The organism is Pseudomonas versuta (assembly GCF_001294575.1).
Classification (GTDB): Bacteria; Pseudomonadota; Gammaproteobacteria; order Pseudomonadales; family Pseudomonadaceae; genus Aquipseudomonas; species Aquipseudomonas versuta.
Genome location: NZ_CP012676.1, coordinates 229,977 through 344,493 on the forward strand (window position 1 = coordinate 229,977; position 114,517 = coordinate 344,493).

General features: G+C 57.9%; 102 protein-coding genes, 1 tRNA gene and 3 pseudogenes (2 of these 106 only partly in view). 61 read left to right on the forward strand and 45 right to left on the reverse strand.

What is annotated here, in order from left to right:
• Together AOC04_RS01070 and AOC04_RS01075 are read right to left on the reverse strand one after the other, a co-directional pair.
• Positions 1–280: the beginning of a multidrug efflux RND transporter permease subunit gene (locus AOC04_RS01070; RefSeq protein ID WP_060690767.1), read on the reverse strand. The gene continues 2,816 nt to the left of window position 1, outside the view; the window shows 280 of its 3,096 coding nt (coding positions 1–280); it begins with the start codon at positions 278–280; the stop codon falls past the left edge of the window.
• The gene (locus tag AOC04_RS01075; RefSeq protein WP_060690768.1) at positions 277–1,431 is read right to left on the reverse strand and encodes an efflux RND transporter periplasmic adaptor subunit; all 1,155 of its coding nucleotides are present in this window, start codon (positions 1,429–1,431) and stop codon (positions 277–279) included. Before AOC04_RS01075 ends, AOC04_RS01070 begins: the two co-directional genes overlap by 4 nt.
• A gap of 195 nt (positions 1,432–1,626) precedes the next feature.
• Here AOC04_RS01075 and AOC04_RS01080 point away from each other — a divergent pair, with 195 nt between their 5' ends.
• Both AOC04_RS01080 and AOC04_RS01085 read left to right on the forward strand, forming a co-directional pair.
• On the forward strand, positions 1,627–1,968 hold the full coding sequence (locus AOC04_RS01080) for a hypothetical protein (RefSeq protein ID WP_060690769.1): 342 nt from the start codon (positions 1,627–1,629) through the stop codon (positions 1,966–1,968).
• Positions 1,969–2,051: 83 nt separating this feature from the next.
• Entirely contained in the window at positions 2,052–2,297 is a 246-nt protein-coding gene (locus AOC04_RS01085; RefSeq protein WP_029612219.1) for a hypothetical protein, read from the forward strand.
• Between the two features lie 4 nt (positions 2,298–2,301).
• Here the strand turns inward: AOC04_RS01085 and AOC04_RS01090 are convergent, their stop codons facing one another.
• From AOC04_RS01090 to norR, 3 genes are all read right to left on the reverse strand, one after another.
• Entirely contained in the window at positions 2,302–2,775 is a 474-nt protein-coding gene (locus AOC04_RS01090; RefSeq protein ID WP_060690770.1) for a GNAT family N-acetyltransferase, read from the reverse strand.
• 5 nt (positions 2,776–2,780) lie between these two features.
• Positions 2,781–3,680 (reverse strand): chemotaxis protein CheV, encoded by a 900-nt coding sequence (locus AOC04_RS01095; RefSeq protein ID WP_060690771.1) that lies wholly within the window; start codon positions 3,678–3,680, stop codon positions 2,781–2,783.
• Positions 3,681–3,852: 172 nt separating this feature from the next.
• The gene (norR, locus tag AOC04_RS01100; RefSeq protein WP_060690772.1) at positions 3,853–5,397 is read right to left on the reverse strand and encodes a nitric oxide reductase transcriptional regulator NorR; all 1,545 of its coding nucleotides are present in this window, start codon (positions 5,395–5,397) and stop codon (positions 3,853–3,855) included.
• Between the two features lie 148 nt (positions 5,398–5,545).
• Between norR and hmpA the strand changes: the two genes are divergently transcribed.
• From hmpA to cyoE, 7 genes are all read left to right on the forward strand, one after another.
• The gene (gene hmpA, locus AOC04_RS01105) at positions 5,546–6,715 is read left to right on the forward strand and encodes an NO-inducible flavohemoprotein (RefSeq protein WP_060690773.1); all 1,170 of its coding nucleotides are present in this window, start codon (positions 5,546–5,548) and stop codon (positions 6,713–6,715) included.
• A 120-nt stretch (positions 6,716–6,835) separates the two neighbouring features.
• Positions 6,836–7,345: a disulfide bond formation protein B gene (locus tag AOC04_RS01110; RefSeq protein ID WP_060690774.1), complete on the forward strand. Its 510-nt coding sequence runs from the start codon at positions 6,836–6,838 to the stop codon at positions 7,343–7,345.
• 797 nt (positions 7,346–8,142) lie between these two features.
• Complete coding sequence (cyoA, locus tag AOC04_RS01120; RefSeq protein WP_060690776.1) at positions 8,143–9,081, forward strand: ubiquinol oxidase subunit II; 939 nt, start codon at positions 8,143–8,145, stop codon at positions 9,079–9,081.
• Between the two features lie 3 nt (positions 9,082–9,084).
• Positions 9,085–11,109, forward strand: a complete 2,025-nt coding sequence (gene cyoB / locus AOC04_RS01125; protein WP_060690777.1) for a cytochrome o ubiquinol oxidase subunit I — start codon at positions 9,085–9,087, stop codon at positions 11,107–11,109.
• A gap of 3 nt (positions 11,110–11,112) precedes the next feature.
• The gene (locus AOC04_RS01130; RefSeq protein WP_060690778.1) at positions 11,113–11,736 is read left to right on the forward strand and encodes a cytochrome o ubiquinol oxidase subunit III; all 624 of its coding nucleotides are present in this window, start codon (positions 11,113–11,115) and stop codon (positions 11,734–11,736) included.
• Positions 11,736–12,062, forward strand: coding sequence for a cytochrome o ubiquinol oxidase subunit IV (gene cyoD, locus AOC04_RS01135; protein WP_003443534.1), 327 nt, complete (start codon positions 11,736–11,738; stop codon positions 12,060–12,062). Before AOC04_RS01130 ends, cyoD begins: the two co-directional genes overlap by 1 nt.
• A gap of 11 nt (positions 12,063–12,073) precedes the next feature.
• Positions 12,074–12,961 (forward strand): heme o synthase, encoded by an 888-nt coding sequence (gene cyoE, locus AOC04_RS01140; RefSeq protein WP_060690779.1) that lies wholly within the window; start codon positions 12,074–12,076, stop codon positions 12,959–12,961.
• A 171-nt stretch (positions 12,962–13,132) separates the two neighbouring features.
• On the opposite strand, the gene AOC04_RS01145 is transcribed toward cyoE, so the two are convergent.
• From AOC04_RS01145 to AOC04_RS01155, 3 genes are read right to left on the reverse strand one after another with little or no spacing between them, the layout of a single operon-like run.
• On the reverse strand, positions 13,133–14,527 hold the full coding sequence (locus AOC04_RS01145; RefSeq protein WP_060690780.1) for an efflux transporter outer membrane subunit: 1,395 nt from the start codon (positions 14,525–14,527) through the stop codon (positions 13,133–13,135).
• Between the two features lie 2 nt (positions 14,528–14,529).
• Positions 14,530–16,119, reverse strand: a complete 1,590-nt coding sequence (locus tag AOC04_RS01150; protein WP_060696836.1) for an MDR family MFS transporter — start codon at positions 16,117–16,119, stop codon at positions 14,530–14,532.
• Positions 16,112–17,221: an HlyD family secretion protein gene (locus AOC04_RS01155; protein WP_060690781.1), complete on the reverse strand. Its 1,110-nt coding sequence runs from the start codon at positions 17,219–17,221 to the stop codon at positions 16,112–16,114. Before AOC04_RS01155 ends, AOC04_RS01150 begins: the two co-directional genes overlap by 8 nt.
• Before the next feature lie 107 nt (positions 17,222–17,328).
• Between AOC04_RS01155 and AOC04_RS01160 the strand changes: the two genes are divergently transcribed.
• Both AOC04_RS01160 and AOC04_RS24005 read left to right on the forward strand, forming a co-directional pair.
• The gene (locus tag AOC04_RS01160; protein WP_060690782.1) at positions 17,329–18,024 is read left to right on the forward strand and encodes a CerR family C-terminal domain-containing protein; all 696 of its coding nucleotides are present in this window, start codon (positions 17,329–17,331) and stop codon (positions 18,022–18,024) included.
• A gap of 456 nt (positions 18,025–18,480) precedes the next feature.
• Complete coding sequence (locus tag AOC04_RS24005; protein ID WP_171970555.1) at positions 18,481–19,464, forward strand: hypothetical protein; 984 nt, start codon at positions 18,481–18,483, stop codon at positions 19,462–19,464.
• Here AOC04_RS24005 and AOC04_RS01170 read toward each other — a convergent pair.
• Positions 19,451–20,254: a hypothetical protein gene (locus AOC04_RS01170; RefSeq protein ID WP_060690783.1), complete on the reverse strand. Its 804-nt coding sequence runs from the start codon at positions 20,252–20,254 to the stop codon at positions 19,451–19,453. The two genes, AOC04_RS24005 and AOC04_RS01170, sit on opposite strands and share 14 nt — an antisense overlap.
• A 167-nt stretch (positions 20,255–20,421) precedes the next feature.
• The gene (kdgR, locus tag AOC04_RS01175) at positions 20,422–21,204 is read right to left on the reverse strand and encodes a DNA-binding transcriptional regulator KdgR (protein WP_060690784.1); all 783 of its coding nucleotides are present in this window, start codon (positions 21,202–21,204) and stop codon (positions 20,422–20,424) included.
• Between the two features lie 205 nt (positions 21,205–21,409).
• Between kdgR and AOC04_RS01180 the strand changes: the two genes are divergently transcribed.
• The 6 genes from AOC04_RS01180 to uxuA all read left to right on the forward strand — a co-directional run bounded on the left by AOC04_RS01180 (position 21,410) and on the right by uxuA (position 28,794).
• Entirely contained in the window at positions 21,410–22,402 is a 993-nt protein-coding gene (locus AOC04_RS01180) for a sugar kinase (protein WP_060690785.1), read from the forward strand.
• A 4-nt stretch (positions 22,403–22,406) separates the two neighbouring features.
• Positions 22,407–23,618, forward strand: a complete 1,212-nt coding sequence (manD, locus tag AOC04_RS01185) for a D-mannonate dehydratase ManD (RefSeq protein ID WP_060690786.1) — start codon at positions 22,407–22,409, stop codon at positions 23,616–23,618.
• A gap of 77 nt (positions 23,619–23,695) precedes the next feature.
• Entirely contained in the window at positions 23,696–24,727 is a 1,032-nt protein-coding gene (locus AOC04_RS01190; RefSeq protein ID WP_060690787.1) for a Zn-dependent oxidoreductase, read from the forward strand.
• A 115-nt stretch (positions 24,728–24,842) separates the two neighbouring features.
• Complete coding sequence (locus AOC04_RS01195; protein ID WP_060690788.1) at positions 24,843–26,132, forward strand: MFS transporter; 1,290 nt, start codon at positions 24,843–24,845, stop codon at positions 26,130–26,132.
• An 11-nt stretch (positions 26,133–26,143) separates the two neighbouring features.
• Positions 26,144–27,601: a mannitol dehydrogenase family protein gene (locus AOC04_RS01200; RefSeq protein WP_060690789.1), complete on the forward strand. Its 1,458-nt coding sequence runs from the start codon at positions 26,144–26,146 to the stop codon at positions 27,599–27,601.
• 17 nt (positions 27,602–27,618) lie between these two features.
• Positions 27,619–28,794 (forward strand): mannonate dehydratase, encoded by a 1,176-nt coding sequence (gene uxuA, locus AOC04_RS01205; RefSeq protein ID WP_060696838.1) that lies wholly within the window; start codon positions 27,619–27,621, stop codon positions 28,792–28,794.
• Positions 28,795–28,850: 56 nt separating this feature from the next.
• Here uxuA and AOC04_RS01210 read toward each other — a convergent pair whose 3' ends face one another.
• Both AOC04_RS01210 and AOC04_RS01215 read right to left on the reverse strand, forming a co-directional pair.
• Positions 28,851–30,788 (reverse strand): autotransporter domain-containing protein, encoded by a 1,938-nt coding sequence (locus tag AOC04_RS01210; protein ID WP_060690790.1) that lies wholly within the window; start codon positions 30,786–30,788, stop codon positions 28,851–28,853.
• 403 nt (positions 30,789–31,191) lie between these two features.
• A complete protein-coding gene (locus AOC04_RS01215; RefSeq protein ID WP_060690791.1) occupies positions 31,192–32,079 on the reverse strand; it encodes an SDR family oxidoreductase in 888 nt (295 codons plus the stop codon).
• A gap of 116 nt (positions 32,080–32,195) precedes the next feature.
• Here AOC04_RS01215 and AOC04_RS01220 point away from each other — a divergent pair, with 116 nt between their 5' ends.
• Positions 32,196–33,113: a LysR family transcriptional regulator gene (locus AOC04_RS01220; protein WP_060690792.1), complete on the forward strand. Its 918-nt coding sequence runs from the start codon at positions 32,196–32,198 to the stop codon at positions 33,111–33,113.
• 111 nt (positions 33,114–33,224) lie between these two features.
• On the opposite strand, the gene AOC04_RS01225 is transcribed toward AOC04_RS01220, so the two are convergent.
• Entirely contained in the window at positions 33,225–33,680 is a 456-nt protein-coding gene (locus tag AOC04_RS01225; RefSeq protein ID WP_060690793.1) for an Lrp/AsnC family transcriptional regulator, read from the reverse strand.
• 147 nt (positions 33,681–33,827) lie between these two features.
• Here AOC04_RS01225 and AOC04_RS01230 point away from each other — a divergent pair, with 147 nt between their 5' ends.
• Both AOC04_RS01230 and AOC04_RS01235 read left to right on the forward strand, forming a co-directional pair.
• A complete protein-coding gene (locus AOC04_RS01230; RefSeq protein WP_060690794.1) occupies positions 33,828–34,445 on the forward strand; it encodes a LysE family translocator in 618 nt (205 codons plus the stop codon).
• A gap of 53 nt (positions 34,446–34,498) precedes the next feature.
• Entirely contained in the window at positions 34,499–34,888 is a 390-nt protein-coding gene (locus tag AOC04_RS01235; protein ID WP_060690795.1) for a c-type cytochrome, read from the forward strand.
• Here the strand turns inward: AOC04_RS01235 and AOC04_RS01240 are convergent, their stop codons facing one another.
• Both AOC04_RS01240 and AOC04_RS01245 read right to left on the reverse strand, forming a co-directional pair.
• Positions 34,889–35,218 carry a hypothetical protein gene (locus AOC04_RS01240; RefSeq protein WP_060690796.1) on the reverse strand — a complete coding sequence of 110 codons (330 nt, stop codon included), beginning with the start codon at positions 35,216–35,218 and terminating at the stop codon, positions 34,889–34,891. It lies immediately after the preceding gene.
• A gap of 100 nt (positions 35,219–35,318) precedes the next feature.
• Positions 35,319–36,224 carry a LysR family transcriptional regulator gene (locus AOC04_RS01245; protein ID WP_060690797.1) on the reverse strand — a complete coding sequence of 302 codons (906 nt, stop codon included), beginning with the start codon at positions 36,222–36,224 and terminating at the stop codon, positions 35,319–35,321.
• Positions 36,225–36,339: 115 nt separating this feature from the next.
• On the opposite strand from AOC04_RS01245, the gene argC reads away from it, so the two are divergent.
• Positions 36,340–37,269: an N-acetyl-gamma-glutamyl-phosphate reductase gene (gene argC / locus AOC04_RS01250; protein WP_060690798.1), complete on the forward strand. Its 930-nt coding sequence runs from the start codon at positions 36,340–36,342 to the stop codon at positions 37,267–37,269.
• Positions 37,270–37,310: 41 nt separating this feature from the next.
• Here argC and AOC04_RS01255 read toward each other — a convergent pair whose 3' ends face one another.
• Together AOC04_RS01255 and AOC04_RS23225 are read right to left on the reverse strand one after the other, a co-directional pair.
• Positions 37,311–37,754 (reverse strand): type VI secretion system amidase immunity protein Tai4, encoded by a 444-nt coding sequence (locus AOC04_RS01255; protein ID WP_060690799.1) that lies wholly within the window; start codon positions 37,752–37,754, stop codon positions 37,311–37,313.
• Positions 37,751–38,250, reverse strand: a pseudogene (locus tag AOC04_RS23225) (type VI secretion system amidase effector protein Tae4). The gene AOC04_RS01255 and the pseudogene AOC04_RS23225 overlap by 4 nt, the downstream one beginning before the upstream one ends.
• 820 nt (positions 38,251–39,070) lie before the next feature.
• Here AOC04_RS23225 and AOC04_RS01260 point away from each other — a divergent pair.
• The 3 genes from AOC04_RS01260 to AOC04_RS01270 all read left to right on the forward strand — a co-directional run bounded on the left by AOC04_RS01260 (position 39,071) and on the right by AOC04_RS01270 (position 42,152).
• Complete coding sequence (locus AOC04_RS01260) at positions 39,071–40,081, forward strand: zinc-binding alcohol dehydrogenase family protein (RefSeq protein ID WP_060690800.1); 1,011 nt, start codon at positions 39,071–39,073, stop codon at positions 40,079–40,081.
• 3 nt (positions 40,082–40,084) lie between these two features.
• Positions 40,085–41,227, forward strand: coding sequence for a mannitol dehydrogenase family protein (locus AOC04_RS01265; protein WP_060690801.1), 1,143 nt, complete (start codon positions 40,085–40,087; stop codon positions 41,225–41,227).
• A 223-nt stretch (positions 41,228–41,450) separates the two neighbouring features.
• Entirely contained in the window at positions 41,451–42,152 is a 702-nt protein-coding gene (locus AOC04_RS01270; protein ID WP_060690802.1) for a FadR/GntR family transcriptional regulator, read from the forward strand.
• A 12-nt stretch (positions 42,153–42,164) separates the two neighbouring features.
• On the opposite strand, the gene pdxR is transcribed toward AOC04_RS01270, so the two are convergent.
• Positions 42,165–43,664 (reverse strand): MocR-like pyridoxine biosynthesis transcription factor PdxR, encoded by a 1,500-nt coding sequence (gene pdxR / locus AOC04_RS01275; RefSeq protein WP_060690803.1) that lies wholly within the window; start codon positions 43,662–43,664, stop codon positions 42,165–42,167.
• A 203-nt stretch (positions 43,665–43,867) separates the two neighbouring features.
• On the opposite strand from pdxR, the gene AOC04_RS01280 reads away from it, so the two are divergent.
• Complete coding sequence (locus AOC04_RS01280; protein ID WP_060690804.1) at positions 43,868–45,094, forward strand: benzoate/H(+) symporter BenE family transporter; 1,227 nt, start codon at positions 43,868–43,870, stop codon at positions 45,092–45,094.
• A gap of 97 nt (positions 45,095–45,191) precedes the next feature.
• A pseudogene (glyA, locus tag AOC04_RS01285) lies at positions 45,192–46,456 on the forward strand (serine hydroxymethyltransferase).
• A gap of 288 nt (positions 46,457–46,744) precedes the next feature.
• Here glyA and AOC04_RS24010 read toward each other — a convergent pair.
• The 14 genes from AOC04_RS24010 to AOC04_RS01355 all read right to left on the reverse strand — a co-directional run bounded on the left by AOC04_RS24010 (position 46,745) and on the right by AOC04_RS01355 (position 64,033).
• Entirely contained in the window at positions 46,745–47,656 is a 912-nt protein-coding gene (locus tag AOC04_RS24010; protein WP_073514870.1) for a hypothetical protein, read from the reverse strand.
• 1,137 nt (positions 47,657–48,793) lie between these two features.
• Entirely contained in the window at positions 48,794–50,206 is a 1,413-nt protein-coding gene (locus AOC04_RS01295; protein ID WP_060690805.1) for a UvrD-helicase domain-containing protein, read from the reverse strand.
• Positions 50,199–51,956: an ATP-dependent nuclease gene (locus AOC04_RS01300; RefSeq protein ID WP_060690806.1), complete on the reverse strand. Its 1,758-nt coding sequence runs from the start codon at positions 51,954–51,956 to the stop codon at positions 50,199–50,201. The genes AOC04_RS01295 and AOC04_RS01300 overlap by 8 nt, the downstream gene beginning before the upstream one ends.
• Positions 51,957–52,021: 65 nt before the next feature.
• Positions 52,022–53,791, reverse strand: a complete 1,770-nt coding sequence (locus AOC04_RS01305) for a hypothetical protein (protein WP_060690807.1) — start codon at positions 53,789–53,791, stop codon at positions 52,022–52,024.
• Complete coding sequence (locus AOC04_RS01310; RefSeq protein ID WP_060690808.1) at positions 53,788–54,264, reverse strand: hypothetical protein; 477 nt, start codon at positions 54,262–54,264, stop codon at positions 53,788–53,790. Before AOC04_RS01310 ends, AOC04_RS01305 begins: the two co-directional genes overlap by 4 nt.
• Positions 54,261–55,430, reverse strand: a complete 1,170-nt coding sequence (locus AOC04_RS01315) for a dsDNA nuclease domain-containing protein (RefSeq protein WP_060690809.1) — start codon at positions 55,428–55,430, stop codon at positions 54,261–54,263. The genes AOC04_RS01310 and AOC04_RS01315 overlap by 4 nt, the downstream gene beginning before the upstream one ends.
• A gap of 631 nt (positions 55,431–56,061) precedes the next feature.
• Positions 56,062–56,919, reverse strand: a complete 858-nt coding sequence (locus AOC04_RS01320; protein WP_060690810.1) for a hypothetical protein — start codon at positions 56,917–56,919, stop codon at positions 56,062–56,064.
• 90 nt (positions 56,920–57,009) lie between these two features.
• Complete coding sequence (locus AOC04_RS01325; protein WP_060690811.1) at positions 57,010–59,889, reverse strand: DUF927 domain-containing protein; 2,880 nt, start codon at positions 59,887–59,889, stop codon at positions 57,010–57,012.
• Positions 59,886–60,170, reverse strand: a complete 285-nt coding sequence (locus AOC04_RS23710; RefSeq protein ID WP_060690812.1) for a DUF3077 domain-containing protein — start codon at positions 60,168–60,170, stop codon at positions 59,886–59,888. The genes AOC04_RS01325 and AOC04_RS23710 overlap by 4 nt, the downstream gene beginning before the upstream one ends.
• A gap of 531 nt (positions 60,171–60,701) precedes the next feature.
• A complete protein-coding gene (locus tag AOC04_RS01335; protein WP_060690813.1) occupies positions 60,702–61,037 on the reverse strand; it encodes a hypothetical protein in 336 nt (111 codons plus the stop codon).
• Entirely contained in the window at positions 61,034–61,300 is a 267-nt protein-coding gene (locus tag AOC04_RS01340; protein WP_060690814.1) for a helix-turn-helix transcriptional regulator, read from the reverse strand. The genes AOC04_RS01335 and AOC04_RS01340 overlap by 4 nt, the downstream gene beginning before the upstream one ends.
• 80 nt (positions 61,301–61,380) lie before the next feature.
• Entirely contained in the window at positions 61,381–62,301 is a 921-nt protein-coding gene (locus AOC04_RS01345; RefSeq protein ID WP_060690815.1) for a hypothetical protein, read from the reverse strand.
• Positions 62,302–62,542: 241 nt separating this feature from the next.
• Positions 62,543–63,784, reverse strand: coding sequence for a tyrosine-type recombinase/integrase (locus AOC04_RS01350; RefSeq protein WP_060690816.1), 1,242 nt, complete (start codon positions 63,782–63,784; stop codon positions 62,543–62,545).
• Between the two features lie 164 nt (positions 63,785–63,948).
• Positions 63,949–64,033, reverse strand: a tRNA-Leu gene (locus AOC04_RS01355).
• 106 nt (positions 64,034–64,139) lie between these two features.
• Between AOC04_RS01355 and queA the strand changes: the two genes are divergently transcribed.
• From queA to AOC04_RS01385, 6 genes are all read left to right on the forward strand, one after another.
• Entirely contained in the window at positions 64,140–65,201 is a 1,062-nt protein-coding gene (gene queA / locus AOC04_RS01360; RefSeq protein WP_060690817.1) for a tRNA preQ1(34) S-adenosylmethionine ribosyltransferase-isomerase QueA, read from the forward strand.
• Between the two features lie 11 nt (positions 65,202–65,212).
• A complete protein-coding gene (gene tgt / locus AOC04_RS01365) occupies positions 65,213–66,328 on the forward strand; it encodes a tRNA guanosine(34) transglycosylase Tgt (protein WP_060696840.1) in 1,116 nt (371 codons plus the stop codon).
• 42 nt (positions 66,329–66,370) lie between these two features.
• On the forward strand, positions 66,371–66,709 hold the full coding sequence (yajC, locus tag AOC04_RS01370) for a preprotein translocase subunit YajC (RefSeq protein WP_003443398.1): 339 nt from the start codon (positions 66,371–66,373) through the stop codon (positions 66,707–66,709).
• Between the two features lie 67 nt (positions 66,710–66,776).
• Positions 66,777–68,645 (forward strand): protein translocase subunit SecD, encoded by a 1,869-nt coding sequence (gene secD, locus AOC04_RS01375; RefSeq protein ID WP_060690818.1) that lies wholly within the window; start codon positions 66,777–66,779, stop codon positions 68,643–68,645.
• A 9-nt stretch (positions 68,646–68,654) separates the two neighbouring features.
• Positions 68,655–69,569 carry a protein translocase subunit SecF gene (gene secF, locus AOC04_RS01380; RefSeq protein ID WP_060690819.1) on the forward strand — a complete coding sequence of 305 codons (915 nt, stop codon included), beginning with the start codon at positions 68,655–68,657 and terminating at the stop codon, positions 69,567–69,569.
• Between the two features lie 122 nt (positions 69,570–69,691).
• On the forward strand, positions 69,692–70,219 hold the full coding sequence (locus AOC04_RS01385; RefSeq protein ID WP_060690820.1) for a glycine zipper 2TM domain-containing protein: 528 nt from the start codon (positions 69,692–69,694) through the stop codon (positions 70,217–70,219).
• 198 nt (positions 70,220–70,417) lie between these two features.
• On the opposite strand, the gene suhB is transcribed toward AOC04_RS01385, so the two are convergent.
• Entirely contained in the window at positions 70,418–71,233 is an 816-nt protein-coding gene (gene suhB, locus AOC04_RS01390; RefSeq protein ID WP_060690821.1) for a type III secretion system regulator SuhB, read from the reverse strand.
• 143 nt (positions 71,234–71,376) lie between these two features.
• Between suhB and trmJ the strand changes: the two genes are divergently transcribed.
• The 21 genes from trmJ (at position 71,377) to AOC04_RS01495 (ending at position 90,170) form a co-directional block, all read left to right on the forward strand.
• A complete protein-coding gene (trmJ, locus tag AOC04_RS01395) occupies positions 71,377–72,147 on the forward strand; it encodes a tRNA (cytosine(32)/uridine(32)-2'-O)-methyltransferase TrmJ (RefSeq protein ID WP_060690822.1) in 771 nt (256 codons plus the stop codon).
• 2 nt (positions 72,148–72,149) lie between these two features.
• Entirely contained in the window at positions 72,150–72,926 is a 777-nt protein-coding gene (gene cysE, locus AOC04_RS01400; protein ID WP_060690823.1) for a serine O-acetyltransferase, read from the forward strand.
• A 255-nt stretch (positions 72,927–73,181) separates the two neighbouring features.
• Positions 73,182–73,673 (forward strand): Fe-S cluster assembly transcriptional regulator IscR, encoded by a 492-nt coding sequence (gene iscR, locus AOC04_RS01405; RefSeq protein ID WP_003443378.1) that lies wholly within the window; start codon positions 73,182–73,184, stop codon positions 73,671–73,673.
• 49 nt (positions 73,674–73,722) lie between these two features.
• Positions 73,723–74,937 (forward strand): IscS subfamily cysteine desulfurase, encoded by a 1,215-nt coding sequence (locus tag AOC04_RS01410; RefSeq protein WP_060690824.1) that lies wholly within the window; start codon positions 73,723–73,725, stop codon positions 74,935–74,937.
• Between the two features lie 96 nt (positions 74,938–75,033).
• Complete coding sequence (gene iscU, locus AOC04_RS01415; protein WP_003443374.1) at positions 75,034–75,420, forward strand: Fe-S cluster assembly scaffold IscU; 387 nt, start codon at positions 75,034–75,036, stop codon at positions 75,418–75,420.
• Between the two features lie 67 nt (positions 75,421–75,487).
• Entirely contained in the window at positions 75,488–75,811 is a 324-nt protein-coding gene (gene iscA, locus AOC04_RS01420; RefSeq protein WP_003443371.1) for an iron-sulfur cluster assembly protein IscA, read from the forward strand.
• A gap of 8 nt (positions 75,812–75,819) precedes the next feature.
• Positions 75,820–76,341, forward strand: coding sequence for a co-chaperone HscB (gene hscB, locus AOC04_RS01425; protein WP_060690825.1), 522 nt, complete (start codon positions 75,820–75,822; stop codon positions 76,339–76,341).
• Positions 76,342–76,392: 51 nt separating this feature from the next.
• The gene (gene hscA, locus AOC04_RS01430) at positions 76,393–78,255 is read left to right on the forward strand and encodes a Fe-S protein assembly chaperone HscA (RefSeq protein WP_060690826.1); all 1,863 of its coding nucleotides are present in this window, start codon (positions 76,393–76,395) and stop codon (positions 78,253–78,255) included.
• A 3-nt stretch (positions 78,256–78,258) separates the two neighbouring features.
• Positions 78,259–78,600: an ISC system 2Fe-2S type ferredoxin gene (fdx, locus tag AOC04_RS01435; RefSeq protein ID WP_060690827.1), complete on the forward strand. Its 342-nt coding sequence runs from the start codon at positions 78,259–78,261 to the stop codon at positions 78,598–78,600.
• A 12-nt stretch (positions 78,601–78,612) separates the two neighbouring features.
• Positions 78,613–78,813 carry a Fe-S cluster assembly protein IscX gene (gene iscX / locus AOC04_RS01440; protein WP_048385877.1) on the forward strand — a complete coding sequence of 67 codons (201 nt, stop codon included), beginning with the start codon at positions 78,613–78,615 and terminating at the stop codon, positions 78,811–78,813.
• Positions 78,814–78,907: 94 nt separating this feature from the next.
• A complete protein-coding gene (gene ndk, locus AOC04_RS01445; protein WP_003443361.1) occupies positions 78,908–79,333 on the forward strand; it encodes a nucleoside-diphosphate kinase in 426 nt (141 codons plus the stop codon).
• Between the two features lie 28 nt (positions 79,334–79,361).
• Positions 79,362–80,510, forward strand: a complete 1,149-nt coding sequence (gene rlmN / locus AOC04_RS01450) for a dual-specificity RNA methyltransferase RlmN (RefSeq protein WP_060690828.1) — start codon at positions 79,362–79,364, stop codon at positions 80,508–80,510.
• A gap of 12 nt (positions 80,511–80,522) precedes the next feature.
• Positions 80,523–81,281 (forward strand): type IV pilus biogenesis/stability protein PilW, encoded by a 759-nt coding sequence (gene pilW / locus AOC04_RS01455; RefSeq protein WP_060690829.1) that lies wholly within the window; start codon positions 80,523–80,525, stop codon positions 81,279–81,281.
• Positions 81,281–82,261: a RodZ domain-containing protein gene (locus AOC04_RS01460; protein ID WP_060690830.1), complete on the forward strand. Its 981-nt coding sequence runs from the start codon at positions 81,281–81,283 to the stop codon at positions 82,259–82,261. Before pilW ends, AOC04_RS01460 begins: the two co-directional genes overlap by 1 nt.
• Before the next feature lie 3 nt (positions 82,262–82,264).
• Positions 82,265–83,374, forward strand: a complete 1,110-nt coding sequence (ispG, locus tag AOC04_RS01465; protein WP_003443351.1) for a flavodoxin-dependent (E)-4-hydroxy-3-methylbut-2-enyl-diphosphate synthase — start codon at positions 82,265–82,267, stop codon at positions 83,372–83,374.
• A gap of 22 nt (positions 83,375–83,396) precedes the next feature.
• Positions 83,397–84,686, forward strand: a complete 1,290-nt coding sequence (gene hisS, locus AOC04_RS01470) for a histidine--tRNA ligase (protein WP_060690831.1) — start codon at positions 83,397–83,399, stop codon at positions 84,684–84,686.
• A gap of 40 nt (positions 84,687–84,726) precedes the next feature.
• Positions 84,727–85,368, forward strand: coding sequence for a tetratricopeptide repeat protein (locus tag AOC04_RS01475; protein ID WP_060690832.1), 642 nt, complete (start codon positions 84,727–84,729; stop codon positions 85,366–85,368).
• Positions 85,361–86,512, forward strand: a complete 1,152-nt coding sequence (bamB, locus tag AOC04_RS01480; RefSeq protein WP_060690833.1) for an outer membrane protein assembly factor BamB — start codon at positions 85,361–85,363, stop codon at positions 86,510–86,512. The genes AOC04_RS01475 and bamB overlap by 8 nt, the downstream gene beginning before the upstream one ends.
• A gap of 138 nt (positions 86,513–86,650) precedes the next feature.
• The gene (gene der / locus AOC04_RS01485; RefSeq protein WP_003443342.1) at positions 86,651–88,120 is read left to right on the forward strand and encodes a ribosome biogenesis GTPase Der; all 1,470 of its coding nucleotides are present in this window, start codon (positions 86,651–86,653) and stop codon (positions 88,118–88,120) included.
• Between the two features lie 122 nt (positions 88,121–88,242).
• On the forward strand, positions 88,243–89,391 hold the full coding sequence (locus AOC04_RS01490) for a pyridoxal phosphate-dependent aminotransferase (RefSeq protein ID WP_060690834.1): 1,149 nt from the start codon (positions 88,243–88,245) through the stop codon (positions 89,389–89,391).
• The gene (locus AOC04_RS01495) at positions 89,379–90,170 is read left to right on the forward strand and encodes an amidohydrolase (RefSeq protein WP_060690835.1); all 792 of its coding nucleotides are present in this window, start codon (positions 89,379–89,381) and stop codon (positions 90,168–90,170) included. The genes AOC04_RS01490 and AOC04_RS01495 overlap by 13 nt, the downstream gene beginning before the upstream one ends.
• Before the next feature lie 122 nt (positions 90,171–90,292).
• Here AOC04_RS01495 and leuA read toward each other — a convergent pair whose 3' ends face one another.
• The 3 genes from leuA to xseA all read right to left on the reverse strand — a co-directional run bounded on the left by leuA (position 90,293) and on the right by xseA (position 94,524).
• Complete coding sequence (gene leuA, locus AOC04_RS01500) at positions 90,293–91,972, reverse strand: 2-isopropylmalate synthase (protein ID WP_060690836.1); 1,680 nt, start codon at positions 91,970–91,972, stop codon at positions 90,293–90,295.
• Positions 91,973–92,316: 344 nt separating this feature from the next.
• On the reverse strand, positions 92,317–93,141 hold the full coding sequence (locus tag AOC04_RS01510; RefSeq protein ID WP_060690838.1) for a peptidoglycan DD-metalloendopeptidase family protein: 825 nt from the start codon (positions 93,139–93,141) through the stop codon (positions 92,317–92,319).
• A gap of 3 nt (positions 93,142–93,144) precedes the next feature.
• Positions 93,145–94,524 carry an exodeoxyribonuclease VII large subunit gene (gene xseA, locus AOC04_RS01515; RefSeq protein ID WP_060690839.1) on the reverse strand — a complete coding sequence of 460 codons (1,380 nt, stop codon included), beginning with the start codon at positions 94,522–94,524 and terminating at the stop codon, positions 93,145–93,147.
• Between the two features lie 124 nt (positions 94,525–94,648).
• Between xseA and AOC04_RS24395 the strand changes: the two are divergent.
• From AOC04_RS24395 to tadA, 6 genes and pseudogenes are all read left to right on the forward strand, one after another.
• A pseudogene (locus tag AOC04_RS24395) lies at positions 94,649–94,770 on the forward strand (hypothetical protein); the annotation flags it as partial.
• A 156-nt stretch (positions 94,771–94,926) separates the two neighbouring features.
• Positions 94,927–95,475, forward strand: coding sequence for a hypothetical protein (locus AOC04_RS01525; RefSeq protein ID WP_060690841.1), 549 nt, complete (start codon positions 94,927–94,929; stop codon positions 95,473–95,475).
• 241 nt (positions 95,476–95,716) lie between these two features.
• Positions 95,717–97,186, forward strand: coding sequence for an IMP dehydrogenase (gene guaB / locus AOC04_RS01530; RefSeq protein WP_060690842.1), 1,470 nt, complete (start codon positions 95,717–95,719; stop codon positions 97,184–97,186).
• Between the two features lie 103 nt (positions 97,187–97,289).
• A complete protein-coding gene (gene guaA / locus AOC04_RS01535) occupies positions 97,290–98,867 on the forward strand; it encodes a glutamine-hydrolyzing GMP synthase (protein ID WP_060690843.1) in 1,578 nt (525 codons plus the stop codon).
• A gap of 237 nt (positions 98,868–99,104) precedes the next feature.
• A complete protein-coding gene (locus tag AOC04_RS01540; RefSeq protein WP_060690844.1) occupies positions 99,105–100,481 on the forward strand; it encodes a multicopper oxidase family protein in 1,377 nt (458 codons plus the stop codon).
• Positions 100,481–100,969, forward strand: a complete 489-nt coding sequence (gene tadA / locus AOC04_RS01545) for a tRNA adenosine(34) deaminase TadA (RefSeq protein ID WP_060690845.1) — start codon at positions 100,481–100,483, stop codon at positions 100,967–100,969. The genes AOC04_RS01540 and tadA overlap by 1 nt, the downstream gene beginning before the upstream one ends.
• A 131-nt stretch (positions 100,970–101,100) precedes the next feature.
• Here tadA and cmoB read toward each other — a convergent pair whose 3' ends face one another.
• The 8 genes from cmoB to AOC04_RS01585 form a co-directional block, all read right to left on the reverse strand.
• Positions 101,101–102,057: a tRNA 5-methoxyuridine(34)/uridine 5-oxyacetic acid(34) synthase CmoB gene (gene cmoB, locus AOC04_RS01550; protein ID WP_060690846.1), complete on the reverse strand. Its 957-nt coding sequence runs from the start codon at positions 102,055–102,057 to the stop codon at positions 101,101–101,103.
• Positions 102,054–102,797, reverse strand: a complete 744-nt coding sequence (gene cmoA, locus AOC04_RS01555; protein WP_060690847.1) for a carboxy-S-adenosyl-L-methionine synthase CmoA — start codon at positions 102,795–102,797, stop codon at positions 102,054–102,056. Before cmoA ends, cmoB begins: the two co-directional genes overlap by 4 nt.
• Before the next feature lie 108 nt (positions 102,798–102,905).
• The gene (locus tag AOC04_RS01560) at positions 102,906–103,547 is read right to left on the reverse strand and encodes a lysoplasmalogenase (RefSeq protein ID WP_060690848.1); all 642 of its coding nucleotides are present in this window, start codon (positions 103,545–103,547) and stop codon (positions 102,906–102,908) included.
• 1 nt (position 103,548) lies between these two features.
• Entirely contained in the window at positions 103,549–103,941 is a 393-nt protein-coding gene (locus AOC04_RS01565; protein ID WP_060690849.1) for a protease inhibitor I42 family protein, read from the reverse strand.
• A gap of 337 nt (positions 103,942–104,278) precedes the next feature.
• The gene (gene lon / locus AOC04_RS01570) at positions 104,279–106,708 is read right to left on the reverse strand and encodes an endopeptidase La (RefSeq protein WP_060690850.1); all 2,430 of its coding nucleotides are present in this window, start codon (positions 106,706–106,708) and stop codon (positions 104,279–104,281) included.
• A gap of 199 nt (positions 106,709–106,907) precedes the next feature.
• Entirely contained in the window at positions 106,908–109,325 is a 2,418-nt protein-coding gene (locus AOC04_RS01575) for a glucose/quinate/shikimate family membrane-bound PQQ-dependent dehydrogenase (protein ID WP_060690851.1), read from the reverse strand.
• A 129-nt stretch (positions 109,326–109,454) separates the two neighbouring features.
• Positions 109,455–110,837 (reverse strand): carbohydrate porin, encoded by a 1,383-nt coding sequence (locus AOC04_RS01580; protein WP_171970554.1) that lies wholly within the window; start codon positions 110,835–110,837, stop codon positions 109,455–109,457.
• A 422-nt stretch (positions 110,838–111,259) separates the two neighbouring features.
• Positions 111,260–113,296 carry a TonB-dependent receptor gene (locus AOC04_RS01585; RefSeq protein WP_060690852.1) on the reverse strand — a complete coding sequence of 679 codons (2,037 nt, stop codon included), beginning with the start codon at positions 113,294–113,296 and terminating at the stop codon, positions 111,260–111,262.
• A gap of 217 nt (positions 113,297–113,513) precedes the next feature.
• On the opposite strand from AOC04_RS01585, the gene AOC04_RS01590 reads away from it, so the two are divergent.
• Together AOC04_RS01590 and AOC04_RS01595 are read left to right on the forward strand one after the other, a co-directional pair.
• Positions 113,514–113,744 carry a VF530 family protein gene (locus tag AOC04_RS01590; RefSeq protein WP_003443274.1) on the forward strand — a complete coding sequence of 77 codons (231 nt, stop codon included), beginning with the start codon at positions 113,514–113,516 and terminating at the stop codon, positions 113,742–113,744.
• Positions 113,745–113,751: 7 nt separating this feature from the next.
• A complete protein-coding gene (locus AOC04_RS01595) occupies positions 113,752–114,420 on the forward strand; it encodes a Pr6Pr family membrane protein (RefSeq protein ID WP_171970553.1) in 669 nt (222 codons plus the stop codon).
• 68 nt (positions 114,421–114,488) lie between these two features.
• Here the strand turns inward: AOC04_RS01595 and AOC04_RS01600 are convergent, their stop codons facing one another.
• A protein-coding gene (locus AOC04_RS01600) for a siderophore-interacting protein (protein ID WP_060690853.1) crosses the window boundary here: on the reverse strand, positions 114,489–114,517 show its 3' end. It continues 754 nt past the right edge of the window; 29 of the gene's 783 nt are visible here — the last part of the coding sequence; its start codon lies off the right edge, out of view; the stop codon is at positions 114,489–114,491.

A 114,517-nucleotide genomic window follows, 5' to 3' on the forward strand; every position in this document is an offset into this window, starting at 1 on the left:
TGGTGGAGCCCAGCGCGCTGCTGGAGGTCATCTGGGTCATGCCGGGGATGGCACTGAATTGCACTTCCAGGGGCGTGGCCACCGACGACGCCATGGTATCGGGGCTGGCGCCGGGCAGTTGTGCCGACACTTGAATGGTCGGGAACTCCGCTTCGGGCAAGGGCGCGACGGGCAGCTTCGGGAAGGCGATCAGCCCCAACAGCACCAGGGCGAAGGTCAGCAGCACCGTGGCGATCGGGTGATCGACACACCAGGCAGACAGCGAGCGGCCACTGTTCATGGTTGCACCGGTTGAACGCTGGTGAGCTCCGGTTCGCTCAAGACTTCAACCCGTGAGCCCGGTTTGAGTCGCGACTGGCCATCGCTGACCAGGGTATCGCCCGGGTTGACGCCGCTGATGATGTTCAGCCCGGTGTCCTGATACAGCAGTTGTACCGGCACGGTTTCGACCTTGTCGCCTACGGTGCGGTACACGAAATAATTGTCCAGGCCGCGCTGCACCACCTGAGGCGGTACCACTAAAGCATTGTGCGAAAGGCCGGTTTGAATCTCGATATTCACCAGTTGGCCGGGCCACAGGTTGTAGTCGGGGTTGTCGAACCGGGCCTTGACCTTGATCGTGCCGGTGGTTGCTGAAACCTGATTGTCGATCAGGCTCAAGCGGCCTTCGCCCAGGGGCGTGCCGCTGTGGCTGGAGTCGCCAACGAAGGCTTTGACCAGCGCCGGGTCTTTGGCATTCAGCAGGTTATGCAAGGTGGGGAGCAACTGTTGGGGCAGCGAAAACTCCACGGCAATCGGGTCGATCTGGGTGACGGAAAACAGCCCCTGGCTATCACTGACACGCAGGAAATTGCCCGGGTCGACCGCGCGAATCCCTACGCGGCCGGTCACTGGCGAGTGAATCTGCGTATACGACAATTGCACCTGCGCCGCTGCAATCGAGGCCTGATTGCCTTGCGCGGTGGCTTTGAGCTGATTGACCAGGGCCTGTTGCTGGTCGAGGGTTTGTTTGGACACGCCGTTGTCGACACTGAGCAGCTGGTAGCGCTTGAGGTCGATCAGGGCGACTTGCAGCTGGGCCTGGTTTTGCCCCAGTTGGGCCTTGGCCTGATCGAGGCTGGCCTGGATCGAACGGTCATCCAGGGTTGCCAGCAGGTCACCGGCCTTGACGGTCTGGCCTTCCTTGACCAGCAGCCGGGTGAGGATGCCGTCGATTTGCGGGCGAATCATCACGCTGTGCAACGACAGTACAGCGCCTATGCCGCTGACATAATGCGGCACATCTTGCTGAGTAACCTGAACCACCCGGACCGGAATCGCCGTGCCGGCGGCGGGTTTGCCGGGGGCCGGGCGAGCCGACCACCAGACACCGCAACCGATCAGGGCAACCACAAGCGTGCCCAGCAAGATTTTTTTTGTTTGAGTGCGCATGCCGGATAGACGCCGTGTGCGTGGAATTAGGGGACGTTAAGGTTATAGCCGGTCAACCCGGTCAATAAAGTGACCGCAAACTGACATTACGGACAGGCAGATAAAAATAGTGTTGTAGCGGTTAAGTAAACCGCCCCGGCGTCGATAGTTCTTTAAAGGGAGCACCTACGCGTTCCCATTCAAGGGGCGGTCATTATGAAAAACCTGGCGCTGGGTTTTGCAGCTTGCTCGATTTTCCTCCTTTCCAACCCGACCCAGGCTCAGGCCCTGATCGGCAGTGGCCAGATTCAGTTTCATGGCTCTATTGTCGAGCCGGCCTACGAGCTGGGGCTGGCCAGTCAAGTGGATTACGGTGAGACAGGCAAACTGATTGAAGTCGCGCCGGGTGTGGTCATCGCCATGAATATGGCCTTGCGCAAAGGCCGTGGCAGTGAACCTCTGTATTCCATGTCTTTCACCGAGCTGAAAAATCCGCAAAACCCCGGTGCAAGCCTGTCGTCGGGGAAAAAAGGTGTGGTGACTATTTCCTACCGCTGAGTGCTCCGCGGGGAAGGTCAGGCAGGTATACTGCGCGGTCTTGCGCCATCTGGCCTGATTTTCCCCCGTATTTCGGAGCTTTCATGACTACTCCTACACCAACGACCGCTCCTGATGCCGTGGGCACTGAGCAGGTCGATAGCGAAACCGGCCTCGACACCCCGAAAAAGCCGGTAATTCCTGCATTCACCTTTCCGTTCAAACCTTCCGAGTTCGCCAAGGCCAAGGCTGAAGGCCAGGCTTACTACCAGAAAAGCGGCCTGGGCGGTCACGACAAAACCCCGGGCGCTCCGCCGCACGGCACCCGTCGCACCATGGGCAAGCGCTGAGTTTCTAAAGCGCCAGCTGTTGAACCAGCGTCATGCCATGTTTTTGGTACAGGTGCAGGGCCCGCTGATTGTGCGCCATGACTTTCAGGTCAACCCAGGCTTCATTGCGTTGGCGAAAAACTGCAAAAACATGGCGCAATAGTGCACCGCCCAATCCTCGGCCCTGCTGTCGGGGATGCACCACCAAATCCTTGAGGTAGGCGCTGGTCCAGGCCTGGGCAACCGCCACTACCTCGCCTTCGAGCAGAACCACAAAGCACAGTTGCGGATCGTATTCGGCGTCATGGCGCAGGCAGTCCTGCCACTCTTGCAGCGGCGGCACACTGCCCTCGCCCTGGGCATAGCCTTGAACGAGCAAGTCATGCACGGGTTGCAGCAGCGCCGCATTGAGCGTTACCAGGGTGAACTCATCTGGCCACTGCGCTGGCTCCGGGGGATGGCTCAGGTCTTTGCGCAACAGCAGGCAGTGCTCGCTCATCGAACTCAATAACCCTGCTCGGCAACTGTACGAGCAGCCAGAATCAGGCACTGGGTCAGCTCTGGTGACGAGAACTTGGTCAGCACCGCGTTGGCTCCGGCCAGGCGTGCTTTCTCGCTGTTCATCGCACTGTTCAACGAGGTGTGCAGCAGCACATAAAGATGTGCGAAGTCCGGGGTTTCACGCACGGTACGGGTGAAGGAATAGCCATCCATCTCTGACATTTCGATGTCTGATACCACGACGTTGATTTGCTCCGGCGTACCCTGCAGCTCCAGCAGCCGCTCGATGGCCTCCCTGGCGCTGCGTGCCGTGTGGCAATGCAGTCCCAGGTTGCGCAAGGTAATCACCGACTGTTGCAGCGCGACCTGACTGTCATCGACCACCAGAATCCGGGCGCCGGCCAGCAGTTTGCTGTCTTCGCGGCTCAGGGCTTCGGTGAGGGCTTCAACCCTGGCGGGGGTGATGCCATGAATCACCTTTTCGATATCCAGTACCTGCACCAGCGCGCCGTCGACCTGGGTTACCCCGGTAATGTACGAGCGCTTGCCCGAGCCATAGGGTGGCGGGCGAATGTCGGTGCTCAGGCAGTGCACGATTTTGCTCACAGCCTGGACGTGAAGCCCCTGTTTGGAGCGACTGACATCGGTCACGATCAGGCAGCCGCCTTCGGGATCAAGCAGCGGTTGTTCGCCGATGGCACGGCTCAGGTCGATCACTGTCAGCGATGCGCCGCGCAGGACTGCAACGCCTTTCACGTGGGGGTGCGACTCGGGCATTTTGGTCAGCGCGGGGCAGGGAATGATTTCACTGACCTTCAACAGATTGATCGCCATCAGCTTGCCGCTGCGCAAAGTGAACAGCAGAAGCGATAGTGAATCTGCGCGAGCGTTGTTCGATGACATAAAAACCTTCTGGAAGGGGGCAGTGATACGGGGTTATCGACCTGAAACCGGAATTCTGTAATTGCCGCAACCCGTAGTCGCTGACGAGGCACGAGGCTGCGATAAGGGCCGCAGGACCTTCAGCATCCCGGGGTCGCTGCGCAACCCATCGCAGCCTCGTCAGCGACTACGGTTATTTCAACCCCAGCCGCCTGGCCATCCGCCCCATGTTGGCGCGGTCCAGCCCCAGTTCCCGGGCCGCACTGGCCCAGTTGTGTTGATGGCGCTCAAGGCAGGCGCTGATGAGCTGGCGCTGATAGTTCTCGGTGGCCAGGCGCAAATCGCCCACGGCGTCCGGCACGGCCTGGGGCTTGACCACTGCAGGTTCGGTGGTGGTCGTGGGCAAATCCAGATCGGCTGCGGTCAATGTCAGGATCCGTGGCCGCGGATTGCAACGGCCAAGGGCCTTGAGTGCGCTGCGGCCGATCAAGTGCTCCAGTTCACGCACGTTGCCCGGCCAGTCGTAATGCAGCAGGGCGGCCTGTGCATCCGGACTCAGGCGCAAGCTGCCCAACCCCATGCGTGAACGGTTCTGCTCCAGGAAAAAACCGCTCAACAGCAGTACGTCGCGCCCGCGTTCCCGCAGGGCGGGCACCTTGAGCGGATAAACACTCAAGCGATGGTAAAAATCGGCACGGTAACGGCCGGCACGTACTTCTTCAGCCAGATCGCGGTTGGTGGCGGCGATCAGCCGCACATCGACCTGATGCTCCTGATCCGACCCCAGTCGCTGTAGCTGCCCGCTTTGCAGCACGCGCAGCAGCTTGGCCTGCACCGTCAGCGACAGCTCGCCCACCTCATCCAGAAACAGGCTGGCGCCATTGGCCAGTTCAAACTTGCCCCGTCGGTCCTGAGTCGCGCCGGTGAAGGCGCCACGCACATGGCCGAACAGCTCGCTTTCAACCAGGGTGTCGGGCAGGGCGGCGCAGTTGAGGCTGATCAGCGGCTTTTCGGCCCGGGGCGAAGCGGCATGAATCGCCTGGGCGACCAGCTCTTTGCCGACCCCGGTTTCGCCCGTGATCAGCACGGTCAGGTCGCTGCCGCCCACCAAGGCGATTTCTTCGAGCAGGCGTTTGTGGGGTTTGCTTTGCCCGATCAACTCTTTATTCGGTGCGCCGTGGGCCTGTCGATAGAGTTCGGCCTTTTGCTGCTCATCTTCGACCCGTGACGCCAGACGCTCGATACGCCGGGCCACGTTAACCGTGGCCGCGGCCAGGCTGGCAAAGGCCTGCAGGTCATCGAGGTCGATGGGTTCAAAGCGTTTGCAATCCAGTGCATCGAGGGTCAGGAGGCCCCATGGCCGCTCCTCGACAAACAACGGGCAGCCCATGCAGTCATGCACCTCAAGATGTTCGGCCAGGCCGTCGACCAGGCCGTCATAGGGGTCGGGCAGTTCGCAGTCGCTGGGGAAGCGCGTTGGCCCCGGGCTGCTGAGCAGGGCTTCAAAGCGCGGGTGTTCGCTGATTCTGAAGCGCCGACCCAGCGTGTCGAGACTCAAACCGTCAACGGCCAGCGGCACCAGCCATTCGCCGTCCAGCCGTAGCAGGGCGGCGGCGTCGCACGGCAACACGGCACGCAGCGCTTGCAGCAGGCGCCGGTAGCGTTCGCCCTCGGGCAGATCCCGGGACAGGTCGGCAACCAGGGGCAGTAGGGCAGTTAGCAGCGATTTTGCAGTCATATTGACCTCATCTAGTCGATATGACTCTAGTACAGGGCGGGTCATAATGACAATCTGGTTTTTAAACTATTGTTTTTAAAGAGTTTTTTAGTTGGCACGAATACTGATAGGTAACGGGTATTAGTCTACGTGCTCAGGAGTCAACCTTATGCTTACTGCTCAGGATCGTGCCATCGTCAAATCCACTGTGCCGCTGCTCGAAAGCGGCGGTGAAGCCTTGATCACCCACTTCTACCGCATGATGCTCTCGGAGCATCCCGAAGTCCGTTCGATGTTCAATCAGGCCAACCAGGCCAGTGGTGATCAGCCGCGAGCGCTGGCCACCGGTGTCTTGATGTATGCGCGGCACATTGATCAGCTCGACCAGTTGGGCGACCTGGTGGCCCGAATTATCAACAAGCATGTTGCTCTGCAAATTCTTCCGGAGCATTACCCCATCGTCGGCAGCTGCCTGTTGCGCGCCATCGAAGAGGTGCTGGGCAGTGATATCGCAACCCCGCAAGTACTGGCAGCCTGGGGCGCGGCCTATAACCAGCTGGCCGACATCCTGATCGGTGCCGAGGCTGCGATCTACGACGAAAAGGCTGCAGCGCCCGGTGGCTGGCGTGGCGGGCGTGAATTCACATTGGTCTCCAGGGTTCAGGAGAGTGCCGAAATCACCTCGTTCTACTTCCGCCCGGTGGATCAGCAAGCGATTCTTGATTGCGCGCCAGGCCAGTACATAGGCCTCAAGCTGATCATTGATGGTGAGGAAGTGCGTCGCAATTATTCGCTGTCGGCTCTGGCCCAGGCCGGACACTACCGCATCAGCGTCAAGCGTGAGGCAGGCGGGGTGGTCTCGAACTTCCTGCATGATCGCCTGCACGTCGGCGACACCCTGGAACTGTTCCCGCCAGCAGGCGAGTTCACCCTGGCCCCCAGTGACAAACCCCTGGTACTGATCAGCGGCGGCGTGGGCATTACCCCGACCCTGCCCATGCTGGAGGCCGCACTGGCCACACAGCGCCCGATCCACTTTATCCACTGCGCCCGCAATGCCGACGTGCATGCATTCCGTACCTGGGTCGACGACCTGGCGGCGCAGCACCCGCAGTTGCAGCGCTTCTATTGCTACGCCGAACAGGGCGAGCCGGCAGACCACGTCGGCCTGTTGACCGAAGACGTACTGGCCCGCTGGTTGCCTGCCGATCGTGATCTGGATGCCTACTTCCTGGGCCCTAAAGGCTTCATGGGAGCGGTCAAGCGTCAGCTCAAGGCACTGGGCGTGCCTGAGAACCAAAGCCGTTACGAATTCTTTGGCCCGGCAGCAGCCCTGTAGGCGCGAACCATGGCTGTAGGAGCGAGCTGTTTATAAAGCTCGCGAGCAAGCTCGCTCCTACAGAGGGGCAGGTCTGGGTGTAAACTGCGGGTTTTACATACTCAGGCAAAAGGATGCGGGATGACGGATGACATGATGCGATTGGGCCCGGAGAAGCGCTTTCTGGTCCTGCTGGGGCTGATCTGCCTGGCACTGATCGGCGGCGCGCTGTACATGCAGATCGTGCTCGGCGAGGCGCCTTGCCCGCTGTGCATCCTGCAACGTTATGCCCTGCTGCTGATCGCGATCTTTTCCTTTATGGGTGCGGCGATGCCTACCCGGCGCAGCATGACGGTGTTTGAAGTGCTGGTGGTGCTCAGTGCCATCGGCGGGATCGTTGCTGCGGCGCGGCACGTCTTTATCCTGGCTAACCCGGCGGTGAGCTGCGGCATTGATGTGCTGCAACCGATCGTGGATGGTCTGCCGCTGGCGACCCTCTTCCCGCTGGGCTTTCAGGTCGACGGGTTCTGCTCCACCCCATACCCGCCGGTGTTTGGCCTGTCACTAGCGCAATGGGCGCTGGTGGCCTTTGTGCTGACCGCCGTGCTGGTACCACTGGGAATTTATCGCAATCGCAACAAAACGGCCTGAGTCAGAGTGATCGCCCCGTACTTCTGTCTTGAAGTACGGGGCATTTTTTGTCCGTGCTCAAATGTCAACAGCCTGTGATGAGGCCCCGCAAACAGGGGGTGCGACACTGCGACATATTGTCACGGATAAGTGGTCGCACCCTGTGGCCGGGAGTGATTCGGGTCAGAAAAAACTCCGCGTGGGGTAGAAGCGGCAGCCATCGGTTTGATGAGCCATGGGGGGCTTGAAAAGGTTCCACCGTGACTCCATGAAAAACCGCTGTAGCCCTTTTTATTTGGGCGTTCAGGCGGGTTGGTAGCCCGGCCGGCGTGCTCCATAAAGGGGCATTTACCCGCTGTGCCAATGGCGTGCTACAGGTGTGTGAGGGGGAGGTTTTCAGGTGCGCAAGGTAACAATCGAGAGTGATTGTTACCGTAGCCGAGAAGAATTATTTCTGGATGAGACATGGTTTATAGGGAGCTACCTAACTACAATCGCCCGCACTGAACGTCCAGCCTGCTCGTCCCTGAGCCCAAGCGGGAAGTTGAAGGGCGACTGGGCAGTTCATGACAGGCGTCCCATGCGACTCCCAGGTACTGGCAACCCTTCTAAGTTCCGCACCAAATGGAATTGGTCTGTAACAAGGCCATTGACCACGTATCGAATAAGAAACCACTGCTAACCCGGGATTTGCCTATTCGCCAAATGGCGATAGTGCAGGGCTACATGCAATTCCGGAAAAGAGCCAACCCTTGGCAGGGCGAAGTGTTGGCGAAAAAAACCAACTGCATTGTGCAAGCTGTTTTAGAGGTCGTGAGATGACTAAAAAAAGGTACCCCAGACTCCTTGGCTTATTGCCACTTTTCGGCACGCTGCTGCTGGGAGGTTGCGATTGGACATTGCTCAATCCGGTGGGGCAGGTCGGGATCGAAGAGAAAAATCTGATCATCACCGCAACACTGCTGATGCTTCTGGTCGTGGTTCCGGTCATTGCGATGACTTTTATCTTCGCCTGGAAATACCGTGCGTCGAACACCAAGGCTACTTACGCACCAAAATGGTCGCACTCGACCAAGATCGAAGTCGTAATCTGGACTGTGCCGATCCTGATCATCATCGCCCTGGGCATCCTGACCTACAAGTCGACCCACGCGCTGGATCCGTATCGCCCGCTGGAGTCTGACGTCAAGCCGATTACCATCGACGTGGTGGCAATGGATTGGAAGTGGCTGTTCATCTACCCGGAACAGGGTATCGCCACCGTCAACAAAATCGTGTTCCCGGCCAACACTCCAGTTAATTTCCGCGTTACTTCCGACACGGTCATGAACTCGTTCTTCATTCCAGGCCTGGGCGGTCAGATCTACGCCATGGCCGGTATGACGACCAAGCTGCACTTGATTGCCAACCACAACGCTGAGCTGCAAGGCATCTCTGCCAACTACAGCGGTGCTGGCTTCACGGGCATGAAATTCAAAGCGATCGCGACTTCTCAGGCTGACTTTGATGCCTGGGTAAGTGAAGTCAAAGCATCACCTAAACAGCTTGAACAAGCTGAATACGAAGCGCTGTCCAAGCCAAGTCAGAACAACCCCGTTGAGCTCTTCTCCTCGGTCACCCCGAACCTGTTTCAGAAAATCGTCGACAAGTACGAAGGTATGAATCCAGGCAAGCCGGTGAAACACGAGAAGAAAGAAGTGGCCGGGACCGATGGGGTGGACACGAGTTCGCATTCAGCTGCCGGGGCAGAGGAGTAAACGATGTTTGGTAAATTAAGTTGGGAAGCGGTCCCGTTCCACGAGCCGATTGTCATGGTCACTATTGCCATGATCGCGCTCGGTGGTCTGGCACTGTTTGCAGCAATCACTTATTTCAAGAAGTGGACCTACCTGTGGACCGAATGGCTAACGTCAGTCGACCACAAGAAAATCGGCGTGATGTACATCATCGTCGCCATGGTCATGCTCCTGCGCGGCTTTGCCGACGCCGTCATGATGCGTACCCAGCTGGCCATGGCCACTGAGGGTTCGCCCGGCTACCTGCCGCCTGAACACTATGACCAGATCTTCACCGCTCACGGTGTGATCATGATCATCTTCATGGCGATGCCATTCTTCACCGGCCTGATGAACCTTGCAGTGCCGCTGCAGATCGGCGCACGTGACGTGGCCTATCCGTTCCTTAACTCCCTGAGCTTCTGGCTGCTGGTGTCCGGCGTTGTGCTGGTCAACCTGTCGCTGGGCGTCGGCGAGTTCGCCAAGACCGGCTGGGTAGCTTATCCACCGCTGTCGGGCTTGCAGTACAGCCCTGGCGTGGGGATGGATTACTACATCTGGGCGCTACAGCTATCGGGGCTAGGTACGACGTTAACCGGGGTTAACTTCCTGGCGACCGTGCTGAAAATGCGTGCCCCTGGCATGAAGCTGATGGACATGCCGATCTTCACCTGGACCTGCACCTGGGCAAACGTCCTGATCGTGGCTTCGTTCCCGATCCTGACCGCTACCCTGGCACTGCTGACACTTGACCGTTACATGGATTTCCACATTTTCACCAGTGAACTTGGTGGCAATCCAATGATGTACGTCAACCTGTTCTGGGCGTGGGGTCACCCTGAGGTATACATCCTCATTCTGCCGGCATTCGGGATCTTCTCTGAAGTCATCTCGACCTTCACCGGCAAGCGTCTGTTCGGTCACCACTCGATGGTCTACGCCAGCGGCGCGATCTCGATCCTGGGCTTCATGGTTTGGCTGCACCACTTCTTCACCATGGGTTCGGGGGCCAGCGTCAACGCCTTCTTCGGCCTGGCGACGATGCTGATTTCGATCCCGACGGGGGTGAAGCTATTCAACTGGCTGTTCACCATCTATCAAGGTCGTCTGCGTTTCACCAGCCAGGTTCTGTGGACCCTGGGCTTCATGGTGACCTTCGCTATCGGCGGCATGACCGGCGTACTGCTGGCCATCCCGGGTGCTGACTTCGTACTGCACAACAGCCTGTTCGTAATTGCTCACTTCCATAACGTGATCATCGGCGGCGCAGTATTCGGTTACATCGCTGGTTTCAGCTTCTACTTCCCTAAAGCGTTCGGCTTCAAACTGAACGAGAAGTGGGGCAAGGCAGCGTTCTGGTTCTGGTGTGTTGGCTTCTTCGTTGCGTTCATGCCGCTCTATGCACTGGGCTTCATGGGCATGACCCGTCGTCTGAATGCCACTACCAACCCTGAGTGGGTGCCTTACCTGTACGTTGCAGCGTTCGGCGCAGCCTTGATTGCAATCGGTATCGCTTGCCAGCTGATCCAGCTGTACGTCAGCGTTCGTGACCGCAAGCTGCCAGAGAACGCCTGCGAGCACGGCGATCCATGGAATGGCCACACCCTGGAATGGTCGACTTCGTCGCCACCTCCTTTCTACAACTTCGCTGTAGTGCCAAAAGCAGACGGTATCGACGCGTTCACCGAAGCCAAGGAAAACGGTACTGCGTACCAGGCTCCGGCCAAGTACTCGCCGATCCACATGCCTAACAACACCGCTACCGGTGTGTACATGGGTGCTCTGCTGACCGTGTTCGGTTTCGCAATGATCTGGCACATCTGGTGGCTGGCAATCGTTGGTCTGGTAGGCACTGTTGTGGTCTTCGTTGCCCACGCTGCCCGTGACGACCAGGGCTACATGGTGCCGGTTGAGACCATTGAGCGTATCGAGGCCGAGCAGCACAAGCGTCTGGTAGCCGCCAAAGCAATCCCGGCTACCCGTGTTGAAACCAAGTTGGAACAGGCTTAAACCATGTCGAACTTAGCGACCACTGCTGGACACGCTCATGGTCACGACCATGAGCACGAGGAACACCACGACGCGGGCGAGACTACCGTATTCGGTTTCTGGCTCTACCTGATGACCGACTGCATTTTGTTCGCGTCGATCTTCGCGGTATATGCAGTTCTGGTTAACAACGTAGCGGGTGGCCCGTCGGGCCACGACATCTTCGAGCTGCCTTACGTACTGGGTGAAACCGCCCTGTTGCTGTTCAGCTCGATCACCTACGGCTTCGCCATGCTGGCGTTGTTCAAGGGCAAGAAACAGCAAGTGCTGTTCTGGCTGGGTGCGACCTTCCTGCTGGGTGCCGGCTTCATCGGCATGGAAATCAACGAGTTCCACATGTTGATCTCCGAAGGCTACGGCCCTAGCCGTTCAGGCTTCCTGTCCGGGTTCTTCACCCTGGTCGGTACCCACGGTCTGCACGTGACCAGCGGTCTGATCTGGATGGCGATCATGATGTACCAGGTGCAGAAAAATGGCCTGACGTCGACCAACAAGACCCGTCTGAGCTGCCTGAGCCTGTTCTGGCACTTCCTGGACGTGGTGTGGATCTGCGTATTCACCGTTGTTTACCTGATGGGGACTTTGTAATGGCTAACGCACATTCCGACGGCGCCAACCACGGCAGCGTGAAGTCCTATGCGATTGGCTTCATCCTGTCTGTAATCCTGACTGTCATTCCTTTCGGCCTGGTGATGTACCCGAGCCTGCCGAAAATGACCACCCTGGCGATCGTGCTGTTGTTCGCCGTGGTGCAAGTAGTCGTTCACCTGGTGTACTTCCTGCACCTGGACCGCTCGGCCGCGCAACGCAACAACGTCACGGCGCTGGTATTTGCCGCGATGGTTATCGTGCTGCTGGTGGGCTTGTCCCTGTGGATCATGTTCAGCATCCACACCGAAATGATGGCGAAGTGAGGTAAGACCCGATGTCCTTTAAGCACTTTATCCAAATCACCAAACCGGGGATCATTTTCGGTAACGTGCTTTCTGTGGCAGGCGGGTTCTTCCTGGCCTCGAAGGGGCACTTTGATCTTGCCCTCTTCCTGGCCGCGGTAATCGGCACCTCACTGGTGGTCGCGTCGGGTTGCGTGTTCAACAACTGCATCGACCGTGACATCGACATCAAGATGGACCGCACCAAGAACCGCGTACTGGTACAAGGCTTGATCTCCCTCAACGTGGCGTTGATCTACGCCACCTTGCTGGGGGTTGCCGGCCTGGTACTGCTGTATCGCGTAGCCAACCCGCTGGCGGCACTGTTCGCGGCGATCGGCTTCGTGATCTACGTCGGTCTGTACAGCCTGTACTTCAAGCGCAAGTCGGTTCACGGCACGCTGATAGGCAGTCTGTCGGGTGCAATGCCGCCGGTTATCGGCTACGTCGCAGTCAGCAATAACTTCGACATGGCCGCACTGACCCTGTTGGTGATGTTCAGCCTGTGGCAGATGCCGCATTCCTACGCCATCGCGATTTTCCGCTTCAACGATTACCTGGCCGCATCGATTCCGGTGTTGCCAGTGAAGCGCGGGATCAAGGTTGCCAAGAAGCACATCCTGCTCTACATCCTCGCGTTCCTGATCGCGACCTTGATGCTCACCCTCGGCGGTTACGCCGGCATGAGCTACATGGCTGTGGCTGCCGCGATGGGCATGTACTGGCTGTACATGGCGTGGACCGGTTACAAGGCGGTCGACGACAAGGTCTGGGCACGCAAGCTGTTCGTGTTCTCGATCTTCACCATCACCGCGCTTAGCGTCATGATGTCCCTGGATTTCAAAGTGCCGTCCGAGTTGCTACTGACTTACGCGCACTGAGTTGGCCAGATAGAAAAAGCCCCGCCTTCGAAAGAAGCGCGGGGCTTTTTTTTGGGCCCCTGGCGCGTACCGCCGGGTAAATGCCCCTCCGGCATGGCGGTGACAAAGGCGCTGCACAGTTGAACCTGCAACAGTTCATCATGCTGGCTGGAGCGCATGGATACCACTGTGTCAGTCGGCGGAACGCCACCCTGACCCAAGACTCTTTTGCAGCGCTATGTAGTCCTTGATCAGTTGCCCGTCACTGTGAATCCGGTCCTGCTCTGCGTGGTAACGGGTGCGCTCGGCGTCGAGCCAGTCGAGCACGCTGCTGGTGCCCGCGCGATAACGTTGCTCGGTCAGTTGCGAGGCATGCACGGCACTGCTTTCGACGCGGCTCAGAGTGGTCCGGCGCTGGCGCTCATTGCCATAACGGGCCAGTGCCACATCGGCGTCACGCAGGGCACTGAGCACGCTGCTGCGGTAGTTGGCCAGCGCTTCGTCGCGTCCGACTTCGGCCTGTTTGACCTGCGCCCGCACGCGCCCAAAATCCAGCCAGTTCCATTGCAGATACGGCACCCCCAGCCCGCTCAGGTTGTCTTTGCGCAGCAAGTGTCCAGGTTCGCTGGCGCTGAAGCTCAAAGAGCCGAACAGGCTGACCTTGGGGAAGGCCGCGGCCCGGCGCTCACCGATCTGTGCCGTGCTTGAGGCCAGGCGTCGTTCGGCGGCGCGGATGTCCGGGCGTCGCTGCAGCAACTGCGCCGGATCACCGACATTGACCGTTGCCGGCAGGGCGGGCAGAGCCTGCTCTGTGCTCAGGCGGGTGTCCAGGGCGCCGGGCTGCAGGCCGCCGAGCAGGGCCAGTTGATCAAGGGACTCGATCACTTCCAGCTCCAGCGCAATAGAGGCCGCATGGGTGGTTTCGACCTGGGTGGCAATGCGCTCGCGGTCCAGTTCCGAGGCGGTGCCGCGGTTTAGCCGCTGCTCGGTAAAGTCCAGTAACTGGCGTTCCAGCTGCTCGGACTGGCGGGCAATGCGCAGCCGTTGTTGCTGATCGCGCAGGCCGATATAGGCCTGGCCCGTTTCGGCGGCCAGTTGCACCTGCACATCGGCCAGGTCGGCATTCACTGCGTCGGCTTCGGCGCTGGCAGCCTCAATTGCCCGGCGCTTGCCACCGAACAGGTCCAGCTCCCAGCTGGCATCGAAGCCGCTCAGGTACAGATGGCTGGCCGCAGTATTTTTAGCCCCCGATCCGCTATACAGCGCTGCGGCGGTGGCAGAACTTTTGGGCAGTGCATCGCTGCGTTGTTCCGACAGCCCGGCGCGGGCCTGACGCAGCCGGGCTTGCGCTGCCTGCACGTCCTGGCTGTTGTTCAAGGCACTGTCGATCAGTTGGTTGAGCACCGGGTCGTTGAGCCCGCGCCACCAGTCGGCAACCCCGGGTGTACGTGCCAGCGTGCCGGGCACCTGACGTTGAAATGCCTGGCCTTGCACCTGGCTGTCGGGCGCCCTGGTGTAATCCGGGCCCAGGGTGCATCCGGCCAGCAGCAGTGGCCACAACAGGCTCAAGGGCTTGCAAGCAATCATGGTCAGTGTCCTGTGCTCAAAGGCGTACCGGCAGGCGGCTTTTTCAGAAAGAGGGCGATGGGCAGGCACAGCAGCAACGCGATGCCCAGTCCATAAAAGGTTTCGCTGTAGGTCATCACTTGCGCCTGCACCTGGATCTCACTGGCCAGTTGGCCCAGGGCCTGAAGCCGGGCATGGGCGAGGTCGCCATGGGCGGCGAAAAACCCCTGGGTGGCTGCTGCCAGGTGAGTCTGGGCTTCGACCGATTGCACGGTGACGGCATCGCGCAAGGTGTCGTCATGGAAACTGTTGCGCCGCTCGATAAAGGTCCCCAGCAGGGCCAGCCCCACCGAGCCGCCAAGGTTGCGCGCCATGTTGTAGATACCGGCTGCTTCGCCGGCTTCATGGGCCGGCACGCAGCTCATGGACGCCTGATTGAGCGGCATCATCGCCATCACCTGGCCCAGCCCCAGCAACAGCTGGGTGCGGGTAAAGCTGTCGCCTACGCTGTCGGCGGTCAGCCCCATGGCCAGCAGGCAACTGCCGGCCAGACAACCGAGGCCGAGCATCACCATGATGCGGGTATCCACGCGGCCGATCAGGCGCGGCAGAATCGGCATCATCACAAAGGCCGGCAGACCCGACATCAGCATCACCGCACCCGATTGCTGGGCGTTGAAACCTGCGATATTGCTGAGAAATTGCGGCAGCAAAAAAGCCACGCAATACAGGCCGCAGCCGACCACAAAGACAATCGCGATGACGCTGGCAAAGCGCGGGTTGAGCAGTAGCTTGAGGCGCACAATCGGCGTTTTCGTCAGCTGCTGCGCCACCAGCAACAGCGCAATCCCGGCGACGGCCAGCAGGCTCAGGACGATGATGTGAGTGGACTCGAACCAGCGCTCGCGATTGCCTTCTTCCAGCACCACGGTCAGGGCACTGAGGCCCACCGTGAGGCCGATAATCCCCAGCCAGTCAGCCTTGAACAGCGCCTGCCAGTCAGCCGGGCTTTTTTTCAGCCCCTGGCTGAGCATGACCAGCAGCAGTGCGCACACCGGAATGTTCAGAAAGAAACACCAGCGCCAACTGAAGTTCTCGGTCAGGGTGCCGCCCAGCACCGGCCCCAGAAGCGGCCCGAGCAGCACGATCAGGCCAAACATGGTCATGCCGATGGGCATTTGATGGCGCGGCAAGCGGGTCGCCACCAGCACTTGCGCGGTGGGGATCATGGCGCCGCCGGCGAAGCCCTGGCCAAGCCGGCCGATGACCATTTGCGGCAAGGTTTCGCTCAGACCGCAGAGGATTGAAAACAGGCTGAACAGGATCGCGTTGCCGATCAGAAAATTGCGCAGACCGAACACCCGGGTCAGCCAGGCTGTCAGCGGAATCATGACGATTTCAGCCATCAGATAGCCGGTCGAGATCCACGTGCCTTCAGTGCCCGAAGCGCCGATCTGCCCTTGAATCTGCGGCAGCGCAGCATTGGTGATCGAAATGTCGAGGGTGGCCATCAACGCACCCAGGGCGCCTGCGATCACCACAATCCAGTCGCTGGTGCTGGCATTGGTCAGGGGCGGGTTGAACGCTGCGACACCAGCGCCGGGGTTAGCCACGGGGTTGTGCTGCGGCGACGGGGGGGCACCGAGTGTCGACATCGACCGTGGCCGACAGCCCCGGCATCAACTCAATCGAGGTATCAGGGGCGGCTTGCAGACGAATCCGCACCGGCACCCGCTGCACGATTTTGGTGAAGTTGCCGGTGGCATTGTTGGAAGGCAGCAGCGCGAATTGCGAACCGGTGCCGGGTGACAGGCTTTCGACCACACCTTCGAACGTCGTATCCGGCCAGGCATCGATATGCACCGCCACCGACTGGCCGGGGTGCATGCGCTCGATCTGGGTTTCCTTGAAGTTGGCGGTGAGGTACAGCTCATTGAGCGGCACGATACTCATCAGCCGCGTGCCGGGTTGCAGGTATTGGCCTACGCGTACCGAACGGCTGCCGACGCGTCCGGCCAGCGTGCTGTAGACCAGCGTGTCCTGCTCATCGAGTTGGCTCTGGCGGGTGCTGGCCTGGGCGCTGGCCAACTGTGCGCGGGCCTGTTCGATGGTGGCACGGCGGGTCTGCAACTGGCGCTGCGCTACGTTCAAAGCAGCCGCCTGCGCGGCTCTCTGGGCACTGGCCTGGCGCAGGGCATTGCGTAGCTCGGCCATGCGCTCGTGGGTTTCGGCGCCGCTGCGGGCCAGTGGCGCATAGCGTTGTACCTGGGCGGCGGCGTATTGCTCGTTGGCCGTTTCACCTTCGAGCTGCGCCTGCACCTGGGCAATCGAGGCGCTGTGCTGTTCCAGCTCGGCCTCGCCCCGGGCGATGTCGGCTTCGGCGGCACGGATGGCTGCTTCGGCCTTCTCCCGGGCCGCCTGATACGGCCGCCCATCGAGCCGCACCAGAGGCTGGCCGACGCTGACAGTTTGGTTATCGCTGACGTACACCTCACTCACCGTGCCCGAGATCTTGGCCGCCACGCTCAGGCTGTCTGCCTGCAGGTAGGCATCGTTGGTGCTCTCGATAAAGCGCCCGACGCTCCACCAGTGAGCCCCTAGCAGGGCGGCGCCGATTAGCGCAGTCAGACCGAGTCCAGCCAGGAGCATTGTTTTCAGCGGCTTGCGCGGTTGCTGCAGTTGAGTGGGTGGTTCAAGCGGCTGATGTGCGGTCATGGTTGTCTCAATTGTTAGCAGTTGTAACAATTATTGCGATCGGTAAAATTATGTCAACCGATATAAATTGAGGCACACTCGCGTCTTCATCGATCAAGGAGAACCCCATGAGCACTATTCACCGGCGCCGACCAGCCAGCGAAGGCGGCTACAGCTGTGGCGATGAAACCAGTGCGCGGATTATCGAAGCGGCGTTGACGCTGTTTGGCGAGCAGGGCTACGAGGGGGCATCGACTCGTGAAATTGCCGAGTTGGCGGGGGTCAATGCCCCTGCGCTCAATTACTATTTCAAAAGCAAGGAAGGGCTCTACAACGCCTGTATCGAAGACATGGTGGAACAGATCTGGGCCTTCCTGGCGCCGACCATCGAACAGGCTCAGGCGCAGTTGGGGGCGCGGCCCGACACCGAGCAACTGATTGAAACCTTTTGCTCGATCCAGAGCAAAATTGCCGAGTTCATGCTGGTGTCTAACCGGACCAACAGCTGGCGCAAATTTTACGCGCGCGAGCAGGCCGGGTTAGGCCCGAGTGCGGGCGAAGAAGTGATTAGCCAGCGTATTGGCCATCGTCTTATTGGCGTGACCAGCGGCATCATCTCGCGCTTGATGGGCCCCAATGCGAGCCAGGAGGAATGCATCCTGCGCTCCATGGCCCTGACCGGGCAGTTGCTGCCGTTCCACCTGACCCGTAACAGCTCGCTCAAGGCCCTGGACTGGGATGTGCTGACGCCGCAGCGTTATGCCATGTTGATGAGCATTGTGCTCGAGCAGACCGTAACCCTGTTGCGCGGCCTGGCGCGATAAAACCGCTGCAAACGCTCGCCCCTCTGTAGGAGCGAGCTTTTTATCGAGTCCATCAATATCAATAGCCTTGAACTGATGCCCGTTAGCCAGTCGTGGAGCAACTTTGCGATTGAGCGCGCTCAGGGCGCGTGACGCTGGCTCCGGGCACTACACAGCAATATTCGCAAGAGCAGTTTTGCTACCCGTCCGGCATTAGGATTTTAACTAGGAAATATCCTAAAGACAGCTAGGAGTCATTGCCATAGTGTGCCCGCAGGCTGGTTTTATTTAAAAAATGGCACACGTGGCAAATCACTCCGCAAGAGTGTTTGCAAACTTACCGGCCCGTCCCGTCAAGGAGGTACTTGCTTCAGGCAGCAGGTACCGCTGTTTGTTTTTTATCAATAAACAGCAAAGACATTTGCGGATTAATTACCTGTGAAATCCTGTCTGATGCCCGGTCGTGGAGATAAAAAAATGTACGGATCCCTAGCAGAACAAGTACGTGAAACAGCGCAAACAGAACAATCTAAAGAGGACATGTTATTTGCCATTCTTGCCGGAATGAGCGGTATACATCCGGGAATGTCAGCCATAAACCTTGCAAGAAGCTATATGAAAGTCTGTGCCGTCAGCGGGTTGAAGCTCAACCCTTACTTTGTCAAAGACGGCAATTGCGGACCCTCCCCTAAAACAGCCAAAATGCTTGCCAATCGCAATCTTAAGGGTTTTGGCGTGGCTTCTACCGGTCTTGGACTGGCCGCATTGGCCCCTGCCATCTCACCAGTTCCCGCCCCCTTCTCAGTTGCCCGGCACGCCTCTGCAACCACCTCGACAGCGATACATCTGCGCAGGCTTTCAGGATTGCTCGCGGCCTATCAACCCTTTGCAATAGGCGACGAACAAGTCGGCGATGCCATTAAGTGGTTGCAACTGGCTATCGAAGTAAAGCTCGTAAAGCTGGCATTTCGGGGAACAGAAACCGCATTGTCTACCACCTCGACTCTGCTCTCATTTACCGGCATCGGTCTGGTCGGAAAGATCCCCATGATCATGATTAACGTGCAGCTTGAACTGGCCAGGCAAGGGGTAAGCAACAAATATGCAGCCCTGTGCAAAATCGCGGCAATGGAGTTGCAATGGGCGGCATTTCTTGAACAAAAGGGCCATGGCACAACAATGGCGGAATTTAATGTCAGTACCGCTTTTCGAACGGACAGTATCGAAAAGCTTGAACAACGAAAAATGATGCTGGGCGCGGCAATAACTTCCCAGGTACGCAGTCAGGCACTCGACGCCCGGACCGGTAACACCGGGTTGGGCCCGGCGACGCTGATCATTAAAGAAATCATGGCCAAACATACGTTCCAAGGGCTGTTCTGTTCGGAGCATGACTATAAAAGCATGATCAACGAGCCCGCGGGCTGGAATGCCATTGCGGCAAAGCTCATGAACGTTTAAGACCGGCTTTCCAGGGGGTGTATTCAATCCGCTTGAACACGCTGGTCATGCCTTGGGCGTTAGGGGTGAAGCCCGGCATGGCGTTCAGGTCCAAGTGCTTGCAGCGTGAGATCAGGCCGCCGAGCAAGGCGTCATCCTGCTTGAACTCGGAGGGTCGCAGAACATGCGGGTCCAGGCTGGCTGCACATTCCTTTACATGGCCGCTGCTGTCGCTCATCACCAGCAGCGTTGCGATCCCGATGCTCTCGATGGGCTGAGCTGCGAACAGCTGCTTGAAGAGAAAATCGTTCTGCGCCTGATCCTGCAGCATCAGTGCACGGGCACTACGGTCCTGGGGGCTTAATCCGTTGAGTGGAAAAACCGCGACCGGCGCCACGATATCGGTGGTTGTTTCCTTGGGGTCAATCAGCGACAACGGCACCCTGGGCAGAACCGATGTCCAGCAGATCGACAGCAGATCGTTGGCCAGGTGCGGGTTGTAAGGATAGATCTTGCGATCAAACTGCTTGTTCGGTTGAGTCTCGCAACCAATGACCTGGCTCTTCTCGTCAAGTTTGATCAGCAAATTGAAACTGCCATCCAGGTCGTTGGTGTTGGCCCGATAACCCGCACTGCGCAGCACATTGATGGTCAGCGCTTCAAAAGTTGCACGGTCTTGCACCTGCTGCTGTTTTTGCGCAGGCGTGAGTGTCGCAGCGGACGGGTTCAAGGGGTCGCCGGCGATGCCGTCAGACTGGCAGCCTGCAAGTAACAGGCTGCAAAAGGCGAGGGTGATTGCGCGTTTAAACATGACGATCCTTGTACGGGAGGCAGACACGGTCGAGTCCTTGCAGACAGTTGGCGGCGCGCAGTTTATCCCACTCCAGATCAATATTGCATATGAGTTTTATTCGTATTTGTCGGGGCGATGCTATTGCCATCGTGAGCCAGCGGGAGCTGTCACGATGGCTCTAGCCACTACTGCGGATGCCATCCCAGCTGGCTGGAGATTTGTTGTGACGCCTCCATCAGTTGTTTGACGTAGTCCTGTTTCAGTTCTTCGCGGAAGCGGAAGCACGGAAAGGACACGCTCATGCCGCCGATGACGTGGCCGAAGCGGTCTTTGATGGGGGCTGCCAGGCAACGCATGTTGTCTTCGAACTCTTCATGGTCTTCGCCATAGCCTTGTTCTCGAACCAATGCCAGTTCCTTGAGGTAGTCCTCGATGCTGGTCAGCGTATTGGCTGTGCGGCGCTCGAAACTTTCTTCCTGCAAATGCGCCAGCAACTCATCTTCTTCCAGCCAGGCCATCAGTACTTTGCCGATGCCCGTGCAGTACAGCGGTGCACGCCGACCGATACGCGAGTACATGCGCAGATTGTATTTGGAGTCGATTTTGTGCACGTAGACGATGCTGCCTTCGTCGAGGATGCCCAGGTGTACGGTCTCGCCGGTCAATTCATTGATGCGGCGCATACCCGGTTCGGCTTCGCGCACGATATCCAGATGGGGCAGGGCCTGCGCCCCCAGTTCAAAGAGCCGGACGCTGAGCCGGTAGCGGTCCTCGGCATCCTGGACCACATAGCCACGCGCCTTGAGTGACTGCAAAAAGCGGTAAACCGTACTTTTTGACATCTCCAGTTTTTGCGCGATTTCGGAAACGCCACTTTCCTCGGGATGCTCGGCCAGGGCTTCAAGCACGGCCATGGTCCGGCCTACGGCCGAGACCAGTTCATTGTTCTGGGTGGTGCTGTTGTCCATGGAGGCTCCAACGCAAATGTTAAAAACCCAAGGATATACCCGAGGGAATCAAAACGCTGTTTCATTTTTCTTGACGGTGCATGAAATCTGATTAAACTCGGGCTCAAAGAGTTAAATGAAACGCCGTTTCGAAAATAATAAATGTGCAGTGCGACACATGCTGCACTCACGCAAAGCGACCCCTATAAAAACAAGGCGCGCACTGATGACGGTAACGCTTGGGCAGTACCCCTCAGCCCGTCCCCCTCGGGTGGCGCTGGTAGGCGAGTGCATGATCGAGATGCGCGCTGAACCGGACGCGCTATACACCCAAACGTTCGGCGGTGACACGCTAAACGCGGCGGTCTACCTCTCTCGTCTGAGCGCGGGTAGCGCGATGGTTACGGACTACATAACCGCCATCGGCGCGGACTCTTTCAGCGTCGCCATGCGCCAGTTGTGGCGGGACGAAGGCGTTGGCGACCAGCATGTGCGTGTGATCAAGGATGCTCTGCCGGGGCTGTACTTCATCCAGACCGATGAACAGGGCGAAAGACGTTTTGTGTACTGGCGTGGCGAAGCCGCAGCCCGGCGTGTATTCGACGGCCCTGACGCGGATGCGCTACTGCAGGCGCTGGCCGGTTACGACTATGTCTATCTGAGCGGCATCAGCCTGGCAATTCTCACGCCCGGCGGCCGCGAGCGCCTGATGGATGCCTTGCGCCAGGCGCGCCAGGCAGGCACCCGCATCGTTTTCGACAATAACTACCGTCCTCATTTGTGGCCTGATACGCAGACTGCGCGCCAGGTCTACAGCGACATGCTGCGCCTCACAGATCTGGCCCTGATTACCTGGGAAGACGACGTCGCCCTGTTCGGTTATGCCGATCACGAGGCGCTGTTCCAGGCCTATGCCGGGTTCGGGGTGGGCGAAGTGGCACTCAAATGTGGTGCAGCGCCGTGTGTCATCCAGTGCGCGGCCGGGCGTTTCGAGGTGCCCGCCGAGCGGGTGCCGCGGATTGTCGATACCACCGCGGCAGGTGACTCCTTCAGCGCCGCTTACCTCGCGTGCCGCTTGCAGGGCGGCCCGCCGCAACTGGCTGCGCGCTGGGGGCACCAACTGGCGGCCCGGGTGGTTCAGCATCAAGGTGCGCTGATCCCCGTGGCAGCCATGCCGAGTCTGCACATGCCGTCTTTTTCTTCTGTCGCCGAGGCTTGATCGAATGAAAATTATTGAAGCGCGGGTGATTGTCACGTGCCCCGGTCGCAACCTGATTACCCTCAAGATCGTCACCGATTCAGGTCTCTACGGTATTGGTGATGCCACTTTGAATGGCCGGGAAATGGCGGTGGTCGCCTACCTGCAGGAGCACGTGCTGCCCGCGTTGATTGGCCGTGATGCCCGGCGCATCGAGGACATCTGGCAATACCTGTATCGCGGTGCCTACTGGCGCCGTGGTCCGGTGACCATGACCGCCATTGCCGCCGTAGACGTGGCGCTGTGGGACATCCTGGCCAAGGCCGCCAACATGCCGCTCTACCAGATACTCGGTGGCAAGAGCCGCGAACGGGTGATGGTCTACGGCCACGCCACTGGCAAGGACATTGACGGTTGCCTGGAAGAAGTCGCCCGCCATGTGGAACTGGGCTACAAGGCGGTACGGGTGCAATGCGGGATTCCGGGCATCGCCACCACCTATGGCGTCGCTAAACGCAGCGGCGAGCGTTATGAACCGGCCGACAGCGATCTGCCTGCCGAGCATGTGTGGGACACCGCCAAGTACCTCAATCATGTGCCCAAGCTGTTCGCAGCCGTGCGTGAGCGATTTGGCGACGACCTGCACATCCTGCACGACGTCCATCATCGCCTCACGCCTATTGAAGCCGCGCGACTGGGCAAGGCGGTGGAGCCGTTCAATCTGTTCTGGCTTGAAGACTGTACCCCGGCCGAGAACCAGCAAGCCTTTCGCCTGATCCGTCAGCACACCACCACGCCGCTGGCGGTGGGTGAGGTGTTCAATTCGATTCACGACTGCCGCGAGCTGATTCAGGAACAACTGATCGACTACATCCGCGCCACTCTGGTCCACGCCGGCGGTATCAGCCATGTGCGGCGCATTGCCGATTTTGCCGCGCTCTATCAAGTGCGCACCGGCTTCCATGGCGCCACCGATCTGTCGCCGGTGACCATGGGCGCAGCGCTGCATTTCGATACCTGGGTGCCCAACTTCGGGATTCAGGAGCACATGCCCCACGACCCGCTGACCGACGCAGTTTTCCCTCACGCCTACCATTTTGCAGACGGTTATTTCACCCCCGGTGAAACCCCGGGGCATGGCGTGGACATTGATGAAGAACTGGCCGCCGAGTACCCCTACAAACGGGCAAGCCTGCCGGTCAATCGCCTTGAAGACGGCACGCTCTGGCACTGGTAAGCGGCATCGAAAGCTTTTTGCACGACTGTTTAATAACTATAAAAATCTGGACGCTGCGTCCGGGCAGGAGTTATCCGATGAAAGCGTTTCAAGTAACAGCACCTTTTGAATTCGGCCTGGCCCAGGTCGCGACCACGCAGCCGGGACGCAGCGAGGTCAAGGTCGATGTGGCCTACGCCGGCATCTGCGGCTCGGACTTGCACATCATTCACGGACAGAACGCCTTCGTGAAATTCCCCCGGGTCACCGGCCATGAGTTTTCCGGCGTGGTCAGTGAAGTTGGCGCAGACGTGGAGCACATCAAGGTTGGCGACCGTGTGTGTATCGACCCGGTTATCAGTTGCGGCACTTGCTACCCCTGCCGTATCAATCGGCCCAACGTGTGTACCCGCTTGCAAGTGATCGGTGTGCACCGCGACGGCGGCTTCAGCGAGCAGGTGTGTGTGCCGCAGAGCAATGTCCATCGCCTGCCGGACAGCATGTCGCTCAGCCATGCCGCGCTGGTGGAGCCTTACTCCATTGCCCTCAACGTGCTCGATCGCATGCAGCCGCACCCCGGCGACAGCCTGTTGATCTACGGCGCCGGAGTCATCGGCCTGACCCTGGTGCAAATGGCCCGTGCCTTGGGGCTGACCGATATCACCGTGACCGATGTGATTGACGAGCGGCTGGCCAACGCACGCTCTCTGGGTGCCACCCGCACCCTCAATGGCAAGGACGTCGATGTCGAGGCGACGATGCGAGAAGTGACCGGGGGCGAAGGTGTGCCGCTGATTGTCGATGCTGCCTGCATTCCGGCGCTGATGCCGCAAATGGTGCGTCTGGCCTCGCCTGCGGGCCGTATCGGCCTGCTCGGTTTCAGCACCACGCCCACCGATCTGGTGCAGCTGGAAATGATCAAGAAAGAATTGACGCTGGTGGGCTCGCGCCTCAACAACCGCAAGTTCGCGCGGGTGATTGAACTGATCGCCAGTGGCAAGTTGCAGGTTCAGGAAATGATCAGCCATCGCATCCAGTTCGATGAGATGCCGGCGGCCATCGCGATGATCGAGAACCACCCCGAGCAGACCCGAAAAGTGCTGGTGCAAGTCAACAGTGACCATCACTGACTGGCGGCTACTCATCAAAGGGTGAGGGCGGGCAGCCCGCTCCCACAGCAGTTTTAGATTCACGTGCCCGATCACGGGCACCCTCACCGAATAAAACAACAAGCGGGAGGTTCCAATGTTTGGTCAAGGCCGTACATTAATCATCATCATGCTGTTCCTGGCAGGCGTCATTAACTACCTGGATCGCTCTGCATTATCCGTGGCGGCCCCGTTCATCCAGAAAGACTACGGTCTGACCACGGGTGAAATGGGCATGATTTTCAGCAGTTTTTTCGTCGGCTACGCGGCGTTCAACTTTATCGGCGGCTGGGCGGCTGACCGCTATGGTGCAAAAACCACACTACTGATCGCCATGGTGCTGTGGTCGTTGTTCAGCGGTTTGACCATCCTGACCATCGGCTTCGCCTCCCTGGTGTTTATCCGCATCTTGTTCGGCATGGGTGAAGGGCCGTTGAGCGTCACCACGAGCAAGATGGTCAACAACTGGTACACCCCGAAACAAAGGGCCAGGGCCCTGGGCACATCGATGTCCGGCACGCCTTTGGGCGGTGCTATTTCCGGGCCGGTGGTGGGCTTTATCGCCATCAGCTACGGCTGGAAGGTGTCGTTCATCATCATCATGTTGATGGGGCTGGTGTGGGCGGCAGTCTGGTACAAATTCGTCAAGGACAAGCCCACCGGCAAGGTCGCACAAGAGATTGCAGAGGGCGAAGGTCAGAGTGAAGTAGCGGCGTTGCCGGTTCATCCTTTGCGTTATTACCTCAAGCAACCGACGGTGCTGTTCACCTCGCTGGCGTTCTTTTCCTACAACTACACGCTGTTCTTCTTTCTGACCTGGTTCCCCAGCTACCTGACCATGGCCCACGGCCTAAACGTCAAGGAGATGAGCATCGCCACGGTCATTCCCTGGTTACTCGGCTTCCTGGGCCTGGCGCTGGGCGGTTTCATTTCCGACTACGTGTTCAAGAAAACCGGGCGAATGATGTTTTCGCGCAAAGTGGTGCTGGTGACGTGCCTGCTGGCCTGCGCCATTTGCATCGGCTTCGCAGGGATCGTCAAAACCTTGTATCCGGCGGTCATTCTGGTAGCACTGGCGGTGTTCTTCCTGTACCTCACCGGTGCGATTTACTGGGCAATCATCCAGGACACGGTGCCTGCTGCACGCGTCGGCGGTGTCAGCGGTTTCATGCATTTTCTGGCCAATACCTCGGGCATTATCGGGCCGACCCTCACCGGCTTTCTGGTGCAGTTCACCGGCTCGTTCACCAGTGCCTTCCTGCTGGCGGGGCTGCTGACCATCATCGGCGCCGTCTGTGTGGCGCGCTATGTAAAACCTCTGGCCGTGTCTGATGGAGTACCAACGGACAGCGTGGTGCCTCGCCCGGCCCTGACTCAGCCCCACTAAGGAGAGAAACGATGCCTGTCGTTCAACGCGTTCCCTCGGTGGCTGCCGAGGCCGGGGTCGGGATTGTGCATTTGGGCCTGGGAGCGTTTCACCGCGCTCATCAGGCGGTCTATCTGCAGCGTCATCTCAATCGCCACGGCCAGAGCCAGTGGGGGGTGTGCAGTGCCAACCTGCGTTCCAATCGCGCGCTGGTCGAACTGTTGCGCGAGCAGCAAGGGCGCTATTGCGTGGCCGAGTACCGTGACCGTGAACAGGTGACGTTACGCGATATCACGGTAGTGCGTGAAGCGCTGTACGTGGGCGATGGCGGGGCTGAACTGGAGTTGCTGCTGCAGCACATGGCCGCTCCGGGCACCCGGATAGTGACCCTGACGGTGACTGAAAAAGGCTATTACCTGAGCCCGGCCACCGGTCAATTGCAAGTCCAGGCCCCGGCGATTGTCCACGACCTTGCTCACCCCCGGACGCCACGGACCGCGCCGGGGATTGTGCTGGAAGCCCTGCGCCGCCGCTATGTCGCCGGGGTGCCGCCGTTCACCGTGCTGTGCTGCGACAACATGCCGGACAACGGCCAGCGCACCCGCCAGGCCGTGACTGGCCTGGCAGCGCCTCAGGACAGCGGCCTGGCGCAGTGGATCGCAGAGCAGGTGGCGTTTCCCGGTTGCATGGTCGACCGCATTGTTCCCGCGATGGATGCCCGGGCGTTCAGCCGCCTTGAGCAACAACTGGACTGCCATGACCGCGCGGCGGTGGTGTGTGAAAGCTTCAGCCAGTGGGTGATTGAGGACCACTTTCCCCTCGGACGCCCGGACTGGGAAGAAGAGGGCGTGCAGATGGTGGCTGATGTACGTCCGTTCGAAACCATGAAGTTGCGCCTGCTTAACGGCAGTCACTCGCTGTTGGCCTACATCGGTTTGCTGGCCGGTCATGAGTCGGTATTCGAGGCCATCAGTGATGCAGATCTGGCGCTGTTTATCCGCCGCTATATGGCCGAAGAGGCGACGCCAACCCTGGACATGCCGCCGGGCATCGATGTCGCCGGTTATGCCCGCGACCTGTGCGCGCGCTTTGCCAATGACAGTTTGCAACACCGGCTGCGGCAGATCGCCATGGACGGCTCGCAGAAACTGCCGCAGCGCTGGTTGCAGGGCGCCCGGCAACTACTGGATGCGGGGCGCAGCATTGATTGCACCGCACTGGGTGTTGCGGCCTGGATCCGCTATTGCACCGAACCGTTGCCGGGCCGCGAGGCGCAGGTAATCGACGATCCGTTGAGCGCCACCTTTGCCGATATTGCCGGACGTTTTGACGGCACCCTGCGGGTAGACGCTTTTCTCGACCTGGAGCAGGTGTTCCCGGCCGCGCTGTCGGCTCGCCCGGCCTTTCGTGATGCGGTGCAGCGTGCCTATAGCGCGTTGGAGCGAACCGGCATGGGCAAGCATTTAAAAACTTTTGCAGCACATAACTAACAAGAAGGGAGATGGACATGGAACAGACTTGGCGTTGGTTCGGCCCCAAAGACCCGATTTCACTGGCTGATGTGCGACAGACCGGGGCCACCGGTATTGTCACCGCGTTGCACGAGATTCCCAATGGCCAGGTGTGGCCGGTGGAGGCAATCGCGGCCCGCAAGCAGATGATCGAAGCCGCCGGTCTGACCTGGTCGGTGGTAGAAAGCATCCCGGTGCATGAAGACATCAAGCGCGGCTGTGGCCGACGTGACGAGTACATCGCCAACTATCAGCAGAGCGTGCGCAACCTGGCGAGCTGCGGCATCGATATCGTCTGCTACAACTTCATGCCGGTGCTGGACTGGACCCGTACCGATCTGGCCTGGGAGCTGGAAGATGGCGGCTGGGCACTGCGTTTTGATCAAACCGCGTTTGCCGCTTTCGATCTGTTCATCCTCCAGCGTCCGGGGGCTGAGGCCGAGTACAGCGCAGAGGATATCCAGCAGGCCAAAGCCTACTTCGAAGCGTTGACCCCGGCCCGCAGCGAGGCCTTGGTCAACACCCTGATTGCCGGTCTGCCGGGTGCCGAAGAGCATTACAGCCTGGAAGATTTCCGTGCCTTGCTGCGCACCTATGCCGATATCGACGAGACGAAGTTGCGTGAGCATCTGGGGCACTTCTTGCGGCAAGTGATTCCGGTCGCTGAAGAAGCGGGTGTGCGCATGGCGATCCACCCGGATGATCCACCGCGGGCGCTGCTGGGCTTGCCGCGTATTCTTTCCACGGCGGCAGACGCGCAATGGTTGCTGGATGCCGCGCCAAGCCCGGCCAACGGCCTGACCTTCTGCACCGGCTCTTATGGTGTGCGTGAAGACAACGATCTGGTGGCGATGGCCAAGCAGTTTGCGCCGTTCATTTACTTCACTCACCTGCGCTCAACCCGCCGTGAGGCTGACCCGCGCAGTTTCCATGAGGCTCACCACCTGGGCGGCGACGTCGATATGGTCGGGGTGATTGGTGCGCTGGTTGAAGAGGATCTGCGACGTGAACGCGAAGGCGGTCCACGGCTGCCGTTGCGCCCGGACCACGGGCACCAGTTACTGGATGACCAGCACCGCAAGAGCAACCCGGGCTATTCGTTGATCGGTCGCCTCAAGGGGCTGGCAGAAATACGCGGCGTGGAAATGGCGATGCGCCAACAGCTGGGCTGATCAGGGCATTGACCTGCAGGCGCGCAACGCGCTCCTGCAGGCAGTGCGATGGTGAATCAGAACAACCATTGAGCGCCGAGGGAGTAGCCGGTCTGGCTGCCCTCATCATTGCCAAGGCGGCCATTGATCTGGGCGTAAAGCCCCAGTTGCGGGGTGATCGCCAACTGGCTGCCGACCTGGGCCCGACCATAGCTCTTGTCGACGCTGCCCAGTTTTGCCCCTCGGGCTTTTCCGTCCGCGAGGCTGGTCAACAAGATGTCGTCCAGACGTCCGTCACCCATTTCCCTGACCCAGGCAATGTCGCCGTACGGCTGCAGGCTCATGCCGGCCGGCAGGTCGAAACTGCCCCGTACACGCCAGCCGAGGCTGGCCTGCAGGGAGTCGAAACTTTGCTCCTCATAGGTGAGGGCAGTACGCAGTTCCTGTTTTTCGTGGAACTTGTCGATCCGGTAATGGCTGTAATCAAGCCCGGCGAAAGGACCGCTTTTGATCGGGCCGACGTCCAAGTCATAGCCGCCGATAACCCGCGCACCGAGGCTGAGGGCATCGGTTTCACCGGTCAGCTTCTGACTCAGCAGCACCGGGCCGCCGTTGGCCTGGACCAGCAGATTGCGCTTGCTGTCGAAGCTGCTGTGCCCGGCGCTCAGGTCGCCTGCCAGCCATGCCGGGCCGCCGTCGTTGAGCAAGGCATAGATCGCCGCCTGCCAGCTGTCATTGTCGAGCTTGCCGCCATGTTCCAGCTTGTCGCGGCCATTGAGGTAACTGAGGCTGGCGCCCAGGGTCAGGCTCGGGGTCAATTGATAATCTCCCAGAGCATGCAGGCCCAGTCGCCGGCCTTCGTGGAAGGGGCCACTGTCTGCGGTGTACTCGCCATCAATGCCTATTTCGCCATCAAAGGTGCCCGCTTCACGAGTGGCCGACTGCAAGGTCAGCCAGCGCCGGTCCAGCAGGTTTACCTGAGCCTGGTGCTGACGTTGCAGACTGTCCTGCATCGCCCGGGCGACGGCCCCGCCAGACGCCGTTGACGCCATGAGGTCGGCATTGGTCAGCTCCAGCACCAGACGGCTGAGCAGGCGCGAATAGTCGCGCAGGCGCTGCTCGATACGCTCCTGGCCAAAGGCATCGGTGAGCACGGTTTCATTGTCTTTTTTGGGATCATGCCAGGTCGCTCCGCCGGGGATTGCCGGGTTGTCGGTCTGGGTGTAGCCGTCCATGTCCCCCAGTTCCCAGTTGGTGGCTTCGACGTAGAGCACCGGTATATTCAGTTTTTCAAAGGATTCGCCATCACTGCAGCAACCGGTGCCGGCAGGGTAGGCTGCGTCCAGACCGGGGTTGGTGTGCAGGTCGATATTGAGCTCTTTGGCCAGCTTGAACGCATGTTCGCGCAGTGCCGCCAGCCCCGGGTTGGTCGCACTGTTTTTGCCGGAGTGGGCATACATCATGTCGCCGGTGATCAGGCTGTCGAGGTTGATCATGGCCAGCATGTTGTCCTTCTGGCTGGTACTCAGGCTGTTCACAAAGGCCTTGGATCCTTGCAGGCCTTCTTCTTCGGCGCCAAAGCCGATCACCTGCAGCCCGTACTCCAGCGGCAGGCCGTTGAGATTGCGGGCGATTTCGGTGAGAACGCTGGCGCCCGAACCGTTGTCGTCGACCCCTTGCAGGGCAGGGCGACCGAAGTAGGTATCAAAGTGGGCGCCGACCACCACGTATTGCGCCAGTGTGCCTGGGGCATAAGCCACGACGTTTTGCGAGCTGCGGCTGTTACCGGCGCCCCAGGAAAAATCCTGGCGGGAGATGCTGTAGGCGTCGCCCATCCGGCTTTGCATCCAGTCGGCCGCCCCGGCGAAATTGGCCGTGCCCCGATAGCGGCCCGGGTAGTCATGAATCAGCTTGTCGAGGGTGTCACCAGCGTATTCGCCGTAGTCATAGGCCTGGCCTGAGGTTGACAGCAGGGCGCTGGCAACGCTGACAGCGAGTGCGAGAGGTTTGATCACAACGTCTTCCTTGAGTTTTTCTTTTTGGATTGAGGCATTACGTCTAGACCATTTGCAGGATGTGCGCCCCTTTATCGACTTCTTGAACAATTGACGCACAGCGTTAAGGGTTCGTCGCCAATGTGTAAAAGAGAACGGTTTTGAATTGAAACCCGGCGCTGCGGCGGTTCGCGAATGACCTGCAAGCGGGCAGGCCCTGGTGCAAGTGCTGCGAAAAGTAGCACGCAGATATCGATGCTTTTATGTAGGCGCTGGCTTGCCAGCGAGCTCTGCCTTGAAGCCAGCGGCGCTGCCATCGCGGGCAAGCCCGCTCCCACAGGGGGAGGGGCAGATATCGATGCTTTTCTGTAGGCGCTGGCTTGCCAGCGAGCTTTGCGCTGAAGTCAGGGGTGGTGCGAGGTGCTCAATAGGCAAAAGCGCTGCGGTGTTTTTGCACGAAATCTTCCCAGGTCACGGGCTGGCGGCCGGTGATGCCGGGGAAATTGTCGAAGGTCTCTTCAACTCCGGGAATCTGCCGTGCAGCCATGCGCGTGAAGTTGTCGTGCACGCAGGTCATGTAGGCCATTTCGGCTCCGGCCGCGCGCATGTTTTCCAGGAACACGTCAGGTGACTTCGCGTCGTAACGGAACGGCTGGCCCAGGAGTCGGGTCATGATGGCGGCAATGTCGCCGTAGGACTGCACGTCGTAGCCCAGGCGGTAGGTCTTGCCGGCATGTTTGAGCGGGTGCAGCAAGGTGTGTGCGGCGACGCGGGCGACGTCTTCGCCATCGACCCAGCTGAAACGCGCATCGCCGGTGTATTGCTCGATAACGCCTTCTTTCACTGCCTGGGTGCCGTCATAGCTGAGCAGATTTTGCATGAAGCATTCAGGGCGCAGGTGGGTGAACGAAAAGCCTGACCACTCGATGTAGCGTTCAACGAACTGGTGCCAGGCCCAGTGTCCGATGGTGGTGTCATCCCGTCCGCAGGCACCCAGATGCACGATGTGTTGCACCCCCGCTTTTTTCGCCTGATCCACAAAGGCCTTGCTCTGGCGCAGCATGTGGACGGTGTAGCCCGTCACCAGAAACGCGCGATCAATCCCTTGAAGTGCCGGGGCCAGGGTTTCTTCCTTGTCGAAATCCAGAATCACCGTACGAATGCCTTGGGCCTCGAATGGCTCGGCCTTGGCCGGGGAGCGCACGGCCGCCACCAGGGTGATGCTGTCATCGTTCAGCAGGTTGCGCAGGGTGTCGCCGCCGATCTGGCCGGTGGCGCCGGTAATTAGAACGACAGGTTTTTGCTGGGTCATGGGAGCGCCTGTTGGTTGAGGTATGTCATGGCCATCAGCTTACTGGGGAAAATTAGTCATATATGCGATACCTTTTACCGAATGTGTTGAATTGAATTCACTAATACGGGGCGAGCATGTTTTCTTCCGAGCGACTCAAGGGCATCGATGTGTTTGTGTGTGTCACCGAAGCCGGCAGTTTCAAAGCCGCTGCCGAACGCATGAACCTGACCCCGTCGGCAATCAGCAAAGGTATAGCCCGGCTGGAAAGCAGGCTTGAAGTACGTTTGTTCAATCGCACCACCCGGCGTCTCTCGTTGACCGATGCCGGAGCTGCTTTCTATCGGACCTGCACCGGGGTGCTGGCCGAACTGGAAGAGGCCGAGCTGGCCATGCAGGCTGAAAATACCGAGCCGCGGGGCAGAATCCGGATTGACCTGCCCGCTGCTTTCGGGCGGCTGCTGGCGTTGCCGGTAGTGCTGCAATTTGTGCAGGAACATGCGCTGTTACTGCCGCACATTTCGTTTTCGGACCGCTTTATCGACCCGGTTGAGGAGGGGGTTGATATCGTCGTGCGGGTCGGCGGTTCGGATGTATGGCCGGCGGCACTCGGGCATCGTTACCTGGGGCGTGAACGGCATGTGTTCTGCGCTGCCCCGGCCTACCTGAAGATCCACGGCAGCCCTGTGACCGATCGCGACCTGGAGCATCACCAGTGCGTCGCTTATGGCCGGGCAGACGGCACGGTCAGCCCCTGGCGTTTTTCCGGCAACCGGCCGGGTGAGACTGAGCGCCGGGTGATGTCTGCCAAGTACATCGTCGGTGATGGCCAGGGGCAGGTGATGACGGTAGTGGCGGGCTGTGGCATTGCGCAATTGCCGACCTGGCTGATCAAGCAGCATCTGGCCGACGGTTCATTGGTGCAGGTGTTGCCGCATCTGGCCAGCGAAGGCCTGGCGATCAATCTGGTGTGGCCAAAAAGCCGCCAGGCATTGCCCAAAGTCAGTGCTTTGCTGGATGCCCTGGCGGCCGGGTTGATGCCGCTGGACGGGTAATGGCAGCTGAACCTGTAGTCGCTGCCGCAGGCTGCGATAAGGGCCGCAGGCCCTTCGCTGTGGCCACGAACGCGCGATTGCTGGGCAATCCATCGCAGCCTGCGGCAGCGACTACGACAGCGGCAGCACCCGGTCATGGATCACGCTTTTCATCACCAGGGTGGAGACCAGCCGCTGTACGTTGGGCAGCGAGGTCAGGCGCTCGTCGTACAGTTGCTGAAAGGCCTGCAGGTCTTTGGCGATGACTTGCAGCAGGTAGTCCGGATCGCCGAACAGCCTTTGCGCTTCGATGATTTGCGGGATCTGCGGTAAGGCTGCCTCAAAGTCTGCGACTGCCTGGCGGGTCACTTCGCGCAATGTCACGAACACAATCGCAGAAAAGCCCAGGCCCAGTTCTTTCGGCGCCAGCAGGGCCCGGTAGCCCAGGATCACCCCCGACTCTTCCAGTGCCCGCACCCGCCGATGGCAGGGCGAGAGGCTGAGCCCGACGCGGTCCGCCAGTTCCGTGAGAGAAAGGCGGCCATCCCCATGCAGCTCAGCAAGAATCTTTCGATCAATTCGATCCATCTGGAAGATCCTTCTAATGGCGACGCGCCTGATTGGGATAAACGAAAGATAATCCTATCAGCATTTCTCTAATCTTCTACTGGCAGCATTCGCTTGACCCGGCGCACTGCACAACCTCCCGGTTAGCTCATAGAAGGCAGACATTCCGTGACTCTCAGCATAGTGGCCGCCTTTTGGGCGGTGTCTTTTCTGTTCATCATCACCCCCGGCGCGGACTGGGCTTACGCGATTTCTGCCGGGATGCGCGAACGCCGGGTTGCGCCGGCTGTGGCGGGCCTGCTCTCGGGGCATTTGCTGGCGACCCTGATTGTGGCCGCAGGTATCGGCGCGCTGCTGGCCAAAAGCCCGCTGATCATGTCGCTGCTCACCCTTGCCGGCGCCCTGTATTTGCTCTGGTTGGGGATTGGCATGATCCGCCAGCCTTCCACCCCGCAGGCCGGACAGGCGCAGGTGGCGGACTCGTGGTTTCGCTGGGTGTGGAAGGGCACGTGCGTCAGCGGCATGAACCCCAAGGTGTTTCTGCTGTTTCTGGCCCTGTTGCCGCAGTTCACCGACCCCCTGTCGACGTGGCCGGTCCCGGCGCAAATCATGGCCCTGGGCGCGTTGCACGGGGTGAGTTGCGCAGTGGTGTATCTGTTGGTGGGGTTCAGCGCCCGGGCAGTGTTGCAGACCCGTCCGGGGGCGGCGAAAAACGTCAGCCGGGTGTCCGGGGCGGTGATGATCATCATTGCCCTGATCTTGCTGGCGGAGCAGGTTTTGCATTGAGCCTGTAAGATTGCCGGCGAGCCCGATCCTGACACCTGAATGTGGAACCGCCGATGAAACCAGCAGCGTTACTGACCCTGGCCCTGATCCTTGCAACCGGGTTCACCGGCACCGCCGCTGTCGCGGCTGGCGATGCCGAGGCGGGAGCCAGACTGTTCAGCAAAACCTGTGGCGGCTGTCACAGCGTCGGCGAAAACGCCCGGGGCGGGTTCGGACCGCAGCTCAACGGGATAATCGACCGGCAAGCCGGGACCACGGCGGACTACCAGTACTCCGACGCGATGAAAAACTCGGGTGTGGTGTGGACGCGGGACAAACTGGCCGCGTACATCGAGGCGCCGAAGAAAGTGGTCAGCGGTACGCGGATGATTTTCTGGGGCATCAGCGACCCGCAGAAGATCGACAACTTGCTGGCGTACCTTGAAACCTTTCAGGGGCAGTGATCACAGAATGTCTTTGAGGTAGTCCCTGAGTGTCAGCAGCGGGGCGTTGAGTTGCTCCAGCGTGCGGGCGCTTTGTACATCCAGCGACAGGCGCCCGAGCTCGCGGCCCATGGGCTTGTCGTTGCCGCCCAAGGCGTTCATGGCGAGGCCCAGGCAAGCATCGAGCTTGGCCTGAATGGCCGCGATATCGCCCTTGCGTACCAGCAGGGCAAAGACCTCGCGCTCGTAGTCCGCCATGACCAGGTCGTCGCGCAATATCGGGCTTGAGCCTTCGGTCTCATAGGCCAGTTTGAGCGCGAAAAGGGCGACTGTTTCCAGTGGCAATTCCATGAAACGGGTTCCTGTGCAGGGGTGCGGGGCGGCGATCATCGCTGTTCTGTCTGTGAAACAAAAGCCTTGGACCTGCGCGCCCCGAGAAACCGGGGGACGCTTAGCAAGTGACACCATCGGCCCGCTCCGAGCTCAAGCCCCACAACACATCCAGTACATGTTGCGTGGACCGCTCGACATCGCCGTCACGGTGGGCAATCCCGAGCTGGCGCCACAACAAGGGCTCTAACGGGCGCATGGCGATCCGGCTGTCAGGCAACGGGGTGCAGGCTTCATGGGGCAATAACGTCGCACCATAACCGGCCGCCACCAAGCTCTTGATTGCATCGTTGTAGTTCAGCTGGATCCGTGGAACGGGCTGGTGCCCATCACTGGCGAACCAGTCCGAGGTCAGGCGCGAAAGACGGGTTGTGTTGTCATTCAGAATCAAGGGCTGAGCGGCCAGCCAGGCGGGGGTCACTACATCGGGGCATTGCCATCGGGCCGGCAGGAAGGCCATGACCGGGTCCCGGCGCCACGGCTCGATCCGCAATTGTTTGACCGAGGTCTGTGGCAGCGCCACCAGGCCGATCTCCAGAGAGCCTTCGGCCAGCCTGTGCAAGGTTTCCCGCGAGGTGAGCACTGCGACCTGCACATCGATAGCTGGATGGCGTTGATTCAAGGTCTCCAGCGCTTGCGGCAGCAACTGGGCGATGGCGCCGGTGGAAGCGCCCAGGCGCACGCGTCCGGCCAGCCCTTGCACCTGTCGTTGCACGTCTTCAAGTGCTTGCTGCGCATCCGCCAACAGAGCGCGTGCACGTTCCACCAGGGTTGCGCCAATGGCCGAGGGCTGGACCCGGCCGCGGGTGCGCGACAACAGCCTGGCGCCTACTCGCGACTCCAGGTCGGCGATATGCAGACTGACCGTGGGCGGGGCCAGGTTCAGCACCCGGGCCGCCTCGGCAAACGAGCCCAGGTCAGCAATAGCGACAAGTGTGCGCAGCCGGTCCAGGCTGATTTCACGCATTGGAGCGGTCCTTGTTCAGAAAATCTGAAGTTTATCGTTTGGAAATTCAACTTTTCCTATCTTAGCCCCTCGCTGAAGATTGCCGCTCCTGATTTCCTGAGTCCGAGAGCATTCCATGGCAAGTCCTCTGATCTTCATCGACGGCGACCAAGGCACCACCGGGTTGCAAATCCATCAACGGCTGCGCGGGCGTTCCGATCTGCGCTTGATCACGCTCGACCCCGAGTACCGTAAGGATGCCCGGCGTCGTGCCGAAATCATCAACGCCTGCGACATCGCGATTTTGTGTTTGCCCGATGACGCGGCACGAGACGCTGTAGCGAGCATCGAAAACCCTGGCGTTCGGGTCATTGACGCCAGCTCGGCGCACCGTACCCACCCGGACTGGACCTATGGTTTCGCCGAGATGAACCCGCAACAGGCCCGGCGTATTGCCACGGCGCGGCGGGTCAGTAACCCGGGTTGCTATCCCACCGGCGCGATAGGGCTGCTGCGTCCATTCCTGGAAGCCGGTTTATTGCCCGCGGACTACCCGATGACCATTAATGCCGTGTCGGGTTATTCCGGCAAAGGGCGGGTCGGGGTGGAGGAATTTGAAGGGGAGGGCGCCGCGCAGGTGCCGGCATTTCAGGTTTATGGTCTGGGCCTGGCGCACAAACATGTTGCGGAGATCCAGCAACAAAGCGGCCTGCTGGAGCGGCCGATGTTTATCCCTGCCTATGGTGCTTTTCGCCAGGGCATCGTGCTGACTATACCTTTGCAACTGCGCCTGTTGGCGCCGGGCGTGGACGGGCAGCGGTTGCATGAATGCCTTGTGCAGCACTACGCCGATACGGCCCATGTCCAGGTGATGGCGCTGCAGGAATCCAAAGCGTTGACCTGCCTTGATCCTCAGGCGCTGAACGGGACTGATGATTTGCAATTGGTGGTCTGTGAAAACCAGCAGACCGGCCAGGTGTTGCTGGCTGCTGTATTCGACAACCTCGGCAAGGGCGCTGCCGGAGCTGCGGTGCAGAATCTGGATTTGATGATGGCGGGGGGCTGATGGAGGTTACGCAAGCGGGATGCTCAATTCGGTGCCCTGGATCACTGATTATCCTGCCTGTATTTATGCTCGGGATTGATGACCAGATCCTTTGTCTGTTCGTCCAGCTCGCTGCTGTGATAGAGGTCCAGACATTTCAGAAAGTCGAAACGTACATCCTTGATTTCCGGTTCGACTAACGGATTGTGGTAATTGCGCACCAAATAACTATCTACCAGGGACTTGATAGCAACTGGCGCCCTTTCCATGTCGTACTCGGTCCAGTCGCGTAATGCACTCACACTACTGCCGGCATCAATAGCAGCACTCTTGTCATTCTGGTAGGCGTTCGCGACACAGGTGGCCAGGATCATGTCTTTATAGTTCTGGGCATGGGGACGTGCCCCAGCGCCTGGAAAGCTAAACTGGCTGTTCTGTGCATGGCAAACTGACAGATAGAGGGCCAGGGCCGAAACAGTCAGGCCACCTCTCCAGATTATGTTCATGGCAAATTCCAAAAGTTAGCGCGGTCGGTGCTGTATCTCGCTTCTGGTTCATTGAAGTAACACGGGTCGTAGCAGATATTGCCATCGAACAGTGTTGCGTGGCCTTGAGCATCTGACCAGCCTGTAACTTCAAACAGGATTAGCCCCTTCTACCGGCAAGGGATCCTCCACCAGCGGGCGGGTATTTCAGGATATCAGGTTGCCCCCAACGCTCCTCGAGGAATGCTACAAGATTCCTTACCCGGAAAAAATATTGGCGATTGTCCGCTCCTGATACTGTCTGTCCTGGAGTTTTTGGAATGTTCATGCCAGATTGATTCAAAATATAACTAATTCGAACAGCACAGGTATTACTCCAGCATTGTTGGGGTATGGGGTTGTTGATATTCTTTTCAACATATCCACCAATTATTTGTGCAACTTTTTCGCCGGAGTTCACAGGGTCGTAAATTCGCTGTGAAGCAGCCCAGGCAACAGAGAAAAAAGGTCGAGTCATTTGTTATCCTTGGTTTTTATTTGGTCAAGCCATGCGTCATGGCAATAGCTTTGTTCATTGAGGAAGAACCCTGTGTCGGCCGCTATTTATTGTTATGTATCCAGCAGATTCGGAGTCTAAATCAGCGGGGTTTAAATTCATGTCGCTCCTTGTTTTCAACGCTTCTGGTGGCGATGTATTTAAAGTTAAAGTCCATAGCGTTACTTGGCTTTCTGTCGGGTAAAGACATCCGCTGCGATTAACCCACTCTCTGCGCAATATGTAGAACAGCATTTCCAGGTGTGAATAAGCCAGACATCAGGCTGATCCGATCTTCGGTGGGCTGTTGCTCTGTGCAGGGCGAATTGTCCAGCGTGCGAAGAGTTTCAGGGGAGAGTGGGTGGGTATAAAGCGCGTGCAGCGATCCATTCACGTTGATGCTCCAAGGGTGTCAGCAGCGCTGCACCTTGAAGCCGTAACCGTCGAAAATAAATCAGAGCCCTCTGAAAAATAGTCGTCCATGAAAAATTGCATCTGCGCTCCCCCCAAGCCCTGAGCAAAGCCATGTTCCAAGAGCATCAAGTGCTCCCGGCGATCACTCGCACCTGATATCAATCTGGTAAGGCCAATTCATATTTTTTATAAACTGGTCTTGCCAATGTATTTTGCCGCGTGTAGTTTTCGAGCCGTGATCATCCAGGCGGCATTCACGCTGCACACAATAAGAGGAGATCCGCATGCCCTGGTTCTATCTCCCGTTGCTGCAGCTCCCGTCGCTTCCCGCCCCCTGGTCCGCCTTGGCCAAAACCCGTAGCCCGCGTGCTATTGCCGGAGAATAAAAATGCTGACTGTGATCTGTAACGAGCCGCGTTCGCTCACGGCTGTCCAGAGGCCGATACCCGTGCGCCAGCCCGGCGAAACCCTGATCCGGGTCAAGCGCGTGGGGGTGTGTGGCACTGACTTGCATATCTTCTCCGGCAATCAGCCCTACCTTGAATACCCTCGGGTCATGGGCCACGAGTTTTCCGGCATCGTCGAAGCGAGCGACGAAGGCAGCGGTCTGGTGGCCGGTGATGTGGTCTACGTGATGCCGTATATCTCATGCGGCACCTGTATTGCCTGCAGCAAAGGCAAGACCAACTGCTGCACCCGGATCCAGGTGCTCGGCGTGCACTGCGACGGCGCCTTTACCCAGTACCTGAGCGTCGCCCACCCGTTCATCCACAAGGCTGACGGGGTGTCCCTGGATCAGGCGGCAATGATCGAGTTCCTGTCCATCGGTGCCCATGCGGTGCGCCGCTCTAACCTTCAGGCCGGGCAACGGGTGCTGGTGGTCGGCACCGGTCCCATCGGTATGGCGGCGGCGATTTTCGCCGGGTTGCGCGGCGCCAGAGTCACCGTGCTCGATACCCGTGACGACCGCCTGGATTTTTGCCGCAAGCACCTGGCCATTCACGCTGCAGTGAAAATCGGCGAGGGCGACAAGCAAGCGCTGGCCGACCTTACTGAGGGCGACTTTTATGATGTGGTGTTCGACGCCACCGGTAACGCCCGGGCCATGGAGCGCGGCTTCGAATTTATCGCCCACGGCGGCACCTACGTGATGATCTCGGTGGTGCGTGATTCGATCACCTTCTCCGACCCCGAGTTTCACAAGCGCGAAGCCACCTTGATGGGCAGTCGCAACGCCACGGTCGAAGACTTCCGCTACGTCGAGCAATGCCTGCGCGACGGCTTGATCCCCGATCAGGCACTGAACACTCACCGCATTGCGCTCAGCGAGGTGGTGGAACTGTTCCCGACCTTGCTCGACCCGCAGCAAGGCGTGGTCAAAGCCATTATCGAGTGCTAGGCCATGAGCGATAGCCATCAATTCCCGCCGATCCTGCAGTTTGGCACCAGCCGTTTTCTCCAGGCCCATGTCGATCTGTTCGTGTCCCAGGCGCTGGAGCGCGGCGCTGCCCTGGGCCGCATTGCCGTGGTGCAGACCACCGACAGCCCGGCCAGCACTGCCCGCACTGCGGCGCTGGCCAGCGGCACGCCATACCGGGTGCTGATCCAGGGGGTCGACAACGGTCAGGTGGTCGAGCAAAACCTCCAGGCTTCGGCGATCAGTCACGCGCTGCAAGCTGGCGAGCAGTGGCCGGCGCTGCGTCAGAGCTTTGTCGAACAGGTCAAAGTGGTGGTTTCCAATACCGGTGACCGTGGTTATCTACTGGATCCACGGGACACGTCCGCGCTGCTCGCCCCACAGGCTGCGGCGCCGATCAGCTTCCCGGCCAAGCTTCTGGTTTTGCTCCACGACCGCTGGCAACACGATGCGTGCTCCACGCTGTCGCTGTTTCCCTGTGAACTGGTGGCGCGCAATGGCGATGTGTTGCGTGACCTGCTGGTGGCGCTGGCACGTAGCTGGGCGCTGGGCGAAGGATTCCAGGCTTACCTGACGCAGAACTGCCGTTGGGCCAACTCGCTGGTCGACCGTATTGTTTCCCGGGCTCTGGAGCCGGTGGGGGCGGTGGCCGAACCCTATGCCCTGTGGGCGATCGAGCGTCAGGAGGGGCTGACGCTGCCCTGCAGCCACGAAGCCATTGTGCTGACCGATGACCTCGATCATTACGAGCGCCTCAAGCTGTTCACCCTCAATCTGGGCCACAGCTATCTGGCCGAGCGCTGGCTCAGTGACGGGCGCCCCGAGGACGAGACCGTATACCAGGCGATGCATAGCCCGGCACTGCGCGCCGATCTGGAAACCCTGTGGGCCGGTGAAGTGCTCCCGGTATTCGCTGCCCTCGGCCAGCTGGATGCCGCCCGGCGCTATATCGACAGTGTGCGTGAGCGCTTCGCCAACCCGTTTTTACAACACCGCCTGGCCGACATTGCCACTAACCATAAAGACAAGAAACAGCGACGCTTGCTGCCCCTGATCGAGCTCGCCGCGCGGGTTGCGCCGGGCCTTGAGCAACCGGTACTGCGGACCGTCCTGCTCAGCCAGCATTGAGCGGCGCACCAGAACTGTTGAGGATCCACCATGAACCTTGCACGCTCAGCCTTACGGGGACTGAGCCCGGGAGATGATGTTGCCGTTGCGTTGAGTGCAGTCGGTACTTGAGGCGACATCACGGGGCAGATCCGCAGATGGTTTGTCAGTGCCTGCCGAGGTTTCTCCAGTGTGCCCGGGCCTGTGTGATAGCCTTCGGCATCATTTCCCGGACTCTGCCCCGATGGTCTCCTCGTCTCCTCATACAGAGCGCAAGCTCTACCAGAAAATTGCCGACCGGCTGCGTGAATACATCGCCCAGGGCGATTTCAAGGTGGGTTCGCGCTTGCCGGCCGAACGCGATCTGACGCAGTTGCTGGGGGTGTCGCGACCGTCGTTGCGCGAGGCGCTGATCGCGCTGGAGATCGAAGGCAGTATCGAGATCAGGATGGGTTCGGGGGTGTACGTTGCTGCGCGCCTGCAAGAGGGTGGTGCACCCACTGTGACCCTCGGCGAGAGCCCCAACGAACTGATGCAGGCCCGCGCGCTGATCGAGGGCGAAGCGGTGGTGCTGGCCTGCCTGCACGGCAAAAAAAGCGATTACCGCTATCTGCAGGATTGCATCGATGCCATGCGCGCGAGCATCGAAGCCAGTCGCCCGCCGCTGGCGGATGACCGCAAGTTTCATCACCGACTGGCAACAATGACCGGTAACTCGGCGCTGGTGCGGATCATCACCTCGCTGTTCGACGAGCGCCACAGCCCGATTTCATCGCACCTGAGCGAACACTCGGAAAACCCCGGCACCTGGGATGCGGCAGTCATCGAGCACGAAGCGATTCTGCGTGCACTGCAATGCAAGGACGTGATCGCCGCGCAAACTGCCATGCGCCAGCATTTGCTGTGCTCCGAAGCGCGCTGGATGGTGGCGCTGGAAGCGGAGTAAGCGCGGCACCGGCTACCCGGTTTTCAATGCCCTGGCCAGACGCTGCATGGCTACCTCGATTTCATGCGCGGTCAAGGATGAGTACCCCAACAGCCAGCCTTGTTTCTTCTGTTCGCCGGCATACAACCGGCTGAGCCCGGCGAGCTGTATGCCCGCGCTGGCTGCCTGGCGGATGGTTTTTTCCTCGCTGCGGCCGGGGTTCAGCAGGCAGGCAATTTGCAGCCCGCCGGGCGGGGGCAGGGCGGTGACGATACCGTTCAGGTGCTTGCCTATGGCGTCGAGCATGACGGATCGGCGCTCGGCATACAGCTTGCGCATGGACCGCACATGGGCGTTGTAATGCCCGTCTTCCATAAACCGCGCCAGGGTCAGTTGCAGGATTTGCGGGGTGTGGCCGTCCATGATGCTGCGCGCACAGGTAAAGGATTTGACCAGCTCCCGGGGCAGCACGATGTAGCCCAGCCGCAGCCCGGGGGCGAGGGTTTTGCTGAAGGTGCCGATGTAGAGAGTCCGCTGATACTTGTCCAGGCCCTGGACGCAGGCGGTCGGTTGTCCGTCGTAGTGAAACTCGCTGTCGTAGTCATCCTCGATGATCCATTTGCCTTTCTCGGCAGCCCAGTTGATCAACTCCAGGCGCCTTTCCAGCGTCAAGGTCACGCCAGTGGGGTATTGATGAGAGGGCGTGACATAGACGCAATGGGCACCGCTGCGGTCGGCATATAGCAGGTCGGTACGGATGCCCAGGTCATCGACATCAATGGGCAGTACCCGGGTTTGTGCGGTTTCAAAGGCCTTCCTGGCACCGTAGTAACCCGGGTTTTCCAGCAGGATCGGTTTACCGGCATCTACCAGCAATTGCGCGCACAGGAAAAGTGCCTGGCGAGTACTGCTCAACACCAGGATTTGCCCGGCGCTGCATTTGGCTCCGCGCTCCAGGTTCAAGTAGGTCGCAATGGCTTTGCGCAGCGGCTCGGCACCCTGGGGGTCGCCATGCAACAGCACCGTAGCGCGGTAGTCTTTCATCACCTGACGTTGCAGACGCTCCCAGACCCCGGTGGGGAAGGTGCGGGTTTCCGGCAGGCCGGTGGCAAACGCCTTTACCACCTGCTGATCGTTTACGCCGCCACTGTCCAAGATCATCCGCCCGCGCTGACTCAGCCCGGTACCTGCTGGTGCGTGGCTGCTTTTGACTTCCTGGGCCTTGATCCGCCGGCGCGCTGCGCCGCGCAGTTCGTTGCCCAGGGTTTCACTGACATAACTGCCCGCACCCTCGCGTCGCACGATAAAGCCGTCACGGTGCAACTGCACATAGGCGTTCTCCACGGTGTCGCGGGCAACCCCCAGTGACGTCGCCAGACCCCGCGTCGCTGGCAGTTTCAAGCCGGGCCCCAGAGCACCTTCGAGAATCAACTCACGCAATGCGCGCTGAATTCTCTGGTGCAAGTCCAGCAACTGAAACTCGGCGTCGTTGAGGCGCATTTTCAGGGTTTCGAGTTCGAATGTTGTTGCCATGCGGTCTGCCCTGATTCAAGAAACTGGTCTGCAAAGGCAGGCCAGTCTATCCGTAGAATTGCCCCCTCGCTACTGACTGCGCGCTTCTTGTTCTCCTGAAAGTGGTCTGGTCTGATGTTGACAAGTGTCAGACTCGGGCATGCCATTCAAGGGGTATGAATCAGTCCGTTTTCAACATCCGTTTTGCAAGGAGCAAAGACCTCATGCCGGTAGTATCTGCGCCGCCCCTGCGTTTATCCGACCTTGTGCCTCCGGTGGTCGCCGGGCTGATTTCAGTCATCGTCAATTACGGTGGCACCTTCATCCTGGTGTTTCAGGCGGCCAGGGTAGCCGGGCTCAGCTCCGAACTGACGGCGTCCTGGGTCTGGTCGGTATCGATCGGCGTGGGGGTTACCGGGCTGTTTCTCAGTTGGGTGAGCCGCGAGCCCATTATTACGGCCTGGTCGACACCCGCCGCGGCCTTTCTGGTGGTCGCTTTGTCCGCCACGCCCTACGCCGAGGCAATCGGTGCCTACATGATTTCAGCTGCCGCATTCGTCCTGCTGGGGTTGTCCGGCTACTTCGAAAAACTCATCCGGATGATTCCTCCCGGCGTCGCTGCGGGCCTGCTGGGCGGGATCTTGTTGCAGTTCGGTATCGGTGCGTTTGGCGGCATGAGCGTTGATCCGGTACTGGTGGGGTTGCTGATCGGCGCTTATGTGCTGTTCAAGCGCTTTACTGCACGCTACGCGGTGGTCGGCATTCTGGTACTGGGGCTGGGGTATCTGCTGGCGCAGGACCGAGTAGACCTGTCGGGTCTGGCGCTGCAGTTCGCGGCCCCGGTCTTCACCCGGCCCGAGTTCTCGATCAACGGTTTGCTCAGTGTAGCGCTACCGTTGTTTCTGATAACCCTCACCGGTCAGTACATGCCGGGCATGTTGGTGTTGCGCAATGATGGTTTCAAAACCAGCGCCAATCCGATCCTCACCGTTACCGGGCTGGGCTCCTTGCTGATGGCGCCCTTCGGCTCCCATGCCTTCAACGTGGCGGCCATTACTGCAGCCATCTGCACCGGCAAGGACGCTTCGCAGGACCCGTCCAGGCGCTGGATAGCCGGGGTGGCCGCTGGTGTGTTTTACATTCTGGTGGGGGTTTTCGGTGTGACCCTGGCGGCCGTGTTCATGGCGCTCCCCGCCACGTTCATAACCACGTTGGCCGGTCTGGCCCTGCTCGGCACGATCGGTTCCAGCCTGGCCAACGCCATGGCTGACATCAAATCCCGCGAAGCCTCGCTCATCACCTTTCTCGCGTCTGCTGCCAACATCACCCTGCTGGGAATTGGCGGTGCGTTTTGGGGTTTGCTGATCGGTCTGGCGGCCTACGCGCTGCTCAATGGGCGCTGGCCGTCGCGCAAGGCGTCACTCGCCAAGACCAAGGAAGTCTCGCGCTGATGTGGGTCCAGCCGCACAAACCGCCCCCAACGCCCCGCGGGCCGACTCGGTGCCTGTAATACATCGGCTTATTTTCTGAACCAGGGACCCTTTGATCATGTACGACTCAACGCTGACTCTAGAAACATTCGACGCCGAACTGTGTGAGGCGATTCTTAACGAAGAGCATCGCCAGGAGGATCACATCGAGCTGATCGCCTCCGAAAACTACGCCAGCCCTCTGGTCATGCAAGTCCAGAACTCCGTGCTCACCAACAAGTATGCCGAGGGCTACCCCGGCAAGCGTTACTACAGTGGTTGCGAGTATGTCGATGTAGCCGAGCGCCTGGCCATCAAGCGGGTAAAGGCCCTGTTTAACTGTGACTACGCCAACGTCCAGCCGCATGCGGGGGCCCAGGCGAACGCAGCCGTTTTCCTGGCCCTGGTTAACCCCGGTGACACGGTGATGGGCATGAACCTGGCCCAGGGTGGGCATTTGACCCACGGCAACCCGGCGAACTTCTCGGGCCGTCATTACAACATTGTCCCTTACGGACTGGACCCGCATACGGGGTTTCTCGACTACGACGAGATGGAACGTATCGCCCTGCAAACTCGCCCCAAGATGCTGATTGGTGGTTTCTCTGCCTATTCGCGACACAAGGACTGGGCGCGCATGCGGGCTATTGCCGACAAGGTCGGGGCTATTTTCTGGGTCGACATGGCCCACGTTGCAGGCCTGGTCGCTGCTGGCGCATACCCGGACCCCTTGCCGCACGCCCACGTAGTCACCAGCACCACGCACAAAACCTTGCGCGGCCCGCGGGGCGGGTTGATTTTGTCCACCGGACAAGACGAAGGGTTCTACAAAAAACTCGACTCTGCAGTATTTCCGGGTGTCCAGGGCGGCCCGCTGATGCACCAGATCGCTGCCAAGGCTGTGGCCTTCAAGGAAGCGCTGGCACCCGGGTTCAAAAATTATCAGACACGCGTGGTGGTCAATGCCCGGGCCATGGCTGCGGTGCTGCAACAGCGGGGTTACAAAATCGTATCAGGGGGACTGATAACCACATGATGCTCATCGACCTGTCTGACCGGCCTTACACCGGCAAGCATGCCGATGCGGCCCTGAGCAATGCCTGGATCACCGCCAACAAGAACTCGGTGCCCAACGATCCGCGTTCACCGTTCGTGACCTCGGGACTGCGAATCGGCACGCCGGCAATCACTACCCGGGGTTTCGGCACGGCCGAATGCGAACAAGTGGCTGGCTGGTTGTGCGACATACTGGACGCCCTGGCGGTCGGTGACAGCGACAAGGTGGCGCACGCCGTACGCGAACAAGTTGTGGCGCTCTGCCGCCGCTATCCGGTTTATAGCTAACCGCTAAAATCCGGACCACAAGTGGGGATACAACTGATAGGTGGGGGACAGGGCGGGGGTAGATCGTCAGGCACAAAAAAACCGGCTCAGTGGCCGGTTTTCCTGTGCTGCGAGTCCTGTTAGAGACTTGCAGATACTGCTAGATGGTGCCCGAGGGAGACTCGTGTGTTCTATATAGACCGTGGCTTGTAGAGGAATTATACATTCAGGGATACAGGCAGGGATACACGCTTGCTCTCGCTAGCTACCCTGCAGCTGGATCAGTCTGATGCTGAGCCTACTATTTTTTCAGCGTTTAGGATAAGTGATAGTTCCAAGCAGGCCACAAATCAAACGGTGGTCAGTCACATTAAAGATCGCTGGATCATCCTTGTCCTGCTCGCCAATGAAGAAGACCCAAGGACGGTCTTTGCTATTTTTCTTCTTCGCCTCAATCCCCTCCTCACGTAGCACGTCAATTTCAGTTCGCACGACGGTGCGTTTAGCTTTCGACCATCCTTCCCTACAGACACGAATCTTGTAGGGCCGGACTAGTTTTGGAGGATCTTTGACCCACTCACCCGCAGACAGGTTGATAAATAGATCGTCCCCCTCTTCTTCAGGTTTGCTCCAGTGAAGCTCCGCGTAGAAGATTTTAGACCGGGGGAGAGTCTCTACTCCCTCACCTCGTAGCTTTTTGAAGGCGTATTGGTAAGTGGTGTCGTCGATACCAGGCACTTCAAGAGACATGTCCCGATCATATGGAAAATCGATAAACGCTCTGCAAATCGGACGGATGCTATTCGCGGAACGCCGTCCTTTAGGTCTCGCTTCGCCTCCATCGGTGGACCGGCCTTTGCTGACGCTGGTCGTTTGGGCTGTAGAGGGAGGTAGGTCAGAGCCGACAACAGTCCTTTCATTACGAAGGGTTAAGCGCGCCGGAGATAACGATGCGCTCGTTTCTAGTTCGTTGCGGACGCTTCCCTTCTTCCCTTTGGATACGGTTTTCTTTTCACCCTCGATGTCACAATCTTCAAAATGGTCTTTGCCGCGAGCGCTGCGAAAGTGGGGACGCTGCAGATTAGATTTCTGATATGAGGCCGGGAACACATCAAGTTTGCAGCCTGTGCAGATGTACCCGTAGGTGTCCACCTCCGGCAATAGCCAAAGATCCTCTGCTTCAACGATCTCCATGGTTTTTTTGTCGCGTGCCGATTCCATAACCACTCCTTTAGTTGAGCTTCAGCGTACCACTTGGCTGGGTGACCAGAAAATGCCGGGGGCCCCTGCGGGAAATCATCGGGTACGGGGCAGGAAACCCGCGGGATTTTTTTAGCAGCAGGGCACCCAGCTTATTGAAATTTCAATCGTTGAAATTTAAAGGTATTGAAGAAAAGAGGAGGGGTGGGTCTTGGCCCGCAGCAGGGCACTGGATGTGTTGCTGATAGTGAACACCTAGGTGAGTCAACTGGGTCAACCGGTCAAGTGTGGTCAACCAACTTTGGAACCCAGCCACTAACGATTTCGTGCGGGTTTCCTGCCCCGTGTCTCCTCGAAATGCCCAGGGTTCCCAGCGGCTCCTGAGCCATAGTGCAAATGCCCTGGTGAACCAGCAGTTCACCTGGTTCACCTGTTCACTAAGCTGTGCACTTTTCCTCTAACACAATCGCGCGGGTTACTCGCCCCGTGTCGAGGGGCAGTCCTCAGGGGCCCCGACACAATCTGGGTGCCTGTTAACCTGAGTTAACTGTTAACCGAATTTTTTCTTCGGTCACACACCCGAGCTCACGGGTTTCCTATCCCGTAACTAGGTGAATCGCCCCGGAGCCCATTCATTTTGAAATTGAGAGGCATGCCCGTGATCTAGGTCGCTGGAGGTGCAATCATTTATGGGGCTCGGGGGGGGGCTCTAAAATTTGGTGTTACAGGTGTTACGCGTGTAACGTTAACGCATAGCCTATTGTTTTATATGGTATTTATTTAGTTACACCACTGTGTTCTATCGTCAATACGTGGTGTTACAAGCGGTTAAGGTGTTACATTTTTCCGCTGTGTCTCGAATTGGTCGCCACTGAGTAGCAGCGGTCATTCTACTCAAATCATCCTGGCCATGACTTTCCCTCGACAGCGCTTCACCGGCTATGACTGCAGACTTAAGAAACCACGTTGCAATACCCGCATCAATGGAGACAATTGGCTAACCTCCAGACGATCCAGCGCCGATATGCCACCGCCAAGCGCAACGCGGCCAGCTTCGCAAAAGAACCAAGTCTGCCAAAACCACGATTAATAGTGAGACGCAGAATTTTACGGGCGCGGTGTTGAGGAACAGGACTAGTCTTCGGTGCGAAGCGGTTCCTACCATTTCAGTATCTGAGAGCTTGAGCAGATGATGAGCTGCTTGCTGCCCCGCGTCATCGCGACATATAGGTTTTCAGCATTCATTTTCTCTGGTTCAAGAATGACAACAACGTCCGCCTCAAGTCCTTTTAACAACAAGGTGCTTCCCACAGACCTCGGGCGCATCGTACGAGGCATATGCCTAAAACGCTCTCGTTCCCTCACTGCCGCTGCGTGGAACGTCACGGTCCCGTTCACTGCCCGTAGCGCTTTTGAACACAAGCGCGTGATGTCAGGTCGGAATGCAAAAACACCAGCGGTATCGTAGAAGGCGTCGAGCATATCGGCGGCACTACGATGAGACGGGGCTCGTAGATAAGCCAACGCAATCTCTTCGATACTAGTTGCCCTGGCCTGTGCCCTTCCTGCATGGAGCGAGCGAGTTCGAGCAATCAAGTTTTTTGGCGACAGTCCAGAAAGTAGGTTGCCAAAGTAGCTCACCGCATGGTCCAGAGACAATTGGGTAGTTGGGTCAAATACCGCAGCGAACTTCATGAAATCTACCATGTCGTTGGCTTCAACCATGGTCGAGCGCGACCTGCGAGCGGTATCCCACTGACTGTCCTTGCTTTTTGAATCTGCAATGATGAGAGCTGGGCCTGCAAACTTCCGCTTTGCAGTGACGAGACGTGTCTCGCTCATCTCGATCGCTGTACCTTTAAGACGAACCCACTCCACTCCCTCTGGAACTTTGGAAAGGTCAATAGAGCCGCCAGCGCGACTCAGAGCTGGACGAACTGTGTTGAGAAGCCATTCGCCAACCTCAGGTGCATCTGCATTTTTCCAGCGCCAAGGCTCTGCCTTCCACATCAAAGGGGGGAAAGCAGCAACCACCTCTTTGTGCCAGTCGACTACTGGGCCGGAGAAGTTGAATATAACTTGAAGAGGATCACCCAAAACCACCGTAGGAAGTAAGTCCGCGAGCGCGAGAATCATTTCATGCTGCAGGCTTCCGCAATCTTGGTACTCGTCGACAATTACTCGCGAATATGTCGCTGAGACGATTTTATCCGCATGACCTGCTTTGAGGACGTCAACCGCTGCCTGCCGAATTGCCAAGTAGTTTGCATTGTTACCTTGTAGCTGAAGAACAGCCGGCGCGAGACCCGAGCGTTGAGGAAAACATTGGACCAAGCGAATGGCCCAGCTATCAAGCGTTGCCACCCGCGCGGCGGTACTGCTTACACCGAGCGTCTTCAATCGCTGCTCGAGGGCTGACTTACCAGCATTAGTGTGTGTCAGCACAAGGGCGGGCTTGCTGCCCTCATTTCGCAGGAGCGAAGAGGCGATGAGTTGCGTCTTACCACATCCCGCAGGGGCGCTGACACTTCCTCTGCGGTGCGAGAGGATGTCCAACTCACCGTTACACATCGGACCGCCTAAACAACTCAGAAATCGGACGTTTGAGCTCTGGAGAGGCGTTCTTCATCCAAGGGCCAACTACTTGCTCTCCCACCATCTCCATTTTGCTGATGGACTTAAACCAGCCTTTCCGGCCCGGACCAGCCTTGGAGTCCTTTGTTGAGAGTTTAGCGGCCTTGCCCAAGAACGCTCGTTCTTCGTCTTGATACGCGGCATCTCCGCCAACTAGGCTTAATGCAGTCTCCAAGTCGAACTGTTTCTTGGAGACTTCTTCCAAGGCTCCGCCGACCAACTCTTCAGAGTTGAGCTCAATGGCCAGCTTAATGAGGGCGTCCACCCCATGGTCAGGCAGCCACTTGAACAGGGCCTCCTCGAGAGCGAGAGAGTCGCCCCAGGTACAAACAACGACACCATCCATCTCAGCGGCGTCTAGTGCCTCTTTTGGAATGATCACATCTGCGTCCAAGAACGCTTTGGTTCGGTAGCCCCATTGGGCAAAAATCTGAGCACGCTCCAAGATATGCTCCGGATTTCTCCCTCCGGCGTCGACAAACGCAGTTGCATTCGCGTATGCAGATTGCCTTCCTTTCGACACTAGATACCGGTCAATACCTCTAAGAAGCCCGACCTCGCTAGCGCCTTCGCAGATAATCACAGTCCTTGCAAGAAATGCCTCCGGGTAGAGGCGGGCAACCCCCTGAATAGTGTTCTCGCTGCTAACCAAACGCATCTGGTGCTGTCCGCCCTTCTCTTTGCGGACGATCACGAGTTGGTCACCACTCAGCTCCCTCACCGCAACGGCAGAATGGGTTGTCATGAAGACCTGAAGCGGGGCTTCTGCGTCCTTGGATCCGAGAGAGTGCAGCAGGCTGATGACGCGATGCGGTTCAAGCCCATGCTCGACCTCATCAACCAACAAGCAGCTTGATGCAGAAGAAGCTTCCCGATGAAGAGCCGCCAGTAGCAGGCGGCTGGAACCCGTGCCAAGGTTGCGGAGGGGAACCCCTCCATCAGAATGCAGCGCAATCGCCCCGTCTGAGAAGGAAAGCGCCTTCGCATCTAGCAACGCCTTCGCCTTGTTGCCAACGTCAATGCCCATCTCCTTAGCTTTGATCGTCACTAGGTCGAGTATGTCACCAATCTTGGCTCCAGCCTTGTCCCCAAACGCAAGCCGGGCCTCCCTTGCCGCCGATACCAAGTCGTTCCCTACAGCAAGTTTTTCTTCCGACAGGCGCGCCAGCACCGAACTCTTAGTCCATGAGAGATTGGTGCTCGAGTGATTGCCAATGCGACTCGGTGCAAGCATCGCTTTGTCCTTCCACTGGAGTTGCCGCTGGTACGGATCGGACTCTGTCCGCTTCGAGTACAGGGCTCGTTTGGGATCTAGATCGTCTCCGACCAACAACTGGAGTGTCAGAACAACCTCTAAGCCATCACCGGGCTCATCTTCGACAATACCGCTGGCAGCATTGAAGCCGCGCAGAATCTCACCTAGGGAATCCAAATCCATCAGATGGTCCGGGAGCGCGCCAACCGTTACCCTGATGATGATCGGATTGGAAACATCCATCCCATAGAAGTCTGCGTCTGAGAACTCTATATTGCGGCGCACAGACATACAGGCTTCGATTGCATCGAGAATTGAAGTCTTTCCGCTATCTCCAGGTCCGATGAGGCAATTAATCCCTTCGCTAGGAGCCCAACTGAGCTGTTTGATTCCTCGGAAGTTCTGAATTTCGACATGCTTTATTCGTGCCATACCCGAGACCTTGAGAGCTTATCGTAATAGTAAAAAAGCGCAGGCACTACCTGCGCTCTTCGCTTCTAATCGTTTATGCCGCCAAGGCTCAAGAACATTTTTTGCTCTTGTCCTTCGTAAGGAGGCAGCCACTCGACGTCGTTGTCATCCCCGTCGTAATGGTATTCGGTAGTTGAGAAAACTATCTGCGCACCATGCGTGACACACAATGCTTTCAAAGCGCTTAAATATCGACCTAAATCGTCATTATTTATTTCATGTTGCTTAGGTGTATCCAAAATCATAAACCTGAAACCCATTACTCCCTTTTCAGCAAAAACTTGGAAAACTGCCGCGTGGTACGCCAGTACAGCTCGAATCTTCGTACTACCTTTCAGTTGAGATATGGTCTCGACGCCTAATAGTGGCGTAAAATCATCTTTAAACGTGATATCTTTACTGACGTTGTATGTGTGTAGTAAGTCGAGCCAGTCTATAAAGTAGCGCCGAATATCCGACCGTACTTTAATCAGATCTGGAGAGTGTGACCGGTCTGCCGTAAATGATTCATAAAGAGTCAGCGCCTTATCACGCTCTACTAGCGCCTTGAACTGCTTCTCTTCCAGCACGGCTACTTTGTCAAGCTCGCTCAACTGAATTTGAAGTGTGAAGATCTGACTTTTTAGTCTTGTAATAGCCTCTACTAGTGTTGATATTTCACTCTTGGTGCTTGATAAGTTACGCTCATCAACTAAAGCTTGAATGGCTACCTCTTGAGCTGTGCGTTGACGATTCAGTTCTTCAATTCTGACTTCGTCAAGACCTGCATTTCGTTCTAAGTCTTTAATTTGATCGCGAAGGTATAGTAGGTTTTTACTGTAAGATTCGGAGCTTGAAGAGAATAGCTGGCATAAGTCCGCGCCACAAATTTCTCTGAATGATAGAAACACTCTTCGCGCTTCTTCATTGAGGTTAAGAGTTTCTATTTCTGTATTGATTTCGTGAACGATCTTACCTATTCCGAGATTGCGCCTTTGTAACTGATTGATTTCTGATGATACTTCTCTAATGGTGTTTCGATGATTGGATATCAAGCGATCCAACGCACCAATGGAGTCATCCCTGCTGGCTCCGGCACCTTGGAGATTTTCCACTTCAAACTCTAACTGCGATATTTCCAATGTCAGTTCAGGTCTGGATTTTTTGATTTCTAAAATATTACTTTTAGCAGTCTCTACCATTCTGGAAAGAGTCTGAGTGTCTTTGTCTAGAAAATCTAAACGCTCTTTTGCCCTGAAGCGATCTTTCTTTACATCAAACGAATTTTTAACAGGTAAATCAAAAACCATTCTCATCATTTCTGAGAATTGATCTTTAATGAATTTACTTGGAGGGCAATAAATTTCACTATAGCCGCCATCTTGATCTAAGTAGTACATGGGCAGCAGCGTAGCAAGGTAAGCTGCGCCAGGCTGATTGCCCACAGTAACTAAGTTATGAACTGTCAAGCCAAGCCATTCAAATATATAGCGAGAATAATCCTTTTCGTTATAGAATCTTTGAACTACACCTGTAGGTTCTACTACTTCGACGTCTAACTCTCTGCTGTATATTCGGCGTAAAAGCAAATTGCCTTTGTCAGATGCGACCGTAAGCTCTGCATGCTTGCACCGGTCATATATATCATTTCGGAAAATACTTGGAAAACCTAAACAGAAAGGAATGGACTGAACTACCGGGGTTTTCCCACATCCATTAGGCCCAAGTAGTTGAGTTATATCCTTCCCGAAAGTTAAGAGTCCAGATCCCCAACCCAGCTGGCCATTTGGGAATATTTTTAAACTTATAAGTTTCATTCCAACTCCAAGTCAAGCTGCTTCGCAACGCATATATTTCTGTAGGCTCTAGCTATATATGCCAGGTTGTATGAGAGGTCATCATCCTGGCTTGTTGCTCTGGAAATGATCTTCTTCCCTAACTCAGTAATAGCGAGGCGACTCTGTCTGTTGTTAACTTCAATGAGTGAGGTCTTTTCGAGGAATGTTATGGCTTTTACTGTTCTGACTCTTAAGTTTGCAGACCAGCCCAAGTGCTGAGCGGATCCCTTAAATCCAGGCATGGCCCCCTCAATACTTTCCCCGACTAGTTGGCCAACTTCAGAGACTCTCGGTTTTCTTTTGTCCTTAGCCATTAATAATACAATCAAGCATATCAATGGCAGCTGAAAAAGTGCTTCGTTATTTAACTGATGTCGACTCGATCCGAATTCTGCAACTGGCAGCGATATACTCTTGTCGGCAATTGAGGAAAAAAAGTTTTCAAAGTTCATGATTTACCTCTCACAAACGCAGAGAAAATTCCACCTAACAGGAGATCCTCGGTGAGGTCGAATCGTAGGCCTTGTGCTTCGAGTTCCGCGAGCAGGTTTTTAATTGGCATGCGCAGGCTGTTTAAGGCTAAAAAACCTTGTAGGTCTACCGTGTTCTTAAGAGTGGTGCCTACACGTTCAGAGATAGATAGCAGGTCGAGTTCCTGTATGACATGCCTAGCATTTCTAAACCAAAGGTCCCAATCTGTTTTACATTTGGAGCAATACATGACCATTGACGTGTCTGCCCCGCCGGCCTTCAATGCTCTCTGAATCATTGATGCTGACTTTATGGCGCTACTATCACCACCTTTCAAAAGACTATGATATGCGTCTTTTGAAATGCTTAATATGGTGAGAAGATCATCGATTGATATGCCCGCGCAGCTTTCAATAGATTCAGCATCCCAGGTCTTAATTACTCCACTTGACTTTCTTTCTACCAAGTCAAGAAGTCGTAGTAGAATTTCCCTGAACTCAGCGCGTTCTAGATCTATCTCGCTGAATTGATATATTTTTTCCTTTACTATTAACTCAAAGTAATTATCTCCATCTTTCAAGAAAGACACGTCTGACTCAAATGAAAGCTTTGATAGTTTTGATTTTGCTTCCTCTGGGCTATACGTTATGCAGTCATCCCCAAAACACTCTGTAAAGCGTTCAAGAATAACCTTTGAGAATTTACTAGCAAAAGCTCCAGACTCAATGTCAGTCAATAGTTCGTCAACTTCATCGCTATTATTTACATTGGTCTGGAAAATGACGGAGTTGCAATGTTCGTCAAAGATAACGGTGTGAAGTAATAGTTTTCCTATGAAGCTGTCCTTGATGGAGTCGGAGCTTTGTTTGGTTTGATCTTTTAGCCTGGTATTAAGACCAAAAACTTCATTGATAGTCCAGTTGTGGTTTTGCTTACCTTTTGTTTTAACCTGATAGAAGATATAAGAAAATCCATCTTTATCTTTTTTTCTAATAACGAAATCATCATGAAGATCGCAGTAAACCCTATCTACATTCGCTCCCTCCAGTATTGAGAGCGAGGCTACCGCTGCAGATCTGACCTGAGCGCGATATCTGCTGAATGAATCTCTACCGTTTTGCTCCCTGGCTTTTTTTGTATCAAGCATATGCAGCCCGTACTTTATTGTGTATTTCCATATAGATAGCCGCGGTCTTGCAGGAGCCAATGGCTTTAATGCTAGTTCATATAGATAGCATTAATAACAAAGTCGTCCTGACATTTACCCTAGCCCCAAAATTGGCACATTGCCATCAGCCAAACTTAACGGGTCAAGCTGCATTGGTAAAGCTCGGGAATGGCATATTAATTTTCGATCCTGCAGCATCAGCACCTCTTGACGCTCTTGGGACGCAGCCTGCTTCAGACGAGGCCGGACGCTAACTGCTTGGTAGGCTTCAATTATCTGGTCGGGATCCCTGTATAAGTACGCGATTGCTTTTCACTTTAACGTCAAGCCGCTCCCTTTCAGAAAGAGCCGCCTATGGATAATTTTGGAGGCGTAAGCGGTAGATTCGTTGGTTTCTTGGCATGAAATTGACCCGGGTGAGCATCTACCGATAGCCGATTGCGACCTGTCACAACAACCGTTTCGGGCCTGACCTCGTAAAGGTAGGAAAGGTTGCCTGATCAGATTGGTTCAACGGAGTTGATCGATCTGCGGGCTATCTGAAGTTCCACCGTCTTGCAGTGCGAGAAACTGGAAAAGTAAACAGCCCGCGAGAGCGGGCTGTTTCGGTTCACGCGGCGAGTAGTTCTTCCAGTGAGATGTTACGGGCGACCGCTGCCAAATCGGCACGATCAAGTCTCGAATGGAAGGGGCCGAATCGAGGCACCTCAAACCCAGACAAAGCATCTCCCATTCCGCCTTTTTGATAGCTTACGGCAAGTATCTGGGCGCCCACCGCCACCAGTCGCTCGGTCGCAGCGTTCCACTCTTCGTCCAACGCAAACCCAACGGCGCTCAACGCTGCTGCTTTAGCTTCATCTCCGCGCTGGCGGGCAGACAAGATTTGAGTCTCGATGGTATCAAGCTCGACTTGTAGAGCGCCGAGGATAAGATCCTGCCTTCTGACCTGCTCGTCCGTTGTTGCAAGTTGTTTTGCTGCCTTTTGCATTTCGCTGCTCGCTGTTTTTTCCCCCTCGATGTCACCATCTGCCAGGCTTTTGGCGTAGGACGTTGCAGCGTCACGCTCGGCTTTTTGCGCTTTTTCCAGTGCGTGATCTGCCTCCAATTGAATCGTCTGAAACCGCTCACTCATATGCGCTTTTTTTCGTTCCAGCGCTTCGACTTCAGCAGCTGCATCGGTCATTGATTTAATAGAGTCAGCTTTGACCTGATCAATTTTTCCCAGGCGCTCTAGGTGTTGAATCTTCCGATCAATTGCTGCGAGTTCGCCTGGAATCGCGCGTATGCGTGCTTCTACGGTTGATAGCTTATCCGCAGCTGCTCTGCCTTCCGGACTTCCAATTGCGTTGCCATTAGCGCTGAATTCGCTGGGTGTATTGCGCCATTCAGCCTCCAGTTGTGGAAGACTTTGTTCCAGTGTTTCCAGTTCTTGAGTCAGAGTGGCTTGTTTCTGTTTTAGCTTGTTCATGGCGAATTCCTAAATGCGAAAGATGGATTGGTTTTTTTCGTTGGCGGGCCAGGCCAAAGTGAGCCTGCGTTCCTCGTGACGCAGCCGTATTTAGGTCGCCTGGCCGCCGTTATCGCCTTGTTCGGGTACTGCGACAACCACGTAGCAACGCTGCAGGCCCAGTCCCGGTAGTCGCACTGCGGTCGAGGCTTTGCCGTCCTTTCCAGGCTCTAGAACACCTCGTCGCAGAAGCTCTTTATTAACCGCACTCAGGTTCATGCCCCGGAAGATTTCGGACCGCCATGCTTCGGGTAGCACGTAATAGGTGTTGGTCGTGTGCAGGGCGTCGCCCATGCCGTGTTCCATCGTCTTGCGAAAGCCCAGCCGATCAATCGTGCGCGGGCCATGCTCATCGATCTTGGCGGCGGCCGACTCCCAACGCGTGAAACGGCTTTCTCCAAAGCGCTCAATGACCTGACGAAACCGCGCCAAAATCGCATCGCCCTCGAAGTTTCCCGCGCCGCCACGCTCTGCCAACCATGCGTGCAGACACACCCGTGCGGCGGTCGTGGCCGTGCCATCGGGCCAGCCGGTGACGCCGAAAGCGGTGGCTAATTCTCCGGCCGCTGCTGCGAGGCCGAAGCGAAGGGCCGCGCGCTGGGCTTGTCCACTGGCTGAGGGGGGTAAGTTTTGGGTGATGAATTGCTCCACCGTGCGACGGACAATCACCGACCATCTGAGCATTTCTCCGGGCGTACACAGTGCGTGCAGGTAGGCGGTGAGCGGTGTGCCGTAGTATTTGGCCACTCGGGCTTTGAGTGCGTCAGAAAGGGCGGCAGCGTCCTCGAAACCATTAAGTACGTCGAACATGCCGAGCCCTTTACTGGCATCTGCAGGTACGGCGAGCATGCGTACTTCCATGCCAGCTTTGAGCTCTTTGTTGGCCTCGGCCATGTGTTGCGCCAAGGTTTTCTCGCCGGTGGAGAGAAACAGCAAACGCCACTCTTGAACCTGTCGGCCAGCTTGGCCACGATCATTAGCACGTGCTTTGCCGGTGCCGTTGCCGAGCATGTACACGGTTTCGCCAATGATGCGGGGGTCGCACATGCCGATTTCGTCGAGGACGAGGAGGCCGTCCGAGTGCGCGGCAGCGATGGACTCCAGTGCGTTATCGGTCGAGCGCCATGACCGCACCAAGCGCGGCCCGCCGTAGATCGAGGCAGCGACTTGCAGGTGGGTGGTTTTACCGCCCGAGCTATCTCCGTATAGGTGAAAACCGCCTGATTCATGACCAAGCATGTGCAGCACTGGTCCAGCAAACGCCACGCTGGCCACAAATGCCAAGCGATGATTGCCAACGCACAAGGCGCCGATTTGCTCTTGCCATTGCTCCAGGGTGCCAGCCTCGCTGATAGGCGGCAGTTGGGCGCCTGCTTCGTAGAAGTGCAGGTGCTCAGTGTGGGAACCGACTTGCTGTTCTGGCAGTAGAAAGGCGCTGTCATGCCAGCCCAGTCGTGTGACCAAGCGTGCGCGCTGTGCGCTGTCGAAGCCTTGGAAGTAGCTCTGTAAGTCGTTGCGTGCATTGCGGCTGGAGCGTGTTCCAGCAAGGCGCAGGCCCATATCTACCAGCGGACCAAGAACGTCCTTTCCGAAGTCGCCGGTCATGGTACGCGCCGGAATGTTCCAGCGTTTTTTGGCGCCGTCCGGATCGTCAAACTCGACCAGCAAACCCCAGTTATGACCTTTGGCATCGCGTGTGCGAGCGAGGATTTCAAGTGGTGAGCACACAGGGCGGGACTCGCCATCTTCACCGGAGTAAAACACACCTTCGTGAGTCAGGCGAAAGCCGCTGGGTAGAGTGTCTGTCTTGGGTTTCGCCGCACGCTTGGCCGGTGCTTTTACCTTGGTCTCTGCGGCTGGGGCAGGGGCAACACCAAATAGTTCGCCAGTGCGCTCCAATTCGGCAATGTGGCTCGATGTCCAGCCTTTGGCGAGTGCGTCCGCTGCATCGTCGCCTTGCTCCCACGTACCGCCCTTGGCGAAACCGGGCAGATCATTTTTGAGGGTTGGTTTGCGTTTGAAGTTTTCCAGCGCAATTACGCGAACTGAATCGGCTCCGATTGCTTCCAGTTCTTTAGCAACGGCCTCCATGCAGGTTGTTCCGCTCGGGTCGTTATCGGGCCACAACACGACCGTGCGATTTTTGAGAGGGGACAGGTCGGCTTTGTGCCAGGCATTCGAGCCATTTGGCCAGCAGGTGGCCACGTAGTCTGGAAAGAGTTCGGAGGCAGCATCTGCGGCTTTTTCACCTTCGCACAGCACCACTGTGGTATGACCTTGCAGGCTGAGCTCGTGCAGTCGCAGCAATGGGCGAGGCTCGGGCAAGCCTTGCCACCGCCACTGGATCGATTGGTTATCTGAGCTCTGGCACCACGTTAGCGGAGCGAAGACTTTCTTGGTTTTGCCGTCTTCGTCGATACCTAGGTCAAAGCGATAAAGCGCCATAAGTGGCTGGCCTTGAGTATCGCGATAGGTCCAGATTTTGGATGGCGTGCCGTGTTGTCGATGCTTGGCGGGGCACTTGTTCATGGCCTCGGTCGGGATCGGCTGAATGGCAACCCATTCGGCAGGTGGGCTTTTGGTGGGTGTTGGTTTTGAGCGTGAGTCCTCGGCGCTCACTCGCAGTAGCTCTGCAAGTTTGTTGCAGGCTTCTACGTCGGTGCAGCCATCCAGGTAGCGCACCAAATCAATCAGATCGCCGCCCTTGTCACCGGTTGCAAAGTCGGCCCACGTCCCTTTGCTCAGGTTGATTTTGAGCGACCCTGCATGCTTGTCGTTGCGGGTGGGATTGGGAGCGGTGTACTCCTTGCCGCCGTCCACACGTTTGCCGTTGGGCAACCAGTGGGTGAGTACACGATCAATATTTTGTAGAGCGGCGCGTTTAACTTGGGCGAACGTCGGTCGACGTGAATGGGATATTGGGGGGCTCATAGGCCACCGTCTTGAGCGTGTTGCAGCCCCAGGGTGACGTCATCAATGAGCGCTTTGGCCATCTCGCTGAGATAGTGCGAGGCCCATCGCATGGCTTCGTTGCCATCGTCCATGGCGCCGAGGAACGTGAGGGTGTTGACGCAGCTCATAAGGAGAGACGCGTGCTGCAGGGCTTCTTCGCCCGATACACCGGCATTGACGGTGAAAAGGTGTTGGTTTTCGGCGTTGCACTTGGCGAAGGTGGCGCCACCAACGGTATGGACCAAGGGTGAGGAGTTCATTGGCCACCCCTTCCAGAAGCGAGGGCGCGGGCTTTGGACATGTGGAGGTTGTAGCGGGCGAGGCGGGTGGTGAGGCTGGAGTCGGCGTGTAAAGCGGCGAGAGCCATTGCTCGATGAGCTGCGGCGCGAATTTTGGACGGATTGAGGGCGTGATTCATTTGGCGTAACTCCTATTGTTGAGGAGCTGCCACGAACCGCCGTCAAACGATTTAGGGTGGCAGCTGTGCGCAGGTTGACGGACCGGGACAATAGGAACCCGGCAGACCCGAAGGTCTCCCACGCACAGCCGCCATAAAACGGATATGCGGACGCAAAAAAAGCGCCTGCAATCGTTATGGGGGCGCCTGTGCGCCTATTGTTGATCGGGCCGTCAAACCCGTTCGCTGATTTTGCAGCGACGGCAAAAGGGTAACGTTCCCTTTGGCAAAGCGCAACTGAGCGGAGGTCTTGCGGTATTTCTTGATGCAACATAAATTGAGCGGGCATGTAGATTCACCTCAACGCCTCCGGTTGCAGCCGGGGGCGTTTTCGTTAGTGCTTGGTGGTGTTTGGACGAGTCAGGGTCAACCAGCTCAGATGCTGGCCTTTGCGGGACTCGGAGCGCATGTGCTCCAGCGCGCGAGGATTGGCCAGCAGGTTGGGGATGAGTTGTTGTGCATCCTCAATGACTACGCCTTTGGGCACCTCTACAGCCAGCAGCACCCAATCCAGTGTTGGCCAAGCCAAAATCAGAACATGGGCGCCTTCGGCAATGGCCCGGTTTCGCAGGGCGAGCAGACGCTCTTGCCCTTTTGCAGCCCCCGGTAATGAGGTCGTAAAGACGTCCATTGCATCGAGAAGGGTATGTGGCAGGAAGAGGGGAGTCATGCGGCCACCTTGTCGCGAATGGCGATGCGGGCAAGTGTCCAGCTCTGCACTTCCTCCAGCACCCAGGCAACTGGCGCGCCCCGGGCGTTGCTGTTGCTCAGTTTTACGGGAGTGGGAAAACGGCTTTCGGGTTGCTGCATAAGTTTGTAGATAGTAGGGCGTGCAAGGCCGACGATGGCCATGACTTCATTGATGCGGATTAAGGTCGTTGCCGGGTCGCGTGGTGGCAGGTTGTTGAGTGTTGAAGTGCGAGAGAGGGTCATAGTCGTGCCTGTATGGTGAGAGACAGGCACAGGCTAGAGAGAGGCAGGAAAGCAAACACGGTTTGCTTTTTTATTGAATTTCAACGAGGCAGGAAACGACCTTTCTTCAGGTATTTCCTGACGGTTGGTGATGAAGCAATTCCATCGCTTTCTACTAGCGCTTTCACTAGCTCAGAAGCGGATATTTTTGGGTTTAATGCGATATGGCGCTTTGCTGACTGAGTCACTCTTTGAAACGTGTGCAATGCGTTCAGTTGTTTCTCTGAGTTTGGCTTGCTGTTGGCTTTACCTGCGGCTGAGGCTCTTTGAAAAGCCTTTGAAGAAAATGCGCTACTGAGTGGTTTGTGTAAAAAGCTGGAGACATTGAATGACTTCTTGGATACGTCAATATTTTCAATTTGTTTGCACAGCTCTGCCAGCATCAGAGCTCGTTGAGCGTCCCCCAGAAATTCGCGAAAGGATTCGCGGGCTTCTATTTCAATGTCTCTGTCTTTGAGGCGTTCCTCTTGGACGAGGGCTGCATACTTCTTCGGGTCTGCTGCATGCAAATGGACGACAAGGTCTTCATCCAGGTCGTAAACGGACACTTCGGTTTCAAATAGCCAATTGGCAAGAACCGTTACCCCCTGGGTGGCTTGAACCAAGGCGTAAGTGGCTACAAGTTGAGAGTTTTCAGCTTCCTTGTCCACGCGGGAGAGTCGCCGTATGACATCCGATAGTGTGGCTGGATTGGCACAGTCCGCATGTTCTTCTATGGGGTCGCGAAGCCGATATAGCGTTGCGATCACAGAACCTGCGGCGTCTGAGTAGCAAAGATCTTCAAGCCAAAATGAAGTGGCGTAGTCAATTAACCCGAAGGCTTCTTTGAAGTGTTCGTGAAATTGAGGATAAAGCGCTAACTCTCTAACAGCCTGCTCTATTTCGTTTTGTTCGTGGAGCAGACTGCTGACGTCGAAGCCTGCAATCTCCAGGACCCCGTACGGCATATTTTCATTGTCCATTCACTCGCCCCTCGCCCAAGTTTATGGGTATCACCCCAGCGCTTTTGTGTGACTGATTTTCTCTGGTAGCAGCTTGATGGCTAGGGAGAGCCGTTACATAGCATGATCACGTTACACGCTGTGTATTGCGGTTAATTTTTGCGTGTTACATGGGAAAAGTTCTTTTATTTCTTATAGTTATTTACGTGCGTTACACGAGTAACACAGGTAACACCGGATTTCTTGAAGTGAAGGCGCGCGCTCACAACGCTTTCCCGAAGTCTGCATGCACCACATTCCCGGCGCTTAGTTCTTCAAGGTGGTCGGCATACCACTGAATCATCTTGATGCGGTTATCGAGGTATTGGGCCTTGTTGTAAATCCCGGAGATGCCTTGTTCTTTGTGTGCCAGTTGAGCCTCTACATGCTCTTTTGGCCAGCCATGCTCCCTCAGGAGTGTGCTCGCGGTGTGTCGAGTGCCATGACCTACAAGACGACCTTTGTAGCCAATAGTGGAGAACACTTTGTTGATGGTGTTTTCGCTGATGGTCGGGTTCTTTGCGCCGACTCCGGGGAATAGCCACCGACTACGGCCGGTTAATGACTGCAACTCCTTCAGCGCCTCTATAGCTTGCTTGGGTAGAGGGCTTACAAAATCCCTGCGCATCTTCATTTTCTCTGCCGGTGTGGTCCACAGGGCTTTCTCAAGGTCTATTTCTTTCCACTCAGCAAAACGGACCATGCCCGGCCTTGAGGCTGTCCACAGGCAAAGCCATGCCGCTGTGCGAGCGGTGAGTCTGCTGGGGGTGTTTTTGAGTGCCTGAAGAAACTCACCCAGCTCGTGCTCGAGAAGGTGAGGGTGTTGCTGGGTCTTGGGAGCTTGCGCGGCAATATCCCGCAAGCGGCTCCCCGGATCGTTCTCTGTCAGTCCCAAGCCAATGGCCCGGCCAAAGATTTGATTGACCCAGGTGCGGCATTTCTCGGCAACGTTGTGGGCGTCACGAGCCTCAATGCTGGCCTGCAGGTCGGCGCAGTCGGTGCGGGTGATGTCGTCGAGAGGTTTGTCGCCAAGTGCCGGGAGTATGTCTTTGTCGAGGTAGGTGCGGATCTTGTTGAGGGTGGAGGGTGCCAGGCCTTTTTCTTCTTTGGCCTTGAGCCATGCGTCAGCGGCTGCGCGAAAGGTGCGGGCTTTGGCAATGTCGATGGCAGCTTTGGCAGAACGTTTCTGTTCCAGAGGGTCGGCACCGCTACTCACTACTTTGCGTAGTTCAGCAGCTTTCTCTCGTGCCACGGCACCACTGACCTCCGGATAACCCCCGAGCCCCATCCAGGCCCAATTGCCTGCCGGGCGTTTGTAGCGCAGTTGCCAGGATTTGCCGCCGTCAGGCTTTACCCGGAAGTAGAGACCGCCCCCATCAAGCTCTCGATATTCTTTTGACTCTGCCTCCAGCCCGGCCAGCGTGGTATCGGCCAGGGGGCGGCGCTTGATGTCTGCGCGCTTCATCCTTGTATCCCAAAGTTCGGTATTTTTCTCAGGATACAAGTGGGGATACAGGGATACAACGGATAGGGGGAGACAGGGGTAGATCGTCAGGCACAAAAAAACCGGCTCGGTGGCCGGTTTTCCTGTGCTGCGAGTCCTGTAAGAGACTTGCAGATACTGCTAGATGGTGCCCCGAGGGAGACTCGAACTCCCACTTCTTGCGAAAACGGATTTTGAATCCGCCGCGTCTACCAATTCCGCCATCAGGGCTCAATGGCGGCGAAGTATAGAGATGAGGTTTAGGTCGGTCAACAACTTATTGGTCTATTTTTACTAAGTCCGTTAAACTTCCCGGCCCTGCTAGACGAAACCTATCATGCGCGTTGCTGACTTTACTTTCGAGCTCCCCGATTCACTCATCGCACGCCATCCTTTGGCGGAGCGCCGTAACAGTCGCCTGCTGACCCTGGATGGGGAGAGCGGGGCACTGGCACATCGTCAATTCACTGATTTGCTTGAGCATTTACGCCCGGGCGATCTGATGGTGTTTAACAATACCCGGGTGATTCCGGCCCGCTTGTTCGGCCAAAAGGCGTCGGGCGGCAAGCTGGAAATTCTGGTTGAGCGGGTGCTCGACAGTCATCGGGTGCTGGCGCATGTGCGCTCCAGCAAGTCACCTAAACCCGGGTCGAAAATCCTGATTGATGGCGGTGGCGAAGCCCAGATGCTGGCGCGCCACGATGCGTTGTTCGAACTGGGCTTTGCCGAGGAGGTTTTGCCTCTGCTGGACCGCGTCGGGCATATGCCGTTGCCGCCTTATATCGATCGTCCGGATGAAGGTTCGGACCGTGAGCGCTATCAGACGGTGTACGCCGAGCGCCTCGGCGCTGTTGCTGCGCCGACGGCAGGGCTGCACTTTGATGAGCCGCTGATGCAGGCCATTGCCGCCAAGGGTGTCGAGACCACATTTGTGACCCTGCATGTCGGCGCCGGTACATTCCAGCCGGTGCGGGTCGAGCGTCTTGAAGATCACCATATGCACACTGAATGGCTGGAAGTCGGCCAGGATGTGGTAGATGCCGTGGCGGCGTGCCGTGCACGGGGCGGGCGGGTGATTGCGGTGGGTACTACCAGCGTCCGTTCGCTTGAGAGTGCAGCCCGCGATGGCGTGCTCAAGCCGTTCAGTGGCGATACCGATATCTTTATCTTCCCGGGCCGGCCGTTCCATGTGGTCGATGCCCTGGTGACCAATTTCCATTTGCCTGAATCCACGCTGCTGATGCTGGTTTCGGCGTTCGCCGGTTATCCCGAAACCATGGCGGCCTATAAGGCTGCGGTTGAGCATGGGTACCGCTTCTTTAGTTACGGTGATGCAATGTTCATCACCCGCAATCCTGCGCCGACGGCTCCTGCCCCGGCCCCTGAGGATCAAGCATGAGCAACTGTCGTATGTCTTTCGAGCTGCTTGCCACTGATGGCAAGGCTCGTCGCGGTCGTCTGACCTTTCCCCGCGGTGTGGTCGAGACCCCGGCCTTCATGCCGGTCGGTACCTACGGCACGGTCAAGGGGATGCTGCCGCGCGATATCGTCGATACCGGCGCGCAGATGATTCTGGGTAACACCTTTCACCTGTGGTTGCGTCCTGGCACTGAAGTGATCAAGAAGCACGGCGACCTGCACGACTTCATGAAGTGGCAAGGTCCGATCCTGACTGACTCGGGTGGTTTCCAGGTGTTCAGCCTGGGGGCCATGCGCAAGATCAAGGAAGAGGGCGTGACCTTTGCTTCGCCGGTTGATGGCGCCAAGGTGTTCATGGGCCCTGAAGAGTCGATGCAGGTCCAGCGCGATCTGGGCTCCGACGTGGTGATGATTTTTGACGAGTGCACGCCGTACCCGGCAGACGAAGACGTGGCGCGTGTCTCCATGGAGTTGTCGTTGCGCTGGGCCCAGCGTTCCAAGAATGCCCATGGTGACAACACGGCGGCCTTGTTCGGTATCGTTCAGGGCGGCATGCACCAGAACCTGCGCGAGCGTTCGCTCGAAGGTCTGAACAAGATCGGTTTTGATGGTCTGGCCATCGGCGGCTTGTCGGTAGGCGAGCCCAAGCACGAAATGATCAAGGTGCTGGATTACCTGCCGGCGATGATGCCTGCTGACAAACCTCGTTACCTTATGGGAGTTGGCAAGCCGGAAGATCTGGTTGAGGGTGTGCGCCGCGGTGTGGACATGTTCGATTGCGTGATGCCAACCCGCAATGCCCGCAACGGGCATCTGTTTATTGATACCGGTGTAATCAAGATCCGCAACGCGTTCCATCGCCATGATGATTCGCCGCTGGATCCGACCTGTGACTGCTATACCTGCCAGAACTTCTCCCGCGCTTATCTGCATCATCTGGACAAGTGCGGCGAAATGCTGGGAAGCATGCTCAATACCATCCACAATTTACGGCACTATCAGGTGCTCATGGCTGGTTTGCGCGAGTCTATTCAACAGGGTACATTGGCCACCTTTGTCGACGCCTTCTATGCCAAGCGCGGGCTGCCTGTGCCGCCTTTGGACTGAGTTTCGGACCTTTAAGAAACAACATTGCAACTGGAGTGCTTAATGAGCTTTTTCATCTCTTCCGCTTTCGCGGACGCTGCTGCACCTGCCGCTGCTGGCCCTATGGGTGGCGGTTTTGAATGGATTTTCCTGGTCGGCTTCCTGGTCATCTTCTATCTGATGATCTGGCGTCCACAGGCCAAGCGCGCCAAAGAGCAGAAAGCCCTGTTGGGTAACCTGCAAAAAGGTGACGAGATCGTAACTACCGGTGGCATCGCCGGCAAAATCGTCAAAGTTTCCGATGCGTTTGTAGTGATTGAAGTGTCGGACACTGTTGAACTGAAAATTCAGAAAGGCTCTGTTGCAGCCACGTTGCCTAAAGGCACGCTGAAAGCGATCTAAAGTTTCAACTTTTAACAATCGACGGGGCGCGCAAGGCGCCCCGCGTTTTAAGCGGGCGGCGTGATTGATGCTGAACAAATACCCTCTGTGGAAATACATACTGATCCTGGCTGTGCTGGCGATCGGTTTTATTTATTCCGCTCCCAATCTGTACCCTGATGACCCGGCAATCCAGATTTCGGGTGCAAGCACGGCTTTGCAGGTCACTCAAGCTGATCTGGATCGTGCAAGCAAGGCACTGACGGATGCAGGCATTGAAGTGAAGGGCGCTACTTTGGCCCAGAACGGCAAAGGTGGTTTGCTGCGTCTGGTCAAGAAAGACGACCAGTTGCCAGCCAAGGATGTCGTACGCAAGGCTTTGGGTGACGACTATGTCGTAGCTCTGAACCTGGCACAGACCACGCCGCAATGGTTGCGTAGTCTGGGTGCTCACCCTATGAAGCTGGGTCTGGACTTGTCCGGTGGTGTGCATTTCCTGTTGGAAGTGGACATGGATAAAGCCGTCGACGCACGTATGAAAGTGTACGAAGGCGATGTCAAAAGCCTGCTGCGTAAAGAGAAAGTGCGTTATCGCAGCCTGCCGCAACTCAATGGCGCCATTCAGTTGGGTTTCACTGATGAAGCTGTCCGTGAGCAAGCGCGTAGCCTGATCCGCAAGAACTTCAATGACTTTGACGTAACCACAGCCGATCTCAATGGTCAGCCGGTTCTGCGTCTGGCGATGACCCCGGCCAAGCTGGCGGAAATCCGTGAATATTCCATCAAGCAAAACCTGACAACGGTCCGTAACCGGGTCAACGAGTTGGGTGTTGCCGAGCCTTTGGTTCAGCGTCAGGGTGCCAATCGCATCGTGGTTGAACTGCCGGGCGTGCAAGACACCGCCGAAGCCAAGCGTATCCTGGGCAAGACGGCCAACCTTGAGTTCCGTCTGGCAGCAGAGCCGGGCGCTTCCAAAGCCACTTCTGAAACGTTTGAATTCCGCGAGGGCAATCGTCCTGCCGCGCAAATCGAGCGCGGTTTGATCATCACCGGTGACCAGGTGACAGACGCTCAGGCAGGCTTTGACGAGCACGGTCGTCCGCAGGTGAACATCAAGCTTGATGGTCACGGTGGCGAGTTGATGAGCCGTTCGACTCGCAGCAACGTGGGCCGCAGCATGGCGGTAATCTTCATCGAGCAGCGCCCGGTGACGACTTACACCAAGCAAGTGGTCGACGGTGTCGAGAAGGACGTGCCGACCCAGACGTTCAAGGAAGACAAGAAGATCATCAGTCTGGCGACCATTCAGTCGCCGCTGGGCAGTCAGTTCCGGATTACCGGTCTGAATGGCCAGGGTGAGGCTTCCGAGCTTGCCTTGCTGTTGCGTGCCGGTGGTCTGGCAGCGCCAATGTACTTCGCTGAAGAGCGCACTATTGGCCCTAGCCTGGGTGCTGACAACATCACCAAGGGTATTGATGCTTCGCTGTGGGGCATGCTGTTCGTGTCGATCTTCATCATCGCCATCTACCGTTTCTTCGGTGTGATTGCGACGGTGGCGCTGGCGGGCAACATGGTCTTGCTGCTGGCCTTGATGTCGGTACTGGGTGCAACGCTGACCCTGCCGGGCATTGCCGGTATCGTCTTGACGATGGGTATGGCGGTCGATGCCAACGTGCTGATCTTCTCGCGGATCCGTGAAGAGATTGCCAATGGCATGACGGTGCAGCGAGCGATCAATGAAGGCTTCAGTCGCGCATTCACGGCGATTGTCGACTCCAACCTGACAACTCTGCTGGTCGGCGGGATTCTTTTTGCCATGGGTACCGGGCCGGTTAAAGGCTTTGCGGTAACCATGTCCCTCGGGATCTTTACCTCGATGTTCACGGCCATTATGGTGACCCGCGCTATGGTCAACCTTGTGTATGGCGGTCGGGACTTCAAGAAGTTGTGGATTTAAGGGGCTGCCATGTTACGTACAATCAACTTCATGGGCGTTCGCAACGTTGCGTTCGGCGTCACTGTAGTACTCACCGTGCTGGCTTTGTTCAGCATGTTCCACAAGGGCATGAACTACGGCCTGGACTTCACTGGCGGTACGCTCATCGAGCTGACCTACGAGAAGCCGGCAGACCTGACCAAGGTGCGTACCGAGCTTGCTTCGGCAGGTTTCCATGATGCTGTGGTACAGAGCTTTGGTGCTACCACCGACCTGCTGGTGCGTATGCCCGGTGATGATCCGCTGCTGGGCAACAAGGTAGCGGCGGCATTGGGGCAGGCCGATACGGCTAACCCTGCGGTCATCAAGCGCGTTGAGTTCGTGGGCCCGCAAGTAGGTGAAGAGCTGCGCGATCAGGGCGGCCTCGGCATGCTGATGGCGCTGGGCGGCATCATGCTTTACCTGGCTTTCCGCTTTCAGTGGAAGTTCGCGGTGGGCGCGATTGTGTCCCTGGTTCACGACGTGATCGTGACCATGGGCGTGCTGTCGTTCTTCCAGATCACCTTCGACCTGACGGTGCTCGCGGCGGTGCTGGCCATCATTGGTTATTCGCTCAACGACACCATCGTGGTATTCGACCGGGTGAGGGAGAACTTCCGGGTGCTGCGCAAGGCCAGCCTGATCGAGAACATCAACATCTCGACCACGCAAACCCTGTTGCGCACCATGGCAACTTCGATCTCCACCCTGTTGGCGATCGCGGCACTGCTGATCTTCGGTGGCGATAACCTGTGGGGCTTTTCGATCGCACTGTTCGTGGGTGTATTGGCGGGTACTTACTCGTCGATCTACATCGCGAACGTGGTGTTGATCTGGCTGAACCTGAGTGCGGAGGATTTGATTCCTCCTGTTGTGACTGACAAGGAGATCGATGACCGTCCATAACGGTTAATCATCTTCGGGTTGCAACCTAAAAAGGCGCGAGTATTGAACTCGCGCCTTTTTTTGTGCTCCAAGGCTGGGATTAGCGTGGGATTTTTCCCATCTGTGATGGTTTGGAGGTTCAAGTGAACAAGTCTTTGCTGGTAGGTGCTGTTTTAGGTGCGGTGGCTGTGACCGCCGGGGGCGCTTTTGCCACCTACACCCTGGTTAAAGGCCCTGAGTCTGCGCAGGTACTGGCTGTTCAGCCGGTCACGCAACAGATCAAGACACCGCGTGAAGTGTGCAAGGATGTGACTGTGACGCGTCAGGCGCCGGTCAAGGATCAGCATCAGATTGTCGGTAGCGTGCTTGGCGCGGTAGCCGGCGGTTTGCTGGGTAATCAGGTGGGTGGTGGTAACGGCAAGAAGATCGCCACGGTGGCCGGTGCGGTCGGTGGTGGCTATGCCGGTAACAAGGTTCAGGAAGGCATGCAGAACCGCGATACCTACACCACGACTCAAACGCGCTGCAACACGGTCAACGACATCAGTGACAAGGTTGTCGGTTACGACGTGCGTTACTCGCTGGATGGCAAGGAAGGCAAGGTGCGGATGGATCACGAGCCGGGCAGCGAAATTGCCGTCGACAAGCAGGGTAAGTTGATCCTGAATTAAGGCCGCTGCAGGAGCGAGCTTTGCATCGGGACATTCCAGATATCGAGTCTGCTGGTGAGCAGCTCGCGAGCAAGCTCGCTCCTACAGGTATTCGCAAGGTTCGTGTTTGGAGTTTGGTCGAAGGTTTGTAGGTCTTTGTCCGAATTGCAGTCAAAAAAAAGCACCCCGAGGGGTGCTTTTTTTGTGCGCGGGTTTCGCTTAGCGTTTCAGCGAGGCCGGCAGGTGTGGCTGGATAGCAGTCAGTACAGCTTTGAAGCACTTGGTGTTACCGGCAACGATGTGGCCTTTTTCAAGGAAATCGTGGCCGCCGGTGAAGTCGCTGACGAGACCGCCGGCTTCTTGAATCAGCAGGGCGCCTGCTGCCATGTCCCATTCGGACAGGCCCGACTCCCAGAATGCGTCATAACGGCCGGCTGCAACGTAAGCCAGATCCAGGCTGGCAGCACCGGCGCGGCGGATGCCGGCGGTCTGGCCAACCAGGCTGCGGAACATTCCCAGATAGTTATCCAGGTTGTCCATCTGGTTGTCGCGGAACGGGAAGCCGGTGCCCAGCAGGGCGCCTTCAAGGCTGGTGCGACCGCTGACACGCAGGCGGCGACCGTTGAGTTGGGCGCCACGGCCACGGCTGGCGGTGAATTCTTCCTGGCGAACCGGGTCTAGAACCACTGCGTGCTCAAGGCGACCGCGATATTTACAGGCGATGCTTACTGCGAAGTGTGGAACGCCGCGCAGGAAGTTGGTGGTGCCATCCAGCGGATCGATGATCCACAGGTAGTCTTCACCTTCACCGCTGCCTGGGTGCATGCCGGTTTCTTCACCGCGGATGCCGTGTGTCGGGTAGGCCTTGCGCAAGGCGTCGATGATTTTCTGTTCAGCAGCACGATCGACTTCAGAGACGTAATCCTTGGCGTCTTTTTCGTCGACCTTGATGGTATCCAGGCGCTCGATGGAGCGGAAAATCAATTCACTGGCGCTGCGGGCGGCGCGCAGCGCGATATTCAGCATGGGCTGCATGGACGTTTCACCTAGGTCGTTAAAGAAAGCCGAATATTCTATCAGAAAAGTTCGGTAGATGAAGGTTTGCATTAGCTTTCGTAGCTTATGGCGTTTCGCTTAGGTAAGATTTGCTCCCTTTTGTTGGCCTGTGAGCACTTCCTTTGCTGCCTAATATTCGTGTCGTTCTGGTTAATACCAGTCATCCCGGGAACATCGGTGGTGCTGCGCGTGCCATGAAAAACATGGGGTTGTCGCGGCTGGTTCTGGTGGAGCCCAGGTTGTTTCCGCACCATGAAGCTGATGCCCGGGCGTCGGGGGCGGGGGACATTCTTGAAAATGCGCAAGTCGTCGCCACCCTGGAAGATGCTCTGGTGGGCTGTAATCTGGTGCTTGGCACCAGTGCTCGAGATCGTCGCATCCCTTGGCCGCTGCTGGATCCGCGCGAGTGCGGGCAAAAAGTGGTCGAAGAGGCCGCTCAGGGGGCTGAAATCGCTTTGGTGTTCGGTCGTGAAGATTCGGGTCTGACCAATGAAGAGCTGCAACGCTGCCATTACCATGTGCATATTCCTTCGGATCCCGAATTCAGCTCTCTGAATCTCGGTGCGGCCGTGCAGGTGTTGAGCTACGAGATCCGCATGTCGTGGCTTGCTGCTCAGGGGCAGCCGAGCAAGATCGAAAAAGAGGAAGTGGCTTCCACTAAGAGTGGTGAGCTGGCGACCATGGATGAGCTGGAGCGCTTCTACGAGCATCTGGAGCAGACGCTGGTAGCCATCGAATTTATGGATCCGGAAAAGCCGCGCCATCTTATGGCGCGCTTGCGTCGGCTGTATGGGCGTAGCTCGGTCAGTCGCGCAGAAATGAACATTTTGCGTGGCATTCTCACCGAAACCCAAAAAGCAGCTCGTGGCGAGTTGCTCAAGCGCAAGGATTAATGATGTTCGAGCGTCTGCGTGAAGATATCCAAAGTGTTTTTCATCGTGACCCTGCTGCGCGTAATGCTTTTGAAGTGTTGACCTGCTATCCGGGCATGCATGCCATCTGGATTCACCGCTTGTCCGCTTTGCTGTGGGGGGCTGGCTGGAAATGGCTGGCTCGTCTGGTGTCGAACTTCGGGCGCTGGCTGACCGGGATCGAGATTCATCCGGGGGCAAAGGTGGGGCGTCGGTTTTTCATCGATCACGGTATGGGTATCGTCATTGGTGAGACGGCTGAAATCGGCGACGACGTGACCCTTTATCAGGGTGTGACGCTGGGCGGCACCAGCTGGAACAAGGGCAAGCGCCATCCGACTCTGGAAAACGGTGTGGTGGTGGGTGCGGGCGCCAAGGTTCTTGGGCCATTTACGGTCGGTGCCGGTGCCAAAGTCGGTTCCAATGCCGTAGTGACCAAGGCGGTGCCTGCTGGCGCGACGGTGGTCGGTATTCCGGGTCGTATCATCATCAAGGGTGGCGATGAGGCGCAAGCCAAGCGCAAGGCAATGGCCGAGAAGATTGGCTTTGATGCTTACGGTGTCGGTGAGGATATGCCGGATCCGGTGGCGCGGGCGATTGGCCAGCTGCTGGATCACCTGCAGGCGGTCGATGGCAAGCTTGATGGCATGTGTGGAGCACTCAAGGATCTGGGTAGCACGTATTGCGCCAAGGACTTGCCAGAACTGCGCGAAGAAGACTTTGCCTGCGTCAAGGGCAAGGATGAAAGCAAAGCGGTCTAGGCCTTGCTTTAACCTTGTGGGAGCCGGCTTGCCGGCGATGCGTTTTAGCGCTGCGCTGAGCAATCGCTGGCAAGCCGGATGCTGAAGGCTTGTGCGTCAGGTCTTGATGCCTCATGTGCCATTACGCCGCATACCCTGCTACAATGCGCGCGCTCTTTTGCGGGTAATCCCGACTAAAGTACTAGGTCTAATACTTGACTTAAATAGTCGGGAATAGCATACTCGCCTCCATTCCGAATTCCGTGGTACCTGTCCATGAGACTGACTACAAAAGGCCGTTACGCCGTTACTGCAATGCTTGATTTGGCGTTGCATGCACAGCACGGGCCGGTGTCCCTGGCTGATATTTCCGAGCGCCAGGGCATCTCCCTATCCTACCTTGAGCAACTGTTTGCAAAGTTGCGCCGCAGCAGCCTGGTTTCCAGTGTGCGTGGTCCGGGTGGCGGCTATCAGCTGTCGCGTGACATGCAGGGTATTCAGGTAGCCCAGGTTATCGATGCAGTGAACGAGTCTGTCGATGCCACGCGTTGCCAGGGGCTTGGCGACTGCCATGCCGGCGACACGTGCCTCACCCATCACCTGTGGTGCGACCTGAGCCTGCAAATCCACGATTTTCTCAGCGGTATCAGCTTGGCTGATCTTGTCACTCGCCGTGAGGTACAAGAAGTAGCCCAGCGTCAGGATCAGCGCCGCTGTAATGGCAAGGCGCCGCACCTGGATAAGATCGAAGCGTCCGCCGTCGAGTGATTGCATAAAAACGACGGTGCGCCAGCCAGCCTGATTTAGGAGATAGTCCATGAAATTGCCAATTTACCTCGATTATTCAGCCACTACCCCGGTTGATCCGCGTGTTGCTCAAAAAATGAGCGACTGCCTGCTGGTTGACGGCAACTTCGGTAACCCGGCGTCGCGTTCTCACGTATTTGGCTGGAAGGCTGAAGAAGCGGTTGAGAATGGCCGTCGTCAGGTTGCTGATCTGGTTAACGCCGACCCGCGTGAAATTGTCTGGACCTCCGGCGCGACCGAGGCCAACAACCTGGCGATCAAGGGTGCTGCGCATTTCTATGCCACCAAAGGCAAGCATCTGATCACCGACAAGATTGAACACAAGGCCGTCCTCGACACCATGCGTCAGCTGGAGCGCGAAGGCTTTGAAGTGACGTATATCGAGCCAGGTACCGACGGTCTGGTGACGCCGGCCATGGTTGAAGCGGCCATGCGTGATGACACCATTCTGGTTTCGATCATGCACGTGAACAACGAAATCGGCACCATCAACGACATCGCTGCGATTGGTGAGCTGACTCGCTCGCGCGGCGTGTTGTTCCATGTCGATGCGGCCCAGTCCACTGGCAAGGTTGAAATCGACCTGGCCAAACTGAAAGTCGACCTGATGTCCTTCTCGGCTCACAAGACTTATGGCCCTAAAGGTATCGGCGCACTGTATGTAAGCCGCAAGCCACGCGTACGTATTGAAGCCACCATGCACGGCGGCGGTCACGAGCGCGGCATGCGTTCGGGCACCCTGGCTACCCACCAGATCGTGGGCATGGGCGAAGCGTTCCAGATCGCCAAAGAAGAAATGGCAGCCGAGAACATCCGCATCAAGGCCCTGAGCGACCGTTTCTTCAAGCAGGTTGAACACCTTGAAGAGCTGTACGTCAACGGCAGCATGACCGCCCGCGTTCCGCACAACCTGAACCTGAGCTTCAACTATGTTGAAGGCGAGTCGCTGATCATGGCGCTCAAGGATCTGGCAGTGTCGTCCGGTTCGGCCTGTACTTCTGCTTCCCTTGAGCCGTCTTACGTATTGCGCGCCCTGGGCCGCAATGACGAACTGGCGCACAGCTCGATCCGCTTTACCTTCGGTCGTTTTACCACTGAAGAAGAAATCGATTATGCCGCGCAGAAGGTCTGCGAGGCTGTTACCAAGCTGCGCGCCTTGTCGCCGCTGTGGGACATGTACAAAGACGGCATCGACATTTCGAAAATCGAATGGGCGGCGCACTAACAATTTAAGTCGCCACAGGCAGGCGCCGTAAACGCAGCGAACAGCCGCTTTTACAGCGCCTCAAGAGTGACTCTCTGATGAGTGAGGATTAGTACCATGGCTTACAGCGAAAAGGTTATTGACCACTACGAGAACCCGCGCAACGTCGGCAAGATGGACGCGGAAGACCCGGATGTCGGCACCGGCATGGTTGGTGCACCGGCGTGCGGCGACGTGATGCGTTTGCAGATCAAGGTCAACGAGCAGGGCATCATTGAAGATGCCAAGTTCAAGACCTATGGTTGCGGTTCGGCAATCGCTTCCAGCTCCCTGGCTACCGAGTGGATGAAGGGCAAGACTCTGGATGAAGCAGAGACCATCAAAAACACTCAGCTGGCTGAAGAGCTGGCCTTGCCACCGGTAAAAATTCACTGCTCGGTACTCGCAGAAGACGCCATCAAGGCGGCTGTTCGCGATTACAAGCAGAAGAAAGGTTTGATCTGATCCGTTTGCTCGCTGCCAGCAGTGGCGTGAGCAGGGTGATGATACTGGCGATTCGTAAGGAGTCCTGATGGCTATCAGCATGACAGAAGCGGCGGCCCGGCATATTCGTCGTTCCCTTGACGGGCGCGGCAAGGGTGAGGGGATTCGTCTGGGTGTTCGCACCACGGGCTGTTCCGGTCTCGCCTATGTGATGGAGTTCGTTGATGAGGTCGGCAGTGAGGACCAGGTCTTTGAGAGTCATGGCGAAAAAGTGATCATTGATCCTAAAAGCCTGACCTATCTCGACGGTACCGAACTCGATTTCACCAAGGAAGGGTTGAACGAAGGCTTCAAGTTCAACAATCCCAACGTGCGCGGTGAATGTGGCTGCGGCGAAAGCTTCAACATCTGAGGCTACTCGTGGGCACTCCTTGTCATTTCGCATTATTTGAACTGCAGCCCGGCTTCACGCTGGATCTAGAGCAGTTGGCCACGCGCTACCGTGAGTTGGCGCGTGGTGTGCACCCGGATCGATTTGCTGATGCTTCCGAGCGTGAGCAACGACTGGCGCTGGAGCAATCCGCCAGCCTCAACGAGGCCTACCAGACGCTCAAAAGCCCACCCAAGCGCGCGCGTTACCTGCTTGCGATGAATGGGCGTGAGATGCCGCTGGAAGTCACGGTGCATGATCCCGAGTTTCTGATGCAGCAGATGCAATGGCGCGAAGAGCTTGAAGACTTGCAAGACAGCGCCGATATGGCAGGTATTGCTGCATTCAAGCGTCGGCTCAAAGTCGCTCAGGATCAGTTGAACGACAGCTTCGCTGCTTGCTGGAATGATGCAGCGCAGCGCGAACAGGCCGAGCGCCTGATGCGCCGCATGCAGTTCCTCGACAAGCTCACTTACGAAGTGCGCCAGTTAGAAGAGCGCCTCGACGATTAACCCAGTGCCGCCACGGTTGCACGCCTGATATACAGATAAGTCCTGATTACGATGGCCCTACTGCAGATCGCCGAACCCGGCCAAAGTCCTCAACCGCACCAGCGACGTCTGGCTGTGGGGATCGACTTGGGCACTACCAATTCGCTGGTCGCTGCATTGCGCAGCGGTCTTTCCGAGCCGCTGGCCGATGCTGACGGCAAGGTCATCCTGCCGTCTGCGGTGCGTTATCACGCAGATCGCATCGAGGTGGGCGAGTCTGCCCGTCTGGCGGCCTCAAGCGATCCTTTCAATACCGTGCTGTCGGTCAAGCGCTTGATGGGTCGTGGTCTGTCCGACGTCAAGCAATTGGGCGAGCAGCTGCCTTATCGCTTTGTTGGCGGTGAGTCGCATATGCCGTTCATTGACACCGTTCAGGGCCCCAAAAGCCCGGTAGAAGTGTCAGCCGACATTTTGAAAGTGTTGCGCGAGCGTGCTGAAAAAACCTTGGGCGGCGAACTGGTGGGGGCGGTGATTACCGTGCCGGCTTATTTCGATGACGCTCAGCGCCAGGCGACCAAGGATGCGGCGCGGCTTGCCGGGCTCAATGTATTGCGCCTGCTCAACGAGCCGACTGCCGCCGCTGTGGCTTACGGTCTTGATCAGCACGCTGAAGGCGTGGTTGCCATCTATGACCTGGGTGGCGGTACCTTCGATATCTCGATCCTGCGTTTGACCGGCGGCGTGTTTGAAGTCCTGGCGACCGGCGGCGACAGCGCGCTGGGTGGCGATGACTTTGACCATGCCATTGCCAGCTGGATTGTCGAGCAGGCAGGTTTATCCGCAGATATTGATCCGGGCACTCAGCGCCAATTGTTGCAAATTGCCTGTGCTGCCAAAGAGGGGCTGACCGATGCCTCATCCGTGTCTGTCGCTTATGGCGACTGGCAGGCAGAGCTGACCCGTGAAGCTTTCGATGCTCTTATCGAACCGATGATTGCCCGCAGTCTCAAGGCTTGTCGTCGGGCGGTACGTGATTCCAACATTGAGCTTGATGAAGTTCAGGCGGTGGTGATGGTCGGTGGTTCGACCCGCGTGCCGCGCGTGCGTGAAGCCGTTGCCGAGATGTTTGGCCGTCAGCCATTGACCGATATCGACCCCGATCAGGTGGTCGCCATTGGCGCTGCGATTCAGGCCGACACTCTGGCCGGTAACAAGCGTGATGGTGGCGAGCTGTTGTTGCTGGACGTGATTCCGTTGTCGCTCGGTCTTGAGACCATGGGCGGCCTGATGGAGAAAGTCATTCCGCGCAACACCACGATTCCTGTGGCTCGCGCGCAAGACTTCACCACCTACAAAGACGGCCAGACGGCCATGATGATTCATGTGCTGCAAGGTGAGCGTGAGCTGATCAGCGATTGCCGCTCCCTGGCGCGTTTTGAATTGCGCGGTATTCCGCCGATGGTGGCCGGTGCTGCCAAAATCCGCGTCACCTTCCAGGTCGATGCCGATGGCTTGCTCAATGTCACGGCCCGCGAGCTGGGGTCGGGCGTGGAGGCAACGATTCAGGTCAAGCCGTCTTACGGTCTGACCGATGGCGAAATCGCCAAAATGCTCAAGGATTCATTCCAGTACGCCAGTGACGACAAAGTCGCACGGGTGTTGCGTGAGCAGCAGGTCGATGCTCAGCGTCTGATCGAGGCGGTACAGGCGGCGCTGGATGTTGATGGCGATCGTTTGCTGGACGCCGAAGAGCGGATGGTCATCGAGCTGCAAATGCAGGAACTGGCCCAATTGTTGAAGGGCACCGATGGTTATGCCATCGAGCAGCAGACCAAGCGTCTGTCGCAAGTGACCGATGCCTTCGCCGCCCGACGCATGGACTTGACGGTTAAAGCCGCCCTGTCGGGACGCAACCTGAATGAAATCGAGGAATAACTGATGCCGCAGATCATTTTTCTGCCACACGCCGAGCATTGCCCGGACGGTATGGTTGTTGAGGCTGAGACCGGCAAAACCATTCTCGAAGTGGCCCACGACAATCACATCGAAATCGAAAGCGCGTGCGGCGGTGTTTGCGCCTGCACCACTTGTCACTGTGTGATTCGTGAAGGCTTCGACTCCCTCATTGAGGCTGACGAGCTGGAAGAAGACTACCTCGATCGGGCCTGGGGTCTGGAGCCTACCTCGCGCCTGAGCTGTCAGGCCCGGGTCGGCACTGAAGACATCACAGTCGAAATTCCGAAGTACTCGCTCAACCACGCCGCTGAAGCGCCGCACTGATAAGGAATTGTCATGAGCCTTAAATGGGTTGATGTGCAGGAAATCGCTATCCAGCTGGCCGAAGCTCACCCGGACGTCGATCCGTTGACGGTGAATTTCGTCAAGCTGCGCAACCTGGTCATGGCGTTGCCTGACTTCGACGACATCCCTGATCGTGGTGGGGAGAAGGTCCTAGAAGCCATTCAGGGCTTGTGGATCGAAGAAGCTGACTAAAATTGCAACGCACGTAATTATGAAATACCCAAGAACCCGCGTATAATTCGCGGGTTTAATTTTTCGCTTAAATCACTGTTTCTGGAGTTACACCATGGCTGTTCAACGCACTTTCTCCATCATCAAGCCTGACGCTGTTGCAAAAAACGTTATCGGCGAGATCACCACCCGTTTTGAAAAAGCCGGCCTGAAGGTTGTAGCTTCCAAACTGAAGCAACTGTCCAAAGCTGAAGCTGAAGGCTTCTACGCTGAGCACAGCGCTCGTGGCTTCTTCGGCGACCTGGTTGCTTTCATGATCTCCGGCCCGGTTGTTGTTCAGGTTCTGGAAGGCGAAAACGCTATCGCTCTGAACCGCGAACTGATGGGCGCTACCAACCCTAAAGAAGCAGCTGCCGGCACTATCCGTGCTGACTTCGCTGAATCCATCGACGCCAACGCTGTTCACGGTTCGGATTCTGAAGCAGCAGCTGCTCGCGAAATCTCCTACTTTTTCGCAGCTACTGAAGTAACCACTCGATAAGCATCGGCTTGTGAGTGAGGGTGAAGACATGATTGCAACGACTGGCAAAACAAACCTGCTGGGCCTGACTCAGCCCCAAATGGAGAAATTCTTCGACTCAATCGGGGAGAAGCGTTTCCGTGCCGGTCAGGTCATGAAGTGGATTCACCACTTTGGCGTCGATGATTTCGACGCCATGACTAACGTCAGCAAGGCCTTGCGCGACAAGCTCAAGGCTATTGCTGAGGTTCGTGGACCTGAAGTCGTCAGCGAGGACATCTCCACCGATGGCACCCGTAAATGGGTGGTTCGTGTCGAGTCCGGCAGCTGCGTCGAAACAGTTTATATACCCCAGGGCAAGCGCGGCACTTTGTGCGTTTCGTCCCAGGCTGGCTGTGCCCTGGACTGCAGTTTCTGCTCCACCGGCAAGCAAGGTTTCAATAGCAACCTCACCGCCGCTGAAGTGATCGGCCAGGTGTGGATTGCCAACAAATCCTTTGGTAGCGTCCCGGCAACTGCCGACCGTGCCATCACCAACGTGGTGATGATGGGCATGGGTGAGCCGCTGCTGAACTTTGACAACGTGATTGCCGCCATGCATCTGATGATGGATGACCTGGGCTACGGTATTTCCAAGCGCCGGGTGACACTGTCCACCTCGGGCGTAGTGCCGATGATCGATGAGCTGGCCAAGCACATCGACGTATCCCTGGCGTTGTCGCTGCATGCCCCCAACGATGCCTTGCGCAGCCAGTTGGTGCCGATCAACAAAAAGTACCCGCTCAAAATGCTGCTCGAGTCCTGCCGTCGCTACATGGCGACCTTGGGCGAAAAGCGTGTCTTGACCGTTGAGTACACCATGCTCAAAGACATCAATGACCACGTCGAGCATGCCGTGGAAATGATCGAGTTGCTCAAGGACACGCCTTGCAAGATCAACCTGATCCCCTTTAACCCGTTCCCGCATTCGGGCTATGAGCGTCCAAGCAATAACGCCATTCGCCGTTTCCAGGATCTGCTGCATCAAGCCGGTTATAACGTGACAGTGCGTACCACTCGCGGTGAAGACATCGACGCGGCGTGCGGGCAACTGGTTGGTCAGGTCAATGACCGCACCCGCCGTAGCGAGCGCTGGGTTGCCGGGCATGAGCAGAGCGCTGAAGGCGATGTAGCGCCAAACGCTTCGCCGGCTCCCTGAGAGAGGACATCCATGATCCTGCGCGCCGCGCTTTCTTTCGGACTGGTCAGCTTTTTGGCTGGCTGCGTGTCATCGGGTGGCTCAAACCCGATGGCTACCGACAAGGGGCGTGACGAGGCGCGGGAGGCCTATGTTCAACTGGGCCTTGGTTATCTTCAGCAGGGGATGACCGAGCAGGCCCGGATTCCCCTGAGTAAAGCCCTCGAACTCGACAGAAACGACCCGGACACCAATGCCGCACTGGCGTTGGTGTTTCAGTCTGAAATGGAGTTTGAGCTGGCCGAACAGGCCTTTCGCACAGCACTGCGGGCGCGGCCGAACGATGCCCGCATCCTGAACAACTATGGCAGTCTGCTTTTCGGCCAGCAGCGCTATCAGGAAGCCTCTGACCAGTTCAGCAAAGCACTGGCCGACAACCTTTACCCTGAGCGTTCGCGGATCTACGAGAACCTGGGTGTCGCCTCGCTCAAGCTGGGCCAGCGGGATGCAGGTCGCCAGCAGCTCGAAAAAGCCTTGCGTCTGAACCGTCAGCAACCTCGCGCATTGCTCGAAATGGCTGAGTTGTCTTACGAAGACAGGCATTATGTGCCCGCACGTGACTTTTACGATCGTTTTAGCCTGCTTAGCGGGCAAAATGCACGTAGTCTATTGCTCGGTGCGCGACTGGCGAATGTATTCGACGACCGCACCCCAACAGCCAATTACGGCCAGCAACTAAAACGACTCTATCCCGGCACGCCGGAATATCAGCAATACCTGTCGGAGCAATGATGAAAGCGGCGCAACCCGAAGTTCTAGCAGCGACTCGTGTCAATCCCGGTGAGACCCTGCGTCAGGCCCGTGAAAACAATGGATGGACGTTGGCTGAAGTCGCCTTGAAACTCAATCTCACGGCCAGTTCCTTGAGCAACCTTGAGACCGGGGCGTTCGACAAGCTGCCAGGCCATACGTTTGCGCGTGGTTACATCCGTGCCTATGCCAAATTGCTTGGCATGGACCAGACCAGTCTGGTCCATGAGTTTGACCTGTACACCGGGACTGATGCCAACGGCAGCAATGTGCACAGCCTTGGCCGTATAGAAGAACCCGTGCGGGTTTCGCATACCATCTTGCGTATTGTCAGCTTGCTGTTGCTGATCGCCGTAATCGGCGGCGGTTTCATATGGTGGCAGGACCAGACGTCCATGCGCGCCAAGGACCTGATCGGGCTGAACCCGGAGCACGTTGAAGTTGAAGGCGCTGACGGTACGACCCGGATCCACCCGCTCGACGAGCCGGAAGATCAGGCTGTAGCAGAGGCCAAGGTTGAAGGCGAGGCACCTGTGGCCGCTGAGGCAGCTCCAGAGCAAGACACAACGGCTGCGCCGGTGTTGCCGGTTGCACCCTTGACGTCCGGCGCTGCGCCGGCGCCGGTTGCCCAGGCAGCTGTTGCCCCGACAGCAACCCCGGCAACCCCGGCAACGCCGGCTGCTGCGCCTGCAGCACCCGCGGCCACAGCACCTGTTGCGGGTGCTGGCAAGGTCGCTCTGCAATTTACCGCTGACTGCTGGACTCAAGTCACCGACGGCACGGGTAAAGTGCTGTTTGGTGGCCTGAAGCGCAAGGGCGAGAATCTTGAACTGAGCGGCAAGCCTCCACTGACCCTGCGTCTGGGTTATGCCCGTGGCGCGCAGGTGACCTACAACGGTCAGCCTGTGGATGTGGCTCCTTTCACCAGTGGCGAGACTGCTCGCCTGAAGTTAGGTCAATAAGTCATGCACGGCGAATCACCAATCAAACGTCGCGAATCGCGAAAAATCTGGGTTGGCTCGGTGCCAGTAGGTGGCGATGCCCCTATTGCCGTACAGAGCATGACCAACAGCGACACCAATGATGTGGCTGCCACTGTTGCCCAAATTAACCGACTGGAAGCCGCTGGCGTCGATATCGTGCGCATTTCCGTGCCGGACATGGACGCAGCTGAAGCCTTTGGCCGCATCAAGCAACTGGTCAAGGTGCCCCTGGTTGCCGACATCCACTTCGATTACCGGATTGCCTTGCGCGTAGCGGAACTGGGTGTGGATTGTCTGCGGATCAACCCGGGCAATATCGGTCGCGAAGACCGTGTGCGTGCAGTGGTTGATGCTGCGCGTGACCGTGGTATTCCGATCCGTATCGGCGTCAACGCCGGTTCTCTGGAAAAAGACCTGCAAAAGAAATACGGCGAGCCTACGCCTGCCGCTCTGGTTGAGTCGGCACTGCGTCACGTTGAACACCTTGAGCGCCTGAATTTCAGGGACTTCAAGGTCAGCGTAAAGGCCTCGGACGTGTTCATGGCGGTTGAAGCGTATCGCTTGCTGGCCAAGGAAATCGTCCAGCCACTGCATTTGGGTATCACTGAAGCCGGCGGTTTGCGTTCAGGCACAGTGAAATCTGCGGTGGGCCTAGGTATGCTGCTCGCCGAAGGGATTGGCGATACTATTCGCATCTCTCTGGCGGCAGACCCGGTAGAAGAGGTAAAAGTCGGTTACGACATCCTCAAATCCCTGCACCTGCGCTCGCGTGGTATCAACTTTATTGCGTGTCCAAGCTGCTCACGGCAGAACTTCGACGTGGTGAAAACCATGAACGAACTCGAAGTGCGGCTTGAAGACTTGCTGGTACCGCTGGATGTGGCGGTGATCGGTTGCGTGGTCAACGGTCCCGGCGAGGCGAAGGAAGCTCATGTGGGCTTGACCGGCGGCACCCCGAACCTGATTTACATCGACGGCAAGCCGTCGCAGAAGTTAACGAATGAAAACCTGGTGGACGAGCTCGAAAGGCTGATCCGGCAGAAGGCGGCCGAAAAGGTCGAAGCTGACGCAGCAGTTATCGCGCGCGGCTAATCAAACGAATAAAGGATTTTCTGTGAGCAAGTCTTTGCAAGCCATTCGTGGCATGAATGACATCCTGCCGGAGCAGACGCCTCTGTGGCGCTACTTTGAGAGCACGGTGTCGCGTTTGCTGGATAACTACGGTTACAAGCAAATCCGCATGCCTGTCGTTGAGTTCACCGAGCTGTTCAAGCGCTCGATCGGTGAAGTGACCGATATTGTCGAAAAAGAGATGTACACCTTCGAAGACCGCAACGGCGACTCGCTGACCTTGCGCCCAGAAGGCACTGCTGCCTGCGTACGTGCGGTGCTTGAGCACGGCATAACCGGCGGCGGCCAGGTTCAGAAACTGTGGTATATCGGCCCGATGTTCCGCCACGAGCGCCCGCAAAAAGGCCGCTACCGGCAGTTTCATCAGATCGGGGTTGAAGTGTTCAACCTCGATGGTCCGGATATCGACGCCGAACTGATCGTGCTCACCTGGCGCCTGTGGGGCGAGCTGGGTATCCGCGACGCGGTCAAGCTTGAGCTCAACAGCCTGGGTACCAGCGAAGCCCGCGCGCGCTACCGTGCCGCGCTGGTCGAATACCTGTCCTCGCGTCTGAGCGAGCTTGACGAAGACAGCCAGCGTCGCTTGAAATCCAACCCGCTGCGCGTGCTCGATACCAAAAACGCTGATACCCAGGCGGTTCTGGTCGATGCACCGAAGCTGGTGGATTACCTGGACGAAGAATCCCGTGTGCACTTCGAGGGCCTCAAGGCTCGTCTGGATGCTGCCGGGATTCCATACGTCATCAACCCCAAGCTGGTTCGCGGGCTCGATTACTACAGCAAAACCGTATTTGAGTGGGTCACTGACAAACTGGGCGCCCAGGGCACCGTGTGTGCCGGTGGTCGTTATGACGGTCTGGTTGAACAAATGGGTGGCAAACCCACCTCGGGTGTCGGCTTTGCAATGGGCATCGAGCGCCTGATCCTGCTGCTCGAAACCCTTGAGCAAGTACCGGAAGAAATCGCGCGTCAGGTTGATGTTTACCTGTGTGCTTTCGGCGAGGCTGCTGAACTGGCTGCCCTGACATTGAGCGAACGTGTTCGTGATCAACTGCCAAACCTGCGCTTGCAGATCAATGCAGGCGCTGGCAGCTTCAAAAGTCAGTTCAAGAAGGCCGACAAGAGCGGTGCGCTGTTTGCGCTGATCCTGGGTGACGACGAATTGGCCCAGCAAGTAGTAGGCGTCAAACCCCTGCGTGGCCAGGGCGAACAACAAACAATTGCCTGGGATGCTCTTTCCGAGCACTTGGCCACCTGCATCGTGCAGGGTTGAAGCTGTAAATCAGCCGAATTAGCGAATAAGGAGTGTTGGGGTGTCGAGTAACGATGATGATCAGCTGGGCGAGTTGAAAGACTGGTGGCAGCGTAACGGCAAACCCCTGGTCACTGGCGGCTTGCTGGCGCTGGTGGTGGTGTTCGGCTGGCAGGCCTGGCACAAATATCAGAGCGGCCAGTCGCAAGGGGCGTCGGCTCTGTATCAGCAATTGCTGGAAACCACCCTCACGCCTGACGGTCAGCCCGATGTGGCCCGTGTGGCGGATCTGGCCAACAAGTTGAAAGGCGAGTACGCAGGTACGGCCTACGCACAATTTGGCGGGCTTTTTGTGGCCAAGGTTGCTGTGGACAACGGCAAGCTTGATGACGCCGCCACCGAGTTGAAAGCCATTGCCGACAAGCCGGCAAACCCGACCCTGGGTGAAGTGGCGCGTCAGCGTCTGGCTCAGGTTCTGGCAGCACAGGGCAAGGTTGATGATGCCCTGAAGTTGCTCGAAGGCGATTCGGACAAGGCATTCCTGGCCAGCCGTGAAGAGTTGAAGGGCGACTTGCTGGTACAGCAGGGTCGTACTGACGACGCACGTGCCGCCTACGAAAAAGCCAAGGCAGCGCTCTCTGACGAAGCCGCTGTAGGTGGCCTGCAAATCAAGCTGGACGACCTGGCCAAAGGAGATGCGTGAAGTGATGCGTTGGAAACATGCGGCATTGCTGGCTCTGGTCATTTTGGCCGCGGGTTGCAGCAGCAACAGCAAAAAAGAACTTCCGCCAGCCGAGCTGACTGACTTCAAAGAAGAAGTCGTTTTGCAAAAGCAGTGGGATCGCTCGATCGGTGACGGTCAGGGCAAAACCTACAACATGCTGGTTCCGGCTGTTGAAGGTAATAACATCTACGCGGCTGACGTGACCGGTGTAGTGATGTCCTTGGACCGCATGAACGGCGACGTTCAGTGGAAAAAAGATCTCGAACTGCCTGTTTCTGGCGCCGTTGGTGTTGGCTATGGCCTGGTGATGCTCGGCACCCTGCAAGGTGACGTCGTAGCCCTGGACGCCAGCACGGGTGAAGAAAAATGGCGCTCTCGTGTTAACAGCGAAGTGCTTGCTCCACCACAGACCAATGGTGACATCGTCGTGGTTCAAACCCAGGACGACCATCTGGTAGGTCTGGATGCTTCAACCGGTGACCAGCGCTGGATTTACGACAGCACGCCAGGTGTTCTGACCTTGCGTGGTACCGGTGCACCGCTGGTGACCAACCACCTGGCAATTGCTGGTCTTTCGACCGGTAAAGTCGTTGCCCTCGATACTCGAAACGGCGTGCCGGTGTGGGAGCAACGTGTTGCCATTCCGCAAGGCCGCTCGGAGCTTGAGCGTATCGTCGATATTGACGGTGGCCTGCTGCTCTCCGGTGGCACGCTGTATGTCGCCAGCTACCAGGGCCGCATGGCTGCGCTGGAGATGGATACCGGTCGCGTGCTCTGGCAGCGTGATGCTTCCAGCTACGCAGGTGTCGCCCAAGGTTTTGGCAACGTCTACGTCAGTCTGGCGTCCGGTACTGTTGAAGGCATCGATGAACGTTCGACCACCTCACTATGGAGCAACGATGCTCTGGCACGCCGTCAATTGTCGGCTCCGGAAGTCTTCTCCAGCTATGTGGCAGTCGGTGACATGGAAGGCTATCTGCATCTGCTAAGCCAGGTCGATGGTCGTTTCGTGGGCCGTACTCGCATAGACAGTGATGGTCTTCGGGCGCGTCCGCTGGTGGTCGGTGACATGATTTACGTGTTTGGTAACAGCGGCAAACTGGAAGCCCTGACCATTCGCTAAGGCGTCTATGCTTGAGGCTCTAGGGTCTCAGGCAGCCTTGCCCTGGCAAGGCTTGCGGCACATTTGTGCTGTTCCGAACTCTGGCCGCTGCCTTGCAGCGGCTTTTGTATTTTCTGAAATAACGAAGTGGAGAGCCGCATGGTTCCCGTAATCGCCCTGGTGGGCCGACCTAACGTCGGCAAGTCCACCTTGTTCAACCGCCTGACCAGGACTCGCGACGCCATCGTCGGCGACTTGTCCGGTCTGACCCGTGATCGCCAATACGGTGAGGCCAAGTGGCAAGGGCGTTCCTACATTCTGGTCGACACCGGCGGTATCTCCGGTGACGAGCATGGTATGGACGAAAAGATGGCCGAGCAGTCGCTGCTGGCTATCGAAGAAGCTGACGTCGTTCTGTTCCTGGTAGATGCAAAAGCGGGTTTCACAGCCGCTGACCAGATGATTGGCGAACACCTTCGCAAACGTAACAAGCGCTCGTACGTTGTCGCCAACAAAGTCGACAACATCGATCCTGAATTGGCACGTGCAGAATTTGCCCCCTTGGGTATGGGTCATGCGATTCCGATCGCCGGTGCCCATGGCCGTGGTATCACCCAGATGCTGGAAATCGCCCTGAGCGATTTCCCGAAAGATCCGGAAGAGGAAGAAGAAGGCGAAGCCGAAGTCGTTCTTGAAGGTCAGGAAGCCAAGCGCATCCCGGGCCCGAGTGAAAAAGACGGCATCAAGATCGCCATCATCGGTCGTCCTAACGTTGGTAAATCAACGCTGGTCAACCGCATGCTGGGCGAAGACCGGGTCATCGTTTATGACGAGCCGGGCACCACGCGCGACAGTATCTACATCCCGTTTGAGCGTAACGACGAGAAGTACACGCTGATCGACACCGCGGGTGTGCGCAAGCGCGGCAAGATCCACGAAGAAGTAGAAAAATTCTCCGTGGTCAAAACCCTGCAGGCCATCAAGGACGCCAACGTGGTGATCTTTGTCATGGATGCCCGCGAAGGCGTGGTAGACCATGACCTCAACCTGCTGGGCTTTGCGCTGGAGGCCGGTCGGGCTCTGGTCATCGCGATCAACAAATGGGACGGCATGACCCCGAGCGAGCGCGAGTTCGTCAAGGTCGAGTTGACCCGTCGGTTGTTCTTTGTCGACTTCGCCGACATCCACTTCATCTCGGCTCTGCACGGCACGGGCGTAGGGAACTTGTACCAGTCGGTGCAAAACTCCTTCAAGTCAGCGGTTACCCGCTGGCCGACCAACCGTCTGACCCAGATCCTGGAAGACGCGGTAGGTGAGCACGCACCACCGATGGTCAACAACCGTCGGATCAAGTTGCGCTATGCCCACCTGGGTGGTGCCAACCCGCCGATCATCGTGATCCACGGTAACCAGGTCGAGAAGGTTCCAAAGTCTTACGTCCGTTATCTCGAAAACACCTACCGTCGTGTCTTGAAGCTGGTCGGTACACCGATCCGCATCGAGTTCAAAGGTGGCGAGAACCCGTACGAAGCCAACAAGAACTCGCTGACCGACCGTCAGGTCAACAAGAAGCGCCGCATGATGTCGCACCACAAGAAAGCCGAGAAGAAGCGCAAAGACAAGCGTTGATACGCAACCTCTCGCAGCAACGAAAAAGGGCCTTGATCGGCCCTTTTTCGTGTCTGGCGTTTGGGCTATCCTCGGTAGGTCCTGTGCCGTAGTCAGAGCCGGGGACATCACAGGGAACGGCCATGATTACCAGCAAGTTGCCGAATGTCGGCACCACTATTTTCACGCGCATGTCGCAGCTCGCCACTGAAACCGGCGCGCTCAACTTGTCTCAGGGTTTCCCTGACTTCGATGGCCCGCAAGCCTTGCGCGATGCCGTCGGACATCACATCGCCAGTGGCCACAATCAATACTCGCCCATGACCGGCTTGCCAGCCCTGCGGGTGCAGGTAGCGGCGAAAATTGCCCGTAGTTATGGGGTGAGCGTCGATGCCGATACCGAGGTCACCATCACCCCCGGCGCCACCCAGGCCATTTTTTGCGCGATTCAGTCAGTGATTCACGCCGGTGATGAAGTCATTGTCTTCGACCCGTGCTACGACAGCTACGAGCCATCGGTCGAGCTGGCCGGTGGGCGTTGTGTTCACGTGCAGCTGGGGCTGGATGATTTTTCGATCGATTGGCAAAAGCTCGAAGAGGCACTGACGCCCCGCACCCGAATGATCATCCTCAACAGCCCGCACAACCCGAGCGGCGCCCTGATCAGCCGCGCCGAGCTGGACACGCTGGCTGCGCTGATTGCGGACCGCGACATCTACATCATCAGCGATGAGGTTTATGAGCACCTGGTGTTCGATGGCATGCCCCATGTCAGTGTTTTGTCCCATCCCGAGTTGTACCATCGTGCCTTTGTTGTCAGCTCTTTCGGCAAGACGTATCACGTCACGGGCTGGAAAACCGGCTATGTGGTGGCCCCTGCGGCCCTGACGGCAGAGCTGCGCAAGGTTCACCAGTACGTCAGCTTTTGTGGTGTTACGCCTTTGCAGTATGCATTGGCCGACTTCATGGAGACCCATCCTGAGCATGTTGAAGAACTGCCGGCGTTTTATCAGGCCAAGCGCGACCTGTTTTGTGATTTGCTGAGCCCGTCGCGCTTTACCTTCAAGCCGGTGGCCGGCACTTATTTCCAGTTGGTGGACTATTCCCATATTCGTCCGGACCTCAATGACGTCGACATGGCCGTATGGCTGACCCGCGAACACGGCGTGGCGACGATTCCGGTTTCGGTGTTCTACCAGTCCCCGCCCGAAGGGCAGCGGCTGGTCCGCCTGTGTTTTGCCAAACGCGAGGAGACGCTGCGTGATGCAGCAGAAAAACTATGCGTGATCTAACTGGTTTACCCGATTTAACCGTTGCCCTGGTGCAGACCACACTGGTCTGGCACGACCGCGAAGCCAATTTTGCACACTTTGACGAGCTGCTCGAACAGGCTAGGGGGGCAGACCTGGTGGTCTTGCCCGAGATGTTCACCACCGGATTCAGCATGCAGTCCGAAGCCCTGGCGGAACCCGAGCACGGTCCCACCAGCAAGTGGTTGCAGGCTCAGGCCAAAAAACTCAATGCCGTGGTGACTGGCAGCGTGATTGTCCAGGCCGCCGACGGCAGCCATCGCAATCGACTGCTGTGGGCGCGTCCGGATGGCGAGGTGCTGCACTACGACAAACGCCACCTGTTCCGTATGGCCGGCGAGCATGAGCATTTCACGCCGGGCGAGCGTCAGGTTCAGTTCGAAGTGAAGGGCTGGCGCGTTCGCCCGCTGATTTGCTATGACCTGCGTTTCCCGGCATGGAGTTACGACCCGCACGATACCGACCTGCTGCTGTACACCGCCAATTGGCCGGGCGCGCGTCGTTTGCACTGGAACCGCTTGCTGCCGGCGCGTGCCATCGAGAACCTCTGCTACGTGGCTGCGGTTAACCGGGTGGGTACGGACGGTAAAGGCATGGTTTATACCGGCGACAGCCATGTCTTCGACTTCCAGGGCGAACCGCTGCTCAGTGCTGGCGAAGCAGACGGTGTGTTCCAGGTGTGCCTGACTGCGGGTGAACTGGCGGCGTACCGCGAGCGCTTCCCGGCCAACCTGGATGCGGACACGTTCGACCTGCACTAAACGGTATCTGCAGGAGCGAGCTCTGCGCATTGAAAAGCTCGCTCCTGCAAAGGGCTGAACATCCGGCACAAAAAAGCCCCCAAGGCCTTCACCTTGGGGGCTTTTGCGTTTCAGGCCGGCGCCTACGCGGCCTTGGCTTGTGCTTCACTCAGCGAACGGTTCAGGGCGCTGAACAGGGCCTTGAAGCTGGCGGTGGTGATGTTTTCATCGATGCCCACACCGTGCACTGCGCGCTCACCATTGACCCGCAGCTCGATATAGGCCGCAGCCTTGGCGTTGGTGCCTGCACCGATGGCGTGCTCGTTATAGTCCATGATTTCGGCTTGCACGGGCAGACCCGCCACCAGCGCTTCCAGTGCGCCGTTGCCTTTTCCGCTCCAGCGCAGATTGGTCTCGCCAGCGCCTTTGGCAGACACTTCAACTTCTACTGCGCTATGGCCGTTCTCTTCCTGCAGGCGATGGCTGACCAGGGCGTAAGGCGTGTTGGCCTGCAGATACTCGCTGTGCAACAAGCTGTGGATCTGCTGGGCGGTCATCTCAAGGCCAAGACGGTCGGTTTCACGCTGAACCACCTGGCTGAACTCGATCTGCATCCGGCGCGGCAGGCTGATGCCGTACTCCTGCTCCAGCAAGTAGGCAATGCCGCCCTTGCCGGACTGGCTGTTGACCCGGATCACCGCTTCATAGCTGCGGCCAATGTCGGCCGGGTCGATCGGCAAGTACGGCACTTCCCACAAGGCATCCGGTTTTTGCTGAGTGAAGCCTTTGCGAATTGCGTCCTGGTGCGAGCCGGAGAACGCGGTGTGAACCAGGTCGCCCACATACGGATGACGCGGGTGAACCGGGATCTGGTTGCACTCTTCGACGACCTTGCGCACGCCATCGATGTCCGAGAAGTCCAGTTCCGGGTTCAGACCCTGGGTGTACATGTTCAGGGCCACGGTGACCAGATCGACGTTACCGGTGCGCTCGCCGTTACCGAACAGGCAGCCTTCGACGCGATCGGCCCCGGCCATCAGACCCAGCTCGGTGGCGGCAACGCCAGTACCACGGTCGTTATGGGTGTGCAAGCTGATCAGCACGCTGTCACGGCGATTGATATGACGACCGAACCATTCGATCTGGTCGGCATAAATATTTGGCGTTGCGCACTCAACGGTGGCCGGCAAGTTGAGGATCATCTTGTGCTCGGGCGTCGGGTTCCAGACCTCGATCACGGCGTCACAGACTTCCTTGGCGAACTCCAGCTCGGTGGCACTGAAGGTCTCGGGCGAGTACTCGAACGTCCAGTGGGTTTCAGGCTGCTGAGCGGCATATTTGACGAACAGTTTGGCAGCGCTGACGGCGATCTCTTTGATCCCCTCCTTGTCCTGGTTGAACACGATGCGGCGGAAAGCCGGGCAGGTCGCGTTGTACAGGTGAACGATGGCCTTTTTCGCCCCGCGCAGGGATTCAAACGTGCGGGCAATCAAATCTTCACGGCCCTGGGTCAGCACCTGAATGGTGGTGTCGTCCGGGATATGACCGTCTTCGATCAAGGTGCGCACGAAGTCGAAGTCGGTCTGGGATGCCGCCGGGAACGAAGCCTCAATCTCTTTAACGCCAACGCTGACCAGGGTCTTCCAGAAGCGCAGCTTCTTTACCGCATCCATCGGCTCGATCAGCGACTGGTTGCCGTCGCGAAGGTCCGAGCTGCACCAGATCGGCGCGCTGGTGATGGTTTTCGATGGCCAGGTACGGTCAGGTAAATCAATGACCGGGAAGGCGCGGTATTTGGAAGACGGGTCTTTGAGCATGGTCATCAGGCAATCCTTATTTTGCTTGCCGACTATCAGGAGGCGGCCAGCCGAAGAAATACAAAGCACAAGGGCGAGGCACTGCGATTAGCTTTGCAGTCGTGCGCTGACGAGGCAAAGGCTGCGGTGCTGGCGGAGCAGAATGAGGGTGTGAGAGGTTTTCATGGCCTCAACCCTAACCATTGGGTTGAAGGATGGCAAGCGGCGAAAAAATATTGAGAGGAATGCTCGAATATCATGGATATTCGAGCGTTAATTGCGTGTTTTAGTGGTAGTGGTGATTATTATTGCGCTGCATGACGGCTGTTAAGCGTCTGGTGCTGCTGCCAATCATCCCGGTAAGGACCCGCTCAAGGTTGGAAGGCGCCAATAAAAATCGCCGGGTCAACCCGTGCATCGTTAAGGCTGACATTCCAGTGCATGTGCGGGCCCGTAGCGCGACCGGTCGAGCCGACTTTGCCGACCACATCACCGCGTGCCAATTGCTGACCAACCTTGGTATCGATCTTCGACATGTGGCAAAACATGCTGATAAACCCCTGGCCATGATCGACAAACACCGTGTTGCCGTTGAAGAAATAATTACCGATCAGAATGACCTTGCCAGCTGCCGGTGTCTTGATCGGTGTCCCGGCGGGTACCGCGAAATCCAGCCCGGCGTGGGGGTTGCGCTCTTCGCCGTTGAAGAAGCGACGTACGCCAAACTTGCTCGACAGCGGCCCGTTCACCGGTTTATCCAGCAACAGGTTGCTTGGTGTAGTGGGGCTGAACGTGCGATACGCCTTGATCTGCACCGCCAGTTCGTTGTCGATACGCTTGATGTCATCCGGGTTCGGATTGACCTGGCGCTTGTTCTTCAGGGTGATGCGCTGCTCAGGGTATTTCTTGCTGCCGACCGTAAAGTTCAGGTCGCGTCCACCGGAGCTGACCTGCTGGGGGCCGGGCTTTACGGTCAGCGGAATACCGACAATCGCCCGCCATGTGTCTTGCTCCTTGACCACCAGCACCGGCTTGCCCTGATAGCTGGCCTTGGGGGCCTGGGCCCCGGTACCCAGCTCAATCACGGCGACACCGCCAGGGACCGGCTTGTTCAGCAACCGGGTGATGTAGCTGTCAGCTGCATGTGCGTTGAGGGTCAGACACAGCAGTAACAGGGCAGAGAGAAAACGCGGCATTGATCAATCCAGTAATGAAAGGGTGACAGGTGTGAGGTGGTTGTCTTCCACGCGTACATGCAGTTCGCCTTCCCCCAGCCTGGCCTTCAGGCGCTGGCCGGTACGGGTTTGCCCGGCGCTGCGAATGGCGTTGCCACGCTCATCCAGCAAGATGCTGTAACCCCGGCCCAGGGTGGCCAGCGGGCTGACCACATGCAGGGTCTGCATTTGGCTTTGCAGTTGCAGTCGACGGCTTTTCAGGCCTTCACGCATGGCCCGTGGCAAGCGCTCGGCCAGGCTGTCCAGACGCTGGCGCAACATGGCCAGTTGCCGTCCTGGATGTTGTGCAGCCAAGCGTGTTTCGAGCCGGATCAGGCGTTCGCGGCGGGTATTGAGGCTGCGCTCAAAGGCGCGCCGCATGCGCATGTCCAGGTCGTCCAGACGCTGAGCCTGCTGGCGCAGCCGCTCACCCGGGTGGCGCAAGCGGCGGGCCAGACCGTCCAGGCGCAGGCGGTCACGCATCAATCGGTCGCGGATGCGCATTACCAGGCGTCGATGCAGGCTTTCGACACGCCGTTGCAGATCGCTGGAGTCCGGGGCCAGCAACTCCGCAGCCGCCGAGGGGGTTGGTGCGCGTACATCGGCCACAAAGTCACTTATCGAAACATCGGTTTCATGACCGACCGCACTGACAATAGGCGTCACGCAGGCATCCACGGCGCGGGCCACGGCTTCTTCGTTGAAGCACCACAGGTCTTCCAGCGAACCGCCGCCACGGGCCAGGATCAGTGCGTCGAAACCCCGCGCATCGGCAAGCTTGAGTGCCCGCACAATTTGCGCTGTGGCTTCGCGCCCTTGCACGGCAGTGGGGATCAGCGTCAGCTCAACTTGCGGTGCACGGCGGCGGAATACACTGATGATGTCGCGAATCACCGCCCCGGTAGGCGAACTGATGATCCCGATCCGCTGCGGATGAGCCGGCAAGGGTACCTTGCGCTCGGGACTGAACAGGCCTTCGGCGCTGAGTTTCTCTTTCAGGGCATCGAAGGCCAGCCGCAGCGCGCCATCGCCGGCCGGTTCAACGGTATCCAGGATCAGCTGGTAGTCGCCGCGGCCTTCAAACAGCGAGACCTTGCCGCGTACTTTTACCGCCAGGCCATCCTTGAGTGCCTGGCGCACCCGTGCCGCGTTATTGCGGAACAGAGCGCAGCGCACCTGGGCGCCGCTGTCTTTGAGGGTGAAGTAAATGTGGCCGGAGGCGGGGCGGGCGAGGTTGGAGATTTCGCCCTCTACCCAGATATTGCTGAACACGTCTTCGAGCAAGACCCGCGCCCGGCCATTGAGCTGGCTGACAGTCAGGACTTCTCGATCGAGGTTGAGTCGTGCAAAAGGATCTTTAATCATGCGCGCCATCATAAGGGCGGAATGTGATCGCTGCACCTGTCTGGTTAAGCTCGCGCCCCTAAAAAAAGAACAACGCCATCTCTACATGCTGTACCTGAAGATGCAGCACGGTGGTGCGCAGCTGTTGCTTGCCGCTTGTCTGTTACCGTCGATGGCGTTGGGGTTATGGACGGTCGCCAATTGCCCCGCGTGTCCTTTGTCCGGCTGGTGACAGGGTTGGTGCTGCGCCGATTGCGCGTTATCTGAGTGCTTGACCTCGCACAGTGAGGCTTTAAGCTGCGCCCTCACCTCTGTAGGAGCGAGCTTGCTCGCGAGCCTTTCAACATAACGCAGAGCTCGCGAGCAAGCTCGCTCCTACACGAGGAGGCGGGTTTTCCTCCCTCACACACATGTGCCGTACCCATGAATTCGCAAAGCATCATCGTTCCTAAAATCTCCACCTTGCCGGTTCACGAACCCCGGGCCCGGGCCATCGTGCGCTGGCTGGTGCGCAAGAACATCATTGAGCAAGAGCTGACCACCTGCGGGCGTGGCGGCAGCCGCATGGCCTACGCCATCGCTCCGGGCGCAGCCAGCGTGGTGCTGCATCCTGAAGCGCTGCCATTCGGTCAGCCGGTCAATGGTCTGGAGATCATCACCAAGCGCTGCATCTACACCCCGGCCAAGGGTTTTCTTGAAGAGGCCGGCTGTGCCGAGTGTCGCAAGGAAGTGGGTGAGGCCCTGTTCGACAGCCTGGAAGAGTGGATGCCGGGCCGTACCGACAACTTCATTTGCCCGCTGTGCGCCCATGAAGATGACATCAACGGTTTTCTGTTTTTGCAGCCGTGTGCATTCTCCAACCTGGGTTTCATTTTCAACAATTGGGCCGAGGCGGGCTTCAAACAGAGCTTCCTTGACGAGTTTGCCGACTGGCTCGACCAGCCGGTGGCGTGGGTCAAAGTCGAGCTCTGAGCCTGTGGGAGCTGGCTTGCCAGCGATGCCATCATTGCGCTGGCCCAGGCACGCGGGGTCACCGGAATCGCTGGCAAGCCAGCGTCCACAGGAATCAAGGCCGCACTATCAGCGAGAATCTGCCCTCAGAGTCAATAAATCATGGCCTTTAGCGCAAAACTCTCTAAAGGTTTCCGTTGAGAGATGCAGGTGTTTTGAGTACAATGGCGCGCTTCCATTTTCCCGCTCGGGAGCCCCAGCGATGCTGCGTATCAGCCAAGAAGCACTCACATTCGATGACATCCTTCTCGTCCCCGGTTATTCCGAGGTTCTCCCGAACGAAGTCAGCCTTAAGACTCGTTTGACCCGTGGCATTGAACTGAATATTCCTCTGGTTTCCGCTGCAATGGACACCGTGACTGAAGCCCGTTTGGCAATCGCCATGGCTCAGGAAGGCGGTATCGGCATCATCCACAAAAACATGACCATCGAGCAGCAAGCTCACGAAGTGCGCAAGGTAAAGCGCTACGAAGCCGGTGTGGTTAAAGAGCCCATCACTATCGAAGCTGACGCCACTGTTCGTGAATTGTTCGAACTGACCCGCCTGCACAACATCTCCGGCGTTCCTGTACTGCACCGTGGCGACTTGGTCGGCATCGTGACGTCCCGTGACGTGCGTTTCGAAAACCGTCTGGAAGCCACCGTTCGTGAAGTGATGACGCCTAAAGAGCGTCTGGTCACGGTCAAGGAAGGCGCCGACAAGAACGAAGCCCGCGAACTGTTGCACAAGCACCGCATCGAACGCGTACTGATCGTCGACGACAAATTTGCCCTCAAAGGCATGATGACCGTCAACGACATCGAGAAAGCCAAGGCTTACCCGCTGGCCAGCAAGGACGACCAGGGTCGTCTGCGCGTAGGCGCTGCAGTGGGTACCGGCAAAGACACCGCCGACCGTGTTGCCGCCCTCGTGGCTGCAGGCGTTGATGTCGTGGTTGTCGACACCGCACACGGTCACTCCAAAGGCGTGATCGATCGCGTTCGCTGGGTCAAGCAGAACTTCCCTGAAGTTCAGGTGATTGGCGGCAACATCGCCACCGGCGCTGCTGCCCTGGCCCTGGCCGAAGCCGGTGCCGACGCGGTCAAGGTCGGTATCGGCCCTGGCTCGATCTGCACCACCCGCATCGTTGCCGGTGTCGGCGTTCCGCAAATCAGTGCCATTGCCAATGTTGCCGCTGCCCTTGAAGGCACCGGTGTACCGTTGATCGCCGATGGCGGCATCCGTTTCTCGGGTGACCTGTCCAAAGCCATCGTGGCCGGTGCATCCTGCGTGATGATGGGGTCGATGTTTGCCGGTACCGAAGAAGCACCGGGCGAAATCGAGCTGTACCAGGGCCGTTCGTACAAGGCTTACCGCGGCATGGGTTCGCTGGGTGCGATGTCGCAATCCCAGGGTTCCTCCGACCGCTACTTCCAGGACTCCTCTGCGGGTGCCGAGAAGCTGGTGCCGGAAGGTATTGAAGGTCGCGTTGCGTACAAAGGTTCTTTGACCGCAATCGTGCACCAACTGATGGGCGGTCTGCGTTCTTCGATGGGTTACACCGGCTGTGCCGACATCGAACAAATGCGCACCAAACCCGAGTTTGTACGTATCACCGGCGCCGGTATGGCTGAATCCCACGTCCACGACGTGCAGATCACCAAGGAAGCGCCAAACTATCGCGTAAGTTGATAGTGGTCGCACCCGGGCCAAAACCCGGGTGCGATACGAATTAAGTCACCGGGGCTGTTTGATTCAGCCCCGAGTTGTTTCTGAAATTAATCGAGATTTTGTCATGGCCCTCGACATTCACGCTCACCGCATCCTGATTCTGGACTTCGGTTCCCAGTACACCCAGCTGATCGCCCGTCGCGTTCGCGAAATCGGCGTTTACTGCGAACTGCACCCGTTCGACATGGATGACGCAGCGATCCGCGAATTCGCACCTAAAGGCATCATCCTTGCCGGTGGCCCGGAATCCGTGCACGAAGCCGACAGCCCGCGCGCGCCACAAGCCGTGTTTGACCTGGGCGTACCGGTTTTCGGTATCTGCTACGGCATGCAGACCATGGCCGAGCAACTGGGCGGCAAGGTTGAAGGTTCCGAACTGCGCGAATTCGGTTATGCCCGCGTAGACGTAGTCGGCAAAAGCCGCCTGCTTGACGGTATCGAAGACCACATCGACGCAGACGGCCTGTTCGGTCTGGATGTATGGATGAGCCACGGTGACAAGGTCACCAGAATGCCGTCCGACTTCAGCATTCTGGCCAGCACCCCGAGCTGCCCGATTGCCGGCATGTTCAACGATGCCCGCGGTTACTACGGCGTCCAGTTCCACCCGGAAGTGACCCACACCAAGCAAGGCGGCCGCATCCTGTCGCGCTTTATCCTCGACATCTGCGGCTGCGAAGCCTTGTGGACGCCGTCGAAAATCGCCGAAGACGCAATCGCCAACATCCGCGCCCAGGTCGGCACCGACAACGTTTTGCTCGGCTTGTCCGGCGGCGTTGACTCCTCGGTGGTTGCAGCATTGCTGCATAAAGCGATCGGTGACCAGCTGACGTGCGTGTTCGTGGACAACGGCTTGTTGCGCCTGCACGAAGGCGAGCAGGTCATGGCCATGTTCGCCGAGAACATGGGCGTTAAAGTGATCCGCGCCAACGCGGCGGACCAGTTCCTGAACAACCTGGCTGGCGAAAGCGATCCAGAGAAAAAGCGCAAGATCATCGGCCGTACCTTCATCGACGTATTCGATGCCGAATCCTGCAAGCTGGACAACATCAAGTACCTGGCCCAGGGCACCATCTACCCGGACGTGATCGAGTCGGCTGGCGCCAAAAGCGGCAAGGCTCACGTCATCAAATCGCACCACAACGTGGGCGGTTTGCCGGACGAGATGAACCTCAAACTGGTCGAGCCTCTGCGCGAACTGTTCAAGGACGAAGTCCGCCGTCTGGGTCTGGAACTCGGCCTGCCGTACGACATGGTTTACCGTCACCCGTTCCCGGGCCCGGGCCTGGGCGTGCGCATCCTGGGTGAAGTGAAGAAGGAATACGCCGACATCCTGCGTCGTGCTGACCACATCTTCATCGAAGAGCTGCGCAAGGCCGACTGGTATCACAAGGTCAGCCAGGCATTCGTGGTGTTCCAGCCGGTGAAATCGGTTGGCGTGGTAGGTGATGGCCGTCGTTACGCCTGGGTTGTGGCCCTGCGTGCCGTTGAAACCATCGACTTCATGACCGCGCGTTGGGCACACCTGCCTTACGAGCTGCTTGAAACCGTCAGCGGTCGCATCATCAATGAGATCGAAGGCATCTCCCGCGTTACTTACGACGTGTCGAGCAAGCCGCCAGCAACGATTGAGTGGGAATAAGTCTGGCCGGGTAACCGGTCTGATTTAAAAAAGGCGGTCAACACCTGGTGTTGGCCGCCTTTTTTTATTTGTTCATCACGCCCCCCAACCTGTAGGCGCGAGTTTTTCAACAGCTCGTGAGCAAGCTCGCTCTTGCAGAAGCAGTATGCGGCCCTTACTGTTTCGCATTTGCAGGTGTATCGTATTCGCCTTTTGCGGGCTGCACGCCTGCGCCGGATATGAGAGGTAGTTGAGTCAATGTCCTTTACCCGTCGACAAATACTCGGAGGTCTGGCCGGCCTGGTAGTGGTGGGTGTTGGCGCAGGAGGCGCTTCGCGTTACTGGTTGGGCAAAATGGCCGATGCCGAGGCTGGCCACGACTATGAGCTGATTGCCGCGCCACTGGACGTTGAGCTGGTGCCCGGTCATCAAACCGAGGCCTGGGCATTCGGCCCTTCGGTACCGGGCACCGAGCTGCGGGTTCGTCAGGGCGAATGGCTGCGGGTGCGTTTTATCAATCACCTGCCGGTCGCCACCACCATTCACTGGCACGGTATCCGTCTTCCGCTGGAAATGGACGGCGTACCCTATGTCTCGCAATTGCCGGTTTTGCCCGGTGAATACTTCGACTACAAGTTCCGCGTGCCGGATGCCGGCAGTTACTGGTACCACCCCCACGTCAACAGCAGCGAAGAACTGGGCCGCGGGCTGGTCGGGCCGCTGATTGTCGAGGAGCGCGAGCCCACCGGTTTCAGGCACGAACGGACGCTGAGCATTAAAAACTGGCACGTGGACGAAGAGGGCGGTTTCCTGCCGTTCAGCATCACCCGTGAAGCCGCACGTGGCGGTACGCCGGGACGACTGTCGACGATTAACGGCAGCCACGTGCCGACCATTGATTTGCCTGCCGGGCAGATCACCCGGGTGCGCATCCTCAACCTCGACAACACCTTGACCTATCGCCTGAACATCCCCGGCATCGACGCCAAAATCTATGCACTGGACGGCAACCCCATCGAGCCAAGGCCTTTGGGCAAGGAATACTGGCTGGGCCCCGGCATGCGTATTTGTCTGGCGATCAAGGCTCCGGCGCCAGGGCAAGAGTTGTCGTTGCGCGACGGGCCCGTGCGTCTGGGCACGCTGCGTTCGGTTGCCAATACCGATGCACCGGGTCAGTGGCCACCGGCGTTGCCCGCCAACCCGATTGCCGAGCCTGATGTGGCGAATGCAGAAAAGCTCAACTTCAATTTCGAATGGGTCGGTTCGGTCTCCGAAGACCTGGGCCCCGACCAGCCGCCGAGCCTGTGGCAGATCAATGGCGTGGCCTGGGACATCAAGGACAAAACCTGCGCCGATCGGCCGATAGCCAAACTCAAACTGGGCCAGAGCTACATCTTCGAATTGAAGAACATGACCCAGTACCAGCACCCGATCCACCTGCATGGCATGAGCTTCAAGGTGCTGGCGTCCAATCGCAAAAAAATCATCCCGTATTTCACCGACACCTACCTGCTGGGGAAAAACGAACGTGCCCGCGTGGCCCTGGTGGCGGATAATCCCGGCGTGTGGATGTTCCACTGCCATGTGATTGACCACATGGAAACCGGCCTGATGGCCGCAATTGAGGTTTCCTGATGCGACAAGGGCGTCAACCGCAAATCATCGACCGCAGCCGCGATCAAGACTTCATGCGCGAAGCACTGGCGCTGGCGGCCCGGGGCGCGGCACTGGGCGAAGTGCCGGTGGGCGCGGTGCTGGTGCAAGACGGTGAAATTATCGGACGCGGGTTTAATTGCCCGATCAGCGCCAGCGACCCCAGCGCCCATGCCGAGATGGTTGCCATCCGTGCGGCCGCGGTGGCGGCCAGCAACTATCGGCTGCCCGGCAGCACGCTGTACGTCACCCTTGAGCCGTGCAGCATGTGCGCGGGCCTGATCGTACACTCGCGCGTGGCCCGGGTGGTCTACGGGGCGCTGGAGCCCAAGGCCGGGATTGTGCAAAGTCAGGGGCAGTTCTTCACCCAGGGTTTTCTGAATCACCGGGTGCTGTTCGAAGGCGGGGTACTGGCCGAAGAGTGCGGGGCGATCCTCAGCGAATTCTTCAGGGCCCGTCGGGCCAAATAACTCTGACTGCGTAGTCGCTGACGAGGAACGAGGCTGCGATAAGGGCCGCAGGACCTTCAATCACGGGCCTGCTACGCAGTCCATCGCAGTCCATCGCAGCCTCGTTCCTCGTCAGCGACTACAGGTTTTTTTTATTTTCTGGCGATGATCACTGCGCGCATCGGCGCCGGCAGCCCTTCGACGGTTTTGCCGGGGTCGTTCGGGTCCAGATAGTCGCTCAGGGACTGGAACTTCATCCACTCCGTGGCGCGCTGTTCTTCTACCGTGGTGGTGCTCACGTCCACGCAGCGTACGTCGCTGAAACCGGCACGGCGCAGCCAGCGCTCCAGCGCCGGGATCGATGGCAGGAACCACACGTTGCGCATCTGCGCGTAACGGTCTTCAGGCACCAGCACCTGATTGACGTCGCCTTCAATGACCAGGGTTTCCAGAACCAGCTCGCCACCCTTGACCAGGCAATCCTTGAGTGCCAGCAAGTGTTCGATCGGCGAGCGGCGGTGGTAAAACACGCCCATGGAAAACACGGTGTCGAAGCCTTCCAGGTTTGGCGGCAAGTCTTCGAACGGGAAGGGCAGGTGCCACACGGCTTCTTGTTGCAGGAAGCGCTGCACGGCCTGGAACTGGCAGAAGAATAACCAGTTCGGATCGACCCCGATCACGCTGTGGGCACCGGCGCCCAACATGCGCCACATGTAGTAACCGTTGCCGCAGCCTACATCGAGGATGCGTTTGTGCTTGAGGTTGATATGCGGTGCGACCCGAGACCATTTCCAGTCCGAGTGCCATTCGGTGTCGACATGCACCCCGAACAGGTCGAACGGGCCCTTGCGCCACGGCGACAGGCCCATCAGTGCCTGACGCATTCGCGCACGGGTTTCGTCGTCGCAGTCGGTGTCCAGGGTCAGGCCGTTGAGCAGGTCGATCTCGGTCGGCTTTACGTCGGGCAAGGCATCCAGCGCGCTTTGCCAGCGTTCCAGGTCACCGTGGCCTTTCTCCATTTTGACGTCGAGTTGCGCTTGCAGGGTGTTGGCCCATGCAGCCAGTGGAGTGCCGGCCAGACGCCGGGCGAGGGGGGACAGATCAATCATGGCAAGGCAATCAACGAGGCAAAGTTAAGACACTGGAACCACGGCACGACTTTCGAGAACCCGGCCGCCAGCAGGCGCTCGCGGTGTTCTTCGAGGCTGTCGGGCTTCATGACGTTTTCGATGGCGCTGCGCTTTTGCGCGATTTCCAGATCGCTGTAGCCATTGGCACGCTTGAACGCGACGTGCAAATCGGTGAGCAGGGCGTGTTCCTCTGCATCATTGAAGCGCAGCTTCTCTGAGAGGATCAGTGCGCCGCCGGGCAGCAATGACTGGCGAATCCGGGCGAGCAGGGTCAGGCGCTGGTCAGGGGCGATAAATTGCAGGGTGAAGTTCAATGCCACCACCGAGGCGGGCTTGAACTCCAGCGCGAGGATGTCGCCTTCGATCACCTCAACCGCCAACAGCTCCTGGAACATCGAGTTCTGGGCGTTGAGGTATTCGCGGCAGCGCTCGACCATGGCTGGCGAGTTATCTACCGCAATCACCTGGCAACCTTCGCTGCGCACATGGCGGCGCAGTGCCTGGGTGACCGCACCCAACGAGCAGCCGAGGTCGTACAGGACGCTGTCGGGCTGGGCAAACTGGGCTGCGAGCACGCCGAGGTTTTCGACAATGGTCGGGTAGCCGGGCACCGAGCGCTTGATCATGTCCGGGAACACCCGCACCACGTCCTCGTTAAAGGCGAAGTCCGGCACCTGGGCCAGGGGCTGGGCGAAAATACGGTCAGGTTCTTTGCTCACGACGGTTCCGGCACTGGAATATTTGAAAGGGCGCGCATTTTAGCCAAGTTGGCGCCGGGATGCGCGGTCTGTCTGATAAACCGCGCATCGTCAAAGAGCAGGGGCGCGTCAGTAAGCGCGTTTGTTCTGGCCAAACACCGAAGCTGCAATACCCCATTGCCCGAGCCAGTAAGTGAGAATGATCAGGTACGGCGCGGCATCGAACGGCAGGACAAAGCGGTTGATGCCAATCATGCTGTCGGATGCGACGAACGCCAGCGCCCCGGCCGCTGCCAGCCAGGCCGAGCACGTGGGCACGTGGCTGCCCACACGGGCAAGGGCGCGCCAGAGCATGGCGCTGATGGCCAGGGCGTAGATGCACACCGGGATCAATAAATCCCCCAGCCCCTTGCCGGCCATCACGCTCAGCAGGCTGATGCCTGCCAGCAGTGCCAGGGCCAATGCAGGCAAGGCCGGGCGGCGGCAGTCCACCAGATAGGCCTTGAGGTAAGCCAGGTGGGCGAACAAAAACGCTCCCAGGCCAAATACAAAAAGGTCTACGGGCCAGGCCAGCAGAATGTCGCCGAGCAGGGAAAACATCAGGCCAATGCTGATCCAGCGCCGATATGGGCCGGGTGGAGCATCTTGCAGCCAGCCGAGCAGCGCCAGTACCGGTACTGCTTTGCTGATCAGGCACAGGAGCGTGGCGTGCATGCTTAGACCGTACAGGTACGCGCAGGCACCCATGGCCGCGAGAATCAGCCATGGCATGTCAGTTCACCGTGATCTGGCAATCGAATGCTTGCGCGGGTTCGGCTTCTGGTTCCCAGGGTTGCTGAGAGGTCAGGCGCAGGCGCCCGTTGCCGCTGGCAAATGCCTGAAAGCGCCAGGTTGACTGGCCGCCGCTACCCAGCAACTGGCCATCGTCGGTACTGCTGTAAACCTCGGGGCCGAGGCTGTGCAGAACGCCCCCGGCGGAGTCCTGAATTGCCCAGCGATAACCTGTTGTGGGATTACTCGGAAGCGAGAGGGTCAAATTTTGCCCGGTGTGCAGTTGTATCGGACAGTCGCTTTGCTCTTCAACGGTCACGTTGTTCGCAGGCTGGTGCGCACAGGCCGTCAGCAGGCTGAGGCTGAGCAGGGAGAGAAGACGTGCGTGGGGCATTGATGGCTCCGGTCGGACAAATACAAGGGCGCAGCATACCCCATGATTCCTGTAGTCGCTGACGAGGCACGAGGCTGCGATAAGGGCCGCAGGACCTTCAGTCAGGGATGGCCCTGCTGCGCCGTCCATCGCAGCCTCGTACCTCGTCAGCGACTACACAGGATTCGGAGGTTGTAACGACCCGATTCCCGCAGCAGCTGGCGAGTGAAACGAGACCGCGTCCGGCGGCGCAGCCGTCGTAGGGACGTAGCCTTCGGCAACTGCTACAAAGGCGCAAATCCTGTAGTCGCTGACGAGGCACGAGGCTGCGATAAGGGCCGCCAAATTCCCCCTAGTTTCAGAACAGCACTTTGGCCACGTCGGTAAAGCGTTTGGCAAAGTGCACGGTGATGCCTTCTTTCAAGTAGTCCGGCAGTTCCTCAAAGTTGCCCCGGTTAGGTTCGGGCAGGATCAGTTCGTGAATCTTCTGCCTGCGTGCCGCAATCACTTTTTCACGCACCCCGCCAATCGGTAATACATACCCGGTCAGCGTCAGCTCGCCGGTCATGGCGATGCCTTTTTTCGGCGCCTGATTACGGGCCAGCGATAACAAGGCACTGGCCATGGTTACGCCTGCGCTCGGACCGTCTTTGGGGGTCGCACCTTCCGGTACGTGCAAGTGCACAAAGGCTTCATCGAAGAAGCGCGGGTCGCCACCAAATTGCTGGAGGTTGGCGCTGATGTAGCTGTAGGCAATTTCGGCCGACTCTTTCATCACATCGCCCAGTTGCCCGGTCAGTTTGAAGCCGCGATTGAGGGTGTGGATACGTGTCGCCTCAATCGGCAGTGTCGCACCGCCCATGCTGGTCCAGGCCAGGCCAGTGATGACTCCCGTACCGCTGATGACCTGCTCGTTGCGAAACGGCGGCATGCCCAGTGATGCTTCGAGATCCTTGGGGCCGATCTTGATGACGGTTTTGGGGTCGTCCAGCAACTTGACCACAGCTTTGCGTACCAGTTTGCCCAGTTGTTTTTCAAGTTGGCGCACACCGGCTTCACGGGCGTAGCCATCGATCACGGCGCGCAGAGCGCTGTCGCTGATACTCAGGCTGTTTTTTGATACACCGGCTTTCTCCAGTTGCTTGGGCCACAGGTGACGCTTGGCAATCGCGATCTTTTCCTCGGTGATGTAGCCGGACAGGCGAATCACTTCCATGCGGTCGAGCAAGGGTCCGGGGATCGAGTCCAGGGTGTTGGCGGTACACACGAACAGCACTTTGGACAGATCCAGGCGCAGGTCCAGATAGTGGTCGAGGAAGTCGACGTTTTGTTCCGGGTCCAGGGTTTCGAGCAGCGCCGAGGCCGGGTCGCCCTGGAAGCTCTGGCCCATTTTGTCGATCTCGTCGAGCATGATGACCGGGTTCATCACTTCGACATCTTTGAGCGCCTGCACCAGCTTGCCCGGTTGGGCACCGATATAGGTGCGGCGGTGGCCTTTGATCTCGGCTTCATCGCGCATGCCGCCAACGCTGAAGCGATAGAAAGGGCGCCCCAGAGATTCGGCAATGGACTTGCCGACGCTGGTTTTACCCACCCCCGGCGGACCGACCAGCAACACGATCGAGCCGCTGACCGAGCCTTTGTAGGCGCCTACGGCAAGGAACTCCAGGATGCGGCTTTTAATGTCATCGAGCCCGGCATGGTGGGCATCCAGCACTTTGCGCGCGTGCTTGAGGTCGAGTTTGTCCTGACCGAACACGCCCCACGGCACCGATGTCGCCCAGTCCAGATAGTTGCGGGTTACTGCGTACTCGGGCGATCCGGTTTCGAGGATCGACAGCTTGTTCAATTCTTCGTCGATGCGTTTGTGTGCCTGAGGGGGCAGGGTCTTGCCTTCAAGGCGTTGTTTGAACTGCTCGATATCGGCGCTGCGATCATCTTTGGTCAGCCCCAGCTCTTGCTGGATCACCTTGAGCTGTTCCTTGAGGAAGAATTCGCGCTGATGCTCGCCGATCTTGAGATTGACCTCGGCCGAAATCTCTTTCTGCAACCGTGCGACTTCGACTTCCTTGCGCAGCATCGGCAGGACTTTTTCCATGCGCTTGAGCATCGGTACGCAATCGAGCACTTCTTGCAGCTCGTTGCCGGTGGCCGAGGTCAGGGCCGCCGCAAAGTCGGTGAGCGGCGACGGGTCGTTCGGGCTGAAGCGGTTGAGATAGTTCTTCAGCTCTTCGCTGTACAGCGGGTTGAGCGGCAGCAGCTCCTTGATCGCGTTGATCAGCGCCATGCCGTATGCCTTCACCTCATCGGTGGGGGCGGTATTTTCTTTCGGGTATTCCACCTCCACCAGATAGGGCGGACGGTGATGTTTGAGCCACATGCTGATGCGTACGCGGGTCAGGCCCTGGGCCACAAACTGCAATTTGCCGTTTTCGCGGCTGGCGTGATGCACCTTCACCAGCGTGCCGTATTCCGGGAGGCTGTCGGTGTTGAAGTGGCGAGGGTCATCGGGAGGGGTGTCGACAAAAAACAGCGCCAGCGAATGATGCGGCGACTTGCTGACCAGCTCCAGGGTTTCGGCCCACGGTTCTTCGTTGACGATGACCGGCAGCACTTGCGCCGGGAAGAACGGCCGATTGTGAATCGGGATGATGTACACCTTGTCCGGCAGATTCTGCCCTGGCAGAGCCAGTTCAGTACCCGCTGCGTGTTCGGTTGATGCGGTCTCGGTGTGCTCTACATCGGTGTACTCAGCTGTGTTGTCCGGGAATTCTTGCTGGTCGCTCATGGGGCACCTGCGCAATGGGGTATGTGTCTTAGATGGGGCGCGCAGCCAGTGGTTTCAAGGTGAAGTGATTTTCATCGTCAAAGGCTCGTGCCTGCGACAGTCTCTGGAGCGGGTGTTGCCATCAGACCGGGCTTGATTGCGCCCACAAAAAAAGGCGGCCATCGCAAGATGGCCGCCTTTTTCGGAACCGGCTGTAAAGTTACTCAGCCAGTTTAAACGCTACCACGTAGTCACCTTGTTTGGTGCCCAGCGAGCCGTGGCCGCCAGCGACAACGAGCACGTACTGGGTGCCGTCCTTGCCGGTGTAGGTCATCGGTGTGGCTTGACCGCCAGCAGGCAGGCGACCTTCCCACAGCAGCTTGCCGTTGCTTACATCGTAAGCGCGCAAGTACTGGTCAAGGGTACCGCTGAGGAAGGCTACACCACCGGCAGTGGTGAAGGTCCCGCCCAGGCTTGGAACACCCATTGGCAGTGGCAGTGGAACCGGCGAGCTGTCACGCACGGTGCCGTTTTTGTGTTTCCAGATCAGTTGGTTGTTGGTCAGGTCGACTGCAGCCACATAACCCCAGGCCGGTGCCTGGCAAGGCAAGCCCAGTGGCGACAGCAGTGGTTCAAGTACCACGCCGTAAGGAGCGCCTGCGTTAGGTTGAACGCCTTCGGTTTCACTGACACGCGGACCCAGTGCAGCAATTTCTTCACGCGGGATCAGCTTGGAAGTGAACGCCATGTAGCTTGGGTTCAGGAAGGCGATCTGGCGAACCGGATCGACCGAGATACCGCCCCAGTCAAACACGCCGAAGTTACCTGGATACACGATCGAACCTTGCAGCGATGGCGGGGTGTACATGCCGTCATAACGCAGGGATTTGAAGTTGATCCGGCACAACATCTGGTCGAACGGGGTGACACCCCACATGTCGCGTTCAGTCAGGTCCGGCGGGCTCAGGTTCAATTCCGAGCGAGGCTGGGTTGGCGAGGTGTGGTCGCCTTTTACCGCGCCGCCAGGTGCTGGCACTTCATGGATCGGAACGATGTCTTCGCCAGTGCGACGGTCCAGCACGTAGATGCTGCCTTGCTTGGTCGAAGCCAGCAGTGCCGGTTTCACGCCATCGGCTGTTTTCATGTCCATCAGGGTCGGTTGACCACCAACGTCCATGTCCCACAGGTCATGGTGAGTGAACTGACGGGTCCAGCGAACTTTACCGGTATTGATGTCCAGTGCAGTCACGCCTGCGCTGTACTTCTCGGAGTCCTCTGTACGATCGCCGCCATATTGGTCTGGCATCTGGTTGCCCATCGGCAGGTAAAGCATGCCGAGGTTTTCGTCCACTGCGAACATCGACCACATGTTAGGCGAGTTGCGAGTGTAGGTTTTGCCTTCAGCAATCGGCGTAGTGTCGTCCGGATTGCCGCTGTCCCAGTTCCATACCAGTTTGCCGGTACGTACGTCGTACGCGCGGATCACGCCGGATGGCTCGTTGGTGGACAGGTTGTCGGTTACGTGACCACCAATCACAACCAGGTCTTTGGTCACGGCAGGTGGCGAGGTGGAGTAGTAGCCACCCGGAGTGAACTCACCGATGTTGTGGCGCAGGTCAACCTGGCCGTGGTCACCGAAGTCTTCACACATTTTACCGGTGTCGGCATTGATGGCGATCAGACGGGTGTCGGCAGTCGGCACGAACAGGCGGCGCGGGCACGAGTTGCTGGCAGTAGCGGCCGCAGGCTCGGCAGGGCTTTGTTCAGTGCTGGTTTTGGTGTAGGCCGCTTCGTCGTGATAGCTCACGCCACGGCAAGTCATGTGCGCCCAACCCTTGAAGTTGGCTTCGTTCATGGTGCTGATCTTCGGATCGAAGCGCCAGATTTCCTTGCCGGTATCCGGGTCAAGGGCAATCACCTGGCTGTGTGGGGTACACACGTACACCATGCCGTTGACTTTCAGCGGGGTGTTCTCGGCAGTCGTTTCGCCCGGATCGCCAGCGCCAGGAATGTCACCGGTGCGGTATGTCCAGGCTGGAACCAGCTTGTGGACATTTTGCGGGGTGATTTCTTTAAGCGGCGAGTAGCGGTCGCCATGGGCAGTACGCCCGTAGGACTGCCAGTCACCATCAGGCATGGCCGGAGCAGTGTTGGTCATGCCAGGTACGGCATCACGGTCCAGCTGGCCTTTGATTTCGCCCGGGCTGGTGAACTGGCTAGCCAGTGCGGCCGCACCGGCCAGCACCACGGCAACGCCCAGCGCGCCGGTAGCAACCGGAGCTGGCTGGCCGCGCAGCAGTGGACGACGGAACCATGGCAGCAGCAGCACGATGCCGATGGCAAACCACAAGGCCAGACGTGGCACTAACTGCCACCAGTCCAGACCTACTTCCATCAGCGCCCAAACGGTGCTTGCAAACAGCACCAGCGCGTACAGACCCAGCGCCGCGCGGCGCCCGGCAATCAGCAAGGCGCCCGATAAGCCAAAGCCGATACCGGCCAGCAGGTAATAACTCGACCCGCCGAGCGTCAGCAGCTTGATACCCCCGACCAACATGGCCAGGCCCATTAGCAGCAGCAAGATACCGAGTAGGCTCGGTAGCAGGCGGCCTCGACTGAAAGCACCATCAGTGCTCATAGTGTGGTTCTCCGTTACGTTTGAGGTGTTCCCGCCCATGCTGCCTTTTAAGGACGATTCGAGGCGGGATGATTCATTGAAATAAGTTCTTTGTTTCAACTTTCAATTACGGGCGTTGCAACTCGTCATTTAGAACGAGCTTTGAATCTTCAAGCCGCCGATCAGGGCGTCATCTAGCTTGCTGACACCGCCGGGATGGCGGATGTACTGCAGATTCGGTCGAACGGTCAGCCAATTGGTGACATGCACGCCGTAATAAAGCTCGGCGCTGTACTCGGTATCCTGAGGTGGCAGGTAGTCCGGGTTATCGAAATCGTAGACAGCGCGGGCCTGGTTGGTGGCCTGGGCATTTTTGCGGTAGGCCGGGTTGACATGTACCCGGGCCATGGCGAAACCGATGTCGTCCTTGGGACGCGCATCGAACACGCCTTTGTAGATGAGACCGGCCTGAACATAGTTGTCCACGGCGTTGGTTTTCTTGTCGTGAGCGGTGGCATTGGCAAAAACACTCAACCCCCTTGACTGGTCGCTGGCGCGGGAAGTGAGCTGTTGTTGCACGCCCAGCCACATCCCGTTTTTGCTTGAACTGCTGCGATATGCTTCGCCGGTTAAAGCGGCCGGTTGACCATTTGTATCTTTGTAAACATTTGTTGCCTTGGCATTACTGTAGTAGTAACCCGCTCGATATTCCCCTGGCAGGCCATTAATTTTTGGCGTCCACACCAGTTCGATCGGCAACACCGCGCCTTGTGTACCACTGCCGCTGAGCTTGAAGCCGTTGCCGCGATCCAGGTTGGAGGGGTTTTGCTCATAGGCGCCGACCTGGGCGTACAACTCGGGCGTCAGGTGGTATTTGACCCGCAGCGCCCACTGGCTGACGGGCCAGTTGTACCAAATGCTGCCTGCCCAGTTACCGACCTGCGAGCCGCAGAACGCAAGGTTCTGGAAGTCGCAAGGGAAGGTGTTGAAGTCTTCGCCCTGACCGAAACGACCGACCTTGATGTCCAGCTTCTGATCGAAAAATTTCTGCTGGTACCACATCTGTGTCAGGCGTGTGGTCTGGCCACGGCCCCAAACTTCCTGGGCCGAGGTGAAGCCGCCTACGCGCGGATCGTTGATCCGGTCATTGCTGATGTTGTTGCCGCTGCGCTGGGTAATGGTCAGCTGAAACTCAGCATCTTCCCAACCCAGAATTTTCTGCAAGTCCAGGTGCGTGCCCAGGCCGAATTGATCGCTGTAGCGCGCAGTGCGGTCATGGTCATAACCGCCATGCAGGTTTGAACCCACTTCGCCCACATAATCGAGGGAGAATGCGTAGCCCTGTTTTTCAAGCTCGCTTCGTTTGCCGTCCCAATCGCCAAGCATCCATTTGGAATCACTGTCAAAAGCCGGGGCCGCCTGAACGCAGGAGGCAAAGCCCAAAACAGTCAGGCCACCGAGCAGGCTGAAAGCCTTTTGCCCGGCAATAGGGCGTCGCGCGCCGGGTTTGCGCAAAATCTGGAATGTAGACATGGTCGAGATGTGAGTCTTTATTAATAGGGCTATGGCAGTGGGTAGCGCTGTCTTTGGTGACAGGATTAGCACTTGGGGATTCGAAGGCGGAATGAATCGATTCAGCCTCGATAGGGAAATGATAAGGCCATGAAACGTTTAGAAACAGCACTTTAAATGACATGGATCATTTCTGATTCTGTAACAGTGTGCTGCGACCGTTCGACACAGAGGCTTTTTGCCTCATGTTCGAGGCTAATAGCGGTATATGCGTACCGGATATTTTTTTGAAATATGTCGAAATAATGAGGCCCCGGCCGTGCCGTGCCGGGGCAGAAATGGATATTTAATTGTGGGATTTGTCATGCCAGCGATGCAGGCGACGCTGTTTCCCTGCGCAAGCGCAGTGCAGGGAAACAGGAGCGTGCACAGAGGCAAGAGCGCTAGAAGGTGGTTCGCAGACCGAACTCGACTCCTCGGCCCGGGGCGGGGGCAATGTCTCGCAAAATCGAGCTGGCATAGCGCACGGTCTGGTTGGTCAGGTTGTCGCCTTTGACGAACGCCAGCCATTGGCTGCGGCCCACATCAAAGTGATAGCCGGCACTGGCGCCCAGAGTGGTGTAGCCGTCGGTACCGGACTCATTGGCCGGAACCCGGCCCTGGTCGCTGGCATGCTCGATGTCCACCCGGGCCTGCCAGCGATCCAGCTCCCACAGCAGGCCGCTGCCCAGGCGCAGCGGTGCGATTCGCGGCAGGGCTTCACCTGTGTCGAGGTTGGTGGCGCGGGTGTAGTCGCCCGACAGTTCCAGAGCGAACTTACCGTAGGCACTTTCCCCTAGCGTCCAGTGATCCTTGGCCTCAAAGCCAGTGAAACGTGCCCGTACCCCGGAGTAGGTGTACTCCGGAATGCCGTGCGCATCGGGCTGACCTTCGTCGTTCAGGGTACGTCCTGTGCCCAACAAGCCGATGTAGTTGGAAAAGTGGCTGTAAAACACCCCGAGGCTGCCTTTGTGGGTGCCATTGTCAAAGCGCAGGGCCAGGTCGCTGGACACGGCTTTCTCTTTCGACAGGTTGGCGCTGCCCACCTCATAAGTGCCGGTAGCGACGTGAGCGCCATTGGCGTAAAGCTCATAGAAGGTTGGGGCCCGCTCGGTGTAGCCGAGGGTGGTGGCCAGCGACCAGATGGGCGTGAGGGTAAACACGGCGCCTGACGACAGGCTGGTGGCGGTGAAGCTTTTGGAGCTGTCGGCGGCAGAAAAACGCTCGTTACCCTTGGCATCCGGATCGACCACGGTATGTTCCAGTCGCCCGCCGAGGCTGAGTTTCAGCCTGTCAGTAGCCTGCAGCTCTTCGAGAATAAACAGCGCGCCGCTGTTGGTGTCGGTCTGGGGCACGAAAGCTTCATCGCCCAGCGCCGAGAACTCGCTGCGGTTGACCTGAGCGCCGACTACCCCGTTCAACGGCCCGAGCGGCAGGTGACGTGCTTCGACCCGGGCTTCGTAACCCTTGTTCTTGAAGGTGGTACCCACTTCGCCACCCTCGATCTCGCGGTGCTCGTAGTCGGTGTACCCGGCGTTCAATTTCACGGAGCTGAACGGACCTTGCAGGTTACGTATTTCCGAGGCGAAGGCGTAATGATCCTGCTTCATGCGGATGCGTACGTCCTGCTCGGCAGGCGAGCCGTAATTGGCGTCGTAAGTGCTGTAGGACAGCCCCGCGTAACCGTCATCCCAGGTGTACGAGCCGCCCACGGCGCCGCCATCCTGACGCCCGTTACTGTTACCCAGGCGGCCCTTTTTATTATCGTCGTCGTCACTTTGCGGTGCGTGACGGCTGCGGGCCTCGCCCGGGATTTTCAGGTCGTTGAACTCGCGGGCGTTGGCATCCAGGTGCAAGGCGAAAGTGCCGTCGCCCGCTTCCAGTTTGCCGGCACTGCTGCGGGTGGTCGCGGCGCCGCCATAACGCAGTTCACCGGCGCCATGAATCCCGTCGATGGCTTCGGTCGGGATGCGATTGTCGAAGGTATTGACCACGCCGCCGATGGCATTGCCGCCATATAACAGGGCCGCCGGACCGCGGACGATTTCGATACGCTCAACGTTGACCGGGTCCAGTGGCACCGCGTGATCGTATGACAACGACGAGGCATCCAGCGCCCCGACTCCGTTGCGCAGGATGCGGATCCGGTCGCCATCCAGTCCGCGAATGATCGGTCGGCTGGCACCCGGGCCGAAGTAGGACGAAGACACACCGGGTTGCTTGTTCAGGGTTTCTCCCAGACTTCCTTGTTGTTGCAGGGTCAAGTCGTCGCCCTCCAGCACCGTGGTCGGCGAGGCCAGTTGGCTGCTGCCCAGAGGATTGCCGGTAATCACTTGCGGTTGCAGTTCGAGGGCATAGGCCGGGGAGGCGATGAGCAGGGCGGTAGCCAGCGGCGTCAGGCGCAGACGTCGCAGGTGACGTGGGAAAGCAGGGGAGGACATTGCAGGTTCCTTGGCAACGAGAGGGGAGAAAGGCGCGTTGAACGCTCTTTGATTCGAAAGTTACAGTTACAATATAACATCTCATTCAGGCTCTCCAAGCGGTACTTTCATTTCGGTGTCAGGTAAGCGCTAAAGTGGTGCCCCGCCGAATGCACTTCCCCCTGAGCAAGTGCTCGGATAAGGTGCGCGACTTTCCTCTATTGCTTAAAGGCTCGGCATGACTGAACCCAACAACAACCCACTGCACGGCGTGACGCTGGAACAGATCCTCACTGCGCTGGTGGCGCACTACGAATGGGAAGGGCTGGCCGAGCGCATCGATATTCGCTGTTTCAAGAGCGACCCGAGCATCAAGTCGAGCCTGACGTTCCTGCGTAAAACACCTTGGGCGCGTGAAAAGGTCGAGAAGCTGTATGTGAAATACGCCCGTACCAAGCGCGAACTTTGATTGGCGCATGAAAGAAGCCACGTTGAGATTGAGTGCTGCCCGCCAGCGCACGCTGTGCGCGCTGGTCGCGATACTGGGATGGGCAGGGCTGGCCATTCAGCTCGAACTGCTGCTGTTTGCGCGCTGGACGTCGGGGGCGAGTGTGGTGGGCGCTCTGGTGACCTACTTCAGCTTTTTTACCGTCCTCAGCAACACGCTGGCCGCGTCAGTTCTGACCTTTGCAGCGGGCACGCGCAATTCCACAGGCAAGGCGTATTTCCTGCTGCCATGGGTCAGCAGCGGCATTGCCGTGAGCATTATTGTGGTGGGCGTGGCGTATAGCCTGTTACTGCGCCAGCTGTGGCAACCGCAGGGACTGCAGTGGCTGGCCAATGAACTGCTGCACGATGTGATGCCTGCGCTGTTCGCGTTGTACTGGTGGTTTTACGTGCCTAAAGGCACGCTGCGCCTGCGCCACATCGGGTTATGGGTTTTGTATCCGGTGCTGTATTTCGCTTACATCCTGCTACGCGGGCACCTGCTGGGTGCGTATCCGTATCCGTTCGTCGATGTTGAAAAACTCGGTTATGCACAGGTGTTCGTAAATGCGTGCGGGATTTTGGCGGGGTTTGTGCTGGTAGCGCTGGTTGTGGTCGGGCTGGATCGCTGGCGAGGTCGAACAAACCTGTTGCTGTAGGAGCGAGCTCTTTGAAACGCTAACAGCTCGCGAGCAAGCCCGCTCCTGCAGGTCAGGTGTGTGCGGGTTTAGTCTTCGGTGCTGCTGTCCAGCCGCC

What these genes read in the sequence shown, in the direction of transcription:
- AOC04_RS01075 (WP_060690768.1), bottom strand. Translation starts at nt 1,431, where the DNA reads ATGCGCACTCAAACAAAAAAAATCTTGCTGGGCACGCTTGTGGTTGCC.
- AOC04_RS01080 (WP_060690769.1), top strand. Translation starts at nt 1,627, where the DNA reads ATGAAAAACCTGGCGCTGGGTTTTGCAGCTTGCTCGATTTTCCTCCTT.
- AOC04_RS01085 (WP_029612219.1), top strand. Translation starts at nt 2,052, where the DNA reads ATGACTACTCCTACACCAACGACCGCTCCTGATGCCGTGGGCACTGAG.
- AOC04_RS01090 (WP_060690770.1), bottom strand. Translation starts at nt 2,775, where the DNA reads ATGAGCGAGCACTGCCTGCTGTTGCGCAAAGACCTGAGCCATCCCCCG.
- AOC04_RS01095 (WP_060690771.1), bottom strand. Translation starts at nt 3,680, where the DNA reads ATGTCATCGAACAACGCTCGCGCAGATTCACTATCGCTTCTGCTGTTC.
- norR (WP_060690772.1), bottom strand. Translation starts at nt 5,397, where the DNA reads ATGACTGCAAAATCGCTGCTAACTGCCCTACTGCCCCTGGTTGCCGAC.
- hmpA (WP_060690773.1), top strand. Translation starts at nt 5,546, where the DNA reads ATGCTTACTGCTCAGGATCGTGCCATCGTCAAATCCACTGTGCCGCTG.
- AOC04_RS01110 (WP_060690774.1), top strand. Translation starts at nt 6,836, where the DNA reads ATGACGGATGACATGATGCGATTGGGCCCGGAGAAGCGCTTTCTGGTC.
- cyoA (WP_060690776.1), top strand. Translation starts at nt 8,143, where the DNA reads ATGACTAAAAAAAGGTACCCCAGACTCCTTGGCTTATTGCCACTTTTC.
- cyoB (WP_060690777.1), top strand. Translation starts at nt 9,085, where the DNA reads ATGTTTGGTAAATTAAGTTGGGAAGCGGTCCCGTTCCACGAGCCGATT.
- AOC04_RS01130 (WP_060690778.1), top strand. Translation starts at nt 11,113, where the DNA reads ATGTCGAACTTAGCGACCACTGCTGGACACGCTCATGGTCACGACCAT.
- cyoD (WP_003443534.1), top strand. Translation starts at nt 11,736, where the DNA reads ATGGCTAACGCACATTCCGACGGCGCCAACCACGGCAGCGTGAAGTCC.
- cyoE (WP_060690779.1), top strand. Translation starts at nt 12,074, where the DNA reads ATGTCCTTTAAGCACTTTATCCAAATCACCAAACCGGGGATCATTTTC.
- AOC04_RS01145 (WP_060690780.1), bottom strand. Translation starts at nt 14,527, where the DNA reads ATGATTGCTTGCAAGCCCTTGAGCCTGTTGTGGCCACTGCTGCTGGCC.
- AOC04_RS01155 (WP_060690781.1), bottom strand. Translation starts at nt 17,221, where the DNA reads ATGACCGCACATCAGCCGCTTGAACCACCCACTCAACTGCAGCAACCG.
- AOC04_RS01160 (WP_060690782.1), top strand. Translation starts at nt 17,329, where the DNA reads ATGAGCACTATTCACCGGCGCCGACCAGCCAGCGAAGGCGGCTACAGC.
- AOC04_RS24005 (WP_171970555.1), top strand. Translation starts at nt 18,481, where the DNA reads ATGTACGGATCCCTAGCAGAACAAGTACGTGAAACAGCGCAAACAGAA.
- AOC04_RS01170 (WP_060690783.1), bottom strand. Translation starts at nt 20,254, where the DNA reads ATGTTTAAACGCGCAATCACCCTCGCCTTTTGCAGCCTGTTACTTGCA.
- kdgR (WP_060690784.1), bottom strand. Translation starts at nt 21,204, where the DNA reads ATGGACAACAGCACCACCCAGAACAATGAACTGGTCTCGGCCGTAGGC.
- AOC04_RS01180 (WP_060690785.1), top strand. Translation starts at nt 21,410, where the DNA reads ATGACGGTAACGCTTGGGCAGTACCCCTCAGCCCGTCCCCCTCGGGTG.
- manD (WP_060690786.1), top strand. Translation starts at nt 22,407, where the DNA reads ATGAAAATTATTGAAGCGCGGGTGATTGTCACGTGCCCCGGTCGCAAC.
- AOC04_RS01190 (WP_060690787.1), top strand. Translation starts at nt 23,696, where the DNA reads ATGAAAGCGTTTCAAGTAACAGCACCTTTTGAATTCGGCCTGGCCCAG.
- AOC04_RS01195 (WP_060690788.1), top strand. Translation starts at nt 24,843, where the DNA reads ATGTTTGGTCAAGGCCGTACATTAATCATCATCATGCTGTTCCTGGCA.
- AOC04_RS01200 (WP_060690789.1), top strand. Translation starts at nt 26,144, where the DNA reads ATGCCTGTCGTTCAACGCGTTCCCTCGGTGGCTGCCGAGGCCGGGGTC.
- uxuA (WP_060696838.1), top strand. Translation starts at nt 27,619, where the DNA reads ATGGAACAGACTTGGCGTTGGTTCGGCCCCAAAGACCCGATTTCACTG.
- AOC04_RS01215 (WP_060690791.1), bottom strand. Translation starts at nt 32,079, where the DNA reads ATGACCCAGCAAAAACCTGTCGTTCTAATTACCGGCGCCACCGGCCAG.
- AOC04_RS01220 (WP_060690792.1), top strand. Translation starts at nt 32,196, where the DNA reads ATGTTTTCTTCCGAGCGACTCAAGGGCATCGATGTGTTTGTGTGTGTC.
- AOC04_RS01225 (WP_060690793.1), bottom strand. Translation starts at nt 33,680, where the DNA reads ATGGATCGAATTGATCGAAAGATTCTTGCTGAGCTGCATGGGGATGGC.
- AOC04_RS01235 (WP_060690795.1), top strand. Translation starts at nt 34,499, where the DNA reads ATGAAACCAGCAGCGTTACTGACCCTGGCCCTGATCCTTGCAACCGGG.
- AOC04_RS01240 (WP_060690796.1), bottom strand. Translation starts at nt 35,218, where the DNA reads ATGGAATTGCCACTGGAAACAGTCGCCCTTTTCGCGCTCAAACTGGCC.
- AOC04_RS01245 (WP_060690797.1), bottom strand. Translation starts at nt 36,224, where the DNA reads ATGCGTGAAATCAGCCTGGACCGGCTGCGCACACTTGTCGCTATTGCT.
- argC (WP_060690798.1), top strand. Translation starts at nt 36,340, where the DNA reads ATGGCAAGTCCTCTGATCTTCATCGACGGCGACCAAGGCACCACCGGG.
- AOC04_RS01255 (WP_060690799.1), bottom strand. Translation starts at nt 37,754, where the DNA reads ATGAACATAATCTGGAGAGGTGGCCTGACTGTTTCGGCCCTGGCCCTC.
- AOC04_RS01260 (WP_060690800.1), top strand. Translation starts at nt 39,071, where the DNA reads ATGCTGACTGTGATCTGTAACGAGCCGCGTTCGCTCACGGCTGTCCAG.
- AOC04_RS01265 (WP_060690801.1), top strand. Translation starts at nt 40,085, where the DNA reads ATGAGCGATAGCCATCAATTCCCGCCGATCCTGCAGTTTGGCACCAGC.
- AOC04_RS01270 (WP_060690802.1), top strand. Translation starts at nt 41,451, where the DNA reads ATGGTCTCCTCGTCTCCTCATACAGAGCGCAAGCTCTACCAGAAAATT.
- pdxR (WP_060690803.1), bottom strand. Translation starts at nt 43,664, where the DNA reads ATGGCAACAACATTCGAACTCGAAACCCTGAAAATGCGCCTCAACGAC.
- AOC04_RS01280 (WP_060690804.1), top strand. Translation starts at nt 43,868, where the DNA reads ATGCCGGTAGTATCTGCGCCGCCCCTGCGTTTATCCGACCTTGTGCCT.
- AOC04_RS24010 (WP_073514870.1), bottom strand. Translation starts at nt 47,656, where the DNA reads ATGGAATCGGCACGCGACAAAAAAACCATGGAGATCGTTGAAGCAGAG.
- AOC04_RS01295 (WP_060690805.1), bottom strand. Translation starts at nt 50,206, where the DNA reads ATGTGTAACGGTGAGTTGGACATCCTCTCGCACCGCAGAGGAAGTGTC.
- AOC04_RS01300 (WP_060690806.1), bottom strand. Translation starts at nt 51,956, where the DNA reads ATGGCACGAATAAAGCATGTCGAAATTCAGAACTTCCGAGGAATCAAA.
- AOC04_RS01305 (WP_060690807.1), bottom strand. Translation starts at nt 53,791, where the DNA reads ATGAAACTTATAAGTTTAAAAATATTCCCAAATGGCCAGCTGGGTTGG.
- AOC04_RS01310 (WP_060690808.1), bottom strand. Translation starts at nt 54,264, where the DNA reads ATGAACTTTGAAAACTTTTTTTCCTCAATTGCCGACAAGAGTATATCG.
- AOC04_RS01315 (WP_060690809.1), bottom strand. Translation starts at nt 55,430, where the DNA reads ATGCTTGATACAAAAAAAGCCAGGGAGCAAAACGGTAGAGATTCATTC.
- AOC04_RS01320 (WP_060690810.1), bottom strand. Translation starts at nt 56,919, where the DNA reads ATGAACAAGCTAAAACAGAAACAAGCCACTCTGACTCAAGAACTGGAA.
- AOC04_RS01325 (WP_060690811.1), bottom strand. Translation starts at nt 59,889, where the DNA reads ATGAGCCCCCCAATATCCCATTCACGTCGACCGACGTTCGCCCAAGTT.
- AOC04_RS23710 (WP_060690812.1), bottom strand. Translation starts at nt 60,170, where the DNA reads ATGAACTCCTCACCCTTGGTCCATACCGTTGGTGGCGCCACCTTCGCC.
- AOC04_RS01335 (WP_060690813.1), bottom strand. Translation starts at nt 61,037, where the DNA reads ATGACTCCCCTCTTCCTGCCACATACCCTTCTCGATGCAATGGACGTC.
- AOC04_RS01340 (WP_060690814.1), bottom strand. Translation starts at nt 61,300, where the DNA reads ATGACCCTCTCTCGCACTTCAACACTCAACAACCTGCCACCACGCGAC.
- AOC04_RS01345 (WP_060690815.1), bottom strand. Translation starts at nt 62,301, where the DNA reads ATGGACAATGAAAATATGCCGTACGGGGTCCTGGAGATTGCAGGCTTC.
- AOC04_RS01350 (WP_060690816.1), bottom strand. Translation starts at nt 63,784, where the DNA reads ATGAAGCGCGCAGACATCAAGCGCCGCCCCCTGGCCGATACCACGCTG.
- queA (WP_060690817.1), top strand. Translation starts at nt 64,140, where the DNA reads ATGCGCGTTGCTGACTTTACTTTCGAGCTCCCCGATTCACTCATCGCA.
- tgt (WP_060696840.1), top strand. Translation starts at nt 65,213, where the DNA reads ATGTCTTTCGAGCTGCTTGCCACTGATGGCAAGGCTCGTCGCGGTCGT.
- yajC (WP_003443398.1), top strand. Translation starts at nt 66,371, where the DNA reads ATGAGCTTTTTCATCTCTTCCGCTTTCGCGGACGCTGCTGCACCTGCC.
- secD (WP_060690818.1), top strand. Translation starts at nt 66,777, where the DNA reads ATGCTGAACAAATACCCTCTGTGGAAATACATACTGATCCTGGCTGTG.
- secF (WP_060690819.1), top strand. Translation starts at nt 68,655, where the DNA reads ATGTTACGTACAATCAACTTCATGGGCGTTCGCAACGTTGCGTTCGGC.
- suhB (WP_060690821.1), bottom strand. Translation starts at nt 71,233, where the DNA reads ATGCAGCCCATGCTGAATATCGCGCTGCGCGCCGCCCGCAGCGCCAGT.
- cysE (WP_060690823.1), top strand. Translation starts at nt 72,150, where the DNA reads ATGTTCGAGCGTCTGCGTGAAGATATCCAAAGTGTTTTTCATCGTGAC.
- iscR (WP_003443378.1), top strand. Translation starts at nt 73,182, where the DNA reads ATGAGACTGACTACAAAAGGCCGTTACGCCGTTACTGCAATGCTTGAT.
- AOC04_RS01410 (WP_060690824.1), top strand. Translation starts at nt 73,723, where the DNA reads ATGAAATTGCCAATTTACCTCGATTATTCAGCCACTACCCCGGTTGAT.
- iscU (WP_003443374.1), top strand. Translation starts at nt 75,034, where the DNA reads ATGGCTTACAGCGAAAAGGTTATTGACCACTACGAGAACCCGCGCAAC.
- iscA (WP_003443371.1), top strand. Translation starts at nt 75,488, where the DNA reads ATGGCTATCAGCATGACAGAAGCGGCGGCCCGGCATATTCGTCGTTCC.
- hscA (WP_060690826.1), top strand. Translation starts at nt 76,393, where the DNA reads ATGGCCCTACTGCAGATCGCCGAACCCGGCCAAAGTCCTCAACCGCAC.
- fdx (WP_060690827.1), top strand. Translation starts at nt 78,259, where the DNA reads ATGCCGCAGATCATTTTTCTGCCACACGCCGAGCATTGCCCGGACGGT.
- iscX (WP_048385877.1), top strand. Translation starts at nt 78,613, where the DNA reads ATGAGCCTTAAATGGGTTGATGTGCAGGAAATCGCTATCCAGCTGGCC.
- ndk (WP_003443361.1), top strand. Translation starts at nt 78,908, where the DNA reads ATGGCTGTTCAACGCACTTTCTCCATCATCAAGCCTGACGCTGTTGCA.
- rlmN (WP_060690828.1), top strand. Translation starts at nt 79,362, where the DNA reads ATGATTGCAACGACTGGCAAAACAAACCTGCTGGGCCTGACTCAGCCC.
- pilW (WP_060690829.1), top strand. Translation starts at nt 80,523, where the DNA reads ATGATCCTGCGCGCCGCGCTTTCTTTCGGACTGGTCAGCTTTTTGGCT.
- AOC04_RS01460 (WP_060690830.1), top strand. Translation starts at nt 81,281, where the DNA reads ATGAAAGCGGCGCAACCCGAAGTTCTAGCAGCGACTCGTGTCAATCCC.
- ispG (WP_003443351.1), top strand. Translation starts at nt 82,265, where the DNA reads ATGCACGGCGAATCACCAATCAAACGTCGCGAATCGCGAAAAATCTGG.
- bamB (WP_060690833.1), top strand. Translation starts at nt 85,361, where the DNA reads ATGCGTGAAGTGATGCGTTGGAAACATGCGGCATTGCTGGCTCTGGTC.
- der (WP_003443342.1), top strand. Translation starts at nt 86,651, where the DNA reads ATGGTTCCCGTAATCGCCCTGGTGGGCCGACCTAACGTCGGCAAGTCC.
- AOC04_RS01490 (WP_060690834.1), top strand. Translation starts at nt 88,243, where the DNA reads ATGATTACCAGCAAGTTGCCGAATGTCGGCACCACTATTTTCACGCGC.
- AOC04_RS01495 (WP_060690835.1), top strand. Translation starts at nt 89,379, where the DNA reads ATGCGTGATCTAACTGGTTTACCCGATTTAACCGTTGCCCTGGTGCAG.
- leuA (WP_060690836.1), bottom strand. Translation starts at nt 91,972, where the DNA reads ATGACCATGCTCAAAGACCCGTCTTCCAAATACCGCGCCTTCCCGGTC.
- AOC04_RS01510 (WP_060690838.1), bottom strand. Translation starts at nt 93,141, where the DNA reads ATGCCGCGTTTTCTCTCTGCCCTGTTACTGCTGTGTCTGACCCTCAAC.
- xseA (WP_060690839.1), bottom strand. Translation starts at nt 94,524, where the DNA reads ATGATTAAAGATCCTTTTGCACGACTCAACCTCGATCGAGAAGTCCTG.
- AOC04_RS01525 (WP_060690841.1), top strand. Translation starts at nt 94,927, where the DNA reads ATGAATTCGCAAAGCATCATCGTTCCTAAAATCTCCACCTTGCCGGTT.
- guaB (WP_060690842.1), top strand. Translation starts at nt 95,717, where the DNA reads ATGCTGCGTATCAGCCAAGAAGCACTCACATTCGATGACATCCTTCTC.
- guaA (WP_060690843.1), top strand. Translation starts at nt 97,290, where the DNA reads ATGGCCCTCGACATTCACGCTCACCGCATCCTGATTCTGGACTTCGGT.
- AOC04_RS01540 (WP_060690844.1), top strand. Translation starts at nt 99,105, where the DNA reads ATGTCCTTTACCCGTCGACAAATACTCGGAGGTCTGGCCGGCCTGGTA.
- tadA (WP_060690845.1), top strand. Translation starts at nt 100,481, where the DNA reads ATGCGACAAGGGCGTCAACCGCAAATCATCGACCGCAGCCGCGATCAA.
- cmoB (WP_060690846.1), bottom strand. Translation starts at nt 102,057, where the DNA reads ATGATTGATCTGTCCCCCCTCGCCCGGCGTCTGGCCGGCACTCCACTG.
- AOC04_RS01560 (WP_060690848.1), bottom strand. Translation starts at nt 103,547, where the DNA reads ATGCCATGGCTGATTCTCGCGGCCATGGGTGCCTGCGCGTACCTGTAC.
- AOC04_RS01565 (WP_060690849.1), bottom strand. Translation starts at nt 103,941, where the DNA reads ATGCCCCACGCACGTCTTCTCTCCCTGCTCAGCCTCAGCCTGCTGACG.
- lon (WP_060690850.1), bottom strand. Translation starts at nt 106,708, where the DNA reads ATGAGCGACCAGCAAGAATTCCCGGACAACACAGCTGAGTACACCGAT.
- AOC04_RS01575 (WP_060690851.1), bottom strand. Translation starts at nt 109,325, where the DNA reads ATGAGCACTGATGGTGCTTTCAGTCGAGGCCGCCTGCTACCGAGCCTA.
- AOC04_RS01580 (WP_171970554.1), bottom strand. Translation starts at nt 110,837, where the DNA reads ATGTCTACATTCCAGATTTTGCGCAAACCCGGCGCGCGACGCCCTATT.
- AOC04_RS01585 (WP_060690852.1), bottom strand. Translation starts at nt 113,296, where the DNA reads ATGTCCTCCCCTGCTTTCCCACGTCACCTGCGACGTCTGCGCCTGACG.
- AOC04_RS01590 (WP_003443274.1), top strand. Translation starts at nt 113,514, where the DNA reads ATGACTGAACCCAACAACAACCCACTGCACGGCGTGACGCTGGAACAG.
- AOC04_RS01595 (WP_171970553.1), top strand. Translation starts at nt 113,752, where the DNA reads ATGAAAGAAGCCACGTTGAGATTGAGTGCTGCCCGCCAGCGCACGCTG.